At 68.3% G+C, this 90,731-nt stretch carries 88 protein-coding genes and 2 pseudogenes (1 of these 90 cut by a window edge); 20 read left to right on the top strand and 70 right to left on the bottom strand.

The window, feature by feature from the left end:
• A pseudogene (locus ACFPM7_RS30425) lies at positions 1 to 120 on the top strand (IS30 family transposase); the annotation flags it as partial.
• Positions 121 to 122: 2 nt separating this feature from the next.
• Here the strand turns inward: ACFPM7_RS30425 and ACFPM7_RS28200 are convergent.
• Both ACFPM7_RS28200 and ACFPM7_RS28195 read right to left on the bottom strand, forming a co-directional pair.
• On the bottom strand, positions 123 to 281 hold the full coding sequence (locus ACFPM7_RS28200; RefSeq protein ID WP_378250844.1) for a hypothetical protein: 159 nt from the start codon (positions 279 to 281) through the stop codon (positions 123 to 125).
• Positions 282 to 366: 85 nt separating this feature from the next.
• Entirely contained in the window at positions 367 to 1,272 is a 906-nt protein-coding gene (locus ACFPM7_RS28195; protein ID WP_378250843.1) for a TIR domain-containing protein, read from the bottom strand.
• 114 nt (positions 1,273 to 1,386) lie between these two features.
• On the opposite strand from ACFPM7_RS28195, the gene ACFPM7_RS28190 reads away from it, so the two are divergent.
• Together ACFPM7_RS28190 and ACFPM7_RS28185 are read left to right on the top strand one after the other, a co-directional pair.
• Positions 1,387 to 2,706: a hypothetical protein gene (locus ACFPM7_RS28190; RefSeq protein WP_378250842.1), complete on the top strand. Its 1,320-nt coding sequence runs from the start codon at positions 1,387 to 1,389 to the stop codon at positions 2,704 to 2,706.
• A 76-nt stretch (positions 2,707 to 2,782) separates the two neighbouring features.
• On the top strand, positions 2,783 to 3,052 hold the full coding sequence (locus tag ACFPM7_RS28185; RefSeq protein WP_378250841.1) for a helix-turn-helix domain-containing protein: 270 nt from the start codon (positions 2,783 to 2,785) through the stop codon (positions 3,050 to 3,052).
• Positions 3,053 to 3,079: 27 nt separating this feature from the next.
• On the opposite strand, the gene ACFPM7_RS28180 is transcribed toward ACFPM7_RS28185, so the two are convergent.
• The 4 genes from ACFPM7_RS28180 to ACFPM7_RS28165 form a co-directional block, all read right to left on the bottom strand.
• Positions 3,080 to 3,868 carry a hypothetical protein gene (locus ACFPM7_RS28180; protein ID WP_378250840.1) on the bottom strand — a complete coding sequence of 263 codons (789 nt, stop codon included), beginning with the start codon at positions 3,866 to 3,868 and terminating at the stop codon, positions 3,080 to 3,082.
• Positions 3,869 to 3,946: 78 nt separating this feature from the next.
• Complete coding sequence (locus ACFPM7_RS28175) at positions 3,947 to 4,444, bottom strand: hypothetical protein (RefSeq protein WP_378250839.1); 498 nt, start codon at positions 4,442 to 4,444, stop codon at positions 3,947 to 3,949.
• Positions 4,441 to 4,923, bottom strand: coding sequence for a helix-turn-helix domain-containing protein (locus tag ACFPM7_RS28170; RefSeq protein WP_378250838.1), 483 nt, complete (start codon positions 4,921 to 4,923; stop codon positions 4,441 to 4,443). Before ACFPM7_RS28170 ends, ACFPM7_RS28175 begins: the two co-directional genes overlap by 4 nt.
• Positions 4,924 to 4,970: 47 nt before the next feature.
• The gene (locus tag ACFPM7_RS28165) at positions 4,971 to 5,432 is read right to left on the bottom strand and encodes a type II toxin-antitoxin system RelE/ParE family toxin (RefSeq protein ID WP_378250837.1); all 462 of its coding nucleotides are present in this window, start codon (positions 5,430 to 5,432) and stop codon (positions 4,971 to 4,973) included.
• A gap of 680 nt (positions 5,433 to 6,112) precedes the next feature.
• Between ACFPM7_RS28165 and ACFPM7_RS28160 the strand changes: the two genes are divergently transcribed.
• Positions 6,113 to 7,507: a hypothetical protein gene (locus tag ACFPM7_RS28160; protein ID WP_378250836.1), complete on the top strand. Its 1,395-nt coding sequence runs from the start codon at positions 6,113 to 6,115 to the stop codon at positions 7,505 to 7,507.
• Between the two features lie 390 nt (positions 7,508 to 7,897).
• On the opposite strand, the gene ACFPM7_RS28155 is transcribed toward ACFPM7_RS28160, so the two are convergent.
• Positions 7,898 to 9,007: a hypothetical protein gene (locus tag ACFPM7_RS28155; RefSeq protein WP_378250835.1), complete on the bottom strand. Its 1,110-nt coding sequence runs from the start codon at positions 9,005 to 9,007 to the stop codon at positions 7,898 to 7,900.
• Positions 9,008 to 9,279: 272 nt separating this feature from the next.
• Between ACFPM7_RS28155 and ACFPM7_RS28150 the strand changes: the two genes are divergently transcribed.
• Together ACFPM7_RS28150 and ACFPM7_RS28145 are read left to right on the top strand one after the other, a co-directional pair.
• Positions 9,280 to 9,504 (top strand): helix-turn-helix domain-containing protein, encoded by a 225-nt coding sequence (locus ACFPM7_RS28150; protein ID WP_378250834.1) that lies wholly within the window; start codon positions 9,280 to 9,282, stop codon positions 9,502 to 9,504.
• 1,022 nt (positions 9,505 to 10,526) lie between these two features.
• Positions 10,527 to 11,243: a hypothetical protein gene (locus tag ACFPM7_RS28145; protein ID WP_378250833.1), complete on the top strand. Its 717-nt coding sequence runs from the start codon at positions 10,527 to 10,529 to the stop codon at positions 11,241 to 11,243.
• A gap of 215 nt (positions 11,244 to 11,458) precedes the next feature.
• On the opposite strand, the gene ACFPM7_RS28140 is transcribed toward ACFPM7_RS28145, so the two are convergent.
• The 4 genes from ACFPM7_RS28140 to ACFPM7_RS28125 form a co-directional block, all read right to left on the bottom strand.
• A complete protein-coding gene (locus tag ACFPM7_RS28140) occupies positions 11,459 to 13,549 on the bottom strand; it encodes a KAP family P-loop NTPase fold protein (protein WP_378250832.1) in 2,091 nt (696 codons plus the stop codon).
• Between the two features lie 193 nt (positions 13,550 to 13,742).
• Complete coding sequence (locus ACFPM7_RS28135; RefSeq protein WP_378250831.1) at positions 13,743 to 14,477, bottom strand: hypothetical protein; 735 nt, start codon at positions 14,475 to 14,477, stop codon at positions 13,743 to 13,745.
• Between the two features lie 84 nt (positions 14,478 to 14,561).
• Positions 14,562 to 15,176, bottom strand: coding sequence for a DUF6461 domain-containing protein (locus tag ACFPM7_RS28130; protein ID WP_378250830.1), 615 nt, complete (start codon positions 15,174 to 15,176; stop codon positions 14,562 to 14,564).
• Complete coding sequence (locus tag ACFPM7_RS28125) at positions 15,164 to 15,802, bottom strand: NucA/NucB deoxyribonuclease domain-containing protein (protein ID WP_378250829.1); 639 nt, start codon at positions 15,800 to 15,802, stop codon at positions 15,164 to 15,166. The genes ACFPM7_RS28130 and ACFPM7_RS28125 overlap by 13 nt, the downstream gene beginning before the upstream one ends.
• 158 nt (positions 15,803 to 15,960) lie before the next feature.
• Here ACFPM7_RS28125 and ACFPM7_RS28120 point away from each other — a divergent pair, with 158 nt between their 5' ends.
• Positions 15,961 to 16,947, top strand: coding sequence for a restriction endonuclease (locus ACFPM7_RS28120; RefSeq protein ID WP_378250828.1), 987 nt, complete (start codon positions 15,961 to 15,963; stop codon positions 16,945 to 16,947).
• A 46-nt stretch (positions 16,948 to 16,993) separates the two neighbouring features.
• Here ACFPM7_RS28120 and ACFPM7_RS28115 read toward each other — a convergent pair whose 3' ends face one another.
• Positions 16,994 to 17,419, bottom strand: a complete 426-nt coding sequence (locus ACFPM7_RS28115; protein ID WP_378250827.1) for a hypothetical protein — start codon at positions 17,417 to 17,419, stop codon at positions 16,994 to 16,996.
• 155 nt (positions 17,420 to 17,574) lie between these two features.
• Here ACFPM7_RS28115 and ACFPM7_RS28110 point away from each other — a divergent pair, with 155 nt between their 5' ends.
• Together ACFPM7_RS28110 and ACFPM7_RS28105 are read left to right on the top strand one after the other, a co-directional pair.
• Entirely contained in the window at positions 17,575 to 18,630 is a 1,056-nt protein-coding gene (locus ACFPM7_RS28110) for a hypothetical protein (RefSeq protein WP_378250826.1), read from the top strand.
• 107 nt (positions 18,631 to 18,737) lie between these two features.
• Complete coding sequence (locus ACFPM7_RS28105; RefSeq protein ID WP_378250825.1) at positions 18,738 to 18,995, top strand: hypothetical protein; 258 nt, start codon at positions 18,738 to 18,740, stop codon at positions 18,993 to 18,995.
• A gap of 67 nt (positions 18,996 to 19,062) precedes the next feature.
• Here the strand turns inward: ACFPM7_RS28105 and ACFPM7_RS28100 are convergent, their stop codons facing one another.
• From ACFPM7_RS28100 to ACFPM7_RS28055, 10 genes are all read right to left on the bottom strand, one after another.
• The gene (locus ACFPM7_RS28100) at positions 19,063 to 21,195 is read right to left on the bottom strand and encodes an SGNH/GDSL hydrolase family protein (RefSeq protein ID WP_378250824.1); all 2,133 of its coding nucleotides are present in this window, start codon (positions 21,193 to 21,195) and stop codon (positions 19,063 to 19,065) included.
• A gap of 193 nt (positions 21,196 to 21,388) precedes the next feature.
• A complete protein-coding gene (locus ACFPM7_RS28095) occupies positions 21,389 to 22,111 on the bottom strand; it encodes a replication-relaxation family protein (protein WP_378250823.1) in 723 nt (240 codons plus the stop codon).
• The gene (locus ACFPM7_RS28090) at positions 22,108 to 22,380 is read right to left on the bottom strand and encodes a hypothetical protein (protein WP_378250822.1); all 273 of its coding nucleotides are present in this window, start codon (positions 22,378 to 22,380) and stop codon (positions 22,108 to 22,110) included. Before ACFPM7_RS28090 ends, ACFPM7_RS28095 begins: the two co-directional genes overlap by 4 nt.
• A 34-nt stretch (positions 22,381 to 22,414) precedes the next feature.
• Positions 22,415 to 24,661 (bottom strand): type IV secretory system conjugative DNA transfer family protein, encoded by a 2,247-nt coding sequence (locus ACFPM7_RS28085; RefSeq protein ID WP_378250821.1) that lies wholly within the window; start codon positions 24,659 to 24,661, stop codon positions 22,415 to 22,417.
• 123 nt (positions 24,662 to 24,784) lie between these two features.
• Positions 24,785 to 25,051, bottom strand: coding sequence for a hypothetical protein (locus ACFPM7_RS28080; protein WP_378250820.1), 267 nt, complete (start codon positions 25,049 to 25,051; stop codon positions 24,785 to 24,787).
• Between the two features lie 259 nt (positions 25,052 to 25,310).
• Complete coding sequence (locus ACFPM7_RS28075) at positions 25,311 to 25,631, bottom strand: hypothetical protein (RefSeq protein WP_378250819.1); 321 nt, start codon at positions 25,629 to 25,631, stop codon at positions 25,311 to 25,313.
• 45 nt (positions 25,632 to 25,676) lie between these two features.
• Positions 25,677 to 25,835 carry a hypothetical protein gene (locus tag ACFPM7_RS28070; RefSeq protein WP_378250818.1) on the bottom strand — a complete coding sequence of 53 codons (159 nt, stop codon included), beginning with the start codon at positions 25,833 to 25,835 and terminating at the stop codon, positions 25,677 to 25,679.
• The gene (locus ACFPM7_RS28065; protein ID WP_378250817.1) at positions 25,832 to 26,122 is read right to left on the bottom strand and encodes a hypothetical protein; all 291 of its coding nucleotides are present in this window, start codon (positions 26,120 to 26,122) and stop codon (positions 25,832 to 25,834) included. Before ACFPM7_RS28065 ends, ACFPM7_RS28070 begins: the two co-directional genes overlap by 4 nt.
• A complete protein-coding gene (locus ACFPM7_RS28060) occupies positions 26,119 to 26,406 on the bottom strand; it encodes a hypothetical protein (protein ID WP_378250816.1) in 288 nt (95 codons plus the stop codon). Before ACFPM7_RS28060 ends, ACFPM7_RS28065 begins: the two co-directional genes overlap by 4 nt.
• Positions 26,407 to 26,422: 16 nt before the next feature.
• On the bottom strand, positions 26,423 to 26,728 hold the full coding sequence (locus tag ACFPM7_RS28055; protein WP_378250815.1) for a hypothetical protein: 306 nt from the start codon (positions 26,726 to 26,728) through the stop codon (positions 26,423 to 26,425).
• Between the two features lie 269 nt (positions 26,729 to 26,997).
• Between ACFPM7_RS28055 and ACFPM7_RS28050 the strand changes: the two genes are divergently transcribed.
• Entirely contained in the window at positions 26,998 to 27,411 is a 414-nt protein-coding gene (locus ACFPM7_RS28050) for a hypothetical protein (protein ID WP_378250814.1), read from the top strand.
• Positions 27,412 to 27,492: 81 nt separating this feature from the next.
• On the opposite strand, the gene ACFPM7_RS28045 is transcribed toward ACFPM7_RS28050, so the two are convergent.
• From ACFPM7_RS28045 to ACFPM7_RS27910, 28 genes and pseudogenes are all read right to left on the bottom strand, one after another.
• On the bottom strand, positions 27,493 to 27,852 hold the full coding sequence (locus ACFPM7_RS28045) for a hypothetical protein (protein ID WP_378250813.1): 360 nt from the start codon (positions 27,850 to 27,852) through the stop codon (positions 27,493 to 27,495).
• 420 nt (positions 27,853 to 28,272) lie between these two features.
• Positions 28,273 to 29,466, bottom strand: a complete 1,194-nt coding sequence (locus tag ACFPM7_RS28040) for a sensor histidine kinase (RefSeq protein ID WP_378250812.1) — start codon at positions 29,464 to 29,466, stop codon at positions 28,273 to 28,275.
• An 870-nt stretch (positions 29,467 to 30,336) separates the two neighbouring features.
• A complete protein-coding gene (locus ACFPM7_RS28035) occupies positions 30,337 to 31,170 on the bottom strand; it encodes a DUF5753 domain-containing protein (RefSeq protein ID WP_378250811.1) in 834 nt (277 codons plus the stop codon).
• A 20-nt stretch (positions 31,171 to 31,190) separates the two neighbouring features.
• On the bottom strand, positions 31,191 to 31,565 hold the full coding sequence (locus ACFPM7_RS28030; RefSeq protein ID WP_378250810.1) for a recombinase family protein: 375 nt from the start codon (positions 31,563 to 31,565) through the stop codon (positions 31,191 to 31,193).
• Positions 31,562 to 31,810, bottom strand: coding sequence for a hypothetical protein (locus tag ACFPM7_RS28025; RefSeq protein ID WP_378250809.1), 249 nt, complete (start codon positions 31,808 to 31,810; stop codon positions 31,562 to 31,564). Before ACFPM7_RS28025 ends, ACFPM7_RS28030 begins: the two co-directional genes overlap by 4 nt.
• 301 nt (positions 31,811 to 32,111) lie before the next feature.
• Positions 32,112 to 32,333 carry a hypothetical protein gene (locus ACFPM7_RS28020; RefSeq protein ID WP_378250808.1) on the bottom strand — a complete coding sequence of 74 codons (222 nt, stop codon included), beginning with the start codon at positions 32,331 to 32,333 and terminating at the stop codon, positions 32,112 to 32,114.
• A gap of 177 nt (positions 32,334 to 32,510) precedes the next feature.
• Positions 32,511 to 32,663: a hypothetical protein gene (locus ACFPM7_RS28015; protein ID WP_378250807.1), complete on the bottom strand. Its 153-nt coding sequence runs from the start codon at positions 32,661 to 32,663 to the stop codon at positions 32,511 to 32,513.
• Between the two features lie 1,050 nt (positions 32,664 to 33,713).
• Positions 33,714 to 34,640: pseudogene (locus tag ACFPM7_RS30420) on the bottom strand (YifB family Mg chelatase-like AAA ATPase); the annotation flags it as partial.
• Positions 34,640 to 34,996 (bottom strand): YraN family protein, encoded by a 357-nt coding sequence (locus ACFPM7_RS28005; RefSeq protein ID WP_378250805.1) that lies wholly within the window; start codon positions 34,994 to 34,996, stop codon positions 34,640 to 34,642. The gene ACFPM7_RS28005 and the pseudogene ACFPM7_RS30420, both read right to left, overlap by 1 nt.
• A gap of 132 nt (positions 34,997 to 35,128) precedes the next feature.
• Positions 35,129 to 35,452: a DUF2469 domain-containing protein gene (locus ACFPM7_RS28000; RefSeq protein ID WP_378250804.1), complete on the bottom strand. Its 324-nt coding sequence runs from the start codon at positions 35,450 to 35,452 to the stop codon at positions 35,129 to 35,131.
• Between the two features lie 43 nt (positions 35,453 to 35,495).
• The gene (locus ACFPM7_RS27995) at positions 35,496 to 36,233 is read right to left on the bottom strand and encodes a ribonuclease HII (RefSeq protein ID WP_378250803.1); all 738 of its coding nucleotides are present in this window, start codon (positions 36,231 to 36,233) and stop codon (positions 35,496 to 35,498) included.
• Positions 36,230 to 37,036, bottom strand: coding sequence for a signal peptidase I (lepB, locus tag ACFPM7_RS27990; protein ID WP_378250802.1), 807 nt, complete (start codon positions 37,034 to 37,036; stop codon positions 36,230 to 36,232). The genes ACFPM7_RS27995 and lepB (ACFPM7_RS27990) overlap by 4 nt, the downstream gene beginning before the upstream one ends.
• 9 nt (positions 37,037 to 37,045) lie before the next feature.
• Entirely contained in the window at positions 37,046 to 37,924 is an 879-nt protein-coding gene (lepB, locus tag ACFPM7_RS27985) for a signal peptidase I (protein WP_378250801.1), read from the bottom strand.
• A complete protein-coding gene (lepB, locus tag ACFPM7_RS27980; protein WP_378250850.1) occupies positions 37,925 to 38,866 on the bottom strand; it encodes a signal peptidase I in 942 nt (313 codons plus the stop codon).
• A 789-nt stretch (positions 38,867 to 39,655) separates the two neighbouring features.
• Complete coding sequence (gene rplS, locus ACFPM7_RS27975; protein WP_378250800.1) at positions 39,656 to 40,015, bottom strand: 50S ribosomal protein L19; 360 nt, start codon at positions 40,013 to 40,015, stop codon at positions 39,656 to 39,658.
• Positions 40,016 to 40,154: 139 nt separating this feature from the next.
• On the bottom strand, positions 40,155 to 40,925 hold the full coding sequence (trmD, locus tag ACFPM7_RS27970; RefSeq protein ID WP_378250799.1) for a tRNA (guanosine(37)-N1)-methyltransferase TrmD: 771 nt from the start codon (positions 40,923 to 40,925) through the stop codon (positions 40,155 to 40,157).
• 2 nt (positions 40,926 to 40,927) lie between these two features.
• A complete protein-coding gene (gene rimM, locus ACFPM7_RS27965; protein ID WP_378250798.1) occupies positions 40,928 to 41,443 on the bottom strand; it encodes a ribosome maturation factor RimM in 516 nt (171 codons plus the stop codon).
• Positions 41,443 to 41,682: an RNA-binding protein gene (locus ACFPM7_RS27960; RefSeq protein ID WP_092776549.1), complete on the bottom strand. Its 240-nt coding sequence runs from the start codon at positions 41,680 to 41,682 to the stop codon at positions 41,443 to 41,445. Before ACFPM7_RS27960 ends, rimM begins: the two co-directional genes overlap by 1 nt.
• Positions 41,679 to 42,125, bottom strand: a complete 447-nt coding sequence (gene rpsP, locus ACFPM7_RS27955; protein WP_378250797.1) for a 30S ribosomal protein S16 — start codon at positions 42,123 to 42,125, stop codon at positions 41,679 to 41,681. The genes ACFPM7_RS27960 and rpsP overlap by 4 nt, the downstream gene beginning before the upstream one ends.
• Before the next feature lie 149 nt (positions 42,126 to 42,274).
• Entirely contained in the window at positions 42,275 to 43,027 is a 753-nt protein-coding gene (locus ACFPM7_RS27950) for a LamB/YcsF family protein (RefSeq protein WP_378250796.1), read from the bottom strand.
• Positions 43,024 to 43,767: a CPBP family intramembrane glutamic endopeptidase gene (locus tag ACFPM7_RS27945; RefSeq protein ID WP_378250795.1), complete on the bottom strand. Its 744-nt coding sequence runs from the start codon at positions 43,765 to 43,767 to the stop codon at positions 43,024 to 43,026. Before ACFPM7_RS27945 ends, ACFPM7_RS27950 begins: the two co-directional genes overlap by 4 nt.
• A gap of 61 nt (positions 43,768 to 43,828) precedes the next feature.
• On the bottom strand, positions 43,829 to 44,911 hold the full coding sequence (locus ACFPM7_RS27940) for an amidohydrolase family protein (protein WP_378250794.1): 1,083 nt from the start codon (positions 44,909 to 44,911) through the stop codon (positions 43,829 to 43,831).
• A complete protein-coding gene (gene ffh / locus ACFPM7_RS27935) occupies positions 44,908 to 46,446 on the bottom strand; it encodes a signal recognition particle protein (protein WP_378250793.1) in 1,539 nt (512 codons plus the stop codon). Before ffh ends, ACFPM7_RS27940 begins: the two co-directional genes overlap by 4 nt.
• Positions 46,447 to 46,828: 382 nt before the next feature.
• Positions 46,829 to 54,934 (bottom strand): SdrD B-like domain-containing protein, encoded by an 8,106-nt coding sequence (locus tag ACFPM7_RS27930; protein ID WP_378250792.1) that lies wholly within the window; start codon positions 54,932 to 54,934, stop codon positions 46,829 to 46,831.
• Positions 54,935 to 55,068: 134 nt separating this feature from the next.
• Positions 55,069 to 55,809: a peptidase M10A gene (locus tag ACFPM7_RS27925; protein WP_378250791.1), complete on the bottom strand. Its 741-nt coding sequence runs from the start codon at positions 55,807 to 55,809 to the stop codon at positions 55,069 to 55,071.
• A 281-nt stretch (positions 55,810 to 56,090) separates the two neighbouring features.
• Positions 56,091 to 58,457: a [protein-PII] uridylyltransferase gene (locus tag ACFPM7_RS27920; protein WP_378250790.1), complete on the bottom strand. Its 2,367-nt coding sequence runs from the start codon at positions 58,455 to 58,457 to the stop codon at positions 56,091 to 56,093.
• Between the two features lie 3 nt (positions 58,458 to 58,460).
• The gene (locus ACFPM7_RS27915; RefSeq protein WP_378250789.1) at positions 58,461 to 58,799 is read right to left on the bottom strand and encodes a P-II family nitrogen regulator; all 339 of its coding nucleotides are present in this window, start codon (positions 58,797 to 58,799) and stop codon (positions 58,461 to 58,463) included.
• Between the two features lie 5 nt (positions 58,800 to 58,804).
• The gene (locus ACFPM7_RS27910) at positions 58,805 to 60,088 is read right to left on the bottom strand and encodes an ammonium transporter (RefSeq protein ID WP_378250849.1); all 1,284 of its coding nucleotides are present in this window, start codon (positions 60,086 to 60,088) and stop codon (positions 58,805 to 58,807) included.
• A 418-nt stretch (positions 60,089 to 60,506) separates the two neighbouring features.
• Between ACFPM7_RS27910 and ACFPM7_RS27905 the strand changes: the two genes are divergently transcribed.
• Entirely contained in the window at positions 60,507 to 60,893 is a 387-nt protein-coding gene (locus ACFPM7_RS27905) for a (2Fe-2S)-binding protein (RefSeq protein ID WP_378250848.1), read from the top strand.
• A gap of 70 nt (positions 60,894 to 60,963) precedes the next feature.
• On the opposite strand, the gene alc is transcribed toward ACFPM7_RS27905, so the two are convergent.
• The 5 genes from alc to ftsY form a co-directional block, all read right to left on the bottom strand.
• Positions 60,964 to 61,938 (bottom strand): allantoicase, encoded by a 975-nt coding sequence (gene alc, locus ACFPM7_RS27900; protein ID WP_378250788.1) that lies wholly within the window; start codon positions 61,936 to 61,938, stop codon positions 60,964 to 60,966.
• Positions 61,935 to 63,242 carry an allantoinase AllB gene (gene allB, locus ACFPM7_RS27895; RefSeq protein ID WP_378250847.1) on the bottom strand — a complete coding sequence of 436 codons (1,308 nt, stop codon included), beginning with the start codon at positions 63,240 to 63,242 and terminating at the stop codon, positions 61,935 to 61,937. Before allB ends, alc begins: the two co-directional genes overlap by 4 nt.
• 2 nt (positions 63,243 to 63,244) lie before the next feature.
• Positions 63,245 to 64,543, bottom strand: a complete 1,299-nt coding sequence (locus ACFPM7_RS27890) for a DUF6986 family protein (RefSeq protein WP_378250786.1) — start codon at positions 64,541 to 64,543, stop codon at positions 63,245 to 63,247.
• Positions 64,544 to 64,545: 2 nt separating this feature from the next.
• Positions 64,546 to 66,072, bottom strand: a complete 1,527-nt coding sequence (aceB, locus tag ACFPM7_RS27885; RefSeq protein ID WP_378250785.1) for a malate synthase A — start codon at positions 66,070 to 66,072, stop codon at positions 64,546 to 64,548.
• A gap of 94 nt (positions 66,073 to 66,166) precedes the next feature.
• On the bottom strand, positions 66,167 to 67,558 hold the full coding sequence (gene ftsY, locus ACFPM7_RS27880; RefSeq protein ID WP_378250784.1) for a signal recognition particle-docking protein FtsY: 1,392 nt from the start codon (positions 67,556 to 67,558) through the stop codon (positions 66,167 to 66,169).
• Between the two features lie 129 nt (positions 67,559 to 67,687).
• On the opposite strand from ftsY, the gene ACFPM7_RS27875 reads away from it, so the two are divergent.
• The 4 genes from ACFPM7_RS27875 (at position 67,688) to ACFPM7_RS27860 (ending at position 73,753) form a co-directional block, all read left to right on the top strand.
• Positions 67,688 to 68,860 (top strand): anhydro-N-acetylmuramic acid kinase, encoded by a 1,173-nt coding sequence (locus tag ACFPM7_RS27875; protein WP_378250782.1) that lies wholly within the window; start codon positions 67,688 to 67,690, stop codon positions 68,858 to 68,860.
• Positions 68,847 to 70,364, top strand: a complete 1,518-nt coding sequence (locus ACFPM7_RS27870; RefSeq protein WP_378250781.1) for a sodium:solute symporter — start codon at positions 68,847 to 68,849, stop codon at positions 70,362 to 70,364. Before ACFPM7_RS27875 ends, ACFPM7_RS27870 begins: the two co-directional genes overlap by 14 nt.
• Positions 70,365 to 70,646: 282 nt before the next feature.
• The gene (locus tag ACFPM7_RS27865; protein ID WP_378250780.1) at positions 70,647 to 72,254 is read left to right on the top strand and encodes a hypothetical protein; all 1,608 of its coding nucleotides are present in this window, start codon (positions 70,647 to 70,649) and stop codon (positions 72,252 to 72,254) included.
• A gap of 17 nt (positions 72,255 to 72,271) precedes the next feature.
• A complete protein-coding gene (locus ACFPM7_RS27860) occupies positions 72,272 to 73,753 on the top strand; it encodes an ABC transporter substrate-binding protein (RefSeq protein WP_378250779.1) in 1,482 nt (493 codons plus the stop codon).
• Positions 73,754 to 73,761: 8 nt separating this feature from the next.
• Here ACFPM7_RS27860 and ACFPM7_RS27855 read toward each other — a convergent pair whose 3' ends face one another.
• Both ACFPM7_RS27855 and ACFPM7_RS27850 read right to left on the bottom strand, forming a co-directional pair.
• On the bottom strand, positions 73,762 to 75,180 hold the full coding sequence (locus ACFPM7_RS27855) for an FAD-binding protein (RefSeq protein WP_378250778.1): 1,419 nt from the start codon (positions 75,178 to 75,180) through the stop codon (positions 73,762 to 73,764).
• A 53-nt stretch (positions 75,181 to 75,233) separates the two neighbouring features.
• Positions 75,234 to 76,157 carry a GNAT family N-acetyltransferase gene (locus ACFPM7_RS27850; RefSeq protein ID WP_378250777.1) on the bottom strand — a complete coding sequence of 308 codons (924 nt, stop codon included), beginning with the start codon at positions 76,155 to 76,157 and terminating at the stop codon, positions 75,234 to 75,236.
• Between the two features lie 151 nt (positions 76,158 to 76,308).
• On the opposite strand from ACFPM7_RS27850, the gene ACFPM7_RS27845 reads away from it, so the two are divergent.
• Complete coding sequence (locus ACFPM7_RS27845; protein ID WP_378250776.1) at positions 76,309 to 76,707, top strand: hypothetical protein; 399 nt, start codon at positions 76,309 to 76,311, stop codon at positions 76,705 to 76,707.
• Here ACFPM7_RS27845 and smc read toward each other — a convergent pair.
• The 4 genes from smc to ACFPM7_RS27825 form a co-directional block, all read right to left on the bottom strand.
• On the bottom strand, positions 76,704 to 80,372 hold the full coding sequence (smc, locus tag ACFPM7_RS27840) for a chromosome segregation protein SMC (protein ID WP_378250775.1): 3,669 nt from the start codon (positions 80,370 to 80,372) through the stop codon (positions 76,704 to 76,706). The genes ACFPM7_RS27845 and smc overlap by 4 nt on opposite strands.
• A gap of 90 nt (positions 80,373 to 80,462) precedes the next feature.
• Entirely contained in the window at positions 80,463 to 81,098 is a 636-nt protein-coding gene (locus tag ACFPM7_RS27835) for an anti-sigma factor family protein (RefSeq protein WP_378250774.1), read from the bottom strand.
• Positions 81,095 to 81,616 carry a sigma-70 family RNA polymerase sigma factor gene (locus tag ACFPM7_RS27830; RefSeq protein ID WP_465251846.1) on the bottom strand — a complete coding sequence of 174 codons (522 nt, stop codon included), beginning with the start codon at positions 81,614 to 81,616 and terminating at the stop codon, positions 81,095 to 81,097. The genes ACFPM7_RS27835 and ACFPM7_RS27830 overlap by 4 nt, the downstream gene beginning before the upstream one ends.
• 59 nt (positions 81,617 to 81,675) lie before the next feature.
• Positions 81,676 to 81,966, bottom strand: coding sequence for an acylphosphatase (locus ACFPM7_RS27825; RefSeq protein WP_378250773.1), 291 nt, complete (start codon positions 81,964 to 81,966; stop codon positions 81,676 to 81,678).
• A 124-nt stretch (positions 81,967 to 82,090) separates the two neighbouring features.
• On the opposite strand from ACFPM7_RS27825, the gene ACFPM7_RS27820 reads away from it, so the two are divergent.
• Positions 82,091 to 82,600 carry a hypothetical protein gene (locus tag ACFPM7_RS27820; protein WP_378250772.1) on the top strand — a complete coding sequence of 170 codons (510 nt, stop codon included), beginning with the start codon at positions 82,091 to 82,093 and terminating at the stop codon, positions 82,598 to 82,600.
• 92 nt (positions 82,601 to 82,692) lie between these two features.
• The gene (locus tag ACFPM7_RS27815; protein ID WP_378250771.1) at positions 82,693 to 83,382 is read left to right on the top strand and encodes a CAP domain-containing protein; all 690 of its coding nucleotides are present in this window, start codon (positions 82,693 to 82,695) and stop codon (positions 83,380 to 83,382) included.
• Here the strand turns inward: ACFPM7_RS27815 and ACFPM7_RS27810 are convergent.
• The 6 genes from ACFPM7_RS27810 to ACFPM7_RS27785 all read right to left on the bottom strand — a co-directional run bounded on the left by ACFPM7_RS27810 (position 83,379) and on the right by ACFPM7_RS27785 (position 87,300).
• Positions 83,379 to 84,059: a response regulator gene (locus tag ACFPM7_RS27810; protein ID WP_378250770.1), complete on the bottom strand. Its 681-nt coding sequence runs from the start codon at positions 84,057 to 84,059 to the stop codon at positions 83,379 to 83,381. The genes ACFPM7_RS27815 and ACFPM7_RS27810 overlap by 4 nt on opposite strands.
• Before the next feature lie 29 nt (positions 84,060 to 84,088).
• The gene (mutM, locus tag ACFPM7_RS27805) at positions 84,089 to 84,952 is read right to left on the bottom strand and encodes a bifunctional DNA-formamidopyrimidine glycosylase/DNA-(apurinic or apyrimidinic site) lyase (RefSeq protein ID WP_378250769.1); all 864 of its coding nucleotides are present in this window, start codon (positions 84,950 to 84,952) and stop codon (positions 84,089 to 84,091) included.
• Positions 84,936 to 85,682, bottom strand: coding sequence for a ribonuclease III (gene rnc / locus ACFPM7_RS27800; RefSeq protein WP_378250768.1), 747 nt, complete (start codon positions 85,680 to 85,682; stop codon positions 84,936 to 84,938). Before rnc ends, mutM begins: the two co-directional genes overlap by 17 nt.
• Before the next feature lie 3 nt (positions 85,683 to 85,685).
• Positions 85,686 to 85,868 (bottom strand): 50S ribosomal protein L32, encoded by a 183-nt coding sequence (gene rpmF / locus ACFPM7_RS27795; RefSeq protein ID WP_378250767.1) that lies wholly within the window; start codon positions 85,866 to 85,868, stop codon positions 85,686 to 85,688.
• Between the two features lie 46 nt (positions 85,869 to 85,914).
• On the bottom strand, positions 85,915 to 86,493 hold the full coding sequence (locus ACFPM7_RS27790) for a YceD family protein (RefSeq protein ID WP_378250766.1): 579 nt from the start codon (positions 86,491 to 86,493) through the stop codon (positions 85,915 to 85,917).
• Positions 86,494 to 86,577: 84 nt separating this feature from the next.
• On the bottom strand, positions 86,578 to 87,300 hold the full coding sequence (locus tag ACFPM7_RS27785; protein ID WP_378250765.1) for a DivIVA domain-containing protein: 723 nt from the start codon (positions 87,298 to 87,300) through the stop codon (positions 86,578 to 86,580).
• A gap of 98 nt (positions 87,301 to 87,398) precedes the next feature.
• Here ACFPM7_RS27785 and ACFPM7_RS27780 point away from each other — a divergent pair, with 98 nt between their 5' ends.
• Positions 87,399 to 87,851: a GNAT family N-acetyltransferase gene (locus ACFPM7_RS27780; RefSeq protein ID WP_378250764.1), complete on the top strand. Its 453-nt coding sequence runs from the start codon at positions 87,399 to 87,401 to the stop codon at positions 87,849 to 87,851.
• A gap of 7 nt (positions 87,852 to 87,858) precedes the next feature.
• On the opposite strand, the gene coaD is transcribed toward ACFPM7_RS27780, so the two are convergent.
• The 3 genes from coaD to rsmD all read right to left on the bottom strand — a co-directional run bounded on the left by coaD (position 87,859) and on the right by rsmD (position 90,200).
• On the bottom strand, positions 87,859 to 88,341 hold the full coding sequence (coaD, locus tag ACFPM7_RS27775) for a pantetheine-phosphate adenylyltransferase (protein ID WP_378250763.1): 483 nt from the start codon (positions 88,339 to 88,341) through the stop codon (positions 87,859 to 87,861).
• Between the two features lie 60 nt (positions 88,342 to 88,401).
• Entirely contained in the window at positions 88,402 to 89,469 is a 1,068-nt protein-coding gene (locus ACFPM7_RS27770) for an RICIN domain-containing protein (protein ID WP_378250762.1), read from the bottom strand.
• A 179-nt stretch (positions 89,470 to 89,648) separates the two neighbouring features.
• Positions 89,649 to 90,200, bottom strand: a complete 552-nt coding sequence (gene rsmD / locus ACFPM7_RS27765; protein WP_378250761.1) for a 16S rRNA (guanine(966)-N(2))-methyltransferase RsmD — start codon at positions 90,198 to 90,200, stop codon at positions 89,649 to 89,651.
• Between the two features lie 420 nt (positions 90,201 to 90,620).
• On the opposite strand from rsmD, the gene ACFPM7_RS27760 reads away from it, so the two are divergent.
• On the top strand, positions 90,621 to 90,731 hold the start of the coding sequence (locus ACFPM7_RS27760; RefSeq protein ID WP_378250760.1) for a HelD family protein. 1,971 nt of this gene lie beyond the right edge of the window; the window shows 111 of its 2,082 coding nt (coding positions 1-111); its start codon is at positions 90,621 to 90,623; the stop codon falls past the right edge of the window.

Below are 90,731 nucleotides of genomic sequence, written 5' to 3'. Positions count from 1 at the left end.
CCCCGCTACATGGCCGCCATCGCCGCCGAGATCAACGACCGACCCCGTAAGATCCACGACTGGAAGAAACCCAGCGAGGTATTCACCGAACTCCTCGCATCACATGCTTCCACCGCCTGAACTCACCCAGTTTTAACCTCATGCTTGAGTTCAGCAACGTCAGCTTTGAGTTCATGACGGAGCCCGGCGAGGTCATCTTTGGTTGCCATACGCGACTCGATAGAGTCGAGTCGCCTGTCCAGATGCTGCTGCAGGTTGACGAATAGTTGCTCGTTGGTCATATGTGAGCATTATGCGCTTTTATGAACCTGCAGTCAAACTCGGCGACGCCCTCTAGGAGCATCTACTGTCGCGAAATCCGAAGCCTCACGTCCACTCAATCTTCGGAAAATTTGCTGCATGGAACCGCCAAGTGCCGGCTCCACTGCGATCTGTAATATAACTGTACCACTCTAGGCGTAATTCGTCACTCGATTCGCTTACGATGCCCTCGTACTGAACTTTCCCGGGACTCGTTGAGACTACTCGGACTTGATTCCCGGACGTTAAGTATCTAGCTGCTGTAATATCGTCGTAACTACCATACTGTGCCGCATAGCCTAACCATCTAGACACATCCTGCACCGTCGAGGCAATGTCGCCATTTAAGCATTGAACAGTTCCAACGGACGCGACTCCGCGGTCATGGAAGCGAAAGCAACTCAGGGACTTTTCCTCACTGTCGAACTTGGCATACAGTCCATCACGGCGCACGGCTCCCCGACCAGTTTTATCGTCTTGCGTTGTTTCTGATCGATGCGACTGACGAAAGTCGCTAGCCGAACCTGGTGAACCTCCTGGCGCCCGTTGCTCCAGAACTTTTCGGTGAAGATGGCCAGCAAGTTGCTCGGGCGTATGGTCTACAGCACGGAGGTACCCAATGTGAGGGCTCAGGAGCTCCGACGGAATCGGACTGCTGTCCATTAGTACTGGAAGGATGTATCCGTCCCCTTGCTCGACGGCCTTGAGCATTGCACTGAAAAACTCGTCCCGCGCATAGGGCGCGGAAAAGTACTCCGCCGAGATGAACGGGACACAGAACTGGGCCCGTGAGGAGTAGATCTTTCGGAAGGCTGTAACAAAGTTCTGTCCCCAGAGGCTGGTCGCCATATCTCGGTCGTAGAACACCCGGAGGCCAAGTGCCTTGGCCGCACCGACGACCGCCTCGACGTAGGCACGGTGCTTGTAAGTGAAGGAGACGGCGATGTCGTAGTCAGTACTTAGCGCGCTCATCTTGGCATCCTATGCGAATCGCTCAACTCCACGTAGTTCCTCGAAACATCAGGCAACCCCTTAGATCACCTGACTGTCGCCGACTTCTGGTACACAGCAGCCATCGTGGTATAGGTGCTCAACGGACTGGAGGTGGGCGTCGTGTTCGACAGCCGCCAGCTCGCCACCCTCATCCTGTTCGGGTGCATCCTGCTGGTCATTCTCGCCTTCAAGGCCGGTCGAGCTGGAGCTGCACGCGTAGCCAGGTCGTTCTGGCACGTCAAGGTCGCCGTGCCGTTACTCCTTTACGTCGTGTGGCTTGTCGGGGTGCACTGGATGGCTGCTGAGGTGTTCGGCATCTGGAACGGTCGCCTGCTCGGTGAGTCGCTCTTCTGGGGGCTCGTAGCTGGGTTCGCTCCCCTGTTCCGCATGGTCAACTCGACTAAGTACCCCCACCCGTTCCGCTCGTTGGCCCGCGACCTAGTGAAGATCACGGTCTTCTTCTTGTTCTTCCTCAACCTCAAGCCGTTCGGCCTGGGGGTCGAACTCCTTCTTCAGGGAGCGCTCACCGCCCTGTCAGTCGTCTACGCGGTTGCGATGCACACGCAACAGCCGCGGGCGCGCAAGATCGCCGAGGTACTGCTGGCCCTGGTCGTTCTGGGCCTGACCGTCTACACCGTGGTGTGGCTGTTGCGGGACGGAGACACCGTCGACTGGGCACACGAACTGCGCAAGCTCCTCCTGCCCATCTGGCTCACCATCGGCACCTTCCCTTACCTCTTGGTCTTCGCGCTCTGGGACCGCTACAGCCTGCTCTTCGGCCTCCTCAAGCTGCACCGAGAAGAAGACCACCCCACCCGCCGGGCACGGCTCGGCTTGGTGCTTGGTCTCCGCGGGCATCTCAACGACATCCAAGACTTCCCGCGCTACGCCTACCTCGCCAACGGCGCCCGGACGGTCGGCGCAGGATGGCAAGCGGTGCGGACCTTTCGGGAGGAACGTGCAGCCAGCATCGCCAAGAAGCAGGCTGACGCTGAGCGGCTGGTGCGCAACGCCGGGGTAGTCGGCGTCGACGAGCACGGCCGCACGCTTGACCGACGCGAGTTCAAGGCGACCAAGGACGCCTTACTCTGGCTCGCCAACTGCCAGGTGGGCTGGCACGACCGCACCGGCGGCTACCCGACGGATCTCCTGGACAAGGTCAGCAGTTCGTTCCTGCGTCACGGACTGCCGGCCGACCACGGCATCTCGATGACGGTAAACGCAGACGGGCAAAGCTGGTACGCGTACCGCCGAACACCGAACGGACGAGTGCTAGGGATTGGCGCGCTCGGCGACCCGCGGGCGGAGTGGTTCTACGAGGGTGATGAACCACCGGCCGACTACCCGGCGCCTGGTGGTGCGTGGGGCCGAGCTGCCCATGACCGCGGAGTGGACTGGCACCGGTCGACGTAGCCGTACATCACCCGATGGTGCGGTGGAGTCTCAGAACGGCTGGGGTAGCTACTTCATGAGAAGCCGTGGAGGTGGCATGGATACGACGAAGACGACACCGGCCTTCTACACCGTGCGCGAAGCAGCGACCGAGCTACGTGTTGATCCAGCAACGCTCTACCGGGCTATCCGCGAGGATGGCTTCCCCGCAGTACGGATCCGCAGTCGCTACGTGGTGCCGAGCAAGGCGCTGCAAGCGCTGATCGACGAGGCAACCGAGACCGGACGGTTGGTCGATCCGAGGGAGATGGTTGCTCGGCGGCGAACGGAACGTGAGCTGGCGCGGCGGGCGCCGGAGTGGAACTGAGCTTCGCCTATACGGTCGACTAGGAGCTCAGGGAACGTTGAGCCAGCCCCGCTCGGGCAACCACACGATTGTCCTCCCAAGCCCAGAGAGCCAGAGGGCATCCACCCCATCCGGAAGCACCGGATCGCTTGCCGGTAGCCCACCAACGACTTCGGCACTACCAGGCAGAGGCTTGTCCATGAGCGCCCGGTAAGCAGTCATGTCTCCTGCCACCGTTGCGTAGATGTAAGCATGCCTCTCGGCGAATCCAGAGCGACTAAGCTTGGATGCAACGTCCGCGTTCTCTTGAAGAACAGTGCTGGCCCATTGACCCAGGAAGTCGTAGCTCCCATCCCAAGCGACACCAACTGCTCCGCACAGAGCGATGGCGCTCGTTGGGCCGTCGCCGCCGAGCACATGCTCGACGCCCATCTGGAAGAGTTGGTACTCCAGAGGATTGAAGTGAAAGGGCGATCCGGTCAGCTCCCGCAATCCTAGGCGCTCCAGCTCCGCCAGCAGCGCTGGAAGCTGCGCCCACACCCGTCGTACACGTGCCTGCGGGTGAAGCTGAGCCGTCCAGATCCGCGCTACGCCGGGCACGTCTTCTCGGTAGCCGTTGGCCCCGATCGCATTTGACAGCTCGACAGCTTGAGGTTGTGCGTCACGAACAACCTCGACCGCTCCGCGGTCTCGATCTGTGTACTCGATGCGGAGATCAGGCATGGAGGGTGCCGTCTGATCGTCGTGCTGAACGACGGGTACCCCAAGGAACGCTTCAACCCGAGCGCGCGCCTCCTCTTCTGGCTCACTCAGTGCGAGCGCCTTCTTTTGCCGCACCATGGGGTCCTTTCCTCGACTTGGTCCGCACGCCCAGACAACCGTTCGATACATGCAGCGAGTGCATCTGACACTGCGTTAAGTTTGATCCCGGACCTGAATCGCCAGCCTGAAGGCAGGAAGCGTCAAAGCTGGCAAGCCAATTCGACTGGTCAAGCTTGCGAAGAGTTCCCTGGCGTAGGGATACAGTGCAAACTGGCCCGTTGTCTGGGCGTACGCTTCCAGTTCGCCTTGCTCTAGCTCGGCATCACCGTCGCGCATCTCAAGGGTGAACAGTCCCGCTTGGACGCACCTAATCTCGGCGACCGGTGAGCCTTCCGCGTCCGATTCGTTCTTTTCGCCCTCGGCCACTTGATCGATAGTCAACTCGTACGATACGCGCACGATAAACGAAGTTTCACCGGGTTCGTACTCGATCGTCGGATGGTTCTCAAGCGCGAATCGAAGGCTGGCGCCCGGCTTCTGTTGGCCGACCAGCTCAGCGGAAACGCTCACCAGCCGAACATCGACGATGTCTGAGCGTGCAGCAATGCGCGCAGCTGATGCACGCGGGTCTTTCGTTACGGAAGTAGTCATGCGCTATACACCAAGTCTCCGGTACGCCTGACATAGGTAGAGCCGCCGAAGCTCCGCCATGAATCAGCTGCACGATGACGAACGGCCGGCTCGGTCGATCGCACTTGACGGAGATTCGGCCTATAAGCGAGAGTTGCCGACGACACCCAGTCGCAGTGAGGAGGCATCACGATCACTACGTGAACCTGCGCCTCGACCGCTCTGGCGTAACGCTGCAACGTCGAGAGCTTGGGATCGCTCGCCTCAGTTTCGAAGTTGCTGACGGTAGGCTGACGCACGCCCATTCGCCTGGCCACTTCGCTCTGCGTCAACCGAAGCGCTCTACGCAACCTGATCAGGCTATCGATGATCTTGTGGCGAATCCCCTCATCATCGTACGCAGCCTTAAACTGAGGGTTAGCGAGAGACTCTTCCAGGTACGGCGCTGCCTCATCCGGAAGATTGAATTCCACGTATGCTTCTTGCTGCTGATCGGTCATGGGTGACTCCGAGTCGACGGTGCGAGGCGAATGCCCGAGGCAGTAACTTAACCTCCCCCGGGCCCGAAGGTGTTACGCCAACTCTTCATGCGCTCTTTTGCTCGATTAAGATCTACAGGTGGCGTCTTCTGTTGATTCTTATAGAAGGCCGTCAACGCGATGTACCTGTCGCACCAACGAAAGAAGAGTACCCGAAAGTGGTTATTTCCGTCGCGATGACGGATCTCCATGATACCGCCACCGAGATGATCCACTTCTTTCCTACGGCTCTCTTCGGCCAGGAAGCGTTCTACCTTCTTCCACAGCTGGGCCCGGGGTCGATCTGGTAGCGCGTCGAACTCCTCCTTCGCTTTGGGGCGAGCATTCAGGCTTGAGCGCCACCAGTTCCAAGGAGGGCGTACATCACCCGACGAGTTGGCGATCTTGCCTTGTCGTCGGTTCTGCTTCGACACGATCCAGAACTCTTTTCGCGCTGCAGCGGATACTCCGAAGACGAACGAGCGAGGCATCGGGCGTACGATGCCTCGCTCGGGCTAATCAGCCCCGGCCGCTCTTGTTCTTCGTCGGGTCGACGTTCACCCACCCCTTGCCGGGCGTGGGAGAAGGCGGAAGGCGGTGCCCCTTGGGCACCGTGACCTCCGGCCCGCCGCCAACCGGGCGCCACTGCCCCGAGGTGGGAGCAGGGGTACCCGACGGGAGTCCCTTACGAGCCAAAACGATCACCTCCATCCCGAGCAACCTCAGATGCTGCAGCATGATCTCTATCGCCGAGACGCATGAAGACATGTAAGCTCAGTAATTGCGTGTCCAGCGCACTACCGAGCCCCCATCCGAGGCCATGCCCCCGGGTGGGGGCTTCGTGCTCGCTAGTCACAGTAGCACCAGCGAGTATAGGTCGCAACCTATATTCTCCGGTTCACCGCCAAGTGGGGCGTACGGGTCTCAACTCTGCAGTCCAGTAGCCGCTGAGCCAGCAACGGGCCGCGGCCTGCGGATGCTTCAGCGTGCCCGGTGCCTGCACGACTACGAGATGCAGCTCGCGTACGACGCGCCTTCGTGGCCTGACAGCTGCGTCAATCAGCAGGCCTCGTTCGCCAGGCTTGTAGAGCTAACGATTGACCCGCTACAGCGATACCCACATGTCGTCCGATGATCGACACCGTGCAACTGCGTAAGAGGAGAGGTGACGGTGAGATCTGAGGCTAGAGCGCACTACGAGGAACTGCTCAAGCAGTCTCGATTCATTAGCGTCAGTCAACTGTTTGCACGTGTGCCCACAGAGTATTGGTGGATGCTGGGAGGAGATGATTTTCATGATCAGTTTCTCGCGGTTATGTCTGACGACATACGCGAAGCAGTCGACAGCCGAGGAGGCTGGGACCTAACAGACTTGGTCATAGGCGTCTCCGATGAACCAGTCGACGGCATCGCAGAGTATCGGAGGTTCTCCGATGACTCGTGCCTCGTCCTGGTCAGCGATGGGCAACTGTTCTTAGGCAACGCGATAGCGAATTACTACACTGCCTTGTATGGCCGGTACATCACGCTGCCCAAGATTGGACGCATGTTGGTTGCGGCGACGATTGGTCCAGGTTGGCGGTACTACGCACACGTCGCCGGGAACCACGGGGCTACGGTGGGCGGCATTCTGCGAACTTACGCCTTGAACCGGTTCGCTCTGAATGACGATTCAACCGGTGCCGATATCGCAGATTCACTACCCCCTCTCTTCCGAACAAGGGGCCGCCTACTTAGCTTTGTTTCAAATATTGCCACATACTCGTGGAAGTTCATCGCACTTCATGAGCTTGCGCACTTCGTCCTTAAGCATGATCTTGCACCTAGTTGTGATCCTGTCGCAAACGAACTGGCAGCCGACAAGTTCGCCATCGAATCCCTCGTACGATGGGGGGAGACGCAGGCATTCCGAGATCTACCAGAGGCAGAAAGAAGGCGTGGAAGCTCCTACTATGCGACATTGGCTGCTGCTATCGCACTACTTTCGAGCCGTTTCCAAGAGAGAGTAAACCTAGTCCTTCCCGGCATTACCCATCCTGGCTATACGGAAAGGATCCAAGCCATCTGGTCGATATTAGAGGAAGACGAGCGCCAAGCGGCGGAGCTCATGTTCATGGTAGTTCAGGAAGGCGCGGACATAGCATCCAACCTTTCGAGCCAACTGCACCAGGCAGACTGGCAGCGCGCACAAAAAGCGGACGTCATTACGAGCGGAAAGTCGTCCTGGGGTAGTCGCGTCCAAGCAGCCCGTGACGAAAGCTCGGTACACTCTCCTACCCTCGCAGAGTGGCAGAGAACCGTGCATCCCCTTGCCAGAGTTGAGGCCGTTGCGAATGGCATTGCCCACCTACAGGCTGGGCGACTAGAATCAGCGCTCGACGCTTGGGGAGTCATCCAGTTCAGTTCGATGCTCCAGGGATATAAAGCTGTGCCGTTCACCTCTCTGCGGGATGCAATAGAGTCGTCGCCGGCATTTGGCATGATCGCCGATGATTACGAGCGCCTACGCACATCGACTATGATGGCTCGCCAATGTTCAGTTCTAGCGCGAAAGGCAGTCAAGTGAGCCAAGCGAACGAAGATGTCGTACTCACGATGAACGAAAACGATCTGTTCGAGATCTTGGGACGCTCACTACTTGGCGACGGTCCCAATTTTAGTGCCACCGGAGACGAGCGACACCGCAAGTTCGGAAAGAGGTGGTTCTCGAACAAGCGCGGAGAGCTTCAGACGTTGATCTGCAAAAGTACGACCGCCCGATGGCTCATTGATGATCCCTCAGTCGAGAAGAAGGTACAACTAGGTGCCATCATTAGCATTCTCGAGAATGGCCAGGTATCCTTCGACGCAGCTCAGAAGGTTGTACTCGCCGCACTTGTTGTGCGACTGAGTATCGGAGCGTTTTGTTCAGGATATACGCCTAGCGAAGCTGACGGACAGCCCTGACAGTGATTCCTCAGTTGCGCAAGCCAATCGGCGTGTCGAGCACCCACACAAACCCCAACCGCGACCCCGGCATTACCCAGCCGTCGTAGCCCACCTCGACGCTGCGACTAGCCGCCGAGCTTGGGCTGTGCAGGATCACCGGGCGTTGGTTGCTGGGGTTCGCGTCCAGGACGTTGACGAACTGGATGCCGGTGCCCTGGTAGTTGAACTGCACACGGAGGCCGTTGGTGGGCCGCGGGATGTCGAGGTAGAGCAGGTTGCCGCGTTGTTGGACGACGGCGCGGTAGGTGTATGTGATGTGGACTTCCCCGCCCGCGGTGGCGGCCTGGCCGAGGTCGGCGCTGTAGTACTGGGCGCCCTTGCGGGTGGTGCGGCGGATCGGGCGATCCTTGCCGTCGACCGCCAGCTGCACGAGCGAGAAGGCGTCTGGGGAGCTGGTGTCAAGGCCACGCACCTCCTCGAAGTACCACTGCCCAGCCACGGTCGGGTCATGCAAGAGTTCGCGGTACTCGCTGAGGTCGGAGACGCTGGCGAAGCGCAGGGTGCGGTGCGCTGGCCGGACGTAGTAGTCACGCTGGATGGTGGCGACGAACATGGCGGGCGCCGGGTTGCTTGGTGTGGGGTTCTGCCACGGTTCGAGCGAGATCGTGAGCCGCAGGTCGCGCCACCGTTCCGGGGCGAGCACCACCTGGTCGTGGATGGTGTCGTAGAGGTGGCTAGCCAAGTCGTCGTCCTGCAGCCGGATCCCCATGGCGTTGGTGGCGATGCGGTCGAGTAGTTGGGGTGAGGCGACGTTCTCCAGCGTCTTGGCATCAAAGGCCAGGCTGTCGAGAAGGGCGTCGCGGAAGGCGGGTGCTTCGCGGCGGACAGCCGTGCGGATGTGCTCCTCGGTGCGGCGATCCCCATGCTTGCGGTCGACGTACTCGAAGAAGACGGCCAACAGGCCCGTGCCGAAGAGCGTCTGGCCGATCTCCGTAAGGGGAAGTACCTCGAGCCAGCCAGGGGTCACGGCCAGTTCGACGTAGCGAGCTGCAACGAGGCAGAGGACACCGCCGACCACGGCAAAGACTGCGATGAGCTGCAGCTTTGCCTTATATAGCTGGTCGAGCGGGTGTACCATATGCAAGATCAAGTATAGCAAAGTGCTTGGCCTTGTTGAAGAATAAGAAGCAGCACCAGGGCGCTACAGACGCCCTGGTGCCGCTTGTCGTTCGTGGGTGCTCGGCTCGGCTACTTGCCGCCGCCGGTGCCACCAGCGCCATCGCCGGACATCCGCACTCCCCCTCCCGCTGCCTCACCCATTCGGGAAAGTCCTGGTCAGCGCCAGGATCATGATCGATGCTACTTATAGGTCTGTAGACTTACAAGTAGCACCCGAAGACGCTCCGCCGAGTGGAGGGCGAGCTGCAGCGGAGGGTGGGGCGCAACCTGCGCGCCTACCGCCAAGAGCGCGGCTTGAGCCAAGAAGCCTTCGCCGATGTCCTCGACGTGCACCGCACGTACATGGGGGGCTTGGAGCGCGGCGAGCGGAACCTGACGTTGCGGTCGTTGGAGAAGCTTGCGGCGCAGCTAGAGCTCGACCCCTTGGAACTGCTCACCGAACGACGGGAACGGTAGGGACGGTACGTGAACGCAAGAGCCAAGCGGATCGATCCCAACGCCTATACGCTCTGGCCGACGCGCTTGCCGTCATCTACTGGAACAAGGCGCCGCGGGCACGCTACTTGCGAGGGGTCCTCCGGAAGGTACCGGAGATCGTCTCGAGGCTGGACTTTGGGAACCGCACCACCAAGCGCGAGACCGCGGGCATGCTGGTCGACCTGCTCATGGCGGACGAGCACAAGTACCAGGCCACCACTATCGCCCTGATGCTCAACGTGGCCGCGACGGAGAACTTTTCGAACCTGGCGGGCCATACTCACGGGATGTCGGTGGAGGTCACTTGCGCCCTCCACCGACACTCCGCTTCTACTTCAACGGACGAGATGGCTGGCGACCGGTTCGATGACGAAGCAGAAGACAAGCAAGGCCTCGACAAGCCATGCCCACCACGGCTGGCCCATCGGGGCCTTGTTCTGTTGCTTCTCAGACATGACAACTCCCTCGGGGTTGACGAGTCAAGACCACTCACTCGTGACTCCCTAAATGCACCACATGATTGGAAACCGGCGCAGCCTCACGGCCAAGATCGCGACAAGCGTGGGCAACTTGGTGCTACCAGAGATCGTAATGGCCTAGAATCCGGGCACAGACGGCCATCCCCGACCGATCGCGGCCAAGGCTGGTCACTTGCGGCCAAACTTTGCCACCCTGAGCAGCCCGGAGCGCGCCCCATGTCCTCGGACCCGGCCAGAGCCGACCAGATTCGGTCGTTCCCGGCCACGGACACCAGCCTGATTCCCTTGGTCGAAGTAGCAACTCACCTTGACTTTGCGGCCTGTCTTGACCAGGTTCGCGTTCTCGCGGGCCCGCTCTCCCATCGGGAGATCGAGGCGCGAAGCCAGCGACGCTTGCGGCGGACCAAAATCGGGCAGGTACTAGCAGGTGAGCTACCTCGGCGCGATTTCCTGCTTGCATATCTTCATGCATGTGGGGTGCCAGCGGCCCAGCACCAACGGTGGCTTGACACCTGGTCCGGCTTGGTCGACACCAAGATAAGAACAGTGCAAGAAGCGGCCAACCCGGACACGCGATCCTCATCAATTGAAGTCGCCGCTCCGAGTACGTCGGCGGCAGAATCTACGGCCGCGCAGATTCTACAGGATGCACACAGTCAAGCTGCTGAGATTTTGGCTCAAGCACGTCAAGTCGCTGAGCAGGATGTCGCACAGGACCGAGAACGAGTACAGCTTGCAGAGCAGGAGCGAGATTCAGCTTTTGATCGCGCGCGACAGCTTTCACAGCAATTGACCGAAATGCACGAGTCAACTCTCGACCGTATTCGGGTGGCCGATGAGGAACGCGACACCGCCCTTGCGCGCGCACACAAATTGTCAGTTGAGCTCAATGACCTACACGACACGACCATGGAGCGCGTCAGGAAGGTGGAAGACGAAAGAGACGCCGCACTCGCCAGGTCGCGTCAGCTTTCTCAGGAACTGGAAACCCTGTACACGAAGATTGCAGAACTCAGAGAGCAACTCTACAACGTCGCTAGCCTGAGACTGAAGGAACAAAGCGATCTAACCTCCGCTCGACTTGAGATCGCCAACTTGCGCACGAAGCTGGCAGAGCTAGGTGCCATACGCCCTTCTTTGCCAAGCGGCGGCGACGAACACGACGATGACCGCTCCAAAAGGAGAGGGAAGACAGCGGACGGCATGAGGGTTCTAGACAAGCCTGTAGTGGGCGACTAGTAGGCTACGAACTTCGGTTTGCTAGTACCGGAATCGCTGAAATCTTTCATGCCGAAGAATTCTCCCGCACTTACCCCTCGGCCGCTGCGGCGCCCCCCTCACATCGAATGACCGCTTCCGGCGGGAGCACGGGCGGCCGCTATACACCGCACGGAGCGGCGAGGTTGTGTCATCCCTAGCCGGCTGGCAACTTAGAGCATCGGGCAGCAACGATCCTAGTCGAAATCTCTGGGCCGCCAACCTTCCGCATACTTATCCGCTAGTTCAAGCGCTGCCAGCACATCAGGATCATTCTCAGCAAGCTCCCGCACAAGCGTCACCGCTGCGAGCAGGCTTACTTCAGTGCCGAAGATCTTGATCATTGAATCCCAGAATAGACTCTTTGATTTGCGGATTGCGCGTGAACCCAAGCTCTGGCTTCTCGATTCCGTTACTGCTCCGAGCAGGACAGCACGAGCGAACTGTGCATCGTCTAGCAATTCGCGCTGCACTGCATAGCCATCTACTCGGACCAGCAGCCGGATAAGCTCCGGTTCCCCAAGTAGCTGGGAGACGTCGGCAGCGAGCATCTCTGCGTTCAAACGGTCGTGAAGCGCGCTCAGCTGGCCCCCATCGAGAAAGCCGGAACCATCAGATTCTCGTTCGGCCAAGTAGAGAAGTATCGCTTTCGAGGATAGCCACTCTATCTTGGTCCACGCAGTTTCAATGGCTCGCGTAACATGCCCGTGCTCATCCTCAGCTGCTGCGGTGTCATGAATACGCTTCAAGAGCCTATAGGCAACGCCCTGAACGCTCAGTCCGGCGCTGCGGTGGTAGAGGGACGTACGTGGTCGCTCAGGCAAGGACGGCAAAATGTTGAGCACCACTGCCAACGCATCACCAGCTGCGTTGGCATCTAGCTGAGTGAAGTGGCGGTCGCCGAGATTATCTAGCACATCCGCAACCGCATCGGGCGGTAGTTCGCGCAGCCGAGTTGAGAACCCGCTGGCGTCGTTTACTGTGGAGCCGACGTCCTCCGCCAAATCAAATAGTACATAGCCCTGACCTTCAATGCGTTCAAGGTAAAGCGCAAGAACGTCAGGGTGCGCCACACGACGGTCACGCCGCCAAGTTTCCATGAACGACGAATCGTAGTGCATTCCACCACTAAGGTGGCGGGAACCAGCCAGGAAAACCCGGCTAACAAGCGCGCTGGCAACCGCCTTATGCCCGCGTTCGTCGGCAGATTTAAGAAGAGCTTCAATCGCATCCTTCTGACCATCGTCGCGGCCATAACGCGCACCCAACGGAGGAGCAGGTGACGTAAGCGCCGCTCGCGCGTTAACCATTGCCTCGAAGGTCTCCGGAAGAAATACTCGGATGGCTTCGAGCGCTATCAGATCGACAAGCTCGATCTTGCCCCCTAGCTGCCCAAAGCTCGTGCGAAGCGCCGCCGTATACCGGCGGATATCGCGCATATTCTTGATCAGCGGACGGACGATCTCCGGCAGGATGTCATGCAGACGAACTTCATCGTGCTCAGCTTCTTTACCGCTTCCACTCAAGGAATCATTAAGCGCGTCCATAATCTCTCGGTATACGACCGACTCTGGAATGACCGGAAGGTCGATCGTCAGCTGAACGATCTTCTCCAGGTATGCGCGCCCATCGATATTGACATCCTGGAGCGCTGCTTCCACGCGCGCGCGGTCGAAGGCAAGCAAGTAGATGATGTTGGGAAAGCTCGCGGTCAGTCGAACCAGCTTGAAGATGTCGCGGATCTCTTGGGTCGTGAGACGGTCGATGTCATCAAGGACAACGACGATCGGCTGCTCCAGCTGCGACAAGGCTTCTGCCAGGCGAGCTCGATAGGCACCGACTCCCTCCTTCTTTCGCTCCTTGAGCTTCTTCAGAACGCCACCTGCGTTCTTCAGCCGCTCCAGAAAGGGACCGACGACTGGAATCACACTGGCGACCGTCAGCATGTCGCCATACGTGTCAAACTGATCCGCAAACCGGGCAAGCTTGGGATCTTTCACACGCAACTGGGCGGCAATCTCCGAGAGGAAGGAGCCAACCAGTTGCTCCGAGCCAGAGAACATCCAGGGGTTGAACTCAAGAACTACGAGTTCCGAGTCCCTGACGCGCTCCTTCACCAGATTTACAAGCGACGTCTTTCCTGAACCCCACGGACCGAGGATGGCGACGACCGATCCCTCGCTGGCGTCGATGCCGTAAAGAGCTTGCGCGACTTGCTGCGCCTGATCAACTCGGCCGAGGCGGTCTTCATCCGCAGCTTTGATCGGGTTGTCGCCCTTGGTCTTCATGGTTCTATTTGAGCACATGGGCGAATACTTGTCATCTGGACTACGAAGAAACCGCAACTAGCTCGGCCACTTGCCATGCGTTTAAGGTGGCCCCATACGATACGCAGCAGGGCGACCTGGTGCTGCGACAGGGCGCGGTGAGCAGACGCTCCATCTCGTCCAGACTTGGCATACTTGATCGTAGCCGCTTGACCTACTTCTTAGGCACGCGAACGGTCACCTTTGCGAGCTGCTCTGCTTCCCTGGGTAGCTCCCGGTAGATTCGGGGATCAGGCCCGCTCACACCAGCAACGTTGTTATCCAGCAGTTCGCCCGTCAGGAGGTGCCGAAAGAACTCTCGTGGCAGCTCACCGGAAGCCCCGACGACAACGATGTCCCAGTTCGAGTTAGCATCTGAACGTCCAAGCCCGATATTGTCACACTTCCAGCGGGTGCCATTGTTAGTGAGCTCACACGGACCCTTTTGTAGGTAGTACTCCTGCGGCTCACCGCCAAACACGTTCTCACCTGCCAGAATGTACAGACTCTGTCCAGGACGCGGCGGCTCAACTATCAATCCGTTTATATCGGCTTCAGCCGGAGCTTCATCACCATCACTGTAGTTGGAGATAGTGATCTTTGGTTGATCCGAGGAGGCCGCATTGGGAAACGATCCGACAATGAAACCGGTGCCCACCATAGCCAGTACGACACATGCCACTGTTAGTGTGTGAGTGGCTCTTCTCAGTGCGTGGAGGAGGCCCACAGCCGACCCGATGACGAGGACGATGCCCATCACCGTCGATGCGACTGGGTTAGTGTCGAACGGCCAGAACTTATTGTCCGAGGCCAGGGACAGCAGTGCAACGACGACACCTGCCCCGCCGGCGAGCGCGCCTACTTGAGCGTACGTCAGTGCCAGCTTTTCGTACTTCCGATCACTGGACATGAACCCTCTTTCGTCCCCGCTCTAAAGTAGTTGACTCGGTCGCTCGCATAAGTATCGTGGGCGGCGGCTATTCGTTACAAGCCGCTACGGCAGCCGCACCCTTGCAATACCCGCGAGCAGTTCATCCGGGTCAGGCACCTCAAAGACGGTGAGCTGCTGCTCCAACCACCATCGCTCTACCCGTACGCCGGTCTGTGCCTCTAGCAGCGTCATGCAACTCGACCGGATGCGTATATCGGCCAAGAACTCGTCACGCTTCAGCCAGGCCGGGTACCGCTCCCCGTCCCGCGGCTCGGGCTCGTCGGGCTCAACGTAGATGGGATCGAACAACGCAGTTACTCGGCCGTCCTTGGCTTCACACACCTGGTAGGCAGACGGGCTCCAGTAGACGCTCATGAAGTGGGCATCATGAGCCGACAGGCGCCGGGCCAACTCGGCGATGGAGGAGGCCCAGCCGTTGGGCTCGATGACGACCGTCGCCTGGTCGAGTTGGTTCACCAGCAGCAGGCCGGCCTCGTTGAAGTGCTGGTTGCGCCAGTCGTTGGCTTCGGCATAGGTCATGCGCTGCGGCTGTAACGGGTCGCCGCCGTAGGTTCGGACAACCTCGGCAGCCGAACGCCCCCGGATGACCGCCACCGACCACGCGAGGTCGGACATGGCGTCAACCCACTGGTAGTGCTCCTGGCTCAGGCTTGGCATGACCGATCCTTGGCGACGTCGACCCCTGCGTAAGGCCCGTTCGCGATGGCGCTGGGGTTAGCTATGACCACGAGGTAGTCGTCCCCTTCCCGGATGCCTGCCAGGTTGTAGCCGCGAGCCAGTGTCCCACCTTGACAGCTGTTCTCCCGAGCGGGAACTTCTTCGGTACGCGCTCCTGCGCCGCCCTGGCGGGTGGAAGCGAAGGGGTACTCGTCGCAACTGCCACCGTGAGGCCGCTTGAAGCTGCGCGGACAGGCAGCGCGACGGTTGGCAACCTCGCGAGAGGCGTCCTTGGTGAGGATGGGTGGCTTGCCCTCACCCCACGCCAAGCTGATGTTCCTGGTCACGAACGCCATCTTGGTGGCATCGAAGACGACGACCTTGGTGTCACCGCAGCGGCGATCGGCCACGATCCGGGCGGGCTTGCACTGTTCCAGCGCGGCTTCTTGGTCAACCGCGACCAGGAGCGCCACGCCGTCCTCCTCGATGACGACAGGATCGGCAGTGAAGACGTCGCCGAGGAGGTCGTCGGCCAGTTCTTCGAGGTCACCACCTTGGACGAGAACGGCCACACCAACGGCGGCCAAGGCAAGGAGGCCGAGCTTGCTGGTGCTCTTGGTTGCCACGTTGCCCCCTCCGTCCCAGTCGGAAGGAGCGTAGAAAGTGCGTGGACGGGAGCGGGCAGAGTTGGGGAAGCGTCATCCGAATGGGTGAAGCGTCAGTCTGCGTTGCCTACCTACCAGCACCTACCGACCTAGCGTCCGTATAAGAGATGATGTCCGCCATGAGCCAGTTCCCCGGCGCTCAGATGTCGGCTCCTCCGCAACCACGGCCCAAGCGCCGTAACGCCGTGCTCCGCTTGTTTGATGCGCCGGTTCACCGAGACTGGGCGTTCTGGCTGGTCGTGGGCTTTGGCTTGCTCGCCGGGTTCTCGATCCCCTACAGCCCCCCAACGACGAACACCGCTGACATTCCTGTCTGGCTCAACACGATCCTGGCCGTCATCTTCTTCGTGACGGTGTTCGGCATCCTGCCGGCGTGGATTCGCTTGCTCGTTCGTCGCTGGCGCTGGCGGAAGTGGCAACAAGCTGAGGTGGCCCGCCAGACTGATAATGAGCACAACTCAGCTACTGCCTCCCGTACAACCGCTGCGTCGCAAGCGCCAACGTCCACGAACACAGTCGCCACAGAGAGTGCGTCGCCACCCACGGCACCAAGCGAGGACGAGGCCGGACTCGGCGTGACGGCTGCTGACCCGACGTTGGTTGGCATCGCACAGCCAGCCAGCCCACCGGCACCCTCCCCCGCGATCAAGGTGGATTGGAGCCGCATTAACGCTGACGAGTTCGAGCGCCTGCTAGCCCGCTTGCTTGAGGAGTCCGGCTCGTACGTACGCATCACGCGGCCGATGAACGTCAACGCTGCCGACGGTGGCCGCGACCTTCAAGCTTACCGCCGAGTTCATGACGGCTTGTCCGAGCGGCTTGAGCGCACGATCGTCCAGGCGAAACACTGGCCCAAGCGTGGGGTTGGTGGTTCGGAGATTGCTGCGCTTGTCCACGCCAAGCTCCCCCTGTGGGAGGGAGAGCCTGTCCGCGGGCTCATCGTGGCGACAACTGGCTCGTTCACTCAGGATGCCGTGCGCTTGGTGGATAAGCACAACTACGAGGGAAGTCGGCCAGACATCATGCTGTGGTCGGCGAGCGAGCTGGAGACGCTGTTGCGGCGGTGGCCAGCTGTGGCCGCCGAGTTCAACCTCATCAACTCATAGGCTGCCAGCCAGGGCACGATCCATCCGGTACTGGTCCGCCGCACCGTTACCGATCGGCTTGCCGCCGCCTGAACAGCGACAAGTCGTAGGGCGTGCCGGTCGCGCTGCTCTCGACTGAGTTGCCCTTGGCGTCGATGTAGGTCAACGCCGTGACGCTCTGGCTGCTGAGGAAGGCACCCTCGATTGGGTGCGTACCGTCCTGGTCGCGGCGCACCAGCTCGGAGAGCTGCCTGCCTAGGTAGCTGGCCAGGCTGAAGTTCCGGCCGACGCCCCGGCCACCGATCTCAACGCCCAACTCGTGGGCAACCTCTGGGTGGCGCTCGTCCAGCCTGATGGCGATCTGGTAGGCGGTGAGGTATGGCCGCCCGAGCTGGTGCGGTACTGGAGCGATGCATGGCACCGCCTCAAGGATCTCGACGACTTTGGCTTCTACGGCCAGGCGCTGCCAGAGAGTGGTCACGTCCACGGACATCGTGGAACAGCACCTCTGGGTTACCTGCAACACGGCGTCCTTTAGCTCTCCGAGGAACGCCACACCAGAGTCGGACGATGTTGCCGGGATGTCAGTCGGTTGGGTGAGCACGGTAGGTTCACCGGCACCTACTTGGTAGAAGGGCAGCAAGAGCGATGCCAGCGAACGACCTGTTTGCAGACCTCCACGACGACCAGCTGGTCCTGCTGCGCGCCATCTATCAAGCAAGCAACGACGGTTGCTCCGCTCAGTGGCGCTCCGTGAAACGTCGGTTCCGCCGGATCAGTGATGCCGACCCGGTTGTCGTGCGGAAGTCGTTGCCATCAGTCGGAAGTCGCGGGGCGGGCCTCCCGTCGTACAGCGCGGTGATGTTCGACCACAGCAACCATGCTGACGACTGCGAGATGCGTCTGACTATCGCCGCTGGCCTCCATCTTGCGGAGTACCGGAGCACGGCCAATGGCGTCATGAGGATGATCGCTTACCTGGCGAAGCAGGTAGCGGACGCCCATGGTGATGAGCCCATCATGGTGACAAGAGGCGAAGTCGCCCGCGGTATGGATCTCGCGCTAAGGCAGTTGCCTACGTACTCCCTTCTCCGGACGGAGCCCTACTGCCTGGCGTCTCCCTACCACCTACCGGCAGACGATGGCGATTGGACATTGCAGCTCAACGACGATGGGCTGTACGAGTACCGGGACGTTTCCACTATTGCCGAGTACGTGACTAAGGTAGTCGAACGTATTGAACGCGATGTTGCGTTCTACTTTCCTTCCGCCTCGCCTGAACCCCCACGAGATACTTCACCACAGATCACGGGTTCCCCGTACGTCGACGCGCACCTTCTCGATGAGCTGGCAAGGCTGTCATCCACCGAGTGGCAGGTCAAGAAGTTGGGTGAGTTGCTGCGTGAGTTGAACGTCGCCCACAGTGCTGGCCTCGTTAACGCGTGCCTAATGCTCAGTCGGGCGGTTCTCGACCATGTGCCACCTCTGTTCGGCAAGGAGAGGTTTACCCAAGTATCACACAACATGCCTTGGGAGAAGAACGACAAGAAGTACATGCAGAAACTCGAAGAGGTCCGCCTCTTTGCCGACGATTGCCTACACCGAAAGGCCGACCAGGGTTACCAGCCGGTGACGTTTGAGGACCTCCCGAAACCGGCCTACATGAACGCGTTGGTGCGGATGGCAATCAAGTGCAACAGCTAGCGTCAAGCATTATCCCGACAACTTACTTGACGCACTGCCGAGAGTATTTACAATAAGATCTATACATGAAAGATTCATCACCATCATCGAATCGGCCAATACATAAAGTGAAGCGCATCCCGCTGGCAGTCGGCATTGTGATTGCCCTCGTTATTGGGGTCTTGTTCGTTCACCCGGCAACCTCGTTGCAGATGCAGTACCCCTTTTATTGGCTCACGTGCGGCAAGAAGCCGGTCATCGCGAGTGATTACACGAAAGCCTATGTTAAACCGGGCGAATACGACTATGGCGTCAGTTTCCTCGATAGCGGGCTGTACTGCACAGAGGAAGACGCTCAGCGAGAAGGATACAAACCAACTCGCTAAGCTCAGACATGAAAAATGCCCTGCGGGAAATGAGCCGCAGGGCGTTGTTCAATGCATACTTCCTAGCTCACTCCACGAGGGCATCTTTAACGGCTCCGGCGTACGCGGCCTGCCCGAGTGAATTCGGGTGGAGGCTGTACGCCTCCGGCAGCTGCGGTGGATTGAAGTAGTCCGATCCGGTCGCCAGGTCGCAGAGTTCGTGAGTCACGAATGACTGGTGCGGTGACACAAAGTGGAACTTCGGACCGAAGCGATCAACAGTTTCCTGGATCTTCGAGTTCAGCTGGCTCAAGATGCTGGTCGCACCTTCGCGACTTTCAGGCGAAATCGACCCGGCCGGTATGCCATTCCAAGAGAAGCTGCAGCGACCTGGTGTGTCGCCCTGGCCGAATCGACCCTCGTCGTTTGGCACAACGTACGGATAGCCGAGGACATACACGTCTGCGTGCGGGGCACGCTCGCGAATCTCAGCGTACGTCATGAGGAGCTTATGCTCTAGCCCGTCCATACTTATATCGTTAATCTTGAGGCTTGCCTCCAAGTAGGGTCCACTTCCTACAGCACACCCCAGCTTCAAACAGTTGCGAGCAAACGACTCAAAACCAATATCATTGCCACCGATGCTGATCGTGACAACATCCGTCTCGGTGGTCAGTGACGAAACCTGGCTCGGTTCGTTCCATTGCCCACCGTTCAGCACGTTCTGCGTCGTCGCACCCGAGCATGCCCTGAAGGCAGTCAGCGACAACCCAATGGCTCGGTTGAGGTCGAGCAGCCTTGGGTATGCCTTGGTGCTCCGGTGGCAGCGGTTCTCTGGTGGGCCCGCAGTGTCGGTAGCGATGTAGAACGGTTCGACACCTTCGCCGGAGGAGTAGGAGTCGCCTAGTGCCGCATACTGCTTGGTTGCGGCTACTGGTCCGACTCCAAGCAGTGCTCCGCGGGGGTAGTCCATGCCGAGTTCGGCGAAGGGAATGGAGAAGAGCCCTTCCCGCTCGCCCGAGTTATCATGATAGGTTGCGGCTACATATAGAACGCCCGAAGTCATACCGATCATTCCGATATTGGATCGCATCGGTCGTGGAAAGAGTACAGGCAAAGCATCACTGCTAAATCTCGCCAACTCGACGTTACTGGTAGGCCCAGTCAGTGAATACACTGCACCGTCGCGTTGCGATGGCGAGTATGAGAACCAACTAGTCCGCAGAAAGTTGCCGTTCGTGTCGGCAAATACGTAGAGTCCTGTCGAGTAGTCGTACGTGTAGCCAGCCGATGTTTTGGGCAAGACCGTGTTTTGCATCACCTCACCGCTGGATGAAAACTTCACCAAGCGGCCAACCGTGCTGTTCGACTCTGTACCGACCGTTGTCGCTGCGATAATGTCCAAGTGGTTGATCGCAACTGATGTGACCGACACACAACCGTTGTCCTGCTCGAAGAGCTTTCCGGATGGCGCATAGGCAAGTAGCTTGCCGGTCGGGTTGTTGTAACCGCAGTCAGCTGGCCTGTCTTGCCATTGGGCCACCCTGAAGATCACCCGACCAGCCATATTGTGCGCAGATGGGTACGCCGAGTACTTCGGATTTTTGTAGGGTAGAGTATGCGTCGCCTGCAGGTGGCCATCGAAACTAAAGTAACGGAGCTTCGCCGAGTCGTCCTGAAATACGACAACGCCGTCCGCGTACACACCGAAGTAGTCGATCCACCCCGGCCCGAGGCTCCACGAAGTGGTATCACCGGTCAACTTGTTAATCTTGACTAGAAACCGCTCGTCGTTGCAACTGCCGTAGTCATCCAACTCGGCAAGGCCAAAGATGTACTCCCCGTGCACCTCTTGCTCGATTGGATCGAGACGTACGATCTTTTGTGAACCCCAACAAGAGCTAGTGGTAGTCAAACGTTTATCCCATAGCATCGTCCCGTTCCGGTTTGCGAACCACGTTGTCTCGCGGGAAACCCCTGTGTAACTGGAACCGTAGACGGTGCCGTCAGCGTCAACCGTACCACCAAATTCACCGAGACAAGTATTGTAGCCGTGGTACTGGCCTGCCGACCGTGGAATAGTACCCGAAATCGTGCCGTCACGGCTGATGGTCTTTCCCTGATTGACATAGCTGTGTCCACCACCGTGACAGCGCCCGACAGCCACAGAGTCATCCGGGGTGGTTTGTATAGCAGACGGATTCACGTCATACACATCCACCGGCCACCCACCCTGCGCACTGGCGCGCGGTGAGGCTGGTGAAACCAGGAGTCCTAGGCTCACGAGCACGGCCAACAATGCGCCGAATAGTCTTGTTCTTGGCATGACTGTATCGCCCGTTCCTTTCAGGAATTGGAAGCTAGATGAAGTACTGACCCTGACGCCTTCGCCAGAATCCAGCACCAGTTATGAGCTACATGGCCATGTTCGTCAATAGCTCCGCGTGTGTGGCAACCACGAACGACGACTGTGCCTCCTCCGGCCCACCCCCAATCACGCGCTCAACCTGCGCTCGCCGTCGTGCATCGGGCACGACGAACACCACGCTTGGGTAGTACGCCTCATTCCACCGCTGGTACCCCTGCCAGTACCGGAGACATTTGTCCCGGATCTTGTCGGCGTGCTCGGTTCCCTGGTCGATCTCCAGCCAGAAGCTCCGCTTGAGTCGAGCAACCGGGTCGCCAACCTCGACGTAGGCGTCCGGCGTCAACGACACGGCGCCGACGGACGTATGGCAGTCCGGCTCAGTCGTGAAAGTGAGCAGCCTGAGGCCGCCCGCCTGGTCGGCCTGCTTCAAGGCGGCGAAACAGTCGGCGATGGCCAAGGTGTGCAGGTTGACCGCCCGCGGTGCCCAGTAGTGCCCTGGCTTGTCGAGCAGCTTCCAGCCAGCGCGGCCGAGCTGGTAGACGAACTGGCTGGAACCGCCTGTGTCGCCCCCGACCAACCGAGCCAGCCGCGCCAGGTGGCTGCTCTCGGTGAGGCGCTTGAGGACGCGATCACACGGTGTCTGCGAAGCCAGCTCCCCAAACAGGGCGGTGCGGATGTGGGCGGCGGTGAGCTGCTTGAAGCGGGCAACCAACTCGACCACGGCCTGGTCGCGAATCGAGAGCTTCCCGAGGGTGTTGGCCATGCTCATCTGGGCTCCCCCCGGGGCACGAGGTGGTGCGCGTCAGTGGCCAGCACATCGACCTGGCGCAGGAAGCGCTCGAAACTGTCGTAGAACCGTTGGTAGAAGCCAAGGGGAACTGACTGGTGGCCACGTTCGAGCCCATCAGCCAAGCTGATCATGTTGCAGTACAAAGTTTCGAGACACCAGGTGTAGTTGCGTATGCCTTCTTTCAAGGTGAAGGCATCCGTGCGCAGGGACATCGCGATGAACTTCGGGTCCTCGGTGAACTCGCTCATTGGCTATCTCCTGGTGGGCCAACCCGGTGCAGGTTCATGCGCCACCCCACTGCTGCGGGCCAACCTTGGGCTTCGCTTTCGTCGTCTTCTGCGGTGCGGAACGCCGCGCCTGGATCTCGGCTTCTACCTCGGCGACCGGCCGGCCGTAGCGCTCACGGCTACGGCGAACCACCTCGTCGTAGGAGCCGGTGGGCTTGGCGGGTGGCAAGGCGGTCAGGGTGAGTGGCGGGCTGACGGTGGTGCCAACGGCCACCTTGGCGATCGCCTCGTGCGGGCCAAGGCCGAGGAAGTCGTCCTCGCTGACCATCCGCCCGAAGTGCCGGGCCATGATGCGCGCGTCATCCGCCGTTGTTTGGAAGATCAGCTTCGTCCGGGCGTTGTTCATGACGGCCTGCTCCACTTCACGCGGGAGCTGGCTGGCGTGCTGGTGGGCCAAGATCATGCTGAGCTGGAAGCTTCTGGCTTGGGCGAGCATCTCGTTGGGGTCCGAGCGGAGCTTGATTAGCTCCTGGAACTCGTCGAGGAACAGGAAGACCGGGCGCTTCAGCTTGTTGGCCCGTACCGACGTCCAGATGGCGTTGAGGATCAGGCTGCCGCAGATGGCGGCGGTGGATTGGCCGACTTGGACGCCTGCCAGGTTGACCAGCAGAACCTTGCCCTGCCGCACTACGTCGTCCATCTGGAAGCTCGATGTGCTCTGCCCCAAGCTGTTGCGCACTTCCGGCCGGGCGGTGAATGGCCAGAGGCGACGATGCAGTGGTGCGCTCTCGCGGTCTTGGGTCTTGGGATCGGCAGCCAAGTAGCGCTGCCAGAAGCGCTTATACTCCGGGTTCTTGATGTCGGCGACGAGCTGCTGTCGCCAGGCTTCCTCTTCGGGAGTGCGTGGGGAGAGCATGACCGGCAGGTCAATGAAGGTGCCGCCTGGCGTTGCTGCTAGCGCGTGCAAGCCGAAGTACATCACCTGCGGCGTGATGACGCCGCTATCCGGATACATGGCGGCGAGCTGGAGGTTAAGTTCATCGACCCCGCGGCGGCTGCCGCTCTGGGTAAGGACGTTGAAGCCAAGCGGCCGTTCGGTGTCGGCAAAGTCCCAGGCGATGACGTCATCCAGTCGCGCTGGTGGTACCAGATCGGCCACCTGTCGATAGAGATCGCCTTTGGTCTCCAGCACGATCACGCCGTAGCCCTGACGTATGAGCTGGGCGGCCAAGTTGGCCATGAGCGTTGTCTTGCCTCCGCCTGTTGGAGACAGGATCTGGATGTGCTTGCAGGCGTCGGTATGGGAGACGGCAATGTCCCGCTCGGCGCCCGGGAAGTTGGAGTGTCCGATCACCAAGCCCTTGCTCGGCACGCTGGCGCTGGGTGGCAACTGGCGGGCGCGACTTGGGGAGAGTCCAGCCACGTGCGGGTGGCCGATTGGCCAGCCGGTCAAGGAAGCGAGCTCGGGCAGGCTGAGTTGGGCGTGGTACACCAACTTCCCGGCGGCCTGCTCGACGCGGACGAGGAGGCCGCTCTTGGAGACGGTCACCACCTTCTTGAAGCCGTTGCCAGCCGTGTCGAGGCTGGCGAAGGCTGAACGAGCCTGGCGGAGCAGCGCCTTGCCGCGATCCGCCGAGCTGGCTCGAACGGCCAGCCTGACGACGGCCAGGAAGTTGGGGTGCTTCTGCTTCTCGCGGCGGTCCTTGGTCTCCTCGCTCTCGTGTTCACGAACATCGCCGAAGAGGGACGAGCGCCGGGTGGGCCTGGCCGTTGGTACCTGCTCCGGCACGGCACCAGTGGCTACCAGCTGGATGAGGACGGCCTCCTTCTTCCCCAACCCTTGGACGCTCGCCAGCAGGCTGGCCGCAACCACTTCTGGCTTGATCGCCCGCAGCGTCTGCGACGGGCGACGGTGGCCCAGCTCGATAGCGTCGGTCCAGTTGTCCTTTGGTGGCCTGTCCTCCGGCATCACGCGGGTACCAGGAATCTGGGTGCGAAGTTGGCTTACCAGGTAGTTGGCCTGCGCTTTCGGCAACCTGACCCGGTGAATGATGCCGTAGGCGTCGGCCCGCAGCTCGAAGGCGATGGTCGGCATCCCACTGAGCAAGCCGCGACGTAGGTTGAGCGCACCGACCACAGCGGATAGCCAGGCTTCGATATCACCGGGCCTTAGGTCTGGCGGGAACCCGAGGGTGAAGCCGAGCCGCTGTCGGTCAGCCTCGGTTTGATCTTGGGACTTCAACAGCGCCACTCCTACGGGAAGGCTGAGGCTGGTGACCAGTGCGCTGAGAAGCAGTTCCATCTGCTTCTATTGTGGCGCAACAGGTCTTGACGATGAAGATCAGAAGTGCTGTGGAATAGTCCAGCTGTTGGTGACTGTGATGTGCAGCTGCGGCTCGTTATAGACCGGTGGACGGTGCGACTGTCACCGGGGGATGTTTCTCCGGAAGTCATCCAGGGAGCTGCTGGCGCGGGCCAGGTCGTGGGAGCAGACCGTCCGCCAGTAGGCCGCGCAACTTTCGACATGCTCGGCATTGCGCTCGTCAAGCCCGCCCAGCCGCTTCTGGAAGCGGTCGTTGGCCTTCTTCAACTGCTCGTAGACGTCGATGACCGCCGCGAGCTCGCTGCTCAGGTCATCAACACAGCGGTTGAGCCTCTCTGCGGCGGCTTCAATCGCCGGGCTCGCGCTCACCCCGACACCTCACAGGCCGTAACAACCACGATCGAGGCCAGCGAGCTGACAGCGACCAACAGTAGGACGCGGGACAGTAGCCGCTTCATCATCTGCCAGGGCCGGTAGAACACACTGCGGCGCAGACCCTGTACCCGTAGACGACCCTGCAACTGGTCAGCCAGCTCCATTGCGAACGGAGCGGCGGCTTTGGTGGCTCGCCACCACCATCTGAGAAGGAACATCTGAACCTCCTACGTCGAGAAGGATGCCGACGGGTTCATGGCGTCGCCAGGTGCTGCCAGGTCCAGATCGACCAGGCCACCAGCGGCACCCCGAAGAAGTAGCCAGCCGCGATGGCTACGACCAACTTGGCGAACCAGACCAACCCCCGCCAGTTCTCGTGCCATTCGTCGTACCAGTCGCTGTTGACCTGCCACGGCAACGTCTTCTGGACACTTCGCTCCATGAGAGCGAGGATGCCCCGCCCGATCAGGGCGAAGAACCGCCGAACCCAGATGCTGAGAACCACCACAACCTCCGAGATCGAGAAGAGCATCAAGAAGAACGTCGGCAAGGACTTCGAGAAGAAGTCGGACAACGCGACCCCGCGGGCGGGGGTCAGGCGGGGTCGCACTGTCCTCCCCTACCACCGCGTACGGCGGTAGAGCACCGTGCCGAAGACGACCACCAAGCCGAGTAGCACGATGAGCGCGGGAATCACCGGCTCAACCGCCCACCAGAGCACCCTGATGCCGATAGCCACCGCGATGGCCAGCAGCAGGAAGGAGCGGGCGCGTTTCATGGCTGCTGCCGGTAGCGCTGGACAACGGCATCCATCTGCTCGACGGTGCGCTCGTAGGCGTCTTCGACTTCCAGGGCGGCCTGCTCGTTCATGATGCGGGCCTGCTTGGCCTGGTAGTAGGCCGACTTCTTGTACGCCCGATACAGCGGCGGTGCCCCGACGACCGCGACGACCATGAGCACGCCGCCGACGATGAACGGCCAGAGGGCCATCCACAGCACGCCGACCACGTGGCCGAACGACGAGAGCACCAGGATGAACACCACGAAGCCGGACAAGTAGCTCATTGCATCCCCTCGCCGGTTTGAGTAACAAACTCCATCGAGGGGCACGGCCGCAACACCTCGGCGTGAACGCGCCCAGCCTGCTGGACGAAGGCCAGCTCGACATCCCGAAGTGCGTGGTCGAGCAGATCGTCACCGTGGGCCTGCTGACGCACAGCGTCGAGCTGGCTGAGCCGCTGGAAGGCCAGGCCACGGATGTAGGTGGCGGCTTCTTCCCGACGAGGCAGCTGCACCGCGGGCGCCGGTGACTTCCGGCGCGGCCAGCGCAGCTTGAAGGTCAGCTTCATGGTGGTCGCCCCTGCCCTAGAAGCCGAACTCGTTGAAGAGCTTGGTCTGCACGCGCTTGGCGCTGGACAGGAAGTTCATCTCGATGTCCGTCAGGATCGCGCCGAGGATCTCGTCGTTGCCAGCCAGTGCACGGCGGCGCATGTCGACCTCGATGGCGTGCTCCATGATCCGACCGGCCAAGGCGGCGTGCGCCTGCACCTTGTAGTCGGCCAGACGGGTCTGCACCTGGATGTCGCGGGCCGAGCGGTACATGGCCCGGTCAGCACGGAAACTGCCGGTGGACTGGGGGAGGTTGTCATGGTTGGGGATGAGGTCGGCCATGTGGCCAGCTCCTGATGATCGACGACTGTTGCTGTCATCAGGATGCTGGAGTCAGGTAGGTTGATTAAGTCACAAGTGTTACCCGCTTCCGAGAATCACCTGACACCGGGAAATACGACGTGGTAACAGTTGTGACTGGCACAGCCAAAGCTAACATGCTATTGCGTGAGCACGGCCTTTATGTTACAAGTATGCTTGTTAGCGCAACGCTAACACACTCAAGCGTTTGTACATGCTACGCGCCTGACGGGCTAATGCCTGGAGGGCCTATGCAGGACCAACCGTTCACAATTGACGATCCTGATTACCCACTCTCCGGAGTGATGTCTAGGGTGATCAGAGAGTACGCTCACGGCCCGTTCAAGTGGCGCACCGTCTCGCCAATGGGTCAAGTCAACATTGGCGTCCGTCGCCACGTCGTGGTTGACATGATCGTCCGTACAGTGCTGGAGTCGTTCGCTCAATGGGGATGCCAAGAAGTTTCCTTGGAATTCGACCTCAGCGATGACAGATCACTGGTGTTTCTGAACTACACGGGTCACGATGCTTCGACGGGGTTGGTCGATCTATCGATCATCAATTCCATCTGGCGCATGACACAGCATCATGGTGTGACTGAGATGGCCGCAGTCCTCCGCGGCAACGATGTGCAGTTCCGGATCGAGATCAGACAGTTCGCCTAGAGAGTACCCCGCTTGAGTGATTACCCCCGTCAGCTGCGCGTAGCGTGAAGTTCCGCGCCGTACTGGCGGGGATCTTCATGTTCAGGGGTAAAGCCTCCGTACGGCGTCATCGAGGAAAAACTCGCTGTACTTGTTGGCGTAGCTGATCAGTCCGTTCAGTTTATTGCGCCCCATGGGGCTAGCTGCGTTTGAACGGAATCGGACGAGATCTTCCGCTATCTGTGTTGTGAGTTGTCCGACATATCCGTAGCCGATACCAGTCACCTCGACAATGTCCTGCCGACAGAGTGCACCAAGTGCTAGAGAACGCCAGAACGCTCGCCTCGACTCTCCTCGAAGGAGAGTCTCCTCCAAGGTGGGACCTTGCGTGAACGGCATTTTCACTTGGATATCTTCATCAATATGATCTTTATTGTCAGCCGCCGCCTGAATTGCTCGCACCATGCACGCTATACCCCGGCCGGAGCTTTTGGAACAAAATGATCGCACCCCAAGACAATCTCTCGCAAACTGGAGGTGCAACTCGCGGCTCTCATCAACCGCACTCCAGACTACCAGGCCAGTGCCTGAACGTGTTTCTTGCACGTCAACCATCGCGGTTAGTCCCGATATGTTCAGCTCTTTACTAGTAGCGGTAATGCGCCTAGCATCTCTCAGGGCGTTGAATGTTCGACTCAGATGGTCGTACAATACATCAACTACGGCGACATCAAACGTCTGGTTACTCAGTATCCGTCGCGCTTCTATCGGATCGCGCGCGCAGGTGACAGCGTACCCCCACTCTTCTCGGAGTCTCTCTGCGGCAAGACCCGAGATTGCCGCGTGATCATCGACGATTAGGATCTTCACCGTTACCTCTACTTACTGCGCGCTGGGCCTGTTGGGTATTTTAAGTTTGATCGAGGTGCCAGACTCGACTGGCAGCTTTATCAGGTCGCCACCCAGTTGGCGGAAGGTCTGCCTCAGGCGGTGAATGCTCGTCAGTTCATCATCCATGACATCATCCGAGAATCCAGGACCATCGTCTGACACCGTGAGCGCTATATACTCCTTGGAGACGTCCAAGTCGATCATAACGTTCTTGCCGCCATGAACGAGGCAGTTGGCAAACAAGTCGCTGATCGCATTGTTGACGATAATACCTGTCGGGCGGTCTAAAGTTAGATTCCCCGCGCTAGGAACTTCATTGAAACTCAACAGTGCCCTGAATGTCTTGATCCGCTCAGACAGCAGGAAGGACAACGTTGTGCTTTTCTGAACCAGTGACATCTGAATACGCAGCTTACGAATAGTGTTTTCAAGGTCACTAATTCTTCGCAGGGCAACCTCAGGATTACCGATCACCTCTCTCACTACTTCCAGATCTGACTTTACGTTTGAATGCAAGAAGTCGAAGAATTCTTGATACTTCTGCAACTCCATGGATAACTGCCGCTCATAAGCATTTCGACACATACGGCCGACCGCTTTGCCGATCACAGCCGCAATGATAACCCACAGGGCAGAGGAAAGGATGCTGCGCACATTAACTGAGTTTATGTAGCCGTTGTGCAGTAGCGCTAGAGCAAGAGGTTGGATCAACAACCATCCCAGGACGCTTGCCTCGATGAACCGCCTGCGGCGAATCCCCTCTGCGATGCCCCAAGGGTAGAACGCAGCAATAAGCACCGACCCCGCAGGGTAAGTGCACGCCTGCACGCAAACCTCGTTGCTTGCGTAGGAACCCGACACAACCAGGAAAGATGCGAGTGCAGGAACGGCGATCGTTATCGCGATCCAAACGGCGGGCCAGATACCGCCGCGCGCAAACGGACCACCCGTCCGGAACATCACGGCCGTCACCAGAACATGCAGGACGGCAAGCGTGATCATGACTGCTCGACCAACCGGAGTGTACTGGTCAAGGTAGGTTGTCTGAAGAAGGACGAAAGCCTGATACAGAACGGCGATCGACTCCAGCGGACCGACCATAAGCCGGATCGTTGAGCGAGCCGCGTCTGGGTCGTACTCAGGTACGGGGATGCCTTGAGGTGACACCCCGACTCGTTCCTGCACAACAACCTCCTCGGGCCTAGGTACGCCCGCATGGTTCCAGGGGAGGCATCGCCGAAGGAGTCACAGTTGCTACTTGCGCGTTGGTTTCGTTGCCAGTACCAGCGACAACCCAGTTCTCACGTAATGACGGGACAGGAAGGCGCTCCGAAGCACTCGGGCAAGCCGTCTGGGATAATGATGGTCACTCAGCTTTTCTGGCAGCACACACGTTCACAGCTTAGTCAGTGCTACCCTTGACCAACCCCCCGAGCACTTGTCGTGGCGGTCCTTGGCATTCGGCTGGCGTGTAAAGCGCCCCTCGGCGGCGCAGTACCGAGGGGCGCATGGTGCTCCGCTGGAGCCAGCGGGGGAACTCGTCTCAACCGGCGGAGCGAGGTCAGGAAGTAGACAGCATCTACGGCAAGTTCTTGAGCCCTTCCAGGATGCGGCTCAGCATGATCTGGTCGTCGCAGATGGGCGTCGGCTGGTCGGCAGGCTCCCAGCCGCTTCCCTGCGGTCGCCGCTTCGGCAGTTGGTCAGCATCGCCAAGGGGCTCCAACTCTTGGCCCAGGTCCATAGCGGCAAGTACTTCCTCACTGAGGCGCGGCAGCATGACCGTCGGCGGGTCGTCGGGGTTCCATCGCCGAACCAGCCCTTGGGAGTCGAGGTCGGCGGGCCTCCATTGCAGGCGGAGGCCGTGACCGAGTTCGTCTTCGCGCTCAAGCAGGCGGCGGACGTCAATGGCGTGCGACTGCTAACCGTCGTGTCGGCCCATGTTTGCCTCACCTGCCAGGGGCTCGTGACCGAACGCGTTGTTGCTCAACCAGAACCACCAACCCAAGCGACCCAGCAGCACCAGGCTGGCCACGAGGACGCACACCATCCCCGCATTCACGCTGCAACCTCTTGGAGCAACCGGGCCGAGTCGCGCGCTGACAAGGCTCGCTGGGTCAGCGCCTCGGCCAAGTGCTCGAAGTGCCCGACCGTGCCGGGGTCATGCGCGTAGTGCAGGGCCAGGCGGCTGGACTCCACCACCACGGGCGGCGTGCCGTGCACCAGTTGGAAGGGCGACGTCGGCGGCAGGTCGCCCTTGGCCGGGATGACGTGCATGGTGACGGTCGGCCGGCCGGTCAACTCGACCAGGAAGGCGCGTTGGTCGTCCATGACCGCGCGACCGCCGACCTGACGGTGGAGCGCGTGCTCACTGGTGATCCAGCAGACGTGCAAAGGGTCGCGATCTTCTAGCAACGAGGTCTGCCGCTGCTCCCGTGCTCGGTTCTGGATGACGCTATCGAGCTTGGCCAGGGCAACGGCGTAGCCCTGTGTCCGCAGCAACGTCGGCACCCACCACGGATCGAAGACCGTCAGCTTGTCGGCGAAGGCTTCCAGTCCTGGCAACAGGTCGGCATCCCGCTGTTCGCCATCGGTGGTCGATCCCGGACATCCGTCCTTACGGCGAGCGGCGATCAACAGCTCGTTGAGTCGAGCGAACCAGCAGCTTTCGCCGAGCCGGTTGAGCAACACCTCCAGCGCCGGGCGGCTGAAGAGGTTGCTACAGGCGATTGCAGCACTGACCGAAGCCCGGGAAACTCCCAGCCACTCAGCAACCGTGGCGTGCCGAACCCCGCTCTCACCAATGAGCCGTTCCAGCTCGAAGCGCAGCATCCGGCGGGCCACACTGGGAGTGAGCGGTACCCGTGGCCGGTCGCGGATCGGCTGCTTCACGCTGTCATCGAGCGCTGCATTCACTTCTTCCGCTCCGGTTCACCCAGCCACAAGCGCCGAGCCTGCTCAGGCAACTCGCCATCGCGAAGCTTGAGCGCACAGCCCGTCCGGCGGATGCCCTGGACCAGCCGGACAGCGATGTCTGCCTTCGGCGAGAGGTGCACGGCGTTCAAGACCACGACGGCCGCAGCCTGCGGCAAGCTCAGCGCGTCCAGCAGCCCCCGGAAGCCGATGCGCTCGTCATCGAGGGCACCGCCGCTGTCCACGAACACCGCGTCCAGTACCCACCCCTCACGGGCGCACCAAGAAGCGAGCTGTTCCTTGCACTCGGCGACGTAGGTCGAGTCATCCACCATGCTGCGCACGTAGCCGTAGACGACCGGGGCGCCGTTCATTGGCCAGCCTTCGCTGCCGCCAACTCGGCCGCCTTCTCCTCGGCGAGGTACTTCTCGGACTTCTTCAGCGCCTCGGCACCCAGCGCCAGGAAGCGTTCCAAGGCCACCGGGCTGAAGAGGAACTCGAAGCCGTCCGAACGGTCGCCCAGCAGCAGCTCGGCATCCCCGTCACCGTCAATGGAGAACTCCATCGGGCAGTGGTCATCCACCGCGATCCAGGCACCGACCTTGAGGTCAACTCGCATTGCGTTCCTCCCACAACAGCGAGCTGTCCAAGCACACGAAAAGCGCACTGCGTGTGCCCTGACAGCCCGTCTACGAACGACGTGGACGGCACCCAGCCCCGAAGCTGACCGACCAGGAACCGGGGGAAGATCACGACTGGGGGCAACTAGTCAGACGGCGTGATCGTTCCTGCTCGAGGCGTCCGAGGCCGGGTGCCTACATCTGAGCCTTGCCTCTGACGGGTGAACCGAGAACAGAGGTCAAGCCGGCGAACAGGAAGCCGCCGTCCCGGAGCTTTACCCGGAGGCTTCGCGAAAGTGATCAGGTGAAATGCCGCAGCAGAGCTACCCTGAGCACAGGATCGGATACGGATGAGACATGGTGACCGCCATCCCCAACGACCGACTTCGAGCAGCTCGTGACGCCGCTGGCCTGACCCAGGGCCAGCTGGCCGAACGTGCAAACCTGCAGGTCGAAGCCTTGACTGGCCGCCTTGGCGCGATGGATGCCGACTACATCGGGAAGCTCGAACGGGGCGTACACCGTTGGCCTAATCGCAACTACCGAGCCGCCCTCCGGACAGTGCTTGATCGCCAGATAGACGCCGACCTCGGCTTCTTCAGTACTCGTTCCCGCGTAGCTACCGTGGAGTCAAGCCCCCGGCATCTCGAAGGAGGGGACGACGTGGAGCGACAGACGTTTCTCCGAGTGTTGGCCGGTTCAGTCGCCGGTGTCGGCATGGTTGACCCATTGGGCGAGTTCGCCAGCGCTGCGGCGACTCGTAGCAGTCGACGAATCGGCCAAGCCGATGTTGCCCATGTGCGGCACCTCGCCCGCATGTTCGCCACCCAAGATCACCAGTATGGCGGGCACCTCTCGTCACGCGCCGTTGTCGCGCAGTTGTCGGCCTCGGCCGAGTTGACGGAGGGCACGTTCGCCAGCGACCCAGTGCGCCGCGACCTTTTCTCGGCCGTTGCTGAACTGGCTGACACCGCCGCTGGCGTGTGCTTCGACGCTGGACTGCACCCGCAAGCTGAGCGAGCCTTTCGTTTCGGAGCTGGCTGCGCTACTGAAGCCGGGGACTGGACGATGCGAGCCAAAACGCTTTCCGGACTCGCCAACCTGGCCGTGCACCAACGCCGCACCGACGACGCCCTGAGCTTCGCCGAGATGGCGCTGGTTCGCGCCGACCGACTCAGCCCCAAGGTTGGCGCGATGATGCACACCCGGCATGCCCGTGCGTTGGGACTTGTGGGCGCACATCGTGGAAGCGACTGCACTGCTGCCGTCGATAAGGCTGAGACGTTGTTCGCTGCCGTCGTCCCTGGAGATGAGCCGGAGTGGATCACCTACTACCAACGTGCCCATCTTGATCGGGACGCTGGACGAGCGCTGCTTCACTTGGCGCTGAATGGTGGCGACCACCATGCCGCCCGTCAACGGTTGGAAGCCTCGATCACCCAGTTCTCCGACAGCCACTCGCGCGGCAAAGCACTGGCCACCGCCAACTTGGCCGCGTTGGTCATGGCCTGCGACGACCCGCACGAAGCCGTGGCGCTTGGCCACGAGGCTCTGGCGTCGGTGGGATCGGTTCGATCGGACCGGGTTAACGACGCCTTGCGGCAACTCATCGACGCCAGCAACCCCCACGCCGACATGCAAGAGGTACGTGAACTGGTGAACCGGGTCGACCAAACGCTTCGCGTCGGGGCTGCTACCTAGCCACCTCCCGGCGGAGGATTGCCGGCCACCCCGAAGGAGCCCACGACAGGGATTCAGACCGCTTCGCGGTGGGTGGCATTGCCCCTGGTCAGGCTGGCCAATGGCCGTGTGGCGACCCACACGGCGACGCACACAGGACGTTGACCTGCGAAAATAGCCCTGATCGGGTACGATTGGGCAGGCTCCGAGGGTGGATAGCAGCTCACAGACCTCGTCGAGGAAGAGGACGCCGCGGTGGGCTCGGCTGAGGGCTCCGGGTTTGGCCAGGCCTACGCCGCCGCCGGTCAGGGCGACTACCGACGTGGTGTGGTGGGGGGCTACGAAAGGGGGTGTGGTGATCAGGGGGTTGTCGGGGGTGAGGCTGCCGACCACCGAGTGGATGGCGGTGACGTCGAGGGCCTGCTCCTGGGTGAGGGCGGGCAGGATTCCGGGGAGGCGGCGGGCGAGCATGGACTTGCCCGCGCCCGGTGGGCCGACGAAGAGCAGGTTGTGGCCGCCCGCGGCGGCGACCTCCAGTGCCCACTTGCCCTCGGTCTGGCCGACGACGTCCGCCAAGTCGAGGACCTCGCCCGGCGGCGGGGTGGGCACCTCGGCGTCCTGGTGCAGTTCGCCGTCGGTGCCGCGGACCCAGCGCAGGACGGCGGCGAGGGTGTCGGCGCCGTAGATCTCCAGGCCGCTGACCAGTTGGGCTTCCGGGAGGACCTGGGTGGGCACGATGGCCCTCGTCAAGCCCGCCCGGCGGGCGGCCAGGAGGCACGGCAGGACGCCGCGGATGGGGCGCAGGCGGCCGTCCAGGGCCAGTTCGCCGAGGAAGGCCGTGCCCGCGAGCGGACGGGCCTCGGCGGGGCTGTCGGCGGTCTGGACCGCGACGGCCAGGGCCAGGTCGTAGCCGGAGCCGCCCTTGGGCAGGGCGGCTGGGGAGAGGGCGAGGGTGATGGACTGGTCCGGCCACGGGAGGCCGGAGTTGCGGGTGGCGGCGCGGACGCGGTCCTTGGCCTCGTTGAGGGCGGCGTCGGGCAGGCCGACGATGTGGGTGCGCGGCTTGCCGCCGCCGATGTCGGCCTCGATCTCGACCGGGATGCCGTCGACGCCCATGAGGGCGACGGACCAGACGCGGGTGAGGCCCATCAGAACGCACCCACCAGGTGGCGCACGGTCGGCGCGGCGCCGCGCGGCCAGAGGACGGCGACGATGTCGAAGCGCGTCGGGCACGGGGGTATGCCGTGGTCGTGGCGCCAGCGCACGGCCATGGCCCGGATGCGGCCGGCCTTGCCCGGGGTGACGGCCTCCGCGGGCAAGCCGTATGCGGTGGACCTGCGGGTCTTGACCTCGCAGAACACCAACTCGCGGCCGTCCGCGGCGACTATGTCCAGCTCACCGATGGGGCAGCGCCAGTTGCGGGCGATGATCCGCATGCCCGCGCGCTGCAGGTAGCCGGTGGCCACCGATTCGCCCGCGGTGCCGAGGGCCAGGTGTGCGCTCATGAACCAGTTCTCCTTTCGAGAGATCTGGTTCGAGCCTGCCGAGCGGGGGCCTGGCGCGGCCACCTGTCCCCGAACGAGTGGGGACAACTCGATGTCAACTACACGATCGAGGTGTTCAGTGCTGGGTACGGCCTAGCCGTTGAAGGGACCGTCCTCGGGAAGTCGGAGATCCGGCTTGTCGAGTTCTTCGACGTTGACGTCCTTGAAGGTGATCACCCGGACGTTCTTGACGAAGCGCGCCGGGCGGTACATGTCCCACACCCAGGCGTCCGACATCCGCACCTCGAAGTAGACCTCGCCCTCGGCGTCGCGGACCTGCACGTCCACGCCGTTGGCCAGGTAGAAGCGCCGCTCGGTCTCCACGACGTAGGCGAACTGCCCGACGATGTCGCGGTACTCCCGGTAGAGCGACAGCTCCATCTCGGTCTCGTACTTTTCGAGATCCTCCGCGCTCATGTGCCGCGCGCCCCTCCTGGTCGTGCTGGTGAAAGACCGCCGACTAGTCCGGCGACGTCCCATTCTGGACCACGGCCGCCGCCGCCACGCTCAGTGCCACCCGGTGTGGCGCGCGCAGACCGTGCTTTCGCCCCGCCGAGGCCACGTTCACGAACGACCACCGGTGCTCGGCGGACGGACCGTGCTCGGACAAAGCGCGCGAATGCACTGGTGTGCAGTATCCCTTGTGCACGTCGAACAGGTACCGCGGGAGCCGCTCGTGCAGGTCGGCCATGATCCTGTCCCGGGTCACCTTGGCCAGCACGGACGCGGCGGCGACGCAGGCGGCGGCCTGGTCGCCTTTGATCACCGGCATGTGCGGCGCGGTCAGGCCCGGAACCCGGAACCCGTCCACCAGCACATAACCGGGGTGCACGGACAGCCGCGCGACCGCGCGCCGCATGCCCTCGATGTTGGCGACGTGCACACCGCGGCCGTCGACCTCCGCGGGCGGGATCACCACGACCGCGTAGTCGACCGCCCGCGCCCTGACCAGGTCGAACATCCGGTCGCGGGCGGCGGCTGTCATCAGCTTGGAGTCGGTGAGGCCGTCGAGCTTGGCCGCGTCGCCGGGGCGCAGCACGCACGAGGCGACGACCAGCGGGCCGGCGCAGGCCCCGCGGCCCGCCTCGTCGACGCCCGCCACCGGGCCCAGCCCCCTGCGGTGCAGGGCGGTCTGCAGACCCCAGTTGCCCGAGTCGCGCCGCAGCACCGCGCGCGGCGGTCGCAACGCCGTGGTCATCGCCTTCCTCTCCGCAGCAGTCCACGAGCCCGCCTGCCCAGCGCCAGCACCGGCCACGCCAGTGCGAGGCCCGCGGCGGCGGGCACCCCGGCGGCCAGCCCCTGCGGGTCGTGGTCGCCGACCCCGCCCCACCGCGACGGTGGAAGGATGATCGCACGCGCCTTGCCGATGACGTTGTCCACCGGCACGAGCCCAGCCGCGCCCCCGCCGCCCTGCGTGCGGGAGTCGCCGGAGTTGTTGCGGTTGTCGCCCATCACGAAGAGCATGCCCTGGGGCACCGACACCGGGGCGAAGTCGACCTGCCGGGCGCTGCCCACGTCGCCGTCCCAGTGGATGTAGGGCTCGTCCAGGGGCTTGCCGTCGACCAGGACGCGGTTCTGCTCGTCGCAGCACTCCACGGTCTGCCCGCCGACGGCGATCACCCGCTTGACCACGTCGTCCTCGTCGGCCGGGGCGAGCCCGAACGGCGCGAACATGTCGCCCAGCCAGTCGGTGAACGCGTTGGCGGACTCGTCGCCGCCGCGGTCCCAGGTGCTCGGCCGCTCGAACACCACGACCTCGCCGGGCTCGACGTCGCCGAACCAGTACACGACCTTGTCGACCAGCACGCGGTCGCCGTAGCAGCCGGGACAGCCGTGCAGCGTGCGCTCCATCGACTCCGACGGAATGAGGAACACCCGCGCGAAGAACGTCTGGATGATGATCGTCAGGACCAGCGCGACGCCCAGCAGCAGCGGGATCTCGACCCAGAACGGCCGCTTCTTCTTGGCCGGGGCGGGCTTCTCCTCAGGGGAGTCGGACACGGGCCCAGCCTACCGGCGTATCCGCCGCACCAGCGCCAGGACCGGGAAGGCCGCGGCGACACCGATCCCGGCCGGGATGCCCGCCTGCCAGGCGGGCGCCGAGAGCGCTTGCGGGTCGTGGTCGCCGACGCCCTGCCAGCGCGACGGCGGCAGGATGATCGTGCGCGCTTTGCCGATCACGTCATCGATCGGGACCATGCCGTTGAGGCCGCCGCCGCCCTGCGAGCGCGAGTCGCGGGAGTTGTTGCGGTTGTCGCCCATCACGAACAGCATGCCGTCGGGAACGGTGATCGGCCCGAACTCGGCCTGCTCCATGCCCGGGTCGGGCAGGTAGACGTAGGGCTCGTCCAGTGGCTTGCCGTTGACCATGAGGCGGTTCTGCTCGTCGCAGCACTCCACGGTCTGCCCACCGACGGCGACCACGCGCTTGACCACGTCATCCTCGCTGGGCTCGGCCAGGCCGAACTGCGCGCCGAAGTCCTGGAACCAGGCCACGACCGGGTTGCCCGAGCGGGTGGCCCCGCCGAAGTCGTCCCAGGTGTCGGGGCGCTCGAACACCACGACATCGCCGGGGGACGGGTCGCGGAAGTAGTAGGTGACCTTGTCGACCAGGACGCGGTCTCCGGTGCAGCCCGGACAGCCGTGCAGCGTCTGCTCCATCGACTCCGACGGGATGACGAAGACGCGCGCGATGAAGGACTGGATCAGGATGGTCAGCACCAGCGCGATCCCGATCAGGATCGGGATCTCGACCCAGAAGGGGCGCTTCTTCCGGCCCCCGTCCTCCTCGGCCTTCTCGGTGTCCGGCTCGACCTCGGGCTGCTCGGTGACACGGCCTCCCTCGGCGCCGTGGTCGTCCCCTGCCGCGGCACCGTGCGCCTCTGCCACCTACTCCGCCTTCCTGCTGGTCACGGACTTCCGAACGCGCCTGCCGATCCACAGCACCGGCCAGGCGGCGGCGATCCCGATCCCGGCGGGCAGGCCCTGCTGCCAGGCGGGTGCGGCGATCGCGGGCTGTGCCTGCGGGTTGTGGTCGCCGACGCCCTGCCAGCGCGACGGCGGGAGCACGATGGCCCTGACCTTGCCGATGACCTTGGTGATCGGCACGACGCCCCGGATGCCGCCGCCGCCTTGGATGCGCGAGTCGGCCGAGTTGCCGCGGTTGTCCCCCATGACCCACAGGGTGCCCTCGGGCACCGTAACGGGTGCGAACGCCTGCCGCTCGTCCGGGCCGCCGTTCTCCCAGTAGACGTAGGGCTCGTCCAGGGGCCTGCCGTCGACCATGACGCGGTTCTGCTCGTCGCAGCACTCCACCGACTGCCCGCCGATGGCGATGACCCGCTTGACGAAGTCGCGCTCGTCGGGCGGGGCGATGCCGATCAGCGAGCCGAGGTACTGGAGCCCGGCGAGGAACGGGTTGTCGCCGCTGCCGTCGATGTTGACCTGCTCGCCGGTCCAGGAGTTCGGCCCCTGGAAGACGACGACGTCACCGGGCAGCGGGTCGCGGAACTCGAAGACCATCTTGTCGACGAACACCCGGTCGCCGGTGCAGCCCGGACAGCCGTGCAGCGTCTGCTCCATCGAGCCGGACGGGATGGAGTAGACGCGGCCGACGAAGTGCTGGATGAGGAAGGTCAGCAGCAGCGCGACGGCGACGAGGGTGAGCAGCTCGCGCCACAGCGGCTGCTTCTTGCGCTTGCGGTGCTTGCCGTGCTTCGGCTGGTCCTCGTCGGTGTCGGGCTTGCGGTGGGCGCCGCCGACGGGCTTGTCGCCATCGGCGTCGTCGCCGTGGTCATGGTCGAAGTCGGGGTCCTCGTCCGCCTCGCTGATGCGGGGCGGCACGGGCGGCACGCGCGGGATGACCGAGGTCTCCTCCGCCTCCGGCACGTACTGGCCGGGCGGGCGCGCCGGGGCCTCGGCGGGTGGGACTCGCAAGGACGGGGAGTCGGCCAGGGTGGGCCAGCGCGGGGGCTCGTCGGACTCGGCCGGGCTGAAGAACGCCGAGGGCGGACCCTGGTCCGCCGGGCCGGCGCGCTCGCGGTCGGCGGGGGCACCGCCGCCGCGCTGAGGTGTGGCCGGCTGGATGCGGTTGCCGGTCTGCGCCGGGGGGATGCGCCCACCCGTCTGCTGAGACCCGACCGGGGGAATACGGCCACCGGTCTGCTGAGGACCGACCGGAGGAATGCGTCCACCGGTCTGCTGGAGCCCGGCCTGCGGCTGTCCACCGCTCTGGCGCGGGTGGGAGCCGGTCCGGTGCGGGCCTGTCACGGAGTGGCCGTTGCGGTGCGGCTCGCCGTCGCGGTGCTGGTCGAAGGGCGGGTGCGTGCCGGGGTGCCTGCCGTTGGGCGGGTGCGGCTCGCTGTAGGGGCGATGGCGCTCGACCGGCGGCAGGTCGTCCTCCGACAGCGCTTCGCCGAACCAGAACTGGGACTCCTGGGCATGACCAAGGCCCGAGGAGCCGTTCACCGGCGTCCTGTGGGGATGCGGCGGCGGGGCCTCGGGCCTGCGGTCACCCTGGTCCCTGGACTGGCCGGCCGGAGGCCGGGAGCCCGGGGGCACGCTGCGGGAGGGACGGTCGACCACGCACGTCAGGGTACGTGAGTCGATGTTCTCCGCGCGTCAGGAAGTGCGCTGCGGCTCGCGCTTCTCCTTGATCTTGGCGGCCTTGCCGCGCAGCTCGCGGAGGTAGTACAGCTTGGCGCGGCGAACGTCACCGCGGGTGACGACCTCGATCGTGGCGATGTTCGGGGTGTGCACCGGGAAGGTGCGCTCCACGCCGACGCCGAAGGAGATCTTGCGGACCGTGAAGGTCTCGCGGACGCCGCCGCCGTGGCGGCGGATGACCACGCCCTGGAACACCTGGACGCGCTCGCGCGTGCCCTCGATGACGCGGACGTGGACCTTGAGGGTGTCACCCGGGCGGAAGTCCGGGACGTCGGAACGCAGCGACTTGGCGTCCAGGGCATCCAGGGTGTTCATGGGAAATCCGTCCTCAGTGCTCAGCATGGTCGTGGCTACAGACCCGCCGCCGGGCGGCGCGGTATGGAGAACAGCCGGCCATGGGGTTGGTCTGCGGCGCGCATCGGCAGGTGCCGGGCGCGGCAACCCGGAAAGTATGTCAGACGCCGTCACCGGTAACGAAATCGACCCCGGTCAACGACCGCAGCAGCGCCTGATCCCGCTGGTCAAGCGCACCTTCGGGGAGTGCGGCCAGCAGGTCGGGCCGACGGTCGAGGGTGCGCTCCAGCGCGCGGTCGCGGCGCCAGCGGTCGATGGCGGCGTGGTTGCCCGAGCGCAGCACGTCGGGCACGGCCAGCTCGCGCCACACCTCCGGGCGGGTGTAGCTGGGGCCTTCGAGCAGGCCGTCGGAGAAGGAGTCCTCCTCGGCCGAGCGCGGGTTGCCGAGCACGCCGGGCAGCAGCCGGGCCACGGCCTCCACGATCGCCAGCACGGCGACCTCGCCGCCGACCAGCACGTAATCGCCGATGGAGACCTCGTCGACCACCATGCGCCGCGCGGCGTCATCGATCACCCGCTGGTCGATGCCCTCGTAGCGGCCGCAGGCGAAGACCAGCCTGGGCAGCGCGGCGTACTCGCGGGCCTTCTCCTGGGTGAACGGGATGCCCGCGGGCGTGGGCACGACCAGCCGGGGCGGCTCGTCGCCCGCGCACACCTCGTCCAGGGCGTCGCCCCAGACCTGCGGCTTCATGACCATGCCGGGGCCGCCGCCGTACGGGCTGTCGTCCACGGCGCGGTGCACGTCGTGGGTCCAGTTCCGCAGGTCGTGCACGCCGAGGCTGACCAGCCCGCGCTCGATGGCCCGCCCGAGCAGCGCCGCGCGCAGCGGCTCGACGTACTCGGGGAAGATCGTGATGACGTCGACCCGCACGGCTACTCGATCAGCCCTTCCGGCGGGTCGAGCACGACCCGCCCACCGGCGATGTCCACCTCGGGGACGATCGCGGTGACGAACGGCACCAGGACGTCGGCGCCGGATTCCCGGGCCACGACCAGCAGTTCGCCACCCGGACCGTGCTGGACGTCGGCGACCCGCCCGAGCACGGTGCCGTCGGCGAGGACGGCCGCGAGCCCGATCAGGTCGTGGTCGCGGAACTCCTCGGGGTCCGACGGCTCCGGCAGGCCCTCCGGGTCGGCCAGCAGCAGCGCGCCGCGCAGCCGCTCGGCGTCGTCGCGGTCGGGCACCTGGTCGAAGCGCACGAGCAGCCGCCCGGTGTGCCACCGGGCGGCTGCGATCGTCAGTGCGCGGACAGCGCCGTCTTTGAGCCGGGCGTCGACCGACGCGCCCTCGGCGAACCGGAGCTCGGGGGCGTCGGTGCGCACCTCCACGGCCAGCTCGCCGCGGATGCCGTGCGCCTTGGCCACCCGGCCGACGACCACTTCTGCCATCAGTGGTCGGTGTCGACCACGTCGACGCGGATGCCGCGTCCGCCGACCCCGGCCATCACCGTGCGCAGGGCGGTCGCGGTGCGCCCGCCCCTGCCGATGACCTTGCCGAGGTCTTCGGGGTTGACATGCACCTCAAGGGTCCGGCCGCGACGAGTCGTGACCAGCTCGACCTGGACGTCGTCGGGGTTGTCGACGATGCCTCGGACCAGGTGCTCCAGGGCGTCCGCGAGGGCGCTCACTCGGCCGCGGCCTCAGTCGACTCGGCCTTCTCCTCAGCCTTCTCGGCCTTCTTCGGGGCGGACTTCTTCTTCGGGCTGATGGCCTCGGTGGTGGGCTCCTCGCCCGCCGCCGCCAGCGCCGCGTTGAACAGGTCCTGCTTCGACGGCTTCGGCTCGGCGACGCGCAGGGTGCCCTCGGCGCCCGGCAGGCCCTTGAACTTCTGCCAGTCGCCGGTGACCTCGAAGAGGTGCTTGACCGCGTCGGTCGGCTGGGCGCCGACCTTCAGCCAGTGCTGGGCGCGGTCGGAGTCGACCTCGATCAGGCTGGGCTCGGTCATCGGGTTGTAGCGGCCGATCGTCTCGATGGCCTTGCCGTCGCGGCGGGTGCGGGCGTCGGCGACGATGATGCGGTAGAACGGCGCGCGAATCTTGCCGAGGCGCTGCAGCTTGATCTTGACAGCCACGGGTCTTGGTACTCCTGGTCCTGGGATACGACGTCGGGTTGGACGCGGGTGGCCCCGTGGGGTCGAGCCGTCACATCCGTGGTTCTGGGTCGCCGCGGCACGGTGAGAGGGGCCGGCCGCCGCGGACAGCCGCCAATTGTGCCAGACGGCTACCGGGCGAACGGACTCACCTCCACCCCGGCGGTGTCCAGGGCGGTTCGGACGGCTTTCGCGTGGGCCACGGCGCCAGGAGTGTCGCCGTGCAGGCACAGCGATCGGGCGCTGGTCGCGAGCACGGTGCCGTCGACGGCGACGATCTCCCCGCGGGTGGCCAGGCGCACGGCGCGCGCCACGACCGCGGCGGTCTCGGTGAGCAGCGCACCCGGCCGCGACCTGGGCACGAGCGTCCCCTCGGGGGTGTAGCCGCGGTCGGCGAAGGCTTCGGTGACCGCCGACTCCCCCGCCGCGGCGAGCAGCTCGGAGCCGGGCAGGCCGAGGATCGGCAGGTCTCCGAACGCGCGCGTGCCCGCGACCACGGCGGCTGCCTGGGCCTTGTGGTGGACGGTGGCGTTGTAGAGGGCGCCGTGCGGCTTGACGTAGCCGACCCGGGTGCCCGCCGCGCGGGCGAACGCCTCCAGCGCGCCGATCTGGTAGAGCACCTCGTCGGCCAGGGTGGCGGTGTCGACGTCGATGAAGCGGCGGCCGAACCCGGCGAGGTCGCGGTAGGAGACCTGCGCGCCGACCACGACCCCGCGCGCGGCGGCCGAGGCGCACACCGCGCGCATGGTGGACGCGTCGCCGGCGTGAAAGCCGCAGGCGACGTTCGCCGAGGTCACGACGCCGAGCAGGGCGTCGTCGTCGCCCAGGCGCCACACGCCGAAGCCCTCGCCGAGGTCGGAGTTGAGGTCGATCTCCGGTGTCACGGCGTCATCACCCCGAGGGAGATCAGCAGGACGGCGAGCGCGGGCAGGAAGTTGTTGACCTGGTGGGCCACGATGCTCGCGCCGAGGCGTCCGGTGTAGAGCCGGGCCAGGCCGATCGGGATGCCGATGACCAGCAGCAGCGAGGTGCGCAGCGGTTCGAGGTGACTGATGGCGAAGATCACGGTGGTGAGGCTGAACACCGCCCAGCCGCCCCACCGCAGCCGCTCCAGCGCCCCCCACAGCAGGCCGCGGTAGATGATCTCCTCGCAGAGCGGGCCGACCAGCCACACGTACAGGAACAGCGTGATCGCGGCGACCACCGGCATGCGCTGGTCGTCGACCAGGCTGCCCAGCGAGGAGGTGGCGTTGTCCTCGCCGACGACCCGCGTCCAGATCGCCGCGGCGACCGTGGTGACGACCAGGCCGATCAGCCCGAACTTCATCCCGGCGCGCAGGTCGGCCCGGGAGAAGGACCAGCGCAGGTCGGCGCGCGGGCCGTTGCCCCGCCAGACGGTCACCCCGAGCGCCACCGCCGTGGCCAGCAGCGTCGGCACGATCGTGCCGACGAGGATCACCGTGATGGTGTCCTCCGAGCCGGGCCTCGGCTTGCCGATCAGCGCGCCGATGACCACGGCCGAGAGCACGAAGACCCCGTAGACGGCGAGGAACGCGCCGAAACCCCAGCGGTGGTCCCTGGCAGGTGTCGACGCCGACGAGTCGGCGTCGGGCAGCGACACCATCACACCTCCGGCTGTCCTGAGCCCCGGCTCCGCTTCCCGGTCCGGCCCGGGGGCAACGGGATCACCGTACGGTTTGGCGGACCACGCGGCCGCGCAACACGACGAGGTCGGGGTTGCGCAGTCGCGACAAGTCTTCCCGGGGGTCGCCCGAGAAGGCCAGCAGGTCGGCGGCGGCGCCCTCGGTCAGGCCCTTGAACCCGAGCCACGAGCGCGCCGCCCACGAGCCCGCCGCGATCGCCTGCTCGGCGGTCATGCCCGCCTCGTGCAGCGCGGTGATCTCGTCCACGATGCGGCCGTGGGCGATGCCGCCGCCGGCGTCCGTGCCCGCGTAGACGGGCACACCGGCGTCGATCGCGCGCGAGACCGTGGTGCGGACGCGCGCGTGCAGGTCGAGCATGTGGCGGCCGTAGACGGGGAACTTGTCCGCGCCAGCGGCGATGTCGGGGAAGTTCTCGATGTTGATCAGCGTGGGGACCAGCGCGGTGCCCCGGCGGGCCATCTCGGCGGTGGTCTCCTCGGTCAGGCCGGTGCCGTGCTCGATGCAGTCGATGCCCGCCTCGATCAGGCCGGGCAGCGCGTCCTCGCCGAAGACGTGCGCGGTGACCTTCGCGCCCGCGTCGTGGGCGGTCCTGATCGCCTCGCGGAGCACGTCGTCGGCCCAGAGGGGGGCCAGGTCGCCCTTCTCCCGGTCGATCCAGTCGCCGACCAGCTTGACCCAGCCGTCGCCCAGCGCGGCCTGCTCGGCGACCTGCGCGGGCAGGTCGTCGGGCTCGACCTCGACGCCGAGGTGGCGGATGTAGCGGCGGGGGCGGGCGATGTGCCTGCCCGCGCGGACGATGCGCGGCAGGTCGAGGCGCTCCTGCAGCGGTGTGGTGTCGATCGGCGAGCCGCAGTCGCGGATCAGCAGCGTGCCCGCGTCGCGGTCGGTCTCGGCCTGCGCGGCGGCGGTGTCGAGGTCGACGGGGCCCTGCGGGCCGATGCCGACGTGGCAGTGTGCGTCGACCAGGCCGGGGATGAGGAAGCCGCCGTCGAACACCGTGCGCGCCCCGGGCACCTCGGTGGTGCGGACGCGGCCGTTGACGATCCACAAGTCCTGCTCGGCACCGTCCGGGAGAACGGCGCCGCGCAGGTGCAGTGCGGTCACTTCTTCGGGAACTTCAGCTTGGAGATGTCGAAGCCGGGCGGGAGCTGCTGGTCCATGCCGAAGCCGGGCGGCATCTGCTGCAGGCTCGGCGGCAGGGCGGACAGGTCGGGCATGCCCGCGCCGAAGTTGCCGCGCATCTTCGGCTGGGTCGGGCCCTTGACCTTGCCCTTCTTGTTCTTGCGGCCCTTCGGCTGCTTCTTGGTCGCGCTGCGCCCGCCGCCGCCGGGCATGCCGAAGCGGCCCGCCATCTGCTGCATCATCTTGCGGGCCTCGTAGAAGCGGTTGACCAGGTCGTTGACCTCGCGGACCTGGACACCGGAGCCGTTGGCGATGCGCAGCCTGCGCGAAGCGTTGATGATCTTCGGGTCGGCCCGCTCGGCCGGGGTCATGCCGCGGATGATCGCCTGCAACCGGTCGATGTGCTTCTCGTCGACCTGCGCCAGCGCGTCCTTCATCTGGCCCGCGCCCGGCAGCATGCCGAGCAGGTTCGCGATCGGGCCCATCTTGCGGACGGCGAGCATCTGCTCCAGGAAGTCCTCCAGGGTCAGCTCGCCGGTGCCGATCTTGGCGGCGGCCTTCTCGGCCTGCTCCTGGTCGAAGTGCTGCTCGGCGTGCTCGATCAGGGTCAGCAGGTCGCCCATCCCGAGGATGCGCGAGGCCATCCGGTCGGGGTGGAAGGTGTCGAAGTCCTCCAGCTTCTCGCCGTTGGAGGCGAAGAGGATGGGGACCCCGGTGACCTCGCGGACCGACAGCGCGGCACCACCGCGGGCGTCGCCGTCGAGCTTGGTCAGCACCACACCGGTGAAGCCGACACCGTCGCGGAACGCCTCAGCGGTGGAGACCGCGTCCTGACCGATCATGGCGTCCACGACGAAGAGGATCTCGTCGGGGTTCGTGGCCGCCCGGATGTCGATGGCCTGGCGCATCATCTCCTCATCGACACCGAGACGACCGGCGGTGTCGACCACGACGACGTCGTAGTGCGAGCGCTCGGCCTCCTCGATGCTCCGACGCGCGACCTCGACGGGATTGCCGACGCCGTTGCCGGGCTCGGGAGCGAACACGGTGACCCCGGCGCGCTCGCCGACGACCTGGAGCTGGGTGACGGCGTTCGGCCGCTGCAGGTCGCAGGCGACGAGGAGGGGGGCGTGGCCCTGGGCCTTGAGCCAGCGGGCGAGCTTGCCCGCGAGGGTGGTCTTACCGGCACCCTGGAGACCGGCGAGCATGATCACGCTGGGACCGGTCTTGGCCATGTTCAGCCTGCGGGTCTCACCGCCGAGGATGCCGATCAGTTCCTCGTTGACGATCTTGACGACCTGCTGGGCCGGGTTGAGCGCCGCGGAGACCTCGGCTCCCTTGGCCCGCTCCTTGACCTTGGCGATGAAACCCCTGACGACCGGGAGGGCGACGTCGGCTTCCAGCAGCGCGATCCGGATCTCGCGGGCGGTGGTGTCGATGTCGGCGTCGGAGAGCCTGCCTTTGCCGCGCAGGTTCTGCAGGACGGATGAGAGCCGGTCGGAGAGGGTGTCGAACACGGGGTCGGCGCTCCAGGGGTTGCTTGGGTCTTGGGGTCGAGGGTACCGGGGGTGGGGCGCGGGGTGCGGATGTATGCCCGGACGGGGCGTTGGCCGTGGTGCTTCACCTCGGCTGGGACACGGGTTGGTGGTTCCGTGGGAGTTCCGCGGCCTGTTTGTGGGGTGGGTCCGATGGGTGGAGCACCCCTCGCTTTGCGTGAGTGGTCACGGAGTTCTCTCTCGCCTCTCTCCCCGAGGCCTCTCCCCGTCCCCTGTCTGTCCACCGCTCTGCCGCTGGTCCCGCCACGCCCTCGTGGTCTTCTTCCTGCGCTCTGGCCTGCGGACGTGGGACGGCCCGCCCTCGGGGAGGGCGGGCCGTCTGGTTGGGCGGGTCAGTTGTGGGTTAGGTGGTGTGCTTTCGGCGGCCTGCTCGGAAAAGTGCTGCGCCCAAGGCCATCAGGAGCAGTGCGCCGTAGAGGAGCGTCAGGGCCTGGGTTCCGGTGTTGGGGAGTTGGCCAGGCGGGTTGGGCGGGGTGGGGCCCGGGGGGTTGGGGCCGGGCGGGGTGGTCGGGGGTGGGGTGGTGCCTGGCTTGGTGACCGTGACGGGGGTGGTGTCGCGGTCGTTGGTCGGGTCTGCGTCGGGGGTGCCGTCGCGGGGGGTGACCGTGGCCGAGGCGTCGGTGGTGGGTACGGGTTTGGTGGCCTGCGTGACGACGGTGACGGGTGGGGCGGAGTCGCCCGGCTGGAGAGTCACGTCGGTGGTGCAGGTGGCGGTTTGGCCGGAGATCTCGCAGGTCCAGCCGGGGCCGGTGGCGTCGGTGATCGTCAGGCCGTCGGGGACGGTGATGACGGTCTTGGCGCCCTCGACCGGGACGGTGCCGGTGTTGGTGACGGTGTCGGTGAAGGTGACCTTGTCGCCGACGGTGGCGGTCGGGCGGTCGACGGTGAGGTCGACTGCCAGGTCGAGGATGCGTGGCACGAGGCCTGCGTCCACGTCCGTGGTTTGGGTGATCGAGCCGTTGGTGATGGTGATGGTCACCGGGGTGCTCAGGCCCGTCGCCGGGTCGAAGTCGGAGTCGGTCGACGGGGTGCCCTTGCCCGGGCGGGTGAAGACCTTGCCGTCGGTCGGCTCGACCTGGACCCGGTAGGTGCCGGGCGGGAGGTCGGTGAAGCGGTAGCGGCCGTTGGCGTCGGTCGTCGTGCGGGCCACCTCGGTGCCGTCGGCGTCGAGGAGGATCACCGTGGCGTCGGGGACGCCGGGCTCGCCGAAGTCCTGGACGCCGTTGCGGTTGGTGTCGTCGAAGACGAAGTCACCGATCAGGCCCTGCTGCTCGCCGAAGTTGGCCGAGCCGCCGCCACCGGGAGCGACCGTCACCGGGACGTCGTTCGGGGTGGTGGAACCGAAGGCGTCCGGCTGCAGCTGGCGGACCGTGTAGTCCCCGGCGGGCAGGTCGGCGAAGGTGTAGTTGCCCTCGGCGTCGGTCGTGGTCCTGGCGATCTCGGTGCCCGTGCTGTCGAGCAGGACCACGGTGACGTCGGCGAGCCTGCGCGGCTCGTCGGCGTCGATGGCGCCGTCGCCGTCGACGTCCACCCAGACGGTGCCGGTGATGGCGCCGCCCCGCTCACCGAACAGGTAGCCGGTGGCGTCTTCGCCCGCGCCCAGCTCGATACCGGTGACACCGTCCGGCGGGGCGAGTTCGCCGCCCGCCGTGCCGGGGGTGTCCTGGCCGTCGGCGAAGCCGGCGGGCTGGGTCTCGGTGACGGTGTAGCTGCCACCCACGACACCGGTGAACACATAGCCGCCGTCAGCGGTGGTGACCACCGTCTGCTGCACCGGCCTGCCGAGCGCGTCGGTGCCGGTGAGGGTCACCGTCACGCCCGGAATGCCGGGCTCGCCCGCGTCCTGCGCGCCGTTGTCGTTGCGGTCCTCGTAGACCACACCGGCGATGGAGCCGCGCCGCTCGGCGAACTCGTAGCCGGTCGCCGACTCGCCCGAGTCGAGCACGATGCCGCTGATGACGTCGTTCTCGGAGGCGTCGCCGCCCGCGCTGCCCGGGGTGTCCGGACCGTCGCCGTAGCCCGGGGGCTGTGTCTCGGTCACCGTGTAGGCGCCCGGCGGCAGGTCGCTGAAGGTGTAGTTGCCCTCGGCGTCGGTGGTGGCCGTGGTGCTGCCGTTCGGGCCGGTCAGGACCACTTCGGCACCCGGGATCGGGTTGCCTGCGTCGTCCACCACGCGACCGGAGATCGAGGCGGCCTTGTACTCGCCGAACTCGTAGCCGGTGGCGTCCTGGCCGCCGCCCAGCGCGATCGCGGTGATCGAGTCCGGCGCGGTCGGGGTGCCGCCCGCGTCGCCCGGGGTGTCCGCGCCGTCGGCGTAGCCGTCCGGCTGGGACTCGGTGACGGTGTAGTCGCCGCCCACCAGGTCGACGAAGGTGTACTCGCCCTGGTCGTTGGTGGTCACCGTGACCTCGACGGCGGCGCCGTTGGCGTCGGTGCCGGTCAGGGTCACCTCGACGTTCGGGATGCCGGGCTCGCCGGCGTCGCGGACGCCGTTGCCGTTGGTGTCGTCGTAGACCACACCGGAGAGCGAACCGCGGTCCTCGGCGAACACGTACCCGGTCGCCGACTCGCCTGAGTCGAGCACGATGCCGCTGATGACGTCGTTCTCCGAGTTGTCGCCACCGGCGCTGCCCGGGGTGTCCGGGCCGTCGCCGTAGCCGTCCGGCTGGGTCTCGGTCACCGCGTAGGTGCCCGGGACCAGGCCGTCGAAGACGTAGTTGCCCTCGGCGTCGGTGGTGACGGTGGTCGTGCCGTTCGGGCCGGTCAGGACCACCTCGGCACCCGGGATCGGGTTGCCGCCGTCGTCCACGACGCGACCGGAGATCGACGCCGCCTTGTACTCGCCGAACTCGTAGCCGGTGGCGTCCTGGCCGCCGCCCAGCGCGACGCCGGTGATGGTGTCGGGCTCGGTCGGCGTGCCGCCCGCGTCACCGGCGACGTCGGCGCCGTCGGCGTACCCGGCGGGCTGGGTCTCGGTGACGGTGTACTCGCCGCCCACCAGGTCGGCGAAGGTGTACTCGCCCTGGTCGTTGGTGGTCACCGAGACCTCGACGGCGGTGCCGTTGGCGTCGGTGCCGGTCAGGGTGACGGTCGCGTTCGGGATGCCGGGCTCGCCGGCGTCGCGGACGCCGTTGCCGTTGGTGTCGTCGTAGACCACACCGGAGAGCGAACCGCGCTGCTCGGCGAACTCGTAGCCGGTGGCCTGCTCACCCGAGTCGAGCACGATGCCGCTGATGACGTCGTTGACCGAGCTGTCACCGCCTGCCGAACCCGGGGTGTCCGGGCCGTCGCCGTAGCCCGGGGGCTGCGTCTCGGTCACCGTGTAGGTGCCCGGCGGCAGATCGGGGAAGGTGTAGTTGCCCTCGGCGTCGGTGGTCACGGTGGTCGAGCCGTTCGGGCCCGTCAGCGTCACCTCGGCACCCGGGATCGGGTTGCCGCCGTCGTCCACCACGCGACCGGAGATCGAGGCCGCCCGGTACTCGCCGAACTGGTAGTCGGTGCCGTCCACGCCCGGTTCGAGCCCGATCGCGGTGATCGAGTCCGGCGGGCTGGCGGTGCCGCCCGCGGAGCCGGGGGCGTCGAGGCCGTCGGCATAACCGTCCGGCTGGTCCTCGGTGAGCACCCAGTCGCCCGCCGGAAGGCCGGTGAAGCTGTAGGCGCCCTGGCCGTCGGTGACCGTGGTCAGCTCGCGGTCGCCGCTGGTCGCGGTGACGGTGACCCCGGCGATGCCGGGCTCGCCGTCGTCGCGGACGCCGTTGCCGTTGAGGTCCTCGTAGACCACGCCGGACAGCGAGCCCGCCTTCTCCTCGAACACGTAGCCCGTGGCGTCCACACCGGACCCGAGGTCGATGCCGCTGAACACGTCGTTGACCGACGCGTCGCCACCGGCGGTGCCCGGGGTGTCCGGACCGTCGGCGTAGGCGGTCGGCTGCTCCTCGGTGATGGTGTAGGTGCCCGGGGGCAGGTCGGTGAAGGTGTAGTTGCCCTCGGCGTCGGTGGTCACGGTGACCGGGGCGCCGGGGCCGGTGAGGGTCACGCTGACACCCGGGATCGGGTTGCCCTCGTTGTCCACGACCTGTCCGGAGAGCGACCCGGCGCGGAACTCGCCGAAGGTGTAGCCGGTGCCGTTGGCCCCGCCGTCCAGCTCGATCGCGGTGATCGAGTCCGGCGCGGTCGGGGTGCCGCCCTCGGTGCCCGCGGCGTCGGCGCCGTCGCTGAACCCGGCGGGCTGCGTCTCCACGATCGAGTAGACGCCGCCGATCAGGTCGTCGAACAGGTACGAGCCGTCGTCCTCCGTGGTGCGCTGGAGGGAGACCGCCGCGCCCCTGGCGTCGGTGCCGGTGAGGGTCACCACGGTGCCGGGGATGCCGGGCTCGCCCGCGTCGCGGACGCCGTTGCCGTTGAGGTCCTCGTAGACCGAGCCCGCGAGCGAGCCGCGCTCCTCCAGGAAGTCGTACCCGGTGGCCACGGTGCCCGAGGCGATCTCGATGCCGCTGACGACGTCGTTCTCGGTGTTCTCGCCGCCCGCGTCGCCGATCAGCTCGGGGCCGTCGCCGTAGCCCAGCGGCTGCTCCTCGCTGACGGTGTACAGGCCCGGACGCAGGCCGGTGAAGGTGTAGGTGCCGTCCGCGCCGGTCTGGACCGTGCGGGTGGTGCCGTCGGGCTCGGTCAGCGTGATGGTGGTGTCGGCGATCGGGTTGCCCGCCTCGTCGGCGACCTTGCCGGAGATCGATCCGCCGACCAGTTCGCCGAAGGTGTAGCCGGTGGCGTCCTGGCCCGCGCCGAAGCCGATGTTGTCGATGGCGTCCGGCGGCACCGGGGTGCCGCCCGCGTTGCCGGCGGCGTCGGCGCCGTCGAGGTAGCCGTCGGGCTGGGTCTCGGCGAGGGCGTAGGTGCCGCCGACCAGGCCGGTGAACACGTAGTTGCCCTCGGCGTCGGTGGTGGCGGTGATGTCGACCGCGCCGCCGCGCACGTCGGTGCCGGAGATGGTCACCGGGACGTCCGGGATGCCGGGCTCGCCCGGGTCGCGGACACCGTTGTTGTTCTGGTCGACGTAGACCGACCCGGCCAGGGTGCCGGTGTCCTCGGCGAAGTCGTAGCCGGTGGCGGCGCCGCCGGAGACGAGCACGATGCCGCTGATCACGTCGTTGACGGTGGCGTCGCCGCCCGCGTCGCCCACCGACTCCAGGCCGTCGGCGTAGCCGTCGGGCTGCTCCTCGGCGACGGAGTAGGTGCCCGGGGGCAGGTCGGCGAAGGTGTAGCGGCCGTCGGGGCCGGTGTTCACCGTGGTGCTCGTGCCGTCGGGCCTGGTGAGGGTGATCGGCACGTCGGCGATGCCGCGGCCGAGGTCGTCGACCACGCGGCCGGTGATGGAGTTGACCACGAACTCGCCGAAGAGGTAGCCGGTGGCCGCCTCGCCCGGGTCGAGTTCGATGCCGGTGATCGAGTCCGGCGGGGTGGCGGTGCCGCCCGCGGTGCCCGGGGTCTCCCGGCCGTCGTCGTAGCCGGTCGGCTGGGTCTCGATGAGGTCGTAGGTGCCGCCGACGACGCCGGCGAAGGTGTACGCGCCGTCATCGCCGCTGACAACGGTGCGGTCGACCGGGTTGCCGCGGGCGTCCTCACCGGTCAGGCGCACGGTCGCACCGGCGATGCCGGGCTCGTCGGGGTCCTGGGCGCCGTTGTTGTTGGCGTCCTCGTAGACGACACCGGCGATGGAGCCCCGCCGCTCGGCGAAGACGTACCCGGTGGCCGCGGTGCCCGAGCCCAGCAGGATGTCGCTGAACACGTCGTTGGCCGAGCCGTCGCCGCCCGCGCTGCCGACCGTGTCCGGCCCGTCGGCGTAGCCGCCGGGCTGGGTCTCGGCGACCCGGTAGGTGCCGGGGCGCAGGCCGTCGAAGGCGTAGTTGCCGTCCGGGTCGGTGGTCACCGTGGTGGTCGTGCCGTCCGGCCTGGTCAGGGTGACCTCGACGTCGGCGATGGGTCCGCCGGTCTCGTCGACGACGCTGCCGGAGATCGAGGAGCCGCGGAACTCGGAGAACAGGTACGCGGTCGCGTTCGTCCGGGCGGGCAGGGCGATGCCGGTGATCGAGTCCGGCGGGGACGCGGTGCCGCCCGCCGAGCCCGGCGAGTCGACGCCGTCGGCGTAGCCGTCGGGCTGGGTCTCGGTCACCGCGTAGGTGCCCTGGCTCAGCGCCGGGAACGAGTAGGTGCCGTCAGCCGCGGTGGTCGTGGTCAGGCTGACCGGGTTGCCCGCGCTGTCGGTGCCGGTGAGGCGGACGGTGACGCCGCCGATGCCCGGCTCGCCGCCGTCGCGGACTCCGTCGCCGTCGACGTCCTCGTAGACCAGGCCCGCCAGGCTGGAGGTGGGCCGCTCGGCGAAGTTGTTGCCCGTGCTGGACACGCCCGAGGCGAGGGTGACGGCGAAGGCGTCGTTGCCGTCGGCGGCGGCTCCGGTGCCCGGGGTGTCGATGCCGTCGTCGAAGGCGGCGGGCTGGGTCTCCACGATCCGGTAGGTGCCCGCGGACACGCCCGGGAAGGTGTAGGTGCCGTCGGCCGCGGTGGTCACCGTGCGGTTGACGGGGGTGCCGCCCGCGGTGGTGCCCACCAGGGTGACGGTGACGCCGCCGATGCCGGTGTCGCCGTCGCCCGCGTCGAGCACGCCGTTGTTGTCGCGGTCGGAGAAGACGCGGCCGGACACGGTGCCGACGGCCGGGGCCGGGGCGGTGTCGGTGTCGGTCACGGTGCCGCCGAGCGGGTCGGTGCCCGTCACCGTGGCGGTGTTGGCGTCGCCGGGGATCGGCGCGGTCGCCGTGCAGGTGTAGGTGAAGGACCCGCCCGCGGCCAGGCTCGCCCTGGTCGTGGCGCAGGCCGCGACCTTCGGGTCGGCGACCACGACGTTGGTCAGGGGGGCGTCACCGGTGTTGCGGACCGTGATGGTGAAGGTGATGGTCTCGCCCGCGGTGTAGCTCTCCTTGTCGGCGACCTTGGTGATCTCGACGGCCGGGTTGATGACCGGGACGTCGACCTGGTCGGTGTCGGTGATCGGGTCGCCGAAGGCGTTGCGGCCGGTGACGGTGGCGACGTTGGTGAAGTCGTCGGCGGGGGCGGGACCGGTGCAGGTGTAGGTGACCGGGACGTCCGCGGCGAGGTTGCCCAGCGAGCGGTTGCAGTCGCTGACCTCGGGGTCGGCGACGGCCACGTTGACGGCGTTGGACCCGCCCGGGGAGACCACGGTGATCCGGTAGGTCACCGGCTGGCCGGGCCGGAACGGGCCGGGCGAGACCAGCTCTTTGGTGATCTTGAGCGAGGCGACCGGGACCGAGAAGACGAGGTTCTGCGCCAGGTAGGTGTCACCGCTGGTGCTGAAGGTCAGGGTGGCCGATGTCGCGCCCGCCGGGATCAGCGTCGTGGTGAACGCCTTGGCGTCGACGCTCATGTTGTTCGGCACCACGGGCGAACTCGCGCCGCCCGCGTTGGACACGAAGAAGTTCGTGGTCGCGCCCGCGGACAGCGGCTCGGCGATGGGGGTGCCGTTGATCGAGAACTGGTCGCCGACGATGTTGAAGTCGCCCTCGTAGGCGGTCAGGCCGACGCGGACGGCGTTGGTCGCGGCGCGGAAGTTCGAGATGGCGACGGTGGTGGCCGGGTCGATGGAGGACTGGCGGACGTGGCCGTCGTAGACGAAGATCTCGCGCTTGGCGGGCGCCGCCGGGTTGGGGGCGGTGAACGCGTAGACCAGGACCAGCGACCAGCCGGAGTAGCAGCCGAAGCCCTGCGGGGTCCAGACGTTGCCGACGTTGACCGTCAGCGGGGCGCCGGTCGGGGCGGCCTGGAACTGCGCGGTGACGTCCGCGTGCGCGGCGTAGAACTGCGGCTGCGAGCTGGGCACGTTGGCCAGCGCGTCGCGGGAGATGACCTGGGGGGCGATCGAGGTGGTCGCGCCCGCGCCGATGGTCAGCCGCACCGAAGTGGACTCCGGGGTGCCGGAGGGCAGGATCGAGGTGCCCGCGCCCGCGAGGAACTGGTTGGAGCTGCAGCCCGGCAGGGTGGAGATGGTGCCGTCGGTGTTGCGCACCGTGCCGGTGTCGCCGGACCAGTTGAGCCGGGCGAACCGGACGGAGGCGCCCGCCGGGATGGTGATCGCCCCGCGCGAGGAGTTGAAGGTGGCCGCGTCGGAGTCCACGTCGGCCCAGCGCATGTAGTACTGGTCGTTGATGCCGGTGGTGGCCGTGTAGGTGCGGGCCTGGGAGGGCGCGCAGCTCGTGGTCGGCTCGGCGAGCGGCGCCGGGTCGCCGGGGTTCGGGCAGCGGGAGTTGCCGTTGCCGATCTCGATGAAGTCGCCGTACACCTCCTCGTTGAACCCGAGGTTGAACGGTCTGACGACGGCGGCGGAGGCGTTCGCCGCGCCCACGACCATGCCAGTTACTGCTACCGCGAACGCCAACACCACTGTTGACAGGCGACGCGAAGCGGAGGCTCCGGACACGACATCCCCTTGACGGCAGGTGGAAACTTCGCTTAAGCCGTACCAGGATCAGCATCGGACGTCCGGCCCGAGTGGACTATTCCGCTCTTTCAGGTGAATCAGCCGCGATTGGCGATCGCTTTCAGACCAGCGTAATCGCCTGCCCCGAGCAGCCGCCTGCCCGTGTTGCACGGACCGCTGGACGGGGCCATCGTCTGCGCGGCGCTCGTGCTCTGGCTGACGTGTGCCAGGCCCGCGGTGTGCAGCCGCTCGTGGGCCATGGTCGTCTCCAGGTCGTAGATCAGCCTGCAGCTGGCGGGCAGGGTGGTGAACCAGGCGTTGGCGACGTTGTCGATGAGCACGTCGGAGGCCAGCACCGTGCCGTTGGCGCGGAAGTAGGTGCAGGTGTAGGCCAGATAGGACGGCGGGAGCGCCCCCCAGCTGACGACGCTGCGGTTGTCGTTGCCGGTGCAGGTGGCCTCGGCGGAGATCTGGGCCTTGGCCGTGGAGGTGCCCGCGTAGCTGTAGGTGGTCGGCAGGTCGGTGGGCAGGCCGCAGCGGTTGCGGCCCTTGGCGACGGTGTTGGAGGCGCTGGTGATGGCGGTCAGCGCCGTGCCCGCCACGCTGGCCGGCGCGCCCGCGCCGTTGTAGTACCAGGTGTGGGTGCCCGTCACCTTCCAGTTCCGCAGCGCGTAGGACTTGTCCGTGCACTCGTTGGTCGACGCCGCGATCGGCGTCGCCCGGCCCGCGATGACGGCGTGGCCGACGACGTGCACGGGTCCGACGGCGGCGAGGGTGGCCCCCACCAGCGCGAGAGCGGCGACCGTGGCTTTGATCTTGTTGTCCCCCTTGGCATCCATAGCAATCGGGTACCACTAGGGCCCGGGTGGCCATACCAGCACGAACGGCTGAACCACGGTCACGACACGCACACGGCGCCCCTCGTTCGGGGGGCCGGGATGGGCCCGACCCCTCGACGGGCCCGTCCCGGCACCGTCCGGCGAGATCGGCCCCCTGCCGCCGCCCCGGTCCCCCGACCGTCGCGCTTCGGCCCGTCCCGATCTCCGCCGGACACCGCGAAGTCTGCCGGTCCCGCAGAGCCGACCCCAGCGTGAACACCCGTGAGTGCGGGTGAGTAGACCTACTCAACCGCCCTGAGCACGGCGTTCTCGATGGCCCTCCGCCAGCCGGGTCCGGTGCCCTTCGGGATGCCGAAGGAGTCCACCACCGACCCGCCGTGGGTGGCCACCCTGGTCCAGCGCACATCGACGCCGCAGCGCTCCAGCGCGCCCGCCACGCCGTGCAGCAGGCCGATCCGGTCGGCGCAGCGCAGCTCCAGCACGACCACGCCGGGGTCGCCCGCCTCGTGGTCGAACCAGAGCACGCGCGGCGTCGGCGGGTCGTCAGCCGCCACGCCGTAGTCGCGCTCCTTGGCCGCCAGCTTCTCCGCCAGCGGCAGCGTCCCGGCCACCGCCCTGGCGAACTGCTCGCGGAGCAGCGCGGGGTCGGGCATGGACCCGAAGCGGGGGGTGACGGTGAAGACGCCGACCGCCGCGCCGCGGTGCCCGGCCATGGTCGCCGCGTGCACCTCCAGGGAGTTGAGCGCGAGCACGCCAGCGGCCTTGGACAGCACGCCGGGCGCGTCGGCGGTGGCGATGGTGACCGTGGCGGGCCGCCCGGAGCCCTCCACCAGGACCTCGGGCCTGCCGGACTCGGCGGCGGACTCGGCGAGCGCCCGCTTGTCCTGGTCGAACAGGACGCCCGCGGGCAGCCGCTCCCCCGCCATCGCCGCCCGCGCGCGGCGGACGAGGTCGCTGACGAGCGCGGCCTTCCAGTCCGTCCAGACGCCCGGGCCGGTGGCCAGCGAGTCGGCTTCGGCCAGGGCGTGCAGCAGCTCCAGCAGCACCGGGTCGCGGTCGAGGGTCTCGGCGACGCGCTCGACGGTGGCGGGGTCCTCGATGTCGCGGCGGGTGGCGGTGTCGGGCAGCAGCAGGTGGTGGCGGACCATCGCGGCGAGGGTGTCGACGTCCGGCTTGGGCAGGCCCAGCCGCGCGCCGACCTGGGTGGCCAGCGCCGCGCCGACCACCGAGTGGTCCTGGTCGCGGCCCTTGCCGATGTCGTGCAGCAGGGCGCCGATGAGCAGCAGGTCGGGCCGGGAGACCGCGGTGACGCGGCGCGCGGCGTTGACCGCGGTCCGCACCAGGTGCCGGTCGACGGTCCACACGTGCGCGGCGTCGCGCGGGGGCAGGTCGCGCACGGCCCCCCACTCGGGGAACAGCCGCGCCCACAGCCCGGTGCGGTCCATGGCCTCCACGACGTCGGTCAGGCCCTCGCCCGCGCCCAGCAGCGCCACCAGGTCCTGACGGACCTCGGCCGGCCACGGGCCGCGCGGCTCGGGGGCGGTGTCGCTGAGCCGGGCCAGCGCGGCGGGCGCGATGGGGTGCCCGGTGCGCACGGCGGCGGCGGCGACGCGCAGCAGCAGCCCGGGGTCCTTGCCGGGGTCGGCGTCGCGGGCCAGCACGACCTCGCCCGCGTGCAGCACGACGCCCTCGGCCAGCGGCCGCCGCTCGGGGCCGCGGCGGAGCACGCCGAGCACCCGGCGCTGCGGCTGGCTCGCGGTGATCGCGCGCAGGGCGGTGTCCATCGCGTAGGCAACCGACCGCCCCGCCCCGGACAGGGCTCTGACCAGGGCGAAGCGGTCGCCGACACCGAGCGCGGCGGCGACCTCGTCACCCTCCTGGGGCCGCAGGACGTCGCGCGGCCTGCCCGCGACGCGGCGCAGCTCGGTGCGGGTGTCGAGCAGCAGGGCGCGGGCGGCCTCGACGTCCTCGCCGGGCCGGTCGACCAGCTGCGCGGCGGCAAGGGCGTCCAGGACGCCGAGGTCGCGCAGGCCGCCGCGGCCGTGCTTGAGGTCCGGCTCGACCCAGTGCGCGACCTCGCCCGAGCGCGCCCAGCGCTTGCGCACCGACTCGACCAGCTCGCCGACGCGCTTGCGGGCGCCGGTGCGCCACTGCTCGCGCGCGGCCCGCGCCAGCCGCACGCCGACCTCCGCGTCGCCCGCCATGTGCCGGGCGTCGAGGAGGCCGAGCGCGACCCGCAGGTCGGCGGCGGCGACGTCGAGCGCCTCGCCGACGGTGCGCACCGAGTGGTCCAGGCCGATGCCCGCGTTCCACAGCGGGTACCAGAGCCGTTCGGCGATGGCGTCGACCGGCTGGCGGCCGTCGTGCACCAGCACGAGGTCGAGGTCGGCGTACGGGACGAGCTCGCGGCGGCCGAGTCCCCCGACGGCCAGCAGCGCGACGCCCCCGCCGCGCCCGCCGACCCCGGCCGCGGCCGCGTGCGCGGTCAGCCAGAACTCGTGGAGGTCGGCCAGGGCCTCGCGCAGCGCGGGCTGGCTGAGGCGGTGCCCGGAGACGCCTGCGGACCTGGCGCCCGCGCCGCGACCGAGCAACCGGTCGCGGGCGAGCACCAAGTCCGCTGCGTTCGGGGCGTGATCCCCCTGCGTCATCCGCTAGATCGCGTCCGTGCCGCGCTCGCCGGTGCGCACGCGCACGACGGTGTCGACCGGGGTGACCCAGACCTTGCCGTCGCCGATCTTGCCGGTGCGGGCCGCCTCGACCACGGCGTCGACCACCTTGTCGCCCATGACGTCGTCCACCAGGACCTCGACGCGGATCTTGGGGACGAAGTCCACCGAGTACTCCGCGCCGCGGTAGACCTCGGTGTGGCCCTTCTGCCTGCCGTAGCCCTGGACCTCGCTGACGGTCATGCCCAGCACGCCGATCTGCTCCAGCGCGGCCTTCACGTCATCCAGGGTGAAGGGCTTGATGATGGCGGTGACGAGCTTCATGTCGCTCAGCCTTCCTTGCCTGCGCTCGCGGAGACCTTCTTGGCCAGCACGTCGGCGGTCTTGCTCAGCGAGGACCCGCCGCCGCGCAGGCTGGAGAACTCGTAGCCGGACTCGGCGTGCTCGTGCTCGTCGATGCCGCCGACCTCGGCCTCCTCGGAGACCCGGAAGCCGATGGTCTTGTTGAGGATGAAGCCGATGATGAACGTGAGGACGAAGCTGTAGGCCATGACCGCGATCGCGGCGAGGGCCTGCTTGCCCAGCAGGGCCGCGCCGCCGCCGTAGAACAGCCCGTCCTGGCCCGCCTCGTTGACGCCGGTGGTGGCCAGCAGACCGATCATCAGGGTGCCGACGAGGCCGCCGACGAGGTGCACGCCGACCACGTCGAGGGAGTCGTCGTAGCCGAGCTTGTACTTCAGGCTGACCGCCAAGGCGCACAGGACACCGGCGACGAGACCGATGGCGATCGCGCCGATCGGGGAGACGAAGCCCGCCGCCGGGGTGATGGCCACCAGGCCCGCGATGGCGCCGGACGCCGCGCCGAGGGTGGTCGGCTTGCCGTCGCGGATCTGCTCGACGATCAGCCAGCCGAGCACGGCCGCGCCGGTGGCGACGGTGGTGGTGATGAACGCGACGCCCGCCAGCTCGTTGGCGCCGACGGCGGAACCGGCGTTGAAGCCGTACCAGCCGAACCAGAGCAGACCGGCGCCCAGCAGCACGAAGGGCAGGTTGTGCGGGCGCATGGGCTCGCGCGGCCAGCCCTTGCGCTTGCCGAGCACCAGGGCCAGCGCGAGCGCGGCGGCGCCGGCGTTGATGTGCACGGCCGTGCCGCCTGCGAAGTCCAGCGCGCCGAGGGTGTTGGCGATCCAGCCGCCGGTGAAGTCCGCGCCGGTGAAGCCGTCGAAGTTGAACACCCAGTGCGCCACGGGGAAGTAGACGACCGTCGCCCAGACGGCGATGAAGATCGTCCAGGTCCAGAACTTGGCGCGGTCGGCGATCGCGCCGGAGATCAGCGCCGCGGTGATGATGGCGAACATCAGCTGGAAGACGACGAACACCATGTGCGGCATCGTGCCGGTCTCGGTGCCGAGGACGCCGTCCAGGCCGAGGAAGTCACCGCCGCCGAGCAGCCCGCCGCCGACGTCGTTGCCGAATGTCAGCGAGTAGCCGTAGAGCACCCACAGCACACTGACCACGGCCAGCGAGATGAAGCTCATCATCAGCATGTTGAGCACGCCCCTGGCCCGCACCATGCCGCCGTAGAAGAACGCTAGTCCCGGCGTCATGAGCATGACCAGGGCGGCACTGGCCAGCACCCAGGCGGTGTCTCCTGTGTCCACACTGTCCTCCATCAGACCTGTCGAATGCCGGAATCATTCGGTTGGCCTGTTTCGCTGGATGACGTGGCGCGTTTCACGCCGGTGAACTGTCGGTCCCGACGTGTTACGGCCAGGTTGCGCGGACGCTCCGTGATCGACCGGCTACCGCAGCGTGGCTGTAACGTGACCGGCTGTGTGGGTGCCAGCGTCGGCGGTCGGTGACCGGGGGTGGGTGGCCGGGCTGATCGCGCGGACGCGGGTCAGGTACGGCTCCGTGCCGTTGCGCGTGCTGGGGACGTTGTGGTGGTACTCGGCTTCGGCTGTGCTCGTGGGGCCTGTTGTGCGGTCGGTGGTGGCGGGTGCTCCGGTGGTGGATGCGGGGTCTCTGCGGATGACGGTGCGGTCTGACGGGTTGGTGGGTGAGGTCGCGGGCGATGCCGTGACGGATCGGCCGGGGGTGGCATTGCGGGAGTTGTTGGATGGTGGGATCTCGGCGGTGAGCGAGGTGAGTGGGGCTGGGGCTCGGTCGTTGTGGGCTGTGGCGGCGGATTCGGTGGGGAATCAGGTGTTGTGGGCTGGGGGTGGGGCGGTGCACGGGGAGGCGGTCGCGGCGGCTGTGGGGGTGGAGATGCCGGTTCCCCGGTTTGTGCGGGCTGGTGGGAGGTGGGTGGTGCGGAGGGTGTCGTGCTGTTTGGTTTTCGAGGTGGAGGGGGAGGGGAAGTGTGTTAGCTGTCCGCGGCAGGTGCCTGCGGTTCGGGCGGCGCGGTTGGAGGGGTAGGCGGTTGGCTGGTGCGTTTGGGGAAAGCGGCGGGAGGGGCGCGTCCGATGGGGTGGAGGCGAGGTGGTGGCTAGGGGATCGTCAACGTGCCTCGTCCGGTGGGGGTGAGGGAGCCGTAGAGGCGTAGGCGGGCCATGCCGCCGTCGGGGTGGATGTCCAGGCGGACGGCGGTGGTGGCGGGGGCGTTGGGGATGGGGAAGCGGTGGCGGGTGTCGGGTTGTAGGCGGGTGCGGGGCAGAAGGGGGGTCCACTCGTCGGGGCCGCCGGTGGAGAGGGTGGCCCAGCCGGGGGCGTTGTGTTTGAAGTGGGTGGTGTCCAGTTCGGCGAAGCGGATGATGCCCTCGGCGGCCAGGCGGATGACGGCCCAGTCGTTGCCGGTGTCGCGGCGGCGGCGGGTTTCCCAGCCCTCGCCCATCGATGCGGGGCTGCCGGGGGCGATCAGGTTGCTGGGCGATGAGTAGAACATGTCGCTGCACGCCACCACGCGCGCGCCGTTCTCCAGGGCGGCCAGATCGAGGGCGTCGGGGTCGATGAGGGTGGGGTCGGGGGTCGGTTCGCCGTGGACGCGGAGGCGGGCGATGCCGCCGTCGGGGTGCATGGTGAGGCGGACGTGGGTGTGGCGGTGGGGGTTGTCCACGTCGAACTCGGCGCGGGAGTCGCCGGTGAGTGGGACCTGGGTGAGCAGGGGTTCCCACGGGGCGGCGGCGAGTTCGGCGGGGTCGGGGTAGCCGGGCACCGCGGTCGCGGCCACCGAGCAGGCGGGCGGGTAGTTGCCGGTGAAGAAGGCGGTGTCGACCACCACGCCGCGGATGATGCCCGGCAGGCCGAGGCGGACGATCGCGCTGTCCTCGCCTGGGGAGCGGCGGCGGCGGGTCTCCCAGCCGTCGTAGACCTGTCCTTTGTGGCCGAAGGTGTGCGGCTGGTAGCCCGGTGGGGCCGCGGTGATCAGGTTCTCCTTCTCGGCGAAGGACTCGTCGTCAGCCCAGACGACCGAGCCGCCGAAGCGGCGCACGGCCAGGTCGGGCAGCGCCTGCCAGTCGCTCATGCCTTCCCCCGTTCCAACAGACTGCCGCGTGGGCGGTCCCCCACCGGCTCCCCGCGCAGCCACACCTCGCGCACGACGCCGCGCAGGCGGGCGCCGTCGTAGGCGCTCACCGGGTTGCGGTGGCGCAGTTCGGCGGCGTCGACGGTGAACTCCTCGGCGGGGGCGAACACCACCAGGTCGGCGTCGGCGCCCTCGGCGATGCGGCCCTTGCGGCGCAGCCCCACCAGGTCGGCGGGGCCCGAGGCCATCCAGCGCACGACGTCGGCCAGCGGCACGCCGCGCTCGCGGGCCGCGGTCCACACCGCGGGCAGGCCGACCTGGAGCCCGGCGATGCCGCCCCACGCCGCGCCGAAGTCGCCGGTGTCGAGCCGCTTCAGCTCGCTGGTGCACGGCGAGTGGTCGCTGACCACCGCGCCGATCAGCCCGTCGGCCAGGCCCCGCCACAGCGCGTCGCGGTTGGCGGCGTCGCGGATCGGCGGGCAGCACTTGAACGCGGTGGCGCCGTCGGGGACGTCGGCGGCGGTGAAGGCCAGGTAGTGCGGGCAGGTCTCGGCGGTGATCCGCACGCCGGAGGCGCGGGCGTCGGCCAGCAGGGGCAGGGACTCCCCCGCCGACAGGTGCACGATGTGCGCGCGCGCCCCGGTGCGCCGTGCCGCGCCGATCACCAGTTCCACCGCGTCGGCCTCGGCGTCGGGCGGGCGGGAGGCGAGGAAGTCGGCGTAGGCGCGGCCGCGGGCCCGGCCGATGCGCCTGCCGTCCTCGGCGTGGCAGATCATCAGGCCGTCGAAGCCCGCGACGACGGCCAGGTGCTCCTCCAGCTCGTGCGGGCGCAGACAGCCGAACTCGGCGACGCCGGAGTCCAGCAGGAAGCACTTGAAGCCGAACACCCCGGCCCGGTGCAGGGCGGGCAGGTCGCCCGCGTTGCCCGGCACCGCCCCGCCCCAGAAACCCACGTCCACGGCGCACTTGCCGCGCGCCGCGGCCTTCTTGATCTCCAGGGCGCGGACGTCGGTGGTGGGCGGGATGCTGTTGAGCGGCATGTCGACGATCGTGGTCACCCCGCCCGCGGCGGCGGCGGCCGTCGCGGTGGCGAAGCCCTCCCACTCGGCGCGGCCGGGGTCGTTGACGTGCACGTGGGTGTCCACCAGGCCGGGCAGCAGGACCTCGTCGTCGGCCAGCTCGACCACGGTGTCTGCGCCCGCCTCCGCCGTCACCGCCTCGACGGCGGCGATCCGGCCGTCGCGCACGCGGACGGCGGCGGGCCGCTCGCCGTAGGGGGTCACGCAGCGCCGCGCCCGGAACAGAGTCACCGCCGCACCAGCCCCCTCCGCTCGGTGAGGGCGGTCAGCTCGGCGGGCGAGAGGCCGCAGCGGTCGGCGACCTCGTCGGCGCTGAGCGCGCCGCAGTCGACCGCGCGCAGCAGCGACCCGGCGAGCGCCGCGGCCGTGGCGGGCTCGTCCTGCACCGACCCGGACGCCGAATCCAGGTAGGCGGCGAGGCGGTGGGCGTCGGCGTCGGCGTTCTCCATGTGGTGGGTGAAGACCGCGGCGTAGCGGGTGACCAGCTGCGCCGGGTGCAGGTCCCAGCCCTGGAAGAAGCCGTGCCGCAGGGAGCGCCGGACCAGGCGGTAGTGGGTCTGCCAGCCGTGGCGCACCGCGGCCGGGTCGCCGGTGGGCAGCACGTTGCTGGAGCCGTCGGACAGGCGCACGCCGGTGCCCGCGGCCCCCACCTGCATGACGTGCCTGGCGAAGTCGCAGGCGGCGTGCGCCAGGTGCTGGTCGGCGGCGGAGAGGCCGAGGGCGGCGGTGTAGTCGTAGGTGCCGAAGTGCAGCCCGGACACCCGGCCGCGCCCGGCGGTGATGAGGCCCGGCACGGCGAGGCGGCCGTCGGCGGCGACCACCGAGCGCGGGGTCTCGATCTGGATCTCGAAGCGCAGCACGCCGGGGCGCAGGTCCAGGCGCTCCTCCAGCACGTCCAGGACCTCGGCGAAGGCCGAGACCTGGGCGCGGTCGGTGACCTTGGGGAAGGTGACGGTGAAGCCGGGGGTGAGCGTCCGGCCCCCCGCCGCCAGGTTATCGGGGGGTGGCTGAGAGAGGCCGGCGGAAGTGGGGCGCTGTGGATCGCCGAGGTGGGTGAGGACGAGGTCGAGGGTGCGCACGGAGCGCAGGAGGGAGGCGGTGGTGTCGAAGGACTTCACGCGCAGGCCCGCCGAGGCCAGGCCCCACCCGGCGAGCAGGTCGGCGGCGGCGCAGGCGTGGTCGTCCTCGGTCTGGTTGTCGCGGACGCCGTAGCCGTCCTCGAAGTCGATGCGCAGGTCCTCGACCGGCTCGGCGGCCAGCTTCGCCGTGACCCGCTCGTACACCGTGGGGGCCAGGTCCGGGGGCAGGCCGACGACGGCGGCGAGGGCGGCGGGGGTGGGGGCGTGCTCGGCGAGGGCGGCCAGGGCGGCCTCGCCCCAGCGGGCGGGCAGGTCGGCGTCGACGCGGTCGGCGGGCACGTAGCAGGTGTGGACGGGCTGGCGGCCGGTCGCGGTCGGTTCGTCCTCGGCCGGGGACAGCTGGGCGGCGATCGTGGTCAGCAACGCGCCGTCGAGCGTGGTGCGCATCGTCAGATCCGTTCGTAGGCGGGCACGGTGAGGAAGTCCGGGTAGTCCTCGGCGAGGGCGACCTCGGCGAAGAGGTCGACGGCCTCGTCCGAGCCCGGCAGCGCGGCCCCGACCTCGGCGAGCACCGAGCGCACCAGCTCGGGGGTCACCTCGGCGCCGGTGTCGAGCACGACCCGGTTGCGCAGCCACTGCCACACCTGGGAGCGGGCGATCTCGGCGGTGGCGGCGTCCTCCATCAGGTTGTGGATGGCCGCCGCGCCCGAACCCGCCAGCCACGACATCAGGTACCGCACACCGACGTCCACCGCCGAGCGCAGACCGGCCTGCGTCGCCGCGCCCGGCGTCGCGGCGACATCGAGCAGCTCGCGCGGGCCGACGGCGGCCTCCGGGACGACGCCGCGCTGGTCGCTCGCCGCGCCGAGGGCCCCGTCGAAGATCTCCCGGCACAGCGGCACCAGGTCGGGGTGGGCGACCCAGGAGCCGTCGAAGCCCATGCCCGCCTCGCGCTCTTTGTCCGCGCGCACCTTCGCCAGCGCCCGCTCGGTGACCTCGGGGTCGCGCCGGTTGGGGATGAACGCGGCCATGCCGCCGATGGCGTGCGCGCCGCGGCGGTGGCAGGTGCGCACCAGCAGCTCGCAGTAGGCGCGCATCATCGGCGCGGTCATGGTGACGCTGTCGCGGTCGGGCAGCACGAAGCCGGGCCCGGCGTCGCGGAAGAACTTGATGATGCTGAACAGGTAGTCCCAGCGGCCCGCGTTGAGCCCGGCGGCGTGCTCGCGCAGCTCGAAGAGGATCTCGTCCATCTCGAAGGCGGCGGGGATGGTCTCGATCAGCGCGGTGGCGCGGATGGTGCCGTGCGCGACGCCGAGGTCGGCCTGGGCCTTGGTGAAGACGTCGTTCCACAGCCGCGCTTCGAGGTGGCTCTCCATCTTCGGCAGGTAGTAGTAGGGCCTGCCGTGCGCGGCGTTGTGGAAGAAGTGCAGCCCGAAGTCCAGCAGCGCCCCGACGACGCGCCCGCCGTCCACCTCGACGTGCTTGTCGTCGAGGTGCCAGCCCCTCGGCCGCACGACGACCACGGCGGGCCTCTCCGCGGTGACGGCGTAGTGCTTGCCCTGCGGCGAGGTGTGCTCCAGGGTCCCGCCCGCGGCGTCCTTGAGCACGACCTGCCCGCCGACGACGTTGCGCCAGTGCGGGGTGTTGGCGTCCTCCAGGTCGGCCAGCCACACCCGGGCGCCGGAGTTGAGGGCGTTGACCGCCATCTTCGGATCGGGCGGCCCGGTGATCTCCACGCGCCGGTCGCGCAGCGGCTCGGGCGTCGCGGCGACCCGCCAGTCGCCGAGGCGGACGTGCTCGGTGTCGGCGCGGAAGTCCAGCACCCCGACGGCCCGGCGTCTGGCCCGCTCGGCCAGCAGCTCCTCGCGGCGGAGTGCGAACTCCCGGTGCAGCCCGGCGACGAACGCCAGCGCCTCGGGGGTCAGGATCTCCGCACCCCGGGGGACGTGCGCGCCGAGCACCTGGATATCGGCCATCTAGACATACTGGCCCGTGGTGGCGGGGATGGATACCCGCCACGCGGCGGCAGTACCCCCGGGGTGCCCTCGGGTCCCCCCGCGTGGTCGCGGGTCAGCCCAGCAAGGCGTCGACGAAGGCGGGCGGGTCGAAGGGGGCCAGGTCGTCGGCGCCCTCGCCGAGGCCGACCAGCTTCACCGGGACGCCCAGCTCGCGCTGGACCTGGAAGACGATGCCGCCCTTGGCGGTGCCGTCGAGCTTGGTGAGCACGATGCCGGTCACGTCGACCACCTCGCCGAACACCCGCGCCTGGGCCAGGCCGTTCTGCCCGGTGGTGGCGTCGAGCACCAGCAGGACCTCGTCCACCGGGCCCTGCTTCTCCACGACACGCTTGACCTTGCCCAGCTCGTCCATCAGGCCGGTCTTGGTGTGCAGGCGGCCCGCGGTGTCGATCAGGACGGTGTCGACACCGGACTCCCGTCCGCGCTTGACCGCGTCGAAGGCGACGGCGGCGGGGTCGGCGCCCTCGTTGCCGCGCACGACCTCGGCGCCGACCCGGTCGGCCCAGGTGGCGAGCTGCTCGGCGGCGGCGGCGCGGAAGGTGTCGGCGGCGCCGAGCACCACGGAGCGGCCGTCGGCGACGAGGACGCGGGCCAGCTTGCCGGTGGTGGTGGTCTTGCCGGTGCCGTTGACGCCCGCGACGAGCACGACGGCGGGGGTGCGGGTCTCGCCCGCGCCGTGCGGCAGGGCGCGGACGGCGCGGTCCATCTGCGGGTGCAGCGCGTCGATGAGCACCTCGCGCAGCAGCGCACGGGCCTGTTCGGGGGAGCGCACGCCGCGCTTGACCAGCTCGGAGCGCAGCCGGTCCACGATCTCCTGGGTGGTGGCCGCGCCCAGGTCGGCCAGCAGCAGGGTGTCCTCGACCTCGGTCCAGGAGTCCTCGTCCAGGTCGCCCGCGCCGAGCAGGCCGAGCAGGCCCTGGCCGAACACCGACCGGGAGCGGGTCAGCCTGCCGCGCAGCCGCTCCAGGCGGCCCTCGGTGGGCGCGATCTCCTCGGCCGGGCGGGCCTGGGGGATCTCCGGGGCGACGACCGGGGCGGGCTCGGCGACCGGAGCCTGCTGGACGGGGATGCGGTCGGTGACCGGGTCGCCCTGCACCGGGATGCGGTCGGTCGGCGGGGCCGGGTCGGCCTCGACCGCCTTGCCCTGGTCCGGCAGCTCGACGTCGACGAAGCCGCGCTTGACCGAGTCGCGGGGCACCGCGGCGTCGTCGCCGACGCCGGGCTGGCCGTCGACCTCGGTGCGCTCGCCCGCGGGGTGTCCGCCGGGCGCGAGGCTGATCCCGCCGCCCGCCTGGTAGCCCTTGGGCTTCTCGGTGACCTGGGGCGTGGTCTTGCCCAGGTCGATCCGCCTGCGCCGGGCGAGCACGACGCCCGCGACGACGGCGGCCACCAGCACGACCGCGGCGACGATGATGATGATCTGGGTGCTCGACACGACGGCCATCCTCGCATCCGGCGCGCTGGTGGGCCCGGCACGGTCATCGCCAACTCTGAACCATATCGTTGTGAGTTGTGTAATTTTCCAACATTGCCTCTTGCGGCGGAGCCGGTGTGTGCAATAGACCACAAAGTCATGCGTGTGGTCGGCTTGCTCTCCGGAACGTCGATGGACGGCATCGACGTGGCCGTCGGCGACTTCGAGCGGGTCGGCGCGGAGATCCGACTTCGCCCGGTCCGCCACACCTCGGTCGACTATCCCCCCGCCCTGCGGACGGCCCTGCACGACGCGCTGCCGCCGAACGGGTGCACCGCCGAGCGGCTGTGCAGGCTCGACACCGAGGTCGGCCAGGCGTTCGCCGCGGCGGCGGCCGAGCACGCCGGTGGCGCGGACCTGGTGGCCTCGCTGGGGCAGACCGTCTACCACTGGGTCGAGGGCCCGCGCTGCCTCGGCACGCTGCAACTGGGCAGGGCCGCGTGGATCGCCGAGGCGACCGGGCTGCCGGTCGTGTCGGACCTGCGCGCCCGCGACGTCGCCGCCGGGGGCCACGGCGCGCCGCTGGCCCCGGTGCTCGACCGGCTGCTGCTGGGCACCCCGGACGTGCCGACGGCCGCGCTGAACCTCGGCGGCATCGCCAACATCACCGTCCTGCTCCCCGACGGCCCCTCCGTCGCCTTCGACACCGGTCCGGCCAACGCCCTGCTGGACGCCGCCGCGCGCGCCACCACCGGCGCCGACCAGGACACCGACGGCGCGCTCGCCGCGCGCGGCCGGGTCCGCGACGACCTGCTCGCCGTGCTGCGCGCCGACCCCTACTACGCGGCGGGCCCGCCGAAGTCCACCGGCAAGGAGCACTTCAACGGCGCCTACCTCGGCGAGGCGCTGGGCCGCCTGCCCGTGGTCGCCGAGGCCGACCTGCTCGCCACCCTGGTCGCGCTCACCGCCACCACGATCGCCGACGCCTGCCGCGGCTTCGGCGTGCGGCGGGTCGTGGCCTCCGGCGGCGGCGTGCGCAACCCGGCGCTCATGGCCGCCCTCGCGGGCGCGCTGGCCCCGGCCGAACTCACCACCACCGACGGCCTCGGCATTCCCGCCGACGCCAAGGAGGCCTACCTGGCCGCCCTGCTGGGCTACCTCGCCTGGCACGGCACGGCGGTCGACCCCGGCACCGGCGGCGCGGGACCCCGCGTGCACGGCAGCCTCACCCCCGGCGCGGGCCCGCTGCGGCTGCCCGAACCGGCCGCGCGGGCCACCGCCCTGCGGATCACCGTCCCCGAACTGGCTGGAGGCCCCCGTGCGCGCGCTTGACCTGGTGATCATCGCCGCGTTCCTGATCGGCATGCCGCTGCTGGGCATCCTGATCGCCGGGCGGCAGAAGTCGGCCAACGACTACTTCGTCGGCGACGGCAAGATCAAGTGGTGGGTGGCGTGCCTGTCGGTGGTCTCGGCGGAGACCTCGACGCTGACGGTGCTGAGCGTGCCGACGGTGGCCTACCTGGGGATGTTCACCTACCTGCAGCTCGCGATCGGCTACATCATCGGCCGGATCGTGGTGGCCTTCGTGCTGCTGCCCCGCTACGTCGCGGGGAACATGACGACGGCCTACAACTTCCTGGGCAAGCGCTTCGGCCCCGGCCTGCAGGGCACGGCGTCGGTGACGTTCCTGATCACCCGCTTGCTTGCCGACGGCGTGCGCCTGTTCGCCACCGCGATCCCCATCAAGGTCGTGCTGAGCGCCTACGGAGTCGACGCGGCGTACTGGCAGATCGTCGCGGTGCTGGGCGTGGCGATGGTGGTGTACACGTTCTTCGGCGGCGTGCGCGCGGTCGTCTGGGTGGATGCGATCCAGATGCTCTGGTACGTCGTCGGCGGGCTCGCGGTCATCGTGGTGCTCTCGGGCAAGCTGCCCGACGGCTGGCTCGGCGCGGCGGTCGACGCGGGCAAGACCCAGCTGCTGGACTTCTCCTCCGGCCCGCTGAGCAACCCCTACGCCTTCCTCACCGCCGTGCTCGGCGGCGCGGTGCTGTCGATGGCCTCGCACGGCGCCGACCAGCTCATCGTGCAGCGGCTGATGGCGTGCAACGACGTCCGGCAGTCGCAGAAGGCGCTGATCGCCTCCGGCGTCGTGGTGTTCCTGCAGTTCGGCCTGTTCCTGTTCATCGGCACCATGCTGTGGTCGTTCTACAAAGGACTTGACCCGGTCGGCGACCTCGGCCTGACGACCAACGACGAGCTGTTCGCCTCGTTCATCGTGACCGAGCTGCCCTCGGGCCTGTCCGGCTTCGTCATCGCGGGCATCCTGGCCGCGGCGCTGAGCTCGTCGCTGGGCGCGCTGGCCTCCTCGACGGTGACCGACGTCTACCAGCGGGTGACCAAGCGGGAGCTCTCGGACGCGGAACTGCTGAAGCAGGGCCGGATCTGGACGGTCGTCTGGGCGGGCGCGCTGGTGGTGTTCGCCTCGATGTTCACCACGACCAAGAACCCCATCGTGGAGACCGCGCTGGCCATCACCGGCTACACCTACGGCGCGCTGTTGGGCGCGTTCCTGCTCGGGCTGCTGGTGAAGAAGGCCCGGCAGGCGGACGCGATCGTCGCGTTCGTCTCGACGGTGGCGGTGATGGCGTTCGTGATCCTGGGGCTGAAGTTCGACAAGGCGACGGGCGGGTTCGTCGGGGTGGACTTCAGCAAGGCGTCCGGGGACAGCGTCGCGCTGGCGTTCCCGTGGTACACGCCGCTGGGCGTGGTCATCACGCTGGTCGTCGGCGGGCTGCTTTCGCTGCGCCACCGCGACCGGGAGTCGGTCGTTTCCTAGTCATTCATTACTGGACAGATACCGGACAATAATCGCGGCTCGTTGCCACGGGTTCTCGCCGCTCTGCATACTCCGCCCGTGCCAGTCCCCAGACCGACCGCTCCACACGGGCGGGGCGCCATCGTCTCCACATTGTGGAAAGAGCTTCACAACAACAAAGACGCTGATCAGCGGCCTGACATTACCATCCTTTTCGGACCTCGCGGAATCGGCAAGACCACGGTCCTCGCCGCCTTGGCCGAGAAAGCCGGGTATCAATCCGCCCAGCCGCATTCACCGGTCATGGACCTGTCCGGATACGGTGACGGGCCCGGCTGGCGGGCGTTGGCGGATCTGGCCTGCGAACTCGCGGAGCCGCGGTGGCCACAATTCGGCAGGCTGCGGTTTCCCCGGCTCGCCGTCGGCGCGCTGCTGCTCGGCGGACACGTCGGCCCCGACGATCCGGAAGCCGCGGTCACCGACCTGGTGCGCTCGCGCCCGCCGGGCGCGGCGGTGGCCGACACCATCCGGCTGCTGCCGCGCCTGCTCGGCCTGCCGGAGCCGCCCGCGCTGGGCAGGTGGCTGCCCGTGCGCCGCCGCTGGCGCGAGGGCATCCGGTTCTACGCCGACGCCCTGCGCACCACGGCGGAGGAGGCGCCCAGCGCGCTGCGCGAGCTGGCCGCCACCGCACCCGCCGAGGCCGACGCGCTGCTCGCCGAAGCGCTCTTCGCCGACCTCCACTCGGGCTACCGGGCAGGCTTCCGCCCGAGGAAGTGCCTGCTGCTGCTGGACAACGCGCACTCGGGCACCGGCCGCAAGGCGCTGGCGGCGCTGGTGCGGGCCGCGAAGGAGAGCCCGGCCCCGGTGTCGGTCGTGGCCACCAGCGGACGGCTCGACCTGGGCATCGCCGACCTGCGCGACCTCGTGGCCGCCTGGGCGGCGATGCCCACCGATCGCGATCCGCCGAGGCGGACGCCCGGCGAGGCGACGACGCTGCGGCTCACCCCGCTCACCGAGCAGGAGAGCGCGGCGCTCACCGTCGAGCGGCTCGGCCGCGCGGGCAACCACCTGTCCGCCTTCGTCCACGCGACCACCGGCGGCAACCCGTGGACGGCGCACCAGGTGCTACGGCTGTGCGCCGAGCTGGACGAGCAGTCCCGCGACAAGGGGCTGCGGGAGCTGTACTCCACGACCGTCAACGGCGGATCGCTGTCCTTCGCCCGAGCCGCGGCACGCTACCTCGTGCTGGCCGACACCTCCCCCGCGGTCGACGCCGTGGCCGCCGCCGTGGTGCGCGACCTCGGCGCGGCCTCCCCGGTCGTGCCGTCGGGCAAGGACGCGCTGCTGGGCTTCGCCGTGCGCTGCTGGCTGGTCGGCGGCGCTGAGGCGGACCAGCCGCCCGCCCTGCCCGACTGGCTGCGCCGCGTGCTCATCGCGAGCGCGCCGACCGGGGACTGGACGGCCACGGCCCGCCAGCTCGCCACCCGCGCCGCCGGGCTGCCCGGCAGGCGCGTGGACGAGCTGTACTACGAACTCGCCTGCGGCGAGCCCGCCAACGCGGTGGCCTACCTCAACCACCGCTTCGACTACGCCGAGCCGCAGGCCTGGATCACCGAGTTCACCGCGATGGTGTCCGCGCCGTGCCCCATCCCCCGCGGCACCGACGCGCTGGTGGAGCACGGCGCGCTGTTCGCGGGTCTGCGCGGCGGCGCCACGCTGCCGCCGGGAGATCCGCACGGGGAGCGGCACATCACCATCGCCAAGATGCTCATCGCGGGCTGGCTGGGCGCCGACCCCACCCGCGACCCCGAGCGCGCCCTGGCCGAAGCGCTGCGGCAGGGCTACCGCGACCTCGAACGCCGCTCCGCGGCGGGACTTCTGCGGTTCACCACCGAAGCCGACCGACTCTGAGCCGGGAGCCGACCACCGTGCGACGCAAGATGACCAGGTACCCGTTCTGGCAGGCCAACAAGATCGCGTTCGTCGTGGTGCTGGTGCTCGTCGTCGCCGCCGCGGTGACCGGTGCGGCCCTGCTCGTCAACCGCGAGCCCGTCCACCTCACCGACGGCGAGCACGTCTACTCCGAGAACCTGCGCGCCGTCCAGGAGCTGATCCACGCCGAGAACCAGCGCGTGCGCGCCGACGGCGCGGACTGGGTCTCCGTCGTGTTCGCCGACGTGATGGACCCCCGGCCCGGCGACCGCATCAACGCCGACGCCGTGCGCCACGACCTGCAGGGCGCCTACATCGCGCAGCAGGCGTGGAACGCGCCGGCGAACCGGGCGCCGAAGGTGCGCCTGCTGCTGGCCGACCTCGGCAGCCAGATGAGCCGGTGGCGCGCGGCGGCCGCCCAGATCAGGGCCGGGGTCGACGGCGACGAGCGGATCGTCGCGGTGGCGGGCCTGGCGGTCAGCACCCAGGACGTGCGCGAGTTCGTCGACGAGATCGCCAAGAGCAGGGTGGCCATCGTGGCCGGGGCGATCACGGGCGACAAGATGACCGTCGCCCTCGGCGGCGGCCCCGTGCCCGGCATGGTGCGGGTCGCCCCCACCAACAGCGACATGGCCGTGGCGACCCTGCGCTACCTCGACCGCGCCCCCGGCCTGCCCGCCGCGCCCAGGGTGCTGGAGGTCAGGGACCAGAACCGCGCCGACGACTACGCCGTCTCCCTCGGCGAGGCCTTCTCCAAGGCGATCACCGCCCAGCCGGGCCGCCGGTACACGGTCCTGCGGCCGCAGATGGTGTTCAACTCCAGCCTGGACGAGGCCGGGACGATCCTGGCCGCCAAGGCCGAGAAGGTGTGCGAGCTGCGGGCCGATGTCGTGCACTTCGCCGGGCGCGGCTCCGACATGAAGGGATTCCTGCCGGGTCTGGCGTCGCGCTCGTGCACGGGCAGGCACCTGCTGGTGCTCGGTCCGCCGGACATCGCCAGGAGCGCGCACTCGCCCCTGTGGGCCAGCGGCTCCGAGGCCAACATGACCGTCCTGGTGCCCGGTCTGACGAGTCCGTCGATGTGGCGGGAGGACCGCGGCGCGGCCTCCGGCGAGACCGTCTCCCGGTTCGGCTCCTGCCCCACCTGCTACGCCACTCTGTTCCCCGACGAATCGATGGCCGACAGCGACGCCGCCCTGTCCCACGACGCGGTGTGGACGGCGATCCTGGGAATCCGCGACGTGGTCGCCGGTCAGGCGAGCACGGGAGCGGGCTCCAGCCGCCCGAGGGCCGCCGCCGTCGCCCAAGCGCTGAACCAGCTGCGCGTGGACGGCGTCAGCGGCTGGATCTGCACCTTCGACGCCGACCACAACCCGGTGAACAAGGCGGTGCCGATGCTGAAGGTGGAGCACACCGGCGCGATCCGGTACCAGGCCCTGTCCTCACCGAGCGGTGACCCCATCATCGGCGGCTGCTAGTGCCTAGGTCACCGGAAGATCCCCTGGCCCGGGGTCAGGATGCGGCGGGGGTCGTAGGTCGCCTTGTCCAGCACCGCCTGCGGGTAGCGGGCGCCGTAGTGGCGGGCCCAGTCGCCGGGTTCGGCCGGGATGGAGCCGATGGGGTACTGGGTGGCGCCGATGGCCAGGGACTTCTCGTACATGGCGCGGTTGTCGGCGAGCAGGGTGCGGACGAGGGCGTCGTCCTGGGGGACAGAGCGCAGGATGGAGAGGAGGAAGACCACGTCGCTGTTCGGCACCCGGAGCATGGGGGCGCTCACGCGCTTGCGGGGGAACGGGTACAGCAGGATGGGGCCGCCGCCGACTTCGGTGGGGGTGAGGTCGGCCAGGACCGAGGCGACGAAGCGGTCGGTGGCGCGGTCGGGCAGGAACAGGTTGATCCACGGGTTGGGCAGCTTGAGCGGGCGGATCGCATCGACCAGGTCGGTGACGCGGTTGAGCCAGGCGCGCAGCGGCAGGTCGGCGATCTCGACCTGGCCCGTGGGGAGACCGGCCAGCATCGCGGTGTCGTCCGGCGGGGTGTCGTAGTAGGCGACGGCTTCGAGGATGTGCGCCCAGCCGCCGTCGACCGGGGCGAGCTGACCCTCCACATAGGAGAATCGGCCGTCGCGGATCAGGGTGCGCTGGGCGGCGGTCAGGTCGCTCAGGCGGGTGTAGGTCACCTTGTAGACGCGCGCCGACGCGGGCGCGGGCACCAGGTCGAGCCAGGCGCGGGTGATCAGGCCGTACTGGCCGAGCCCGGCGAGGACGGCGGCGAAGAGCCGGTCGCCGCGGCGGCAGCGGACCAGCTCGCCGGTGCCGGTGACGACCTCCAGCTGCCGGACGGTGTCCACCTGGAGACCGTGGTGCTGGCTGGCCCCGCCGATCCCGCCGACCGACAGCGTCCCGCCCACCGACAGCCCGACGTAGTCGGTCATGACCGGCGGGGTCAACCCGTGCGGCAGCGCGGCGTCGATGAGCGCGCCCCACGTCGCGCCCGCCTCGACCACGGCGGTGCGGCCGGAGACGGTGATGGCCGACAGCGGGCGGGAATCGATGACCACGCCCGCCGTCTGCGCCTGCCCGAACGTCGAGTGGCCCTGCCCGCGCACGGCGACGGCGATGCGGTGGCGGTGGGCGAAGCCGACGAGCACCGCGATGTCGCGCACCGAGCCGGGCAGCAGCACCGCGCGCGGGGTCCGGTGGGCGATCTGGCCGTAGTCCTCGGCGGCCTCGGCCAGCGCGGCCGGGTCGGTGACCAGCTCGCCGTCGAGGTCGGGGACGCGGAGGTCGCCCGGAGCGGCGTGGGCGCTCCAGCGCATCCCGATCGGGTCGAAGGCCACAACGGCCACCGCCCCGGCCGCCAGGAACCGACGCCTGCCCATGCCCATGCGGACACCCCTCACCACGCAGCGATCCCCAGGACGGATCACCCTATCGGGTGATCTTCCGGGTGGGCCGGTCAGGCCGTTCCCTTCCGCCGGTAGCCGACGAGTTCCAGGTGCAGCGCGAAGCCGAGCGCGGTGAACATCCGCTCGGAGGCGTCGTTGCCGAGCATGATGACCGCCGCCGCGCGCTCGTGCGGCCCGTGCTGGGCGGCCAACTCGCGCAGCAGCCCGCGCACCACCGCCCGGCCCGCCCCGGCCGAGCGCATGCCCGGCACGACGGCGACGTAGTCCACATAGAACTCCCCCGGCTGCGGGAAGCCCGCCGCGTAGCCGATGAGCCCGTCCGCGCCGGTCAGCACCACGACGGTGTGCCCCCGGTCGCCGTCGACCAGCTGGCGGCCCGTGGCCGTGCGGCTGGGGAAGGCGCGCTCGTGCAGGTCGATGACCTCCGCGCGCGCCGGGTCCTCCCGGGTGAGCACGCGCGGCTCCTCACCCCCGGCCTCGCGGATCAGCAGGGAACGCAGCGCGGACCCCGACAGGGTGAACACGCGGCTCATGTCGCCGCCCGCGAAGCCGTGCCGGGCGGCGAAATCGGCGAGCAGGCTGTGTTTGCGGTGGCCGTAGAGCTCCAGGTCGGCGAAACCTCTCAGGCGCGGCAGCCCGGTCACCGCGTCGAGCAGGTCGTCGGCGGTGCGGTGCCAGACCTGGCGCGGCACGGGGTGATCGGCGGGAAGCTCCACGTAGGGGCCGAGCAGCCACACCCGGCCCACCTCGGCGTCGGCGTCGGCGCTCAGAACGGCCACGATCTCACCCGAGTCGCCCACGCCCACCACGGCGCCACCGGCCCAGTCGGGCTTGATCCCGCCCAGTTCGTCCACCACGTCCTCGATCGTCACCCCGTGGTAGCCGATGTGCCGGGTCGGGTCGGCCTGCTGGCGCAGGATGAGGTCGACGACCGCGTCCCGGTCGCCTTCCGAAGCGGGTCGGATCGCGTACATGGGGTGAATCGTGCGCCGCCGCGCCCGGGGAAGCGAGCGGTTTACCCGTCACGCTATTCCGCTTGCGGGCGATCAGGTTCATACTTGCCGCACTTACGTCCCATCCGGACGGTGAAGTCTGGCATCGGCCCAGTTCAGAGAGGTCTCCGCAATGGCAAGTTTCGACCCCAAGCGCGTCACGCCGATCGAGTGGGCGGGCATCGGCGCCGGTGTCGCGGCGTTCCTGTTCAGCTTCTTCCCGTGGCTCTCGGCGGGCTTCGCGTTTCTCTCGTTCTCGGCGTGGAGCTCGGGCTTCCTCGCCTGGGGCGCGGTGCTGATGCTGGTGGGCGCGGGCGCGGCCGTCTTCCTGCCGCACGTGGGCGTCGAGGTGAAGAACCGCACCATGCTGTGGCTGGGCCTGGCGGGCGCCGCCACCCTGCTCGTCCTGCTGCGCCTGATCACCAGCGAGGGCTTCGCCGCCATCGGCCTGTTCCTGGGCCTCATCGCCGCCCTGGTCTCCACCGCCGCGGCCTTCCTGTCCTTCCAGGCCGCCAAGCGCTCCGTCGCCTAGGTCGGGGTCTGGTCGCCGGTCTCGGTCGCACCCGCTTCAGGAGCGGGTGTGACCGCCGGTGCGGTGGGCTCCTCGACCTGGGCGTCCCGGCGCTGCTGCAGGCGCTGGGAGATGACCTGGGTGATGCCGTCGCCGCGCATCGAGACGCCGTAGAGGGCGTCGGCGATCTCCATGGTCGGCTTCTGGTGGGTGATGATGATCAGCTGGCTGCTGGAGCGCAGCTGCTCCAGCAGGCCGATGAGGCGGCGCATGTTGGTGTCGTCCAGGGCGGCCTCGACCTCGTCCATCACGTAGAACGGCGAGGGTCGCGCGCGGAAGATGGCGACCAGCATGGCCACCGCGACCAGGGACTTCTCCCCGCCGGAGAGCAGTGACAGGCGCTTGACCTTCTTGCCGGGCGGACGCGCCTCGACGTCCACGCCGGTGGTCAGCATGTCGTCGGGCTCGGTCAGGATCATGCGGCCCTCGCCGCCGGGGAAGAGCACGTCGAAGACCGTGATGAACTCGCGGGCCACGTCCTCGTAGGCGGTGGTGAAGACCTCCAGGATCTTCTCGTCCACCTCCTTGACCACGACGAGCAGGTCGCGGCGGGTGTCCTTGAGGTCTTCGAGCTGGGTGGAGAGAAACTTGTAGCGCTCCTCCAGCGCGGCGAACTCCTCCAGCGCCAGCGGGTTCACCTTGCCCAGGGTCGTCATGTCGCGCTCGGCGCGCTTGGCTCGGCGGGCCTGGGTGTCGCGGTCGTAGGGCAGCGGCGGGGGCGCGGTGACGTCCTCGCCACGCTCCTTGGCCGCCTCGTACTCGGCCAGCTCGGCCGGGGTGGGCGGGACGGGCTGGTCGGGGCCGTACTCGGCGACCAGGTCGGCCAGGCCGATGCCGAAGGTCTCGGCGATGCGGGTCTCCAGCTGCTCCAGCCGCAGCCGCTGCTCGGCGCGCAGCACCTCGTCGCGGTGCACGGCGTCGGTCAGCTTCTCCAGCTCGACGGACAGCTCGCGCACCTTCGCGCGGACCTCGGTCAGCACGCGCTCGCGGTCGGCGCGGCGGGACTGGACCTCGTCGCGCTCCTCGGCGGCGCGGGCCAGCGACAGCGCGATGCGCTCCAGCGCCAGCTCGCCGCCGTCCACCACGGCCTGGGCGATGGTCGCGCCGCGCTTGCGGGAGGCCATCGCGCGGGCGGCGCGCTCGCGCGCCTCCCGCTCGGCGCGGGCGGCGCGGCGCAGCCCGTCGGCCTTGCCCTGCAGCGCGCGGTGGCGCTCCTCGGCGGTGCGCAGCGACAGCCGCGTCTCCATCTCCTCCTGGCGGGCCGAGGCCAGGGCGTCGGAGCACTCGTCGCGCTCGCTGGAGTCCGGCTCGTCGTCGACCGGCTGCTCCTGCACGACGGCGAGGCGCTCCTCGAGGTCGGAGAGCGTGACCAGGGCCTCCTCGCGGGCGTGCTCGACCTTGGCGCGCTGCTGCTCGGCCCGGTCGACCTCGGCCTGGGCAGACCGCTCGGCCTGGCGCAGCCGGTTGAGGCGCTCGGCCGAGCGCGCCGCGCGCACCTTCGCCTCGCCCATCTCGTCCTTGACCGCGGCCACCTCGGCGCGCCGCGCCTGCTGCTCGGCCCGCGCGCCTGCCAGCGCGGCGGAGGCCGACTCGACCGCGCGCTCGGCGGCGGCCAGGTTGACCTGCGCCTCGTCCACGGCGGCCTGCACCTCGATGACGCTGCGCGCCTTCTCCGAGCCGCCGATCGCCCAGTGCGCGCCGAGGACATCGCCGTCGGTGGTCACCGCGCGCACCTCGGGGTGGGCGAGCACGAGGTCCTGGGCGGCGCGCAGCGTCTCGACCACGGCCATGCGCTCCAGCGCCTGGTGCACGGCGGGGGCCAGCGCGTCCGGGGCGTGCACCAGGTCGGCCGCCCAGCGCGCGCCGGGGGGCAACGCGGGCCAGCCCGCGCGGTCCCGCGTCCCGGCCGACCCGCCGACGAGCAGCCCGGCGCGTCCGGCGTCGCCCGCGCGCAGCATCTCCAGCGCGGCGACCGCGCCGTAGGGGTCGCGCACGGCGACCGCGTCGGCGATCGGGCCGAGAGCCGCGGCCAGCGCGGCCTCGGCGCCCGGTTCGACGGTCAGCACCGCGGCGACCGAGCCCAGCAGGCCGGGCAGCCGGTCGGCGGCGGCCAGCAGCGCGCCCGCGCCGTCCTTGCGGGACAGGCCCAGCGACAGCGCGTCGACCCTGGCCTTCCACGAGGCGATGTCCTTCTCCGCGGTGCGCTCGGCCCGGACCAGCTCCTCGACGCGCTCGCGTGCGGCGGTGTCGGCCTCGGTGGCCTGCGCCAGCCGAGCGCGCAGCTCGGCGTCGTCGCCCTCCTCGACCCCGGTCTCCTCCTGAGCCTCGGCCAGCTCCTCGGCGGCCACCTCGGCGCGCCCGCGGGCCTCGCCGAGGGACACCGAGAGCCGCTCGATCTCCTCGGCGGTGGCGTTGGTCTTGCTGCGCAGCGCCTCGACCTGCCCGGCGAGCCTGGCCAGGCCCTCGCGGCGGTCGGCGATGGCCCGCACGGCGGCGATGTGCGCCTTCTCCGCGGCCTGCACCATGCGCTCCAGCTCGGCGCGCTTCTCCGTCGACTCGGCCAGCGCGTAGCGGGCCTCGGTGACGGCCTCGGCCAGCTCGGCCTCGCGCTGGGCGGTGTGCTCGGCCTCGGCCTCCATCTCGTCGGGGTCGCGCCCGCCGCGCGGGGCCTCCACCGACGCCGACAGGTGCCGGGCCCGCTCGACGGCGAGGCGGACGGTGCCGCGCAGCCGCTCCTCCAGCGCCGAGAGCCGGTACCAGGTCTCCTGCGCCTGGGCGAGCAGCGGCGCGTCGGTGGCCAGGTCCTCCTCCAGCTCGCTCTGGCGGGCCTGGCAGATCTCCAGCGCCTGCTCGACCTCGGCGCGCTTGCGCCGGGCGGTGGCCTCGTCGGCCTCGTCGCGGGCGATGTCGGCGCGCTGGGTGACCAGGTCGTCGGCGTGCAGGCGCAGCCGCGCGTCGCGCAGCTCGGACTGGATGAGCTGGGCGCGGCGGGCCACCTCGGCCTGCTTGCCCAGCGGCTTGAGCTGGCGGCGCAGCTCGGCGGTGAGGTCGGTGAGCCGGGTGAGGTTGGCCTGCATCGCGTCGAGCTTGCGCAGCGCCTTTTCCTTGCGCTTGCGGTGCTTGAGGACGCCCGCGGCCTCCTCGATGAACCCGCGGCGCTCGTCGGGCTTGGACTCCAGGATCGCGCTGAGCTGGCCTTGCCCGACGATGACGTGCATCTCCCGGCCGATGCCGGAGTCCGACAGCAGTTCCTGCACGTCCAGCAGCCTGCACGAGCTGCCGTTGATCTCGTACTCGCTGGCCCCGTCGCGGAACATGCGGCGGGTGATGGAGACCTCGGTGTAGTCGATCGGCAGGGCGCCGTCGGTGTTGTCGATGGTCAGCGTCACCTCGGCGCGGCCCAGCGGGGCGCGGCCGGAGGTGCCCGCGAAGATGACGTCCTCCATCTTGCCGCCGCGCAGGCCCTTGGCGCTGCCCTCGCCCATCACCCAGCGCAGCGCGTCGAGGACGTTGGACTTGCCGGAGCCGTTGGGGCCGACGACGCAGGTGATGCCCGGCTCGAAGCGCAGTGTCGTCGCCGAGGCGAAGGACTTGAAGCCCTTCAGCGTCAGGCTCTTCAGGTGCACTGGGCGAGTCCTGTCCGTGCGGGTGCGATCGGGCGAGCGTACCCGCGCGTGGTGAAGCGCCCGGGGAGGTGGCCCGCGTGGCGGTATCGCCTAGTCGGGGGGTGTGATGTCGATCACCACGTTCTCGCCGCTGATGACCTCCACCCTGGCGATCGAGGTCAGGTCGAAGGACGTGCTGCCCGGGATCTGCTCCTCGGCGGTCACCCCGGCGGCCCACCAGCCCGCGGTCTCCCGGCTGCCGTCGCGGGCGCGCACCACCAGCTTGCACGGCTTGCCCGGGGGCACGTCGCGCATGCGGATGTTCAGCTCGGTGCCCCACGGGCGCTCGGTCAGCGCGACGTCGGCGCGGATGCCGCTGGCCGGATCGTGCGCCGACCAGGTCACCACCGTCGGCCCGGACGGCGCGAACACCGTCACCGCCGCGATGCCCGCCAGCGCCAGGACCAGCACCACGGCCGCGGCGGCGATCAGCGGGGCGCGCGACGGCCTGGGCCGCAGGGGCGCGACCCGCGGCACCGGCTCGGTGGCGGGCTCGGCCTCGGCGCCGGGCTCGGCGAAGTCCTCCTCCTGGATGCGCTGGAGCAGGCCGGGCAGCGGCGCCATGCGCAGCAGCTCGGCCTCGCATACCGGGCAGCCCGCCAGGTGCGCCTCGTACACCGCCCGCTCGGTCGGGTCGAGGGCGCCGAGCAGGTAGGCGCCGATGTTGGTGATCATGGGGCAGCTCACGGCTCGGTCACCCCCCGTTCCTCCAGCGCGTCGCGCAGGGCGCGCAGGGCGTAGAACGACCTGGACTTCACCGTGCCCGGCGGGATGCCGAGCACGGCGGCGGCTTCGGAGACGGTGCGCCGCCGGTAGAACAGCTCCACGATCACCGTCCGGTGATCGCGCGAGAGGCAGCGCATGGCCTCGGCGATCTGCCAGCCCTGCAGCACCCGGTCGAACTCGTCGGGGTGCTCGGCGCGCAGCGCGTCGGAGCCCTCCATCGGGATCTCCGTCGCGCGGGCGCTCTGCCTGCGGTACCCGGAGATCACCAGGTTCTTGGCCACGGTGTAGAGCCACGGCCCGGCGTGTTCGGGGTGCAGCGCGTCGGCGTTGCGCCACGCCCGCAGCAAGGTCTCCTGCACGATGTCCTCCGCGCGCTGGTGGTCACCGCCCACGGCACGCATGGCGTACGCCAGCAGCGGCCGCCGGTAGCGGCGGTACAGCTCGCGGACCAGATCGTCGTCGGCTGCGGGGGGTCCCACGCGCGGTTCTACGCCGCCGCCCCGGCCCCGGTTCAGGCGCCTGCCGAATATGCCGCGGGTCACCTTTCGCGGAATCCGGGGACGTCACCCTTGGCCTCGGCCCACTGCTCCACCACGCCGTCGACGCGGCCGGGGGCCTGCCCCGACGTCAGCGCGGCCAGCAGCCGGGCGCAGCCGTCCCTCGACCCCTCGGCGACGACCTCGACGCGGCCGTCGTCGGTGTTGCGGGCCCAGCCGACGAGCCCGATCTCCAGCGCCCGCGACCGCGTCCACCAGCGGAAACCCACACCCTGGACCTGGCCTCGGACAAAAGCCGTCAAGCGGACGGCGGACTCGTGCTCGGTGCTCACCCGCCCATCGTGCCTTAGCGGAGCGTGATAACGGGTGACACCCGAACGGAGTAGGACAGGTCGGGTGATACGGTCCCGCGCCGAGACGGGCCGCACCCCGGCCCGGGGATGGGAGTCCACCTGCATGTCCGAGCCTGACGCCCGGAACGCCGAGTACGACGCCCCGCCCGCTTCCGACCGCCGCATGCGCCACGCGCCTTACGCCGTGCTCGGCGTCGCGGGCGTCGTCATCTCGACCGTGTTCGCCGCCGTGGCCGCCTTCGCCACCGGCGAGGACACCGCGGGCGAGCAGCAGCAGCCCCAGATCACCCCCGGCGGCACCACCCAGGTGACCACGACCCTGACCCCGGGCGAGACCTCCGCGACGACCACCGAGGCCACTTCGTCGTCCACGACGACGACCAGCACGACCACGACGACCACCACCACCACGACGACCACGGACCCGGTCGCTCCCCCGGTGAACCCACCCGGCGGCGGTGGGACCTCGAACCCGACGACGACCACCACGAAGCGCACGACCACCACCCGGCCGACCACGACGCGCACCACCACGACGACCCGGCCGACCACGACCACCACCACGACCACCCAGCCCGAGCCGACTGAGCCCACCGAGCCCAGCGAGCCGTAGCGCGGGGCCGCGAGCCAGGCCGTAAGCGGAGTGTGAAGTCAGGGGTACCCACCCCGATGGCGTTACACCCGATGGTGGTACGTTGCCGAACCGTGACCAGACGACGCGCGCGGTTAGTCCCCGCGGTGCTCGTCGCCCTGGCAGTGGGCGCGGGCACCGCAGGAGTGACCACCCTCGTGGCCGCACCCGCGGTGCAGGACGGGACCCCCGATCCCGTCGCGCTCAACCTCACCCGGACGACGGTCACCTCCCCGCCCTCCCCCCAGCCCCCCACCACGTCGGCGACGACCACCACCAAGGTCCCGCCGACGACCACGACCACCACCTCCAAGCCGAAGCCGACGACCACCACGTCGACGCCCAAGCCCACCACCACGACCGCCAAGCCGGCGCCGAAGCCGCCGTCCGGTGACGGCTCGGCCGACGACGCGGTGCTCGCCATCGTCAACGCCGAGCGCGGCCAGGCGGGCTGCGCCCCGGTCACCCTCGACGCGCGCCTCACCGAGGCGGGCCAGAAGCACAGCGAGGACATGTCGGCCAACGACTACTTCTCGCACACCAGCCAGGACGGCCGCTCGTTCGTCGACCGCGCGAAGGCCGAGGGCTACGCCAGTCCCGGAGCGGAGAACATCGCCGCGGGCCAGCGCAGCCCCGAACAGGTCATGCAGGCGTGGATGAACTCCTCGGGCCACCGGGCGAACATCCTCAACTGCGACCTCAAGAAGATGGGCCTGGGCCTGGCGACCGAGGGCTACTACTGGACCCAGGTCTTCGGTTACTAGGCCTCGAAGCGGTAGCCCATGCCCGCCTCGGTGATCAGGTGCGCGGGTCGGGACGGCACGCGCTCCAGCTTGCGGCGCAGCTGCGCCATGTACACGCGCAGATAGTGGGTCTCGGTCGCGTAGTTCGGGCCCCACACCTCGCGCAGCACCTGCTTCTGGGCGACCAGCCTGCCCCGGTTGCGCACGAGGATCTCCAGGATGCCCCACTCGGTGGGCGTCAGGTGGACCTCCGCGCCGTCGCGGTGGACCTTCTTCGCGGCCAGGTCCACGGTGAACGCCTCGGCCTCCACGACGGCGGGTCCGCCGGCGGCGGGCCCGGCGGCCCGGCGCACCGCGGCGCGCAGGCGGGCGAGGAACTCGTCCATCCCGAACGGCTTGGTGACGTAGTCGTCGGCGCCCGCGTCCAGGGCGGTCACCTTGTCGGCGCTGTCGACGCGGGCCGAGAGCACCAGGATCGGCACCGAGGACCAGCCGCGGATGCCCGCGATCACGTCGGCGCCGTCCATGTCGGGCAGCCCGAGGTCGAGGACGACCACGTCGGGATGGGCCTCGGCCGCCGCGCGCAGGGCGGCGGCGCCGTCGGCGGCGGTGACGACGTCGTAGCCGCGCGCGCCGAGGTTGATGCGCAGCGCGCGGGCGATCTGCGGCTCGTCGTCGACAACCAGCACCTTGGTCACACGGCCACTATGCCCGCACCCGGCGCGGGCTACGGCTTGAGGCGGGGCCGGGGCTGGCAGCGCGGGCAGGAGAAGGACGAGCGGTTCATGAAGGGCTCGCGGCGGATCGGCGACGAGCAGCGCCTGCACGGCTCGCCCTCGCGGCCGTAGGCGGCCAGGGACCGGTCGAAGTAGCCGGACTGGCCGTTGACGTTGACGTAGAGCGCGTCGAAGGACGTGCCGCCTTCCCGCAGCGCCTCGTCCATCACCTCGGTCGCCGCGCCGATGAGCCGGGCCACCACCGGCCGGGTCAGGCGGTCGGTCGGGCGGGCCCAGTGCAGCGAGCACCGCCACAGCGCCTCGTCGGCGTAGATGTTGCCGATGCCGGAGACCACGGTCTGGTCCAGCAGCGCCCGCTTGACCTCGGTGCGCCTGCGCCGCAGCGCCGCGACGGCCTCGTCCAGGGAGAAGGCGGGGTCCATCGGGTCGCGGGCGATGTGGGCGACCGGGACCGGCAGCGGCACGCCGTCGACCTCGGCCAGGTCCTCCACCGACAGCCCGCCGAAGGTCCGCTGGTCGACGAAGCGCAGCTCGGTGCCGCCGTCGGCGAAGGAGAACCGCACCCGCAGGTGCTTCTCCGCGGGCGCGGCCGGGTCGCTGACCAGCATCTGCCCGCTCATCCCCAGGTGGGCCAGGATCGCCTCGCCCGAGCTCATCTCCACCCACAGGTACTTGCCGCGCCTGCGCGCGGCGACCATGGTGTGGCCGATCAGCCTGCCGATGAAGTCGAAGGCGCCCGGCACGTGCCTGCGGATGGCGCGGGGGTGCAGGACCTCCACGCCCGCCACGACGCGGCCCGCGACGTGGCCCGACAGGCCGCGCCGGACGACCTCGACCTCAGGGAGTTCCGGCATCGTCGGTCGGTGGAGGCGTCTCGGAGATCTCGCGCCACGCGGCCTGCGCGGCCTTCTGCTCGGCTTCCTTCTTGGTGCGGCCGTCGCCGTTGCCGTAGCTCTGGCCGTTGACCACGACCGTGGCGGTGAACTCCTTGCGGTGGTCGGGGCCCTCTTCGCGCACCTTGTACTCGGGCACGCCGAGGCCGCGGGCGGCCGTCAGCTCCTGCAGGCTGGTCTTCCAGTCCAGGCCCGCGCCGAGCAGCGGCGCCTCGGCCAGCAGCGGGTCGAAGTGCTTGTGCACGACGTCCCTGGCGACCTCGATGCCGTGGCTGAGGAACACCGCGCCGATGATCGCCTCCATGCCGTCGGCGAGGATCGACGCCTTGTCCCGGCCGCCGGTCAGCTCCTCGCCCTTGCCGAGGAGCAGGTGCGCCCCCAGGCCGCCCTCGCCCAGCGAGCGCGCCACCCCGGCGAGGGCGTGCATGTTGACGACGCTGGCCCGCAGCTTGGCGAGCTGGCCCTCGGGCAGGTCGGGGTGCGTGCGGTACAGGTGGTCGGTGACGACCAGGCCCAGGACGGCGTCACCGAGGAACTCCAGGCGCTCGTTCGGCGGCAGGCCGCCGTTCTCGTAGGCGTAGGAGCGGTGCGTCAGGGCAAGCCGCAGCAGCTCGGCGTCGAGCACGACGCCGAGCGCGGCGAGCAGTTCTTGCGGGTCCCCCGCGGGTCCGCGGGCAGGCTTCGCCCCCACGGCTTACGCGGGTTGGGTGACCTGACGACCGTCGTACTGACCGCACGTCGGGCAGGCGATGTGCTGCGGCTTCGGCGCCTTGCACGCCCGGTTGCTGCACGGCACCAGGTGCACCGCGGTGGTCTTCCACTGCGAGCGGCGGGAGCGGGTGTTGGAACGCGACATCTTCCGCTTGGGGACGGCCACGACTGCATCTCCTCTGACGTGCTACAACCTGAAGCTTTCGGATGGGCTAGTGGCCCTGATCCCGCGGGAACCGCTCCTGGAGCGCCGCCCACCGAGGATCTATGGTCTCATGCGCGTGATCGGGCCCGAGTTCGGCCCACTTGCCGCCGCAGTCCGGGCACAGCCCGGCGCACTCGGGCGTGCACAGCGGCGCCGACGGCACCGCGATCACCACCGCGTCGCGGACCACCGGGGCCAGGTCGATCAGGTCGTCGACCAGGCGCGGGATCTCGTCGACGTCGGTGGTCTCGTCGGTGGCGCTGTCCGGGTAGGCGTACAGCTCGGTGATCTCGACGTCGACCTCGTCGGCGATCGGGTCCAGGCAGCGCGAGCACTCGCCCACCAGCCCGCCGCGGGCGGTGCCGGAGACCAGCACCCCCTCCACGACCGACTCCATCAGCAGGTCCAGCTCGACCGGCGCGCCGGTCGGGATCGCGATGACGCCTTCCAGGCCGATGTCGTGCGTGGCGGGCGCCGAGCGCTGGACGGGTCGGCTGGAGCCCGGCCTGCGGCCCAGGTCGCGGGTGTCGATCACCCAGGGACTGGACACCGCGGGGCGGTTGTGGCTCTTGCGCTTCTCGGACATGGCGGGGCGGCGTCGGCTTTCGGGCTCGGGACAGGGCCGGATACGGCCTGGCCAGGGTACGCGACGGGGTGAGCCGCGGGGAAATCAGCCGTTGTAGTCGTAGGGGACGGCGCCCGCGGGCACGCCGCGCAGCGAGCCGCGCAGGTGGTCGCGGCCCTTGGAGACGGTGCGCAGGGTGTGGCCGAGCAGGTCCTCGAACTCGGCGAGCTTGGTGTCGACGTACTCGTCGCACTCGCCGCGCTGGCGGGCGGCCTCGTCGGCTGCGGTGTCGACCGTGCGCTGGGCCTCGGCCTTGGCGGCGACGACGACCTCGGTCTGGGAGACCAGGCGCTGCTGCTCGTAGCGGCCCTCCTCGACGGCGCGCTCGTAGGACTCGCGGCCTGCCTGGAGCATCCGGTCGGCCTCCTCCTGGGAGCGGCCGACGAGGCTGTCGTACTCGGCGCGGCCCGCGGCGACCACGCGGTCGGCCTCGGCCTGGGCGTCGGCGACGAGGCGGTCGGCGTGCGCGGTGGCCTCGGCGACCATCCGCTCGGCCTCGGCGCGCGCCTCGGCGACCATGCGCTCGGCGTCCAGCGTCGACTTGCTGAGCTTCTGCTCGGCCTCGTGCTCGGCGGCGCCGACGATCTCGGCCTTGCGGTCGAGCACGTCCTGGGCGTCGTCCAGCTCCGAGGGGAAGGCGTCGCGGATCTCGTCCAGCAGTTCCAGCGCGTCGCCGCGGGGGACGACGCACCCGGAGGTCATCGGGACCCCCCGCGCCTCTTCGAGCATCGTGACCAGCTCGTCGATGGCCTCGAAGACCTTGTACATCGACTTCCTCCTCGCCCCCTGCGGACTCCCGGGGTCGATTCTGCCGTCCCCCGGCTCCGCGCGCGGGGAGATCGCCGGGGTGTGTCAGTCTCGATCGCGTGACCCGCCCCCTGATCCGCGCCGCCCTGCCCGCCGACGTGGCCGCCATCGTCGCCCTGCTGGCCGACGACCCGCTGGGCGCGACCCGCGAGCGGCCCGGTGACCCGCGCTACGCCGCCGCGTACGCCGAGATCGCCGCGGACCCCAACCAGGTGCTGGCCGTGGCCGAGGCGGGCGGCGAGGTCGTGGGCACGCTGCAGCTGACCTTCACCCCGGGCCTGTCGCGCCTGGGCGCGCTGCGGGCGACGGTCGAGGGCGTGCGGGTGCGCGCCGACCAGCGCGGCTCCGGCCTCGGCCAGGAGCTGGTGGAGTGGGCGATCGAGCGCTCCCGCGCCCGCGGCGCGGCCCTGGTCCAGCTGACCACCGACAGCACGCGCGCCGACGCGCACCGCTTCTACGAGCGGCTGGGGTTCACCGCCAGCCACGTGGGGATGAAGCTCCCGCTGGACTAGCCGAGTTTCAGCCGTTCTCGGCCAGGCGCTTGAGCAGTCGCTTGTGGACCAGCTCGGGCAGCAGGTGCGCGACGTCGCCGCCGTGCGCGGCGACCTCCTTGACCAGCGAGCTGGACAGGAAGCTGTTGACGGGGCTGGTCGGCATGAACAGCGTCTCCACGCCGGTCAGGCCCTTGTTCATCTGCGCCATCTGCAGCTCGTAGTCGAAGTCGCCCGCGACGCGCACGCCCTTGACGATGGCCTGCACGTCGTGCGCGGCGCAGTAGTCGACCAGCAGGCCGTGCCAGGAGTCGACGCGGACGTTGTCCAGGTGCGCGGTGACCTCGCCGAGCAGGGCCATCCGCTCGTCGACGGTGAACAGGCCCTGCTTGTTCTTGTTGATCATCACCGCGACGACGACCTCGTCGAACAGGCCCGCCGCGCGCTCGAAGACGTCGAGGTGGCCGTTGGTGGGCGGGTCGTATGAGCCGGGGCACACAGCGCGGGTCATGGGTCGGACCGTAGCAGCCGGGGCGGGCGGTCAGCCGGTGATCACCCGCCCCGCCGCTCGTCACCCGCAGTTCGCGGGCGGTTTCGCCGCTGTGCGGATCTCCAGGACGCTGGACTGCTTGTCGGTGCCGTCCTTGGCGGGCAGCCGCAGGACCGCGCCGAACTGCCACGGCTGGCCGTTGAGGTCCAGGGTCCAGGTGCCGGTGACCTTCTTCAGCAGCGGCCTCCTGGTGACCCAGCCGTACTGGCCGGGGTCCAGGGTCATGGCCAGGGCGTCGGTGGCCACCTCCGAGCCGATCCAGGCGTGGGAGTAGTTGGCCTGCACGGAGGCGGTGATCTTGGAGACGACGCCGAAGTCCACGCCCGCCTCCACCCCGACGGTGATGCTGCCGCCGAGGGTGTTCTGCCAGCCGACGGTCTGCGACCAGGTGCGCGTGTAGGTGACGGCTTTGCCGGTCTTGTTGTGCACCAGCTGGCTCACGCACTCCCCGGCGCCGAGGAAGGCGGGCGACTTCTTGGCCGTGTTCTCCTTCCACGAGCACGAGTCCGGCTTCGTGCCGCACTGGCGCATCGCGTACTTGACGGCCAGCGCCCGCACGCCCGAGGGTGACTTTCCGCCGACGCCCAGGCGCCACTCCTGCGCGGTGTCGGCGTTGCCGCACGGCGTCAGCTTGGCCCAGTCGCCGTCGACGGTGACGCAGTTGCCGGTGTCGGTCTGGCGGATGCGGTAGGTGCCCGCGTCAAGGGAGTACGGCACGAGGTGCCAGCGCTGGTTGGTCTGGCCGCGGCACTCCCACTGGTCGAGGAACCCGTCGCTCCACACGTCCGCGCAGTTGGCCGAGGCGAGGTTGCGGACGCGGACCATGGAGTCGGCGTCGGCCTCCAGCTTCCAGAACGCGCTGTCGCCGCCCGCCGGGGTGAGCTTGAGGTAGGAGTGCGGGTCACCGGGGTTGTCGATGTCGAGGAACAGGCCCGGCCGCAGCGGGCTGGTGATCTGCAGGCAGGCGAGGGTTCCCGGCGGGGCGCAGCCCGGCGCGGCGGCGGGCGCGCTCGCCTGGGCGGCAGCGGGGACCACGGGCGCGGCGAGGACGGCGGTGAGCAGCAGGCAGAGCGGTCTTCGGGTGGGCATGATCAGCCTTTCCGCAGGTCGGAGGCACGATGAGCACCACCGATCCTGCGGCGCGGCGACTCCCGGCCGCGATCCCCGAGACCGGGCGCGTGGCCCACACCTTCGGGGTCGCGGTGTCGCGCTGGGTCAGCCCGGGACGGCACGGGTGGAGCAACCACCCGGCTGCCGGGGGAATCGGCTCAGCGGGTGGCCCAGTGCAGCTCGGTCTCGCCGTAGCGGCGGGACCGCTGCGGGGTGAGCGCGGCGGGCCAGCGGGGCGGGCCGGAGCGGCGGTCGCGCTCGACGATGACGGTGCTGCCCGCGGTGGTCCAGTCCCGCTCGACCAGGGCGGTGAGCGCGGCGGCCAGCTCGTCCTCCCCCAGCGCGTAGGGCGGGTCGGCGAACACCAGGTCGTACGGCGCCTCCGGCGGCGCGGCGAGCACGGCGGCCACCTTGCCCGGCAGCACCTGCGCCCCCACCAGCCCCACGCTCACCACGTTCGCCTTCAACACCCGGACCGCGTTCCGGTCGAACTCCACCAGCGTCGCCACGGCTGCCCCGCGCGAGAGCGCCTCCAGCCCGAGCGCGCCCGAGCCCGCGTAGAGATCCAGCACCCGGGCCCCGTCGAGGTCGATCACCGCGTCGATCGCGCTGAACAGCGCCTCGCGCACGCGGTCGGCGGTGGGGCGGGTCCCCTTGGGCGGCACGGAGAGCCTGCGCCCGCCAGCCAGCCCGGCGACGATCCTGGTCACGGCCCCATCGTGCCCGATACTCCGCGCGCTGCGAGCACCCGCCCGGTCAAACGCCGAGCGACGCCGACCGCCGCGTCCGGCGTGCCTGAGCGATCCCCTTGCACGACCGGATTGTGAGACGTGGCCGCCGGTTGGTCAGCACCGCCGCGCGCACCACACCCTGGAGAACTCACCCTGGAGAAGTCGCGGATCAGTGCTGTGCAACGAACACCGCGTGTCCGAGCGAGCACCTTCAGGTCATCTACGAGGTCGGTGCCGAGCCGCTGTGCTCGGCCAGCGCCGGAAACTCGGCCCGATACTCCGCGTGGACCATCCAACCGGGTGATGCCGGGCACATCCCGCCACGCGGCCGATTCCCCCGGCGCTGACACCGCGTAGTCTCGCTAGTCCGGTCGGATTCGAGCACGGGGGGACAGCGGGGTGTCGGAGACCTCTGTGCGAGAGGCCGAGATCGCCGTGGAGCAGAAGCACTTGGACGTCGTCTACGCCCGGGTCGCCGAGATTCGCGACGACGCCGAGGTGATGCGGACC

This window comes from Actinokineospora guangxiensis, assembly GCF_042657845.1.
GTDB classification, from domain to species: Bacteria; Actinomycetota; Actinomycetes; order Mycobacteriales; family Pseudonocardiaceae; genus Actinokineospora; species Actinokineospora guangxiensis.
This window is presented reverse-complemented; position numbering and strand designations above follow the sequence as displayed.

Coding starts and splice junctions, on each gene's coding strand:
- ACFPM7_RS28200 (WP_378250844.1), bottom strand. CDS start 281: ATGACCAACGAGCAACTATTCGTCAACCTGCAGCAGCATCTGGACAGG.
- ACFPM7_RS28195 (WP_378250843.1), bottom strand. CDS start 1,272: ATGAGCGCGCTAAGTACTGACTACGACATCGCCGTCTCCTTCACTTAC.
- ACFPM7_RS28185 (WP_378250841.1), top strand. CDS start 2,783: ATGGATACGACGAAGACGACACCGGCCTTCTACACCGTGCGCGAAGCA.
- ACFPM7_RS28175 (WP_378250839.1), bottom strand. CDS start 4,444: ATGACTACTTCCGTAACGAAAGACCCGCGTGCATCAGCTGCGCGCATT.
- ACFPM7_RS28170 (WP_378250838.1), bottom strand. CDS start 4,923: ATGACCGATCAGCAGCAAGAAGCATACGTGGAATTCAATCTTCCGGAT.
- ACFPM7_RS28165 (WP_378250837.1), bottom strand. CDS start 5,432: ATGCCTCGCTCGTTCGTCTTCGGAGTATCCGCTGCAGCGCGAAAAGAG.
- ACFPM7_RS28155 (WP_378250835.1), bottom strand. CDS start 9,007: ATGGTACACCCGCTCGACCAGCTATATAAGGCAAAGCTGCAGCTCATC.
- ACFPM7_RS28140 (WP_378250832.1), bottom strand. CDS start 13,549: ATGAAGACCAAGGGCGACAACCCGATCAAAGCTGCGGATGAAGACCGC.
- ACFPM7_RS28135 (WP_378250831.1), bottom strand. CDS start 14,477: ATGTCCAGTGATCGGAAGTACGAAAAGCTGGCACTGACGTACGCTCAA.
- ACFPM7_RS28130 (WP_378250830.1), bottom strand. CDS start 15,176: ATGCCAAGCCTGAGCCAGGAGCACTACCAGTGGGTTGACGCCATGTCC.
- ACFPM7_RS28120 (WP_378250828.1), top strand. CDS start 15,961: ATGAGCCAGTTCCCCGGCGCTCAGATGTCGGCTCCTCCGCAACCACGG.
- ACFPM7_RS28115 (WP_378250827.1), bottom strand. CDS start 17,419: ATGTCCGTGGACGTGACCACTCTCTGGCAGCGCCTGGCCGTAGAAGCC.
- ACFPM7_RS28110 (WP_378250826.1), top strand. CDS start 17,575: ATGCCAGCGAACGACCTGTTTGCAGACCTCCACGACGACCAGCTGGTC.
- ACFPM7_RS28095 (WP_378250823.1), bottom strand. CDS start 22,111: ATGAGCATGGCCAACACCCTCGGGAAGCTCTCGATTCGCGACCAGGCC.
- ACFPM7_RS28090 (WP_378250822.1), bottom strand. CDS start 22,380: ATGAGCGAGTTCACCGAGGACCCGAAGTTCATCGCGATGTCCCTGCGC.
- ACFPM7_RS28085 (WP_378250821.1), bottom strand. CDS start 24,661: ATGGAACTGCTTCTCAGCGCACTGGTCACCAGCCTCAGCCTTCCCGTA.
- ACFPM7_RS28070 (WP_378250818.1), bottom strand. CDS start 25,835: ATGAAACGCGCCCGCTCCTTCCTGCTGCTGGCCATCGCGGTGGCTATC.
- ACFPM7_RS28065 (WP_378250817.1), bottom strand. CDS start 26,122: ATGAGCTACTTGTCCGGCTTCGTGGTGTTCATCCTGGTGCTCTCGTCG.
- ACFPM7_RS28060 (WP_378250816.1), bottom strand. CDS start 26,406: ATGAAGCTGACCTTCAAGCTGCGCTGGCCGCGCCGGAAGTCACCGGCG.
- ACFPM7_RS28055 (WP_378250815.1), bottom strand. CDS start 26,728: ATGGCCGACCTCATCCCCAACCATGACAACCTCCCCCAGTCCACCGGC.
- ACFPM7_RS28050 (WP_378250814.1), top strand. CDS start 26,998: ATGCAGGACCAACCGTTCACAATTGACGATCCTGATTACCCACTCTCC.
- ACFPM7_RS28030 (WP_378250810.1), bottom strand. CDS start 31,565: ATGAACGGCGCCCCGGTCGTCTACGGCTACGTGCGCAGCATGGTGGAT.
- ACFPM7_RS28025 (WP_378250809.1), bottom strand. CDS start 31,810: ATGCGAGTTGACCTCAAGGTCGGTGCCTGGATCGCGGTGGATGACCAC.
- ACFPM7_RS28005 (WP_378250805.1), bottom strand. CDS start 34,996: ATGAGCGCACACCTGGCCCTCGGCACCGCGGGCGAATCGGTGGCCACC.
- ACFPM7_RS28000 (WP_378250804.1), bottom strand. CDS start 35,452: ATGAGCGCGGAGGATCTCGAAAAGTACGAGACCGAGATGGAGCTGTCG.
- ACFPM7_RS27995 (WP_378250803.1), bottom strand. CDS start 36,233: ATGACCACGGCGTTGCGACCGCCGCGCGCGGTGCTGCGGCGCGACTCG.
- rplS (WP_378250800.1), bottom strand. CDS start 40,015: ATGAACACCCTGGATGCCCTGGACGCCAAGTCGCTGCGTTCCGACGTC.
- rimM (WP_378250798.1), bottom strand. CDS start 41,443: ATGGCAGAAGTGGTCGTCGGCCGGGTGGCCAAGGCGCACGGCATCCGC.
- ACFPM7_RS27945 (WP_378250795.1), bottom strand. CDS start 43,767: ATGGTGTCGCTGCCCGACGCCGACTCGTCGGCGTCGACACCTGCCAGG.
- ACFPM7_RS27925 (WP_378250791.1), bottom strand. CDS start 55,809: ATGGATGCCAAGGGGGACAACAAGATCAAAGCCACGGTCGCCGCTCTC.
- ACFPM7_RS27920 (WP_378250790.1), bottom strand. CDS start 58,457: ATGACGCAGGGGGATCACGCCCCGAACGCAGCGGACTTGGTGCTCGCC.
- ACFPM7_RS27915 (WP_378250789.1), bottom strand. CDS start 58,799: ATGAAGCTCGTCACCGCCATCATCAAGCCCTTCACCCTGGATGACGTG.
- ACFPM7_RS27910 (WP_378250849.1), bottom strand. CDS start 60,088: ATGCTCATGACGCCGGGACTAGCGTTCTTCTACGGCGGCATGGTGCGG.
- ACFPM7_RS27905 (WP_378250848.1), top strand. CDS start 60,507: ATGACGGTGCGGTCTGACGGGTTGGTGGGTGAGGTCGCGGGCGATGCC.
- alc (WP_378250788.1), bottom strand. CDS start 61,938: ATGAGCGACTGGCAGGCGCTGCCCGACCTGGCCGTGCGCCGCTTCGGC.
- ACFPM7_RS27890 (WP_378250786.1), bottom strand. CDS start 64,543: ATGCGCACCACGCTCGACGGCGCGTTGCTGACCACGATCGCCGCCCAG.
- aceB (WP_378250785.1), bottom strand. CDS start 66,072: ATGGCCGATATCCAGGTGCTCGGCGCGCACGTCCCCCGGGGTGCGGAG.
- ftsY (WP_378250784.1), bottom strand. CDS start 67,558: ATGGCCGTCGTGTCGAGCACCCAGATCATCATCATCGTCGCCGCGGTC.
- ACFPM7_RS27875 (WP_378250782.1), top strand. CDS start 67,688: ATGCGTGTGGTCGGCTTGCTCTCCGGAACGTCGATGGACGGCATCGAC.
- ACFPM7_RS27865 (WP_378250780.1), top strand. CDS start 70,647: ATGGACCTGTCCGGATACGGTGACGGGCCCGGCTGGCGGGCGTTGGCG.
- ACFPM7_RS27850 (WP_378250777.1), bottom strand. CDS start 76,157: ATGTACGCGATCCGACCCGCTTCGGAAGGCGACCGGGACGCGGTCGTC.
- ACFPM7_RS27845 (WP_378250776.1), top strand. CDS start 76,309: ATGGCAAGTTTCGACCCCAAGCGCGTCACGCCGATCGAGTGGGCGGGC.
- ACFPM7_RS27820 (WP_378250772.1), top strand. CDS start 82,091: ATGTCCGAGCCTGACGCCCGGAACGCCGAGTACGACGCCCCGCCCGCT.
- mutM (WP_378250769.1), bottom strand. CDS start 84,952: ATGCCGGAACTCCCTGAGGTCGAGGTCGTCCGGCGCGGCCTGTCGGGC.
- ACFPM7_RS27790 (WP_378250766.1), bottom strand. CDS start 86,493: ATGTCCGAGAAGCGCAAGAGCCACAACCGCCCCGCGGTGTCCAGTCCC.
- ACFPM7_RS27785 (WP_378250765.1), bottom strand. CDS start 87,300: ATGTACAAGGTCTTCGAGGCCATCGACGAGCTGGTCACGATGCTCGAA.
- coaD (WP_378250763.1), bottom strand. CDS start 88,341: ATGACCCGCGCTGTGTGCCCCGGCTCATACGACCCGCCCACCAACGGC.
- ACFPM7_RS27770 (WP_378250762.1), bottom strand. CDS start 89,469: ATGCCCACCCGAAGACCGCTCTGCCTGCTGCTCACCGCCGTCCTCGCC.